The sequence below is a fragment of the Bartonella sp. HY328 genome, from assembly GCF_025449335.1.
Lineage (GTDB): Bacteria > Pseudomonadota > Alphaproteobacteria > Rhizobiales > Rhizobiaceae > HY038.
On record NZ_CP104883.1, the window covers coordinates 2,284,973 to 2,400,315 of the forward strand.

Here is a 115,343-nt window from a genome sequence, read left to right on the forward strand (position 1 = left end):
GCTCGCTAAATATAACCAGCTTATCCGTATTGAAGAAGAACTGGGCAGCCAAGCTCGCTATGCTGGCAAAAGCGCATTTCGCTTCTAATCAATTATTACACCATTAAAGTTTAAAAGCGGGGGAAACCCCGCTTTTTTGTACTAATACCTTAATGCATTATAAACTGCATTTTCGACTAACTTGCTTATATATTAATAATAAACACATTAAATAACAACAAGTTGCCTTAAACCGCTGATGTCCTATCGATTCGCCGGTTAATTATATTAAGAATCTCTAATAAAATAATTACCTAATTATTAAAGCAACCTATGATTTCAAGCGCCAAGGAGCGTAAATTAACTATAAACCTATAGGATTTTATCGCTAAATAGCTATATTTTTGTGTTGTTTGTGCAACAAAGCCATTTTAAGCAACATAGCAGGTAGCGTAACGCACAATTTTGCCTAGTTCCCGCCACAAAAACCAAGCAAGATGAATAAATCGTAAGATATTAGATTATAAATCTTGCGAAAAAAACAAACAAAAATTTATATCTTAGGTAGCAATGAAGTTTGTGTTTTAAAAAATAGTTGAGCATTACTCATAGTTAAAACACAAACTTAAATTATAATAGTTCAAAAGAAGCATAAAACTATTAGAGATGTTGGAAAGCAGTATATGATGGTTTATTTCAAAAAACAGACATTACCGGTTATCGGTATCATCCTAACACTAGGGATGTCGTCTGCTTTTGCACTTGACCCTTCAATTGACACTTCTAACGAAAATCCTTTTGAATCTTTTAAATCCGGCGTTACAGCCTATAAAAGTGGTCATAAGGATGAGGCCATCAAGTCTTTGCGTTATGCCGCAGATATGGGCCATACAGGTGCCAAGTGGAAGCTAGCCCGTATGTATGCTGATGGTGATGGTATCCATGAAAACGATACTGAGGCTTATGATTTATTTACTAAAATTGTAAATGACTCTATTGATCCTGGCTCGCAAAACGAAACCTATGTTTCTGATGCTCTTGTTGCCCTCGCTGACTATAATCGCAAAGGTATTCCTGGCAAATTGCGAGCTGATAAGGCAAAGGCCCGTAGCCTTTATGTGCAAGCAGCCTCCAATTATGGTAACCCTGAAGCACAATATAAGCTTGGCCGTATGCTGATTGATGGTGAAGGCGGTGACAAGAATCCAATGCAAGCAGCGCGCTGGTTCCAGCTTTCTGCTCGTAAAGGCAACCCTGCCGCGCAAGCCATGCTTGGCAATATGTTATTTCAAGCTGGCAAAACGGTACGTGGTTTAGCAATGATGACTGCCGCTTATGACCGTGCATCACCTGAGGATCGCGAGTGGATCCAGAAAATGCAGGAAAGCGCTTTTGCTATTGCAGGTGAGTCAGACCGCCGTACCGCCATTACTCTTGCTAATGACTTAATTAAAAAAGGCCAATAGGCTTTTTAAATTACGCGTTGAACAACATTGCCCGAACCAATTTTCTGGCATTTGGAATACTACGACGGCTTCTTTTTTTGAATTTTCAAAATACATCAATATTGATGAAAATTGCTGCTTGCAACAACGGTTCCCACCTGTGATATCCATCCGCAATTGCGGGGCATTGTTCAATTTAGTCTCACCTTTACAAAGCAATTGGATTAGCAATTTACAAAAGCTTCTTGCTATAAATTGCAATTAAACCGACTCATCAACGCCTTTAAACTCAGTTCACATTTTATTGAGCCACGCTTATGAAGCATCATCCAGCAAATGAGCGCCCTGCTCTACAATAGCTATATTGCGAATGGTTTTGCGCTAAGCATTTTTTTAGGCCGCTTTAACTGGTTGATTTATAGCTATTTTATAAACTCATATTCAAACTGTGATGCGGCTTACTAGCCATTTCAAACTGCATCAATATGCACCTTAAAGATGAGACTTGCATAAATGCTGAAAATTTTCTACATATTGTAAATGCAAATCATTAGCAATAAGGACTCATTTGATGAAAAAACTACTTCTTATGTTGGCGGCCGCTTCAAGCCTTGTGCTTATTAATGGCGCAGCTTTTGCTGAAAAATTTAAAGCCGTAACCACCTTTACAGTTATTGCCGACATGGCACGCAATGTTGCCGGCGATGCGGCGGATGTTGAATCCATTACGAGACCCGGTGTTGAAATTCACGAATATGAGCCAACCCCTGGCGATTTGCGCCGCGCCCAAGGTGCGGATCTTGTTTTATGGAATGGCCTTAACCTTGAATTATGGTTTGAAAAATTCTTTGAAAATGTCAAGGATAAGCCAAGCGTTGTAGTAACTAATGGCGTTGTACCCATGAGCATTAGCGAAGGTCCTTATGATGGCAAGCCAAATCCTCATGCTTGGATGTCGCCTACCAATGCGCTTATCTATGTTGATAATATTCGTGATGCTTTTGTAAAATACGATCCTGATAATGCTGAAATCTATAAGGCCAATGCTGAAAAATATAAGCAAGAAATTCGCGCTGCAATTGATCCTATACGCGCTGAATTTGATGCATTGCCAGAAAACCGCCGCTTCCTTGTCACCAGTGAAGGCGCATTTAGCTATCTTGCCCGTGATTTTGGTTTGAAAGAATTTTACATTTGGCCAATTAATGCCGATCAACAAGGTACGCCTCAGCAAATCCGCAAGGTTATTGATGAAGTTCGCACCAATAAGATTCCAGCCGTATTTTCAGAAAGCACTATTTCAGACAAGCCAGCCAAACAAATTGCTAAAGAAACAGGTGCGCTTTATGGCGGCGTATTATATGTTGACTCCTTGAGTGAAGCTGATGGTCCTGTGCCAACCTATATTGATCTTTTGAAAGTAACCAGCGCAACCGTTGCTAATGCTCTTAGTGAAAAATCTTCTAAGGAAGGCGAAACAAAGAAATGAATAATACCGGAATCGTTATGAGTGATGTCACCGTCACTTATCGCAATGGTTTTACCGCTCTTAAAAACGCAAGTTTTGATAGCCCAGAAAAAAGTATTACTGCGCTTGTCGGGGTCAATGGTGCCGGTAAATCAACATTGTTTAAAGCGATTATGGGATTTGTACAAGTGAGCCGTGGGACCATATCGGTCCTCGGCCTTCCTGTTAAAACAGCCCTTAAACAAAACATCATTGCTTATGTTCCGCAGAGCGAAGAAGTTGACTGGAGTTTTCCTGTTCTTGTCGAAGATGTCGTTATGATGGGGCGTTACGGCCATATGAATTTTCTGCGCATTCCCCGCGCAATTGACCGCAAGGCAGTTGATGACGCGTTAAAGCGCGTTAACATGCTGGAATATCGCAAAAGGCAAATTGGCGAATTGTCTGGTGGACAAAAAAAACGTGTATTTTTGGCACGCGCCATAGCCCAAGAAGCAAAAGTTATTTTGCTTGATGAGCCCTTTACCGGTGTTGATGTTAAAACCGAAGATCAAATCATCACCCTATTGCGACAAATGCGCGATGAAGGCGCAGTGATGTTGGTTTCAACCCATGATCTTGGCAGTGTCCCAGAATTTTGCGACCGTACAGTATTGGTTAAGAAAACCATTCTTGATTTTGGACCAACAGAAAAAGTTTTTACCCCGCAAAATTTGGAAAAAGCCTTTGGCGGCGCACTACGCGCCCGTGGGCTCGGTAGCATGGGCGAACATAATATCCATATTTTAAGCGATGATGAAAAGCCGCTAATATTTGCATCCAATAAGGTACACGCTAATAAAGACAGCGATAAAAGTGATAAGGAAACAGCAAGATGATTGATCTTTTGCTTGAACCTTTCACTTATGATTTTATGTTTACCACCGTTTACGTTACCTGCCTAATAGGAGCATTATGCGCGTTTTTATCGGCATTCTTGATGCTCAAAGGCTGGTCTTTAATGGGAGATGCGCTATCTCACTCCATTATTCCAGGTGTTGTTGGCGCCTATATGCTTGGTCTACCCTTTTCGCTTGGTGCTTTTTTTTCTGGTGGTCTTGCGGCCGGTGCTATTTTGTTTCTTAATGAGCGAACAAAGCTAAAGGAAGATGCAATTATTGGCCTTATCTTTACCTCGTTTTTTGGTATTGGGCTTTTCATGCAATCAAAAGCATCTATTCCCATTAAACTTGATGCAGTCATCCTTGGTAACCTTGGTAGTATTGCCACAGAAGATATTATTCAATTGGTCATTATCGGCGTTGTTTCCATTGCCATTATGCTGGTCATTTGGAAAGATTTATTAGTCACATTTTTTGATGAAAATCATGCACGCTCCATTGGTATTAACACGAAATTGCTGAAAATTATTTTCTTTACGCTTCTTGCAGCATCAACCGTTGCTGCTATGCAAACCGTTGGTGCATTTCTAGTTATTGCTTTAGTGGTAACCCCCGGCGCAACCGCTTATTTATTGTCAGACCGTTTTTCACGCCTTTTGCTAATTGCTATTGCCATCGGTGTTTTCACTAGTTTTTTTGGCTCCTATATCAGCTATTTTTTAAACGTGCAGCCCGGAGGATTTATCGTTCTTTTACAAACGGCTTTATTTATTATTGCCTTTTTCTTTGCGCCCAAGCACGGCTATATTGCCGCAAGACTAAAAGCCAAACAGGCATTGGAGGATGATCATGCTTGATATCCTATTAGAGCCATTTCAATTCGACTTTATGGTCAAAGGCCTATTGATTACGGTTATCGTTTCCATTCCAATGGCGTTTTTATCATGCTTTTTAGTACTAAAAGGTTGGGCATTGCTTGGTGACGCACTTTCACATGCGGTGTTCCCTGGGGTTGTCATCGCTTATATGGTGGGCTTACCTTTTGCAGTTGGTGCATTTGGCGCTGGTATTTTTACCGCTATGGTAACTGGTTTTTTACAAGCCAATAGCCGCGTTAAACAAGATACTATTCTTGGCATTGTTTTTTCGGGCATGTTTGCCCTTGGGCTGGTTCTCGTTACCACGATAGAAAGTGATGTTCATCTAACCCATATCCTATTTGGCAGCTTACTAGGTGTTAGCTGGAATGATGTCTTATCAACCCTTGGCATTTCTGTTTTCATTACTGTCATTTTAAGCATTAAATGGCGAGATTTCCAACTATTCATCTTTGACCCGATTGAAGCGAAAGCCGTTGGTCTTACTTTATGGATTTTACATTATGGCTTGCTTATCATGATATCGCTTGCAATTGTGGCAGCGTTAAAAAGCGTTGGCATTATTTTATCGATTTCACTCCTTATTGCACCAGGTGCTATTGCCTTTTTATTAACGCGCAAATTATCACACATGGTGCTAATCGCCGTAAGCCTTGGGGTTGTAGTGAGTTTTTTCGGCATTTATGCAAGCTTCTTTTTTGACAGCAGCCCTGCCGCGACAATAGTGGTTTTTGAAACAACTATTTTTATCCTTGTATTTATTTGGCATAGTTTAAAAAATCGCCGCAATACATTAATCGAGGAATAATTTAAAAGGCATTTTTGAAAAAAACACTTGTTGTTTTATAAAATGCCTTTTGAATTTATAAAAAACTAAAATTTCGCTGTTGCTCTTGTTTTCAATCAAAAAACAATTTTTTTAAAGCGCTCATCAATTTGATTTGTAGTTACGAAATATTCTAAACCACTTCACATAAGGAATAATTTACACTACATATAAATTATGAAGAATATAGATAATGCTGACAAGAAAAATTGCTTTTTAGGTGTTGAACGCTCGGTACTGGGTTATCGCTGGGTAGATCGTTTAGACAAAACCAATTTCAACGCTGTTTTAGCAATGACGCAAAAATACGGCATTCCTGACATGCTAGCACGTGTTTTGGTAGGACGCGGTATTGAAGAAGGCGATGTCAATCAATTTCTTGATCCAACCTTGCGCGATTCTATGCCTGATCCATCAAGCTTTGCGGATATGGATAAAGCCGCAACACGCATTGCCGATGCCATTATCAAGCGTGAAAAAGTTGCAATTCTTGGCGACTATGATGTTGACGGCGCTTGCTCATCTACCATATTGGCACGGTTTTTACGCAGCTTTGGTCTTTTGGTTGAAATTCATATTCCTGACCGTATTGTTGAGGGCTATGGACCTAATGATGATGCAATGGCACAACTTGTCCATAATGGTGCAAGCCTCATTGTAACAGTTGATTGCGGTTCTTTAAGTGAAGGGCCTATTGCGGTCGCTGCAAATCTTGGTGCTGATGTGGTGGTGCTTGATCACCACCAAATGGGCGATGTTTTGCCAAGCAAGGCCTTGGCTGTTGTTAATCCCAACCGCCCTGATGATTTTTCTGGCCATGGCTTTTTATGTGCGGCGGGGGTGGTTTTCATCACTCTTGCAGCTATTTCACGAAATTTACGCGCCCGGCAATTTAAAGGGCAAATGCCTGACCTGTTGGCATTACTTGACCTTGTCGCCCTTGCTACCATTTGTGACGTTGTGCCGCTGATCGGGGTTAATCGTGCTTTTGTGGTTAAAGGCTTACAAGTCGCCCGCAGCATGAACAATATTGGTTTTGCCGCCCTAGCAAAAGCCGCGCGTATTGGTGAGCCATTAAACACCTTTCATCTTGGTTTTTTAATTGGTCCACGCATTAATGCTGGCGGACGCATTGGCAATTCGGCCCTTGGTAGTATTTTGCTAGGTACCGATAATGGCGACCAAGCAACAAAAATTGCTCTTGAACTTGAAGGCTTAAATAGCGAAAGACAAGCATTAGAAGCGGTGCAGCTAGAAGAAGCAGAAGCGCAAGTTTTATTTGAATTATCGCAACAAACCACCGAGCCATCGGTGATTGTAGTCGCAAGCCCCGATTGGCACCCCGGTATTGTTGGGCTATTAGCATCACGTTTAAAAGAACGTTATCAAAGACCAGCCATTGCCCTTGCTATTAAGCCAGATGGGTCAGCAACTGGTTCTGCACGTTCTATCACTGGTTTTGATGTAGGCGATCTTATACGCCGCGCAGTTGAAGAGGGTTTAATTGAAAAAGGCGGCGGTCATATTATGGCGGCGGGCCTTACTATTAATGCCAGCAAAATCAATGATTTTAGAATTTGGTGTAATGCAGAAGCTAATAAGCGTGTTTTAACCTTACGCCAATCAGCAACCCTTGCCATTGATGGTGCAATTTCTGCTAGCGGCGCAACCAATGATTTTATTAAATTGCTAGAAAAAGCTGGGCCATTTGGTGCTGGCAATGATCAGCCTATTTTTGCAATCCCATCACATTGTCTTGTTGATGTGCGTGAGGTTGGAAAGGGACATGTTGCGGTAACTCTTGCCAATGCTGAAGGAAGAAAGCTTAAAGGCATTGCGTTTCGCAGCGCCAGTTCTGATCTTGGCACATTTTTATTGGCTAATCGCGGCAATTACATTCATATGGTTGGCAATTTATCGCTTAACTATTGGAATGGCTCCTATTCTCCGCAAATACGCATTATTGATGCCGCCCCTGCCTGATGAGGTCAGTGATAAACACTTTAGCTTTGCAAACAAAGTGCTTGTGATAGCGGTACTTAATCCCCATCTATAATTGGAATAATCATTGCAAAGGGCAGCGATTATTCTTAAAGTTTCATACATATTGCATTTTATCACATAAATTTCTGTTCACCCTATAAGGTTTATCATGGCAAAAATATTTCCAGCTATTGCAGCACCTGAAACGGCAAAAATTGCACAAAAATCTGTGCATCATGGCATTGAAAAAACTGATGAATATGCATGGCTACGCGCAGATAATTGGCAAGAAGTGTTTCAAGATCCATCAAAGCTTGACCCAGCTATTTTAGCGCAATTGCAGCAGGAAAATGCCTATCAGGCCGAAATGATGACCGGCACTGAAGAATTACAAGCCAAGCTTTTTGCTGAAATGAAGGGCCGCATCAAGGAAGATGACTCATCTGTTCCTGAAAAAGACGGCGAATTTGCCTATGGTTCAGCCTTTGCAATTGGCGGCGAGCAACCTTATTTTTTCCGCACGAAACGTGATGGTGGCGAACAATCTATTTATCTTGATGGCCATAAAGAGGGCGTAGATAAAGCTTATTTCCAGCTTGGCGGCGTTAGCTATGCACCAGACCATAAAAAATTCCTTTGGAGCTATGACGATAAGGGATCAGAATTTTACAATATTAAAATTCGTGATTTTGGTCGCGATAGTGACCATGATGAAATTTTGTCGCATACCAGTGGTGATGGAGTTTGGGATGCCAATGCCCAAGGTTTTTTCTATAGCAAATTAGACGAAAACCACCGCGCTAGCGAAATTTTCTATCACCGCCTTGGCACACAGCAAAGCGAAGATAGACTTATTTTCAAAGAAGAAGATAGCCGCTTTTTTGTTCAAGTTTCAGGCTCTGCCTTGGAAGATTATATTTTTATCAATCTGCATGACCATGAAACATCAGAAATATGGTATTTGCCAGCCAATGATCCATCAGCACAGCCAAAATTAATTAAGGCCCGTGAAACCGGTGTTGAATATGAAATTATTCCTGCTGGCGAGCAATTCTATATCTTGACCAATATGGATAAGGCACGTGATTTTAAAGTGATGGTAACGCCATCAGCGCAGCCAGAGCCAGAAAATTGGCAAGACTTCATTCCCCATGAAGAAGGCCGTTTGATTGTAGGCTTTGATGCTTATGAAAATTATCTTTTATGGCTAGAAACCCAAAATTGCTTGCCTGCAATTAAAGTTTGGAACCGTGCAACCAAGGATGTTCACTCCATTGCCTTTGATGAAGAAGCCTATTCCTTAGGGCTGCATGGCGCAGTAGAATATGATAGCGATATTATCCGCTTTTCCTATTCATCACCAACCACACCGCGCCAGCTTTTTGAATATGATTTGAGCTCACGGGAGCGTAACTTGCTTAAAGAGCAAGAAGTTCCATCAGGACATAATGCCAGCGATTATGTTGCCCGCCGTCTAATGGCTAAGGCACATGATGGTGAATTGGTACCATTAACCCTGCTTTACCGCAAAGATATTGCTCTTGATGGCTCCGCGCCATGTCTTCTTTATGGTTATGGTGCCTATGGTATGAGTATGCCAGCAAGTTTTAGCACTACGGTTCTATCGCTGGTTGATCGTGGTTTTATCTATTGTGTGGCGCATATTCGTGGTGGCAAAGAAAAAGGCTATCATTGGTATGAGAATGGTAAGTTAAAGAATAAAACCAATACATTCCATGATTTTATCACTGCCGGCCGCTATTTGGTTGAAAATGGTTTTACCTCGCATGAAAAATTAATGGCTTTTGGTGGTTCTGCAGGTGGTATGCTGATGGGGGCAATTGCTAATATGGCACCCAATGATTATGCTGCCATTGTTGCCGCTGTACCTTTTGTTGATGTTTTGAACACAATGCTTGATGCAAGCCTCCCCCTCACCCCGCCAGAATGGTCGGAATGGGGCAACCCAATCGAATCTAAAGATGATTATGATTTAATTGCCTCTTATTCGCCTTATGACAATGTTAAGCAACAAGCCTATCCGCCAATGTTGGTACTTGCTGGCCTAACGGATCCACGCGTTACCTATTGGGAGCCAGCAAAATGGGTTGCGCGCTTGCGTGAACGTAAAAGTGATTATAATCCTGTTTTATTCCGCATTAATATGGATGCAGGACATGCAGGAGCATCGGGTCGCTTTTCACGACTTGAAGAATGGGCCTATATGTATTCTTTCATGCTAAAAATTGTCAATTATGACATTTTGGCAGAAAAAATCTAAATAAAATAATTGAGCTATATCTCTATTCTGAGAGTAATTTAGCTTAGAAATTAAGGAAGAAAGTGCAATGATAAAAATATTAAAAGCATCTTTGATAAGTATCTTCATTGCACTTATTCCGTTAACGTCTTTTGCAGCAGCGCCGGATAGACAAAATGAATTTTTAGGTAAGCGCTGCAATACACCGCCCAAAGGCAGTGGCATTGTTGCTGGTTTTTTCCGTGGTTGGGAGCAAACACCATTTCAATATTACGGCTCTGGCTATATGCCAGTGGAACGCTATCGCTGTTTTCAAACTATGAATGAGTGTAAAACATGGCTTTTCACTATGAATTATTATTATAATGAAAAAACACCCGATGCATCAATGTGCACGCAGTTTTAAGCGCGTTTTCCGCAAAAAGTAAAACAACTTTTGGGTTAAATTGACACTCAAATATAAAGTTTCAAAAGAAGTCGCCGCTTCTATCCTCTTAAATAATCCAAAGGATGCAGCATGTCTAAAGACTATTATTATGGCCTTGGTGCTGTTTTCTTTGCGGCACTATTATGGGGTACAACAGGAACGGCTGCCGCCATGGCACCACAAGTTGGCCCTATTGCCATTGGCGCGGCTGCCATGGGGCTTGGCGGACTAATCCAAGCTTTTATGGCACGCAAAAAAATATCCACGCAACTATCTGCCCTCAAACGCCATTGGGTTTTATTATTAGCAGGGGGTATTTCGGTTTTGGTTTATCCGCTTGCTTTTTATGCTTCTATGCGGCTTGCCGGCGTCACTATTGGTACTGTTATTTCCATTGGTTCAGCCCCATTATGCTCGGTTATTATCGAGCGTGTTTTTGAAAAGCATCCGATTTCCATGCGCTGGCTCATTGGTATTAGCGTTGGCCTTGTTGGCATTATTTTACTTTGCCTTGCGACCCACCATGGCGCATCTACCCATAAACCCGATGAAAATGCATTGCTTGGTATTTTTTTAGGGCTCGTTGCTGGGCTTACCTATGCTGGCTATTCTTGGACATCCCGTCAGCTTATGCAAAAAGGCATTGCCTCATCGGCAGCTATGGGCGCAACCTTTGGGCTGGGTGGCCTTATGCTTATGCCAATACTTTTGGCAACTGGCGCACCTTTCCTGCTATCATGGCAAAATTTTTCGGTAGGGCTTTATATGGCTCTTATCCCAATGTTTTTAGGATATTTGTGTTTTGGCTATGGTCTTGCACGCATTAAAGCAAGCCTTGCCATTACCATTACGCTGATGGAACCAGTTGTTGCGGCATTTTTAGCAGTGCTTATTCTTGGGGAGCGTTTACCACTTATAGGCTGGCTTGGCGTATTACTGATCCTTGCATCATTGATTTTTGTAACCTTACCCAACAACCTATTTAATAAAAGACAAAAAGCACAATAGCTTAACTGAACATTCTTTGAGAAGTCATAAAAAATAGTTAAATCGCATCCACGCAATTGGTTTACATCCAACATGCTTTTTTAAATATAGGACGCGTAAAAAGGGTCAAGTTTAAACAAGCCGCACCGCAAATTATCAGTCCTTGCTTATTCTTCTTGTTCTTATAAAAATTCTTCATACCGTTTCATACGAATAAGTAAGTTCTGCCTTCAAATTTATCCTTTATTTCACTATTAATAACGGATAACATCTTAATGCCCTATGATAAACAAGTTGGAGACATAATGAGTAAGCAACAAGGTTATAAGATATTACGCCCGTTGTGGGTGCGCGTCCTTATTGTTATATTTTGTTTTGGTTGGGCTTTTTTTGAGTTTCATGGCAATGAAATCACTTGGGCTATTATATTTGTCTTGATGGGTGTTTATGGGTTTTGGTCTCTTATTTTAACTTATGATAGCGGTGCCAATAATGATGAGGGCAAAGGTTAGTTTTATGCAATTAATTAAAATTCTTGCAACTGCCTAATCAGCACAAATATCCTTTTTATTTTTACATTCCCAGTTTAAACAACTATTTTGCGTTGTGATTAGTGCTTTTAGCAAAGGTTATCTTACTCGTTTGTTAGAAGTGAATATGACCTAAGATTGATTTTTTAAATGTATTAATGCCAATCTTTTAAATAACTGCAATTTACAAGAGCCTATAAATAAACTGATTTGTAAATTGCATTTGAAATTTTCATTTATGAATTTGATTTGTAAATTGCATTTGTGAATTGCCGTTGTAAATTGCAGTGAAAACCAATTTTTCCACTGCATTATTATATCAATCCTTAATGCCTTTGCTAAAATGCAATAAAAATTCTATTTTTTAAAATTCATAAAAAATATTCTATATTTCCAATTAATTAACACCATATTCCAATATTTTAAGTGAAATTTATTACGAGATTTTTTGAAAAATCGCCGTTTTCTCACCACTTTCAAACCATAAAATTAAAGTTTATTGCATTTTTTATTTGAAGTGCAATTAAAATTGTAATACTCTCAAGTAAGGAGATTTTAGGGAGGCAAAAATGAAGACAGTCCGTTTGACGATGGCTCAGGCTCTCGTGCGTTATTTATGTAACCAATTTACAGAAGTTGACGGGGAGCGTGTACCACTTTTTCCAGGTGTTTTTGGTATATTTGGCCACGGAAATGTTACTTGTCTTGCAGAAGCCTTAGAGGAAGTACAAGATATTTTACCCACTTGGCGCGGTCAAAATGAACAATCTATGGCTCTTGCCGCCATTGGCTTTGCCAAAGCGAAAAAACGCCGTCAAATTATGGTTGCAACAAGTTCAATCGGCCCGGGCGCGTTAAATATGGTAACTGCTGCCGGTGTTGCCCATACTAATCGCCTGCCTATTTTACTGCTTGCTGGTGATACATTTGCCAATAGGCGTCCAGATCCTGTTATGCAACAAGTTGAGCATTATGGCAATCCAACAACAACGGTCAATGATGCGTTTAAAGCTGTTGTGCGCTATTGGGATCGCATTACCCATCCTGAACAGATTATTTCTTCAATGCAACAAGCTGTTGCCACTATGCTTGACCCAGCTGATTGCGGACCTGCTTTTATTGCCTTACCGCAAGATGTACAAGAATTAGCTTGGGATTACCCAGAAACATTCTTTGAATCCAAAACCCATTTAATTGGACGCGCGCGCGCAGATAGAGTGCAATTAGAACAAGCCATAAGCTTGATAAAATCAGCAAAAAAACCACTTATCATTGCGGGCGGCGGTGTGCGCTATTCTGGCGCTGAGAAAATTCTTGCGCAATTCGCCCTTGATCATAATATCCCATTATGCGAAACAATTGCGGGGAAAAGCTCAGTCATTCATAACCACCCTGCTCATATTGGGCCAATTGGTATTGTAGGCTCAACCTCGGCAAATAAACTTGCGGCTGAAGCTGATCTGATTATTGCCGTTGGTACACGTTTGATGGATTATACCACTGGTTCATGGACTGTATTCAAAGAAGACGCAAAAATCGTTGCAATTAATGCAGCACGGTTTGACGCAAAAAAACACCTTGCTCATGCGGTTATTGGTGATGCATTAGCTATAATGGAAGATCTTACCCCTGCCCTTGCTGATTATAAGGCTGACGCAAGCTGGATGGAGGAAGGGCGTCAACAATTTGCGCAATGGAATGCTGCACTTGATGAATATCAAAAGCCTTCAAATACTACGGCTCCAACTTATGCGCAGGTCATTGGCGTTATTAATGAAAAAGCCGATGAGCGTGATCTTGTTATTACTGCAGCAGGTGGCTTCCCCGGGGAAGCGGTTAAAAACTGGCGGGTAAAATCTGAGCATAGTTTTGATTGCGAATTCGGCTTTTCCTGCATGGGGTACGAAATACCCGCTGGTTGGGGCGCAGCCATGGCAGACCCAAGCCGCACCCCAATTGTAATGATTGGTGATGGCACCTATATGATGATGAATTCGGATATTTATTCCACCATTCTTACGGGTCATAAAATCATTCTTCTTGTGTGCGATAATGGTGGCTACGCGGTCATCAACCGTTTGCAAAACGCCAAAGGCGGCGCCTCATTTAATAATCTTATCAAAGACTGCAATATTGTCGATCAGGTCTATGTTGATTTTGCCCAACACGCGCAATCAATGGGCGCATTAACGCGGCGCGTTGAAAGCTTAACAGATCTTGCTGCTGCAATGGATTGGGCCAAAACAACGGACCGTACCACTGTCATTACAATGACGACCGACGCCTTCACTTGGACACCTGGCGATACTTGGTGGGATGTAGGCGTACCCGAAGTGTCAAACCGCCCTGAGGTGAATGAAGTTTATCAAGAGCAAGTGAAAGTAAGACAGACCAAGCAAAGAGTGGGCGTTTAAGCAATAAGCACGCATAATTGAATTAAACTTTTTATGTAGTTACGAATTATCCAAGCATCTAGAAAACCCCTTCGGCATTTGAGATTTAACTTAGCCACCTTGGGATTTCTTAAACTTATAAATTTGCAACTGGAGTTTTAACCTAAAGCTCTGGCAAGGCTAATTGCAACATTTTTTGGCTGTGTGCTTAATGGTCGAATAAATATTTAACTGGAGGAGTTGTGACAATGTCAGACCTTTTAAATGGATCAACATTACTACGAGGTAAAATAGCTGTAATTACTGGTGGCACACAAGGGCTAGGTGCTGCAACAGCAAAGACCTTTGCTAATCATGGCATAAAAGGCATTATTATTTGCGGACGCAACAGTCAAAAAGGCAATGCACAAGCACAACTCTTAGCCCAACAGAATATTGATGTTGAATTTGTTGAAGCTGATTTGCAACAAGTAGAAGATTGCCGCAAAGTTATTAATGCTGCGGACAAGCGTTTTGGCCGTTTGGATATTTTGGTCAATGCAGCAGGCCTTACCGATCGCGGTACTATTCTTAATACGGAGCCAGAAACCTTTGATGCGCTATTTGCAGTCAATATAAAAGCACCCTTTTACCTTATACAAGAAGCTGCAAAAATCTTTATGCGTGAAAATATCGAAGGTTCAATTATTAATATTTCATCCATGTCCTCAATGGCTGGGCAATCATTTATATCAGCTTATTGTGCATCAAAAGGTGCTCTCGATACCTTGACGCGCAATGTTGCCTTTTCGCTTTTACGCAACAAAATTCGTGTCAATGCCCTCAATATTGGCTGGATGGCAAGCGACGGCGAACATCGTATCCAAACGCAATATCACGGTGCAGCCGAAAACTGGCTTGAGGAGGCAGCAAAAGGTCTTCCTTTTGGAAGATTACTTGCTCCAGAAGAAGTTGCCAATGCCATTTTATTTTTAGCATCTGAACAATCCGGTCTAATGACTGGTGCATGCGTTAATTTTGATCAATCCATTTGGGGGGCTTACGATCAAGCACCTTTTCCTAATGAGCCAGCAAGCCTTTAACGCACTATTTATAAGCTGATAATTAAAAAGGAACCATGATGAAAAAAATACTTCTTACCATTTTGTGCTCAATTGGCTTGAGCTGTTCAGCCCAAGCAGAAACGATTGGTATCAGCATGGCGCGCCTTGATGAAAATTTTCAAGCAATTTTGTTCAAGAAAATGAATGAAGACGTTGCAAAAAAGCCAGAAATCACCCTTCGTAGCGAAGACGCACAAGGCGATATTTCACGCCAGCAAAGCCAAATTGAAAATCTAATTGCATCAGGTGTCGATGGACTTGTTGTCATGCTCATTGATGCAGATTCAGGTGCGGCCATTTCAAAAATGGCTGAAAATTCCAATATACCACTTATCTTCATTAACAATGCCCCCACAAATGTTGACCAATTGCCAAAGGGGCAGGCTTATGTTGGATCCAATGAAGTGGAAGCAGGACTTTTACAAGCTGATTTTCTTTGTAAGACCTTTAAAGGTGAAGGTCGTGCAGTGGTATTACAAGGCTTATTAGGAACAGCTGGACAACGGGGACGTGTAAAAGGCTTTCACGATGGCTTAGCTAAAGAAGGTTGTGATCGCATTAAAATTGTTGAAGAACAAACAGCCAATTGGTCGCGCACAACCGCAATGGATTTAATGAGCAACTGGCTTTCAGCTGGATTTAAATTCAACATTGTCGTTGCGAATAATGACGAAATGGCAATTGGCGCAATACAAGCTATGAAAGCAGCTGGCGCAACACTTGATGATGTTGTTATTCTTGGGGTAGATGGAACAGCCGATGGCTTAAGCTCAATTACCGCAGGCGATTTAACCGCTACTATGTTCCAAAATGCAAAGGCACAAGCAGACCAATCAATAGAAGCCGTACAAAAACTCATCAAAGGGGAAGATGTCGCGCAGAAAATTTATATTCCCTTTGAACTGATCACCAAGGAAAATATTCAATCCTATCTTAATCGCAATTAAAATACTTAGCAAAACACCAAGCGCCACGAATGTCGTGAAAATAGGCAAACCTAAAAAAGGACGTTTCATTTTTCCAACCTTTAGGTCTTAAGGAAGCATTTAAACTGGATGCAAAAAATCAAACCCATAGCAAGAAGGTGAAAATAAATCTTTGGTGGGCAACCTTTAGAAGAAACCTGCTCTAAGGGAAAAATTCGAGCCTAGCAAATTAATACTAAGCTCCAGATTATCTAGTTTTTTACACTTTAGCAATTGGGATGGTTTTTATAAAACCTTTCTTGTGCGCAAGACAAAGCAAATACGTTTTTTAAATAGTTTTATCAGTCATGGGGATGAACTGAGAAACACTTAAGCGGAGGAAACAATGAAAAAATTACTATTTGCATTACTATGCTCAATCGGTATGACAGCTTCAGCGCAAGCAGAAACAATCGGCATCAGCATGTCCTTATTTGACGACAATTTCTTAACAATATTGCGTAAAAAAATGATGTCCCATATAGGAACAAAAGATGGTGTAAAAGCACGTGCTGAGGATGCGCAAGGAGACATTTCCCGCCAACAAAGCCAGATTGAAAATTTCATCGCATCGGGCGTTGATGGTATAATTGTTCAGCTTGTAGATGCAGATTCAGGTGTAGCCATTTCCAAAACTGCCCAACGCGCTGGTGTACCACTTATTTTTGTTAATCAGTTACCTACTGGAATAGAAAACCTTCCAAAAGGTCAAGCTTACGTTGGATCTGATGAGATTCAAGCAGGACTATTGCAAGCTGATTTTATTTGTAAAACCCTTAAGGGCAAAGGTAATGTGGTTGTCATACAAGGAGGGCTCGGCACAAACGGCCAGCGTGGGCGCACAAAAGGCGTCCATGAAGGCTTTACCAAAGAAGGTTGCAAAGGTATTAAAATAATTGAAGAGCAATCCGCCAATTGGTTTCGCATGAATGCGCTTGATTTAATGACCAACTGGCTTTCAGCAGGCTTTAAATTTGATGCAGTTGCTTCCAATAATGATGAAATGGCACTTGGTGCAATTCAGGCAATGAAAGCTGCTAGTATTTTCATGGACAAGGTAATTGTAGCTGGTGTTGACGGCACACCAGACGCTTTAGCTGCTATTAAAGCGGGTGATTTAGATGCAAGCGTTTTTCAAAATGCCGAAGGTCAAGGCATACAAGCAGTTGATGCAATATTAAAGCTCGTTAACGGCGAAAATGTAGATAAAATTATCAATATTCCATTTGAACCGATAACCAAAGAAAACTTCAAAGAATATATCAACAGAAATTAATGTAAAAATGCAAAATCGATAATTATTTACTTGGGAGGGTTAAATGAAGATAGATTTACGAACTTTACTGCTTTCAGCATTATTTCTTTCACTAGCTTTGTGTAATCTAGCCAAAGCACAAGAGAAAACACAAAAAACAACACTGGCAAAACCGCAGACTATTGGCATAAGTGTTTCGGTTTTTGACGATAATTTCGTTACTATTTTGCGTAAAAAAATGGCTGTCCATATCGCAACTTTAAATGACGTCAGCAGCCGATTGGAAGATGCACAAGGTGACATTTTACGCCAACAAAGCCAGATTGAAAATTTAATCGCCTCTGGTGTGGATGGCCTAATAATATTATTGGTTGATGCAGACTCTGGTGTTGCAATTTCAAATATAGTCCAACAATCGGGCATTCCAGCTGTTTATATTAATAATGCTCCGACAAATGTCGAACAATTGCCCAAAGGACAAGCTTTTGTAGGCTTTAAGGAAATTGAAGCTGGGCGATTACAAGCTGACTTTATTTGTAGCACATTAAAAGGCAAAGGCAAAGCCGTCGTACTGCAGGGGCTTCTTGGCTCTAGTGTACAAAGAGAGCGGACAAAAGGAATTCATCAAGGCCTAGCCAAAGACGAGTGTAAAGGCATTGAAATCGTTGAAGAACAAACGGCTAATTGGTTCCGTACCAATGCCTTAGATCTTGTTACCAATTGGTTAACTGCTGGTTTTGAATTTGATGCGGTTTTCGGTGAAAATGATGAAATGGCACTTGGTGCAATTCAAGCGTTGAAATCCGCGGGAATATCTCTTGATAAAATGGTTGTCACTGGCGTTGATGGAACTCCAGATGCTTTGGCCGCTATCAAATCAGGTGATCTTGACATCACTATTTTTCAAAATGCTGAACAGCAAGCAAGCCAAGCAATAGATAATCTTCAGCTATTGATACAAGGCCAAGATATAGATCGTCAAATCTACATCCCTTTTGAAACAATAACCGCCGACAATGTCGATGAATATGCAAATCGCAATTAGTGGAAAGGATGCCGCCCTTATTTTAGGGAACAAAAATGTCAAATTAGCAATGTGATGTAGAAAAACCATTAAAACTGGAGGAGAAAAATATGAAAAGATTATTAGCAGCACTTATTTGTTCCGTTGGCTTTTGTATTTCTGCACAAGCGCAAACAATTGGCATGAGCTTTTCGCTATTTGATGATAATTTCATTACTATTTTACGTAAAAAAATTGAAGCTTATGTTGCCACTAAGGATGGCCTTAAAGCCCGTACAGAAGATGCGCAAGGCGACATTTCACGTCAGCAAAGCCAAATTGAAAATTTCATGGCGTCAAATGTTGACGGTTTGATGGTTTTACTCGTTGATGCAGATTCAGGTATTGCTGTTTCAAGAACCGCCCAAAATGCAGGCGTGCCACTCGTTTTCCTAAATAATGCACCAACCAATGTTGACCAATTACCCAAGGGACAATCCTTTGTTGGCTCTGATGAGGTGGAAGCAGGACTTCTGCAGGCGGAATATGTTTGCAAGGTACTAAATGGCAAAGGGAATGTTGTCATATTACAAGGACTACTTGGCACAACAGGACAACGTGGCCGCACCAAAGGTGTCCATGACGGATTTGCAAAAGAGGGCTGTAAAGATATTAAAATTGTTGAAGAGCAATCAGCCAATTGGTTTAGAACCAACGCAATGGATCTCATGACCAATTGGTTATCAGCCGGTTTTCAGTTTGATGCTGTATTAGCCAATAATGACGAGATGGCGCTTGGTGCCATTCAAGCTATGAAGGCGGCAGGCATGTCGATGGATAAAGTAGTTGTTGTTGGAGTTGACGGCACACCCGACGGCCTAGCAGCAATACGGGCTGGTGACTTGGATGCAACGATTTTTCAAAACACCGAAGCGCAAGGCCATGCTGCTGTTGACGCAATGATTGATCTTGTCAATGGTAAAGAATTGCCTCAAGCAATTTATGTCCCTTTTGAGCCAATTACTAAGGAAAACCTTGAATCCTATGCTAATCGCAATTGAAGCAACGGTACTAGAATTATTTGTATTGCCGCTTCAAAGTTTACCTAGAAAGAAGCCAAGAACACTATCACTTTAGGGAAGATATTTCATTCTCGGTGGGCATTTTCAAAAATAAAACTCACTCAAAATAAAGCGTTTTTTTGTTTTAGCCTTAATAAAAAACGCCTCAAAAATAGATGCTGTGGAATATCGGTTTTATTTTTCAATATTCCACCCGACCAGAAATAAGGGAGGTATGACATGGTTGTAAGTCCAGTTACCATATCTGCATTACGACATGTTGGCATTAAGGCCAATGCTGAATATTTGCTCGTTGCAGAAAATATACGAAAAGAGTTTCCTGGAGTTGTAGCTTTGGACAACGTCCAGTTTAAACTAAAGGCGGGCAGTGTTCATGCGCTTATGGGCGAAAATGGCGCTGGCAAATCCACATTGATGAAAATTTTAGCTGGAATTTATCGCCCAGACCAAGGCACCGTTAAATTCAAAGGCGTTCCTATCCGTCTTGAATCGCCGTTAGATGCCTTGGAAAATGGAATTGCCATGATCCATCAGGAATTGGCACTCATGCCTTATATGACCGTTGCTGAAAATATCTGGATAAGACGTGAGCCTGTCAACATGTTTGGTCTTGTAAACCATCGCCAAATGTATCAGCAAACAGCTGCTTTGTTTGAACAATTGCATATTGATATATCCCCCTCAGTTGAAATACGCCATTTAACTGTCGCTGAAAAGCAAATGGTTGAGATTGCCAAAGCCATTTCCTATAATTCTGACGTTCTTATTATGGATGAGCCAACGTCAGCACTTACCGACCGCGAAGTGGAGCATTTATTCCAGATTATCAACCGCCAGAAAGCAAATGGTGTCGGAATTGTTTATATCACCCATAAGATGGATGAACTTTACCAAATTGCCGATGAATTTTCAATTTTCCGCGACGGTCATTATATTTCAACCCATGCTGCAAAAGATGTTTCGCGTGATGAAATCATTCAAATGATGGTAGGGCGCGAAATAAGCCAAATGTTTCCAAAAGCGGAAGTAGATATTGGTGATGTTATCTTTTCGGTTAAGGATCTTTGTCTTGAGGGTGCATTTTCAAACGTATCTTTTGACGTTCGTGCAGGAGAAATTCTTGGTGTTGCCGGCCTTGTTGGCTCTGGCCGATCAAATGTGGCTGAAACTATATTTGGCGTAACTCCTGCAACATCTGGCGAAATTCTTATTAAAAATGAAGCCGTCACGATTAAAGATCCCAATGACGCTATTGGTCATCAAATGGCATTCCTGACCGAAGACCGCAAGGAAACGGGCTGTTTTTTATTGCTTGATGTTCTTGAAAACATGCAAATGGCGGTTATCAACCATAAATACGTCAAGCAAGGTTTTGTCCAAGAAGGCACCTTAAGCAAACTATGTGACGAAATGCGGCAAAAACTGCGTATTAAAACCCCTGGTTTGAATGAACGCATTGAAAACCTGTCAGGTGGCAACCAACAAAAAGTCTTGATTGGTCGATGGCTATTGACCAATCCTGACATATTGATCCTCGATGAACCAACCAGAGGTATTGATGTTGGCGCCAAGGCTGAAATTTACAAACTTATTGGCGAACTCGCCCAACGCGGCGTTGCTGTTATCATGATTTCTTCTGAGCTGCCAGAAGTATTGGGTATTAGTGACCGCATCATGGTTATGCATCAGGGCAAAGTCACTGGCTTTTTAGATCGCGCTGAAGCAACACAAGTTGCAGTCATGAATTTGGCAGCTCTTTAGGACATAAGGGGAAAAAAATGAATACAAAACATAATACGGCATCAGCACCCAATCAAACCGCCAAGAAAAAAATACACCTTCCACCGGAAGTTGGCATTTTTTTCGTTTTAATTGGTATTGCGCTTGCCTATGAAGCAATGGGCTGGTTATTGGTCGATCAAAGTTTTTTGTGGAATGCTGCACGCCTCAAGATCATGATCCTACAGGTTTCAGTTATCGGCATTATCTCTATTGGTGTGACACAAGTCATTATAACAGGCGGCATTGACTTATCGTCTGGTTCAGTGGTTGCCATGTCTGCAATGATTGCCGCTTGCTTTGCGCAATCTTCCAGTTGGGCATCTGCGCTTTATCCCCAGTTTACCGATTTGCCAGCCTTTATTCCTATTTTGATAGGGGTTCTAATCGGGCTTATAGCAGGACTAATTAACGGTGCCTTGATTGCCTTTACCAAAATACCACCCTTTATTGCAACTCTTGGTATGATGGTATCCGCACGCGGTGTTGCCAAATGGATTACAAAAGGCCAACCAGTTTCAGGCTTTACCGAGCAATTTAGTTTTATCGGTAGCGGTTGGTGGCCAGTTGTTATTTTTCTCGTGCTTGCTGTCGTTTTTCATATTGTTTTACGTTATACACGCTATGGTAAATATACTTATGCAATCGGTGCTAATGTCCAAGCTGCACGCGTATCAGGTATTAATGTTGATCGTCACTTAATTAAAGTCTATGCAATTGCAGGTGCTCTTGCCGGTCTTGCTGGCGTTATCACGGCATCGCGTGCGCTTACCGCGCAATCTGCTATGGGGTTAAGCTATGAGCTTGATGCGATTGCCGCTGCTGTTATTGGCGGTACATCGCTTTCAGGTGGTGTTGGCCGTATTCCTGGTACGGTCATCGGCACTCTTATTTTAGGTGTGATGCTTTCAGGCTTCACATTTTTGCGCCTTGATGCCTATTATCAGGAAATCGTCAAGGGCGTCATCGTTGTTGTAGCGGTTATCATTGACGTTTATCGTCAAAAGCGCAAAAAAAGAAGTTAATAATCATAAATAAAATTTCCTCCCAAATAAATTAAGCCCTTCTTTGCAAGGGCTTTTTTTTAACCAAAAAAGTAGCAAGCCAATGGACTTTAATATTTAAAGCCCGTACACAATTATTGTGTTATTCAAAGTGCTAATTTATTGTAATATATTTAAATTATTGATATATTTGATGAGATTACAATCATTCTATAGTCGCTATTCGCTTTAAAAAATACGCTTTATTAAAACTCTAAGTGCGTGATACGAATGAATTGACAATCAATTTGTTAATGACGCATAAAACAATTGAAGCAGGTTAAATACTGATATGGCTCGAGTTAAGAAAGATACAGCGCTCCCTCAACATTTATCCACTTATGAAGGCTTTGTTAATAGCGTTACCGATGAATACCCTAAAATGAGCCCACGCTTCCAGCAAGTTGCGCGTTTTTTATTGCAAAATCCTAATATTATTGCGATGCAGTCTATTAACTCCTTAGCTGAGCAATGTGGAACACATCCTTCCATCATTGTACGCTTTGCCCAATCATTTGGCTATAGCGGCTTTAAACAGCTACAAACCATATTTCAAGCTTGGCTTTCTTCCGCTACTCCAGGCTATCATCAACGCATCAATGCATTACAAGACGATTTAAAATCCAATGCTAATGAAGGCAATGTGGGATTTTTAAAGCAGCTGGTTGCACGTGATATTAGCGCATTAGAGACTTTGGTTGATATGGTTAGCGAAGATATGTTGCAACAATCGGCAATGATTTTAAGCAATTGCGATACAATCTATATTGCTGGCCATATGCGATCAGATCCTATTGCAAGATTCTTTCGCTATGTTTTATCTATGCTCAAAAAGAAAGTAACTCTTCTTGATCCAGCCGGTGGTCTTGCCCTAGAAATGGCACGCATTATGGGGCCTAATGATGCCTTTATTGCTATATCTTTCCGTCATTATGCTAAAGAAGTCGTTGCTATTTCTGATATTGCGCACGAAAATAAGACGCCAAGCATTATTATTACCGACAGCCAGTTGTCACCGCTCGCCAAAAATGCAAGCGTATTATATACTATTCCAGAGGATGAATATTCTTTTTCGCGTTCGCTAGCTGCTCCTATGAGCCTTAGCCTATCGATCTGTATCGCGCTAGCCGCGAAACTGCAAGAGGGCGAAATGGAAGATGGCAAGCCGCTTATTCCCATGTCAAAAGTCAACCAGAGCTAAAGCTTATCTATAAAATATGGGTCAATCCATCATAAATGAGCTTAAGTGACACAATAAATAACGCCCATTGTACAATCTGGAAGAATAGTTTTTCAGGCAATAATTTTGCGGCCTTCCACCCCGTATAGATACCTGCAAAAGCTATTGGTAATAAGAAAATTGCATATTTTATATTTTCAAATCCCATTTGCCCCAAGGCAATATAAGGAATAATTTTAGAAAAATTAATCGCTGCAAATACAAAAGTGGTTGTTCCGGCAAAAATTTCCGGTGCCATTTTTTGGGGTAAAGTATAGACTTGATAAGGTGGCGCGCCAGAATGTGAAACAAAGCTGGTTAGGCCTGTCAATATGCCCCAAAATATGCCGCGCGGTATATTGGCAGGTTTTGGCGCAAGATTTTTGGGTTTTAACACCAAATAAATACAAAAGATAAAGCCAATTACACCAATAAATAACTTCATCCAATCTTCTGATAGATAGGATGCTGTCGCCCAGCCAAACATTGCGCCGGCAATGCCTGATGGTATCAAAATTTTGAGATTACGAGCACTAAACACGTGCCGATAAAGATAGAGAGCCATAATATCGCTTAAAACAAAAATAGGAAGTGTGAGGCTTGCGGCCTGCATAGTTGGCATGGCCAAAGCCATAAGCGGAACGGCCAACATACCAAAATTTGCAAATCCCCCTTTAGAAAGGCCGATAAAATAGGCGGCAAGCACTGCACTAATGATTAATAATGTCATAGCTCTACCTCAATCAAGTAAATGGGTTAACATGAGAACCAGCACCCCAATATTCATGTGTATCACGTCGTTACCCGAATATTATTTCGCGTAGCAAAAGAAATGCTTGCTCTTTTAATTAATGATTTTTGCCCCTAAATTACCATATTGACCCAGTTTTTTATTTGGTTGGATCTAACCGCCGTTTCAATAAAAGCCATACCACGCAGACCATCTGATAATTGTGGGCATTGTATCAAATCTTCTGGCAATGGCTTATTATTGCGGCGCGCGTCAATAGCAATGGCAAATTCAGTATAAAGATTAGCCCATGCATCGCTTAATGCTTCAGGATGGCCGCGAGGCATTCTAACCAAGCGTTTTGCTTCTTCTAAAATACCGCCACTATAACCACGACTATAGATTTGCACTGGCTGGTCAACTGGTTTAAAATGCAGATATTCAGGATTTTCTTGTTGCCATTCAAGCCCTGCCTTACTTCCAAAAACACGAATATTCAGGCCACATTGTGCTCCAGCGGCTACTTGCGACACCATTAAGGTTCCGGGAATATTATCTTCAAATTGTAAATGCATAAAAGCTGTATCTTCAACGCGTTTGGGTTGGCCTGTTATATAAAAACAAGCATTTAGCGCATTAAGCTTTTTGCCACTGACAAATTCTGCTAGATGAAATGCATGGGTACCAATATCACCAACGGTAAAAACACCATTCGATGCCTCTGGATCTAAGCGCCACGCCGAAAAATCTGGCACATCAATCGCCCATTCTTGAAAATATTCGACATGAATTTGACGAATTTCGCCTAGCATATTTTGTTTGATCATAGCTTTGGCTTGCCTCACCATAGCATGACCACAATAAGTATAGGTAACCCCAAAAAATACCTTATGCTTTTGTTGCAACTCCATTAAAGCTTGAGCTTCGGCAAGGGTAATAGTTACCGGTTTATCACAAATAACATCAATACCCGCTTCAATAAAAGCTTTTGCCATTGGAAAATGCATGGCATTGGGGGTAACAATAACCACGGCTTCAATACCGTCCTCCCTTCCGGCTTCCTCTAAAGCCATTTGTTGATAATCGCTATAGATGCGATCTGATGCCAAATACCACTCACGCCCAGATTCTTGAGCCTTTTGCGGTTTTGATGACAGTGCACCAGCGACAATATCCCAACGATTTGATAATCTTGCACCATTGGCGTGAACCGCACCAATAAACGCTCCCTGTCCGCCCCCAACAAAGCCGAGCCTTAAACGCCGTTCCATTGGTGCGAAAGGTAATTTTACCAATCTATCCATAATGCCCCCCCTTTATTCTAAAATTATCCACTTCATTTTGTGCTACATAATCATTTTTTGAATATGTATTGGGCTGGTGCTCATTTATTGATAATCAAGAACTAACCAATAACGGATGAAAACTTATTCACCACAAGATTTGGATTTAATTGACCGTCAAAATAATCCAAAATATTCTTTGCTGCCGCCTTTGCCATGCGGCATGCTGTTTCCTCACTAAGGCCAGCATTATGAGGCGTTAATATAACTCGCTTATTGGCAAGAAGTGGATTATCGACATGGGGTGGCTCATCATTCAATACATCAAGTGCTGCAGCGGTTAAATGGCCGCAATTAAGGCTTTTTACCAATGCTTGCTCATCAATAAGACTGCCACGTGCAGTATTTACCAAAATGGCCCCTTTTTTTATGACCGCGAGTTCATTAGCTCCAATAAGCGGTACTTTGCTATTTGAGGGAATATGCAGGGTCACAATATCGGCTTGCCGTAAACCACCATCCAAAGTTGCAACTGGCTCGCATTGATACTGCCTTATATCGGCTTCATCTACAAATGTATCAAAAACCACGACGCGCATTGATAATGCATTGGCAATTTGTGCAACACGTTTACCAATACGTCCAAAACCTATAATCAGCAGGGTTTTTCCATCAACCTCACTGGCATCTAGACTATTGCGATAGTTCCAATCACCATGACGAATTTTATCGTCAAACAAAACAATGCGACGCGCAGCTGCAAGAATGAGCGTAATTGCATGCTCTGCTACAGAGCGTGAATTAACATCGCCAACTATTGTAAGCGGAATGTTTCGCTTATTTAAGGCATCAATATCAACGGCATCGTAACCAACACCATGGCGCGAAACAATTTCAAGATTTTTTGCTTTATCAATATAGCTTGCTGGCAAAGCCTGCGTTCTAATCAGCAAGGCATGCGCATCTTCAATAAACGGCAACATGCTTTGGGTCGAAACTTCCGTAACATATTGAATATTGAGGCCCGTCGCTTCTTGCAACAAAGCTAAACCATCGGGGTGAATACTACCAGCAACAAGAACATTTTTCATATCAATACCCACTCTTACTGCTTGTTGCTTTTTGCTCCGTATTTCCATCAATCAATGAACGAAATTTATGAATAGAGGCCGATGCAGCACCAGCTAGAAGCCGGACATCATTGGATACAGTCACAAGATCAAATCCCCATTCGACAACTTTGGCTGCATAATCTGGCGTACCATTGTGCAAACAAGCACGCTTGCCATATTTATGAGCAATGGTCATAATATGCTTGATGGCATCAACCAATTCTGGCTCTTCACGATCAAAACCAGTGCGATATTTACGCCCGGTTAGACCAAGCGTTAAATCTGCGGGACCAATATAAACACCGTCTACGCCATCAACCGAAACAATTTCTTCAAGATTATCAAAAGCCTCTTGTGTTTCAATCATTGCAAGGCAGACAACCTCGCTATCGGCATATTTGGCATAATCATCACCAAGAGCAAATAAAGCCCGGGTTGGGCCAAAACTCCTTACCCCATGCGGTGGGTAGCGCATGTAAGACACCAATTGCTCTGCTTGCGCACGATTATTAATCATCGGGCAGATAATGCCATAGGCGCCAGCATCTAAAGCCTTCATTATATCGGCTGGATCAAGCCATGGAACACGTATCATCAACGTTGCTTCACTGCCTCGCATCGCTTGCAACATCAATAAAGACTGATCATAACCAATTGCACCATGCTGCATATCAATTGTTAAACTATCATAGCCCTGCCCCGCCATAATTTCAGCGGCAAAGGGTGATGCAATTGAAAGCCAGCCATTTAATACTGGCCTATTATCCTGCCATAGCGCACGTAGTTTATTTTTAATCATTGGCTAAACCTCCCTTGCCGCTTAATCATCTTTCATTTGCTTTATATTCTTGCCAATATTAAACAGTGCAAACAGCTGCTTACCCGTGCAGCTACCCGAAACGGCAAAATGAGAACATAAATTAAAATATCTAAACGCAAATTTGCGCCAATTTAACATTGCAATATTCTAAAATTGCCTCTATTCCACCTTCACGTCCCATACCACTGCTTTTAATGCCTCCAAAAGGTGCTTCTGCTGCGGCAAGTGCAAAGCTATTTACCCCAACCATACCAGCTTCCAAACCAGCTATAAATTTACGCATACGCGCTGCATTATTGGTAAAAACATAGGCAGATAAGCCCATTTGACTAGCATTTGCAGCAGCCAAAACCTCATCCTCATCATCAAATGGCAAAATAGGTGCAATAGGGCCAAAACTTTCCTCTTTAACCGCGATAGCATTAGCACCCATACCAGTTAACACCGTAGGTTCAAAAAAATAGCCCTTATCAAATTGTTCCGGCCGCTTACCACCTGCTTCAATGCTACCACCCTTTGCTATCGCATCTTGCACAATTGCAGCCATCTCCTCTCGGCGCTGGGCATTGATAAGCGGCCCCATGGTGGTTTCACTATCCAAGCCATTGCCAAGTTTGATTTTTTTAACGCGTGCAACAAAACCTTGCACAAAAGCTTTGAAAATGGCACGCTCGACATAAATACGATTAGGCGTAACACATACCTGACCGGCATTTGCAAATTTTGTTGCAACAGCAAGATCTAATGTTTTTTCAATATCACAATCACCAAAGACAATAAGCGGAGCATTGCCACCAAGCTCCATACTGGTGCGCTTTAAGGTTTTAGCACTATCCACAATCATCTGCTGGCCAATGCGTGTTGAACCAGTAAGAGATATCTTCCGCACGCGATAATCATCCATAATTGGCTGATAAGTATTTGGCGTATTGCCTATTACAAGATTAACAACACCTTTTGGTAAGTTCGCCTCTTTTAAACAATCAAAAAGTATCATGGCAACACCCGGCACGCTGTTAGAGGGACGAGCTATTAAACTACAGCCAGCCGCTAAGGCTGGCGCTATTTTGCGAGCCAACAACACAGCAGGAAAATTCCATGCAGTAAAAATACCAACGACACCCACTGGCTCGTGAGATATTTCAAAACGTCCACCATCAACACGGCTTTCAACTAAGCGGCCATAAATGCGACGCGCTTCTTCAGCCGCCCAGCGAAATTGGTCAACTGAAAGTTCCCATTCGCGCTTAGCTTGCGCCAAGGGCTTACCCGATTCAAGCGTCATTTGGTGCGCCGCTTCATCCGTTCGCAATCGCATAATATCAGCTATTTTATGCAAATAATCGGCACGCACCCAAGAAGATAGGTTACTCCAAGCACTAAAAGCATCAACAGCCGCAGTAATCGCCCTTTTAGTATCGGATGCATTTGCCAAAGTTATGTACCCTAAATGCTGTTGATTGGCCGGATTAATCACCTCTAATTGAGCACCGCTGGATGCCATCTGCCATTGTCCATCAATAAAAAGTCCAAAGCGTGCATACATTTCATTTCCTATCAACCGTCATGTTTCCTTTAACCAAAGCTTTTATTTAAAAACTTTGGTTGCAAGAATTTATTGAGGTGGTATTTTAAAACTGTTCTTTTTAAAATTCTTCAATGGTATAGCCAGCCTTTTGAAGCGCTATACTAAGATCATCATAACCAATTTGAGCCATTTTTGCAGGTGGTGCCTTATCTGGATCTTGCTCGGCCTCGACAATAAACCACCCTTCATAGCCAACATCAGCAAGGGTCTGCACAACTTTGATAAAATCAATATTTCCATCACCAGGCACTGTAAAAGCACCCAATAAAACAGCATCAAGAAAAGACTGTTTTGACCAATCAAGGCTGTTAATCACTGGCATGCGCAAATCCTTGGCATGGAAATGAATGATACGCGACCCGTGATTTTTAATTGTGCGATAAATATCGCCACCGGCAAATTGCATATGGCCAGTATCATAAAGCAAGCCAACGGCCTCGCCCGTATGTTTCATAAGAAGATCAAGATCATGCTCGCTTTCAATCGCCGTCCCCATATGATGGTGAAAACCCAATGGAACTCCATGATCGGCACAAAATTCAGCAAATTTGGTTAAACGCCGACCATAGACCTTAATTTCGTCCTCATTTAAAACACGGCGTGTATTGAGCGGCGCATTGCGTTTATTTTGAATGGTGCCAGAGGTTTCACCATAAGCAAGACATGCAGCGCCCAATGTACGAAATAGTTCAAGCTGTTCTATAACTTTGTCTTTTTCAGCAGCAAGGTCATCACTTGCATCAAGCACTGTGCCAGAATACCAACCAGAAGCGAGTGATAAGCCATATTTATCAAGTTCAGGTTTTAATGCAGCTGCCGTTTTAGGAAACTTGCCTCCAGTTTCAACTCCTTTAAAACCCGCTTCAGCACTTTCTTCTAAACATGTATCTAGCGTTGTTTGACCGCCAAGCTCTGGTAAATCATCATTGGACCAAGCGATCGGAGCAATTCCTAAGCGTGCTTTCATTTTAACTTCCTTTGTAGAACAATTGGAACAATCGGCCTCTAATGCCCATGTTTTATCTAGTTGAACGAAACTTCTAAGTTAAAGCTTGCGGATCTCGCCGGTACGTGCGGATTCATAAATGGCTTCGACAGTTTTTTGCACCATATAGCCCTCACGAAAATCAGCATGACCCGTTTTTTCACCAGCAATAGCCAATATTAAATCCCGCGCTTCAATGGTTTTAAGGTCGTTAAATCCAATTTGGTGGCCGCCAGCGATGCAAAATGCACCATAGGGATCATGTTCGGGACCTGCAAAAATTTTCCGATAGCCTTGAAGATTTTTGGCATCCTTATTGCTGAATAAATGCAACTCGTTAAAACGCTCTTGTGTGAATAATAGCCCACCTTTAGAGCCATAAATTTCAAAATCATGTTGCATTTCTCGCCCTGTCGCAATCCAGTTTGCTTCAATGCTTCCCACAGCACCATTAGCAAAAACCAAATTTGCTCGAGAAATATCATCAACCTCAACCGCTTTCATTTGCGATGGGTTTTGAATGTCGGGACGCTGCTTTATTAATGTATGAGTTTCGCCCTTAACGCTTGCAATATCACCTAGCAAATAACGGGCAGTTTCTAAAATATGGGAGCCAATATCAGCTAAAGCGCCACCGCCGCCGCGTGGGTCAAGCCGCCAAGTCCAAGGCGAATTTTCATCATACATATAATCTTCAGCATGCACACCACGAAAAGAGCGCACTTCGCCAATTTCACCACTTGCAATAATGTCACGAGCAAGCTTCATCATCGGATTTTTAATGTAGTTAAATCCAACGCCTGTTTGCACGCCCGCTTTTTCAGCAGCCAATGTCATTTCAAGACAATCACTTGCGGTAGGTGCTAAGGGCTTTTCACAATAGACATGTTTGCCAGCCTTTATCGCCGCTAGTGACATTTCCTTATGAAATGTATTGGGCGATGTCACCGAAATAAGATTGATCGTTTTGTCGCTAATAAGATCCTGCCAATTTGCAGTAGCACTTGCAAAACCAAATTGCTTGGCTGCCTTTGTTGCCAAATCCAAATTGACATCGGCAAGGCATTGTAGCGTTACATTCATCGGTAGTTGAAAAACGCGCGGTGCGCTGTTAAATGCAAAAGCATGGGCTCGTCCCATAAAACCTGAGCCTATAAGGCCAACAGAAATATCCATTTTTCCCTCAAATCCTTATATTATGTAAATTTGCCATAAGTATGGTTTTAGCCATAAACAGCTTTTAATAAGCCACTTTTACAATGCGCTGCTCTTGTACTGATTTTACCGCCGCTTCAGCCAAGGCAAGTGCCTTTTCACCATCGGTAAAAGTTACTTCTGGTGGCGTTTTATCAATTGCATGTTGGACAAAAGAATTAAGCCCACCAGGATAGGCTTCATGATAGCGATCAATAAAAAAATCGAGAAATGGTGAAGCGGCCTCTGTTTCAAGCTTGTTATAACGGCGAACATGATTTTTCGGCACATTTTCGCAAATTAACATGCCGCTACTGCCCTGCAACTCTACTCGCTGGTCATAGCCATAAGCCGCCGCACGCGAATTATTAATATGACATTGCTTGCCACTTGCAGTGCGTAAAATGACCATGACATTATCAAAATCATGACATTCTTCACCAATAGCTTTATCAATAAGCACGCTGCCAAGCGCAAAAACTTCCACCGGATCCTCTTGTAAAAAATAGCGCGCTAAATCGAAATCATGAATTGTCATATCACGAAAAATGCCGCCGGAACTTTTAATATAATCATAAGGCGGCGGCGCAAAAGCGTCACGTGTCGTGATAATCACCTGCTGCACTTCGCCAACTTCACCATTGAGCATTGCTCTATGAGCGCCTTGAATGGTTGGATCAAAGCGACGTTGAAAACCAATATGAATAAAATCCGCCTTATCACCAATACGCGCACGGGTTTGTTTTACACGCTCAAGGGAAAGATCAATCGGCTTTTCACAAAATATCGCTTTGCCAGCCTTTACCGCAAGTTCAATAAAATCGGCATGGGTCGGCGTAGATGTTGCAATGAGAACACCATCCGCCGCCGCGATCGCTTCCTCAACACTGGTGGCACAAAGGCAATTATATTTTTTAGCCAAAGCTTCAGCTGCTGGCTTATAATTATCAAAAACTGCCGCTAGCTCACATTTATCAGAACGATGAATGGTGTCAGCATGCATTTTGCCAATACGACCACATCCCAATAGGGCCATTGTAAACATTTCTTCCTCCAAGATGATGCAACAATTTACGAGTTACGCGTATTTCTTATGAGAACTTCCATTTGCTTTTGTAAGTGGTGGATAATTGCCACCACTTCGATAAAATTAGCCATTGTAATAGCCGCGCCGGTTTTGGCACTCATATTACTTTTATAATAGCTGCTGTGATAAGCTAAAAAACGCTTAGTAATTTACACTGACAAAACGCTTTTCTTTTAACGAGATGATTGCTGCTTCAGCTAAAGCAAGTGCCTTTTGACCATCAATAAAATTGACTTCCGGCGCAGTTTTATCGATCGCTGATTGAATAAAAGATTTTAGACTTGCAGCATAAGCCTGATGATACCGCTCGATGTAAAAATCAAGCAAGGGCGGTGCAGCTTGCGTTTCTGTTTTATTAAAACGGCGCAAATTATTCGGTGTTAAATTATCGGAAATAACCATGCCTTTGGTGCCAAAAAGCTCGACACGCTGATCATAACCATAACTTGCAGCACGGCAATTATTAATGTGGCATTGTTTGCCGCTAGCGGTACGCATAATAATCATGATTGTATCTTGATCTTGACAATCACCAATTGCCTTATCAACCAGCACACTGCCGGTCGCAAAAACTTCTACGGGATCTTCACCCAACATATAACGAGCAAGATCAAAATCATGGATGGTCATGTCGCGGAAAATACCGCCTGAAATCTTTACATAATCAATCGGTGGAGGACCAGGATCACGCGATGAAATAATAACTTGCTGCAGTTCACCTATATCGCCATTTTGCAACGCAATACGAGCAGCACGATGTCCCGGGTCAAACCGACGATTAAAGCCAATTTGCACCATTTCAGCTCTATCGCCGATGGCGGCCTGTGCGCTCCTAACGCGCTCAATCGATAAATCAATTGGCTTTTCACAAAATACCGCTTTACCTGCCTTTACAGCCAATTCGATCAAATCGGCATGGGTAGGCGTTGATGTTGCAATCAAAACGCCATCCGCGGCAGCAATGGCTTCCTCCACCGTTGGCGCACAAAGGCAGCCATATTTATCGGCTAATTCTTGTGCAGCCGGTTGATAAACATCATAGACGGCTGCAAGCGTGCCAACACCAGAACTATTAATAATATTGGCATGCATTTTGCCAATACGGCCGCAGCCAAGTAATGCCATTTTAAACATGAGTTCCTCCCAGAATTTTCCCCAATTCCGATAAAATGCAATATTTATTGCAATATTTATAAAAATGCAAAAAAAGATGAAAGTCAAGTACTGTGACGCAGAAATTGAAAATATTCTTGAAACTGCGCCTAGACAAAATCGCATTAAAATTTTAGAAAAATACCATGAACAATGACAGGTTGAAAACCTTTAAACTTCATATTAAATGATCAGTAAAGCGACTTATGAGTTTTTATTTTCTTGCATTATCTATACCCTTATAGACCTACAAAAGCATAAAATAATCACAACTGATGCTGCCGAATCAATTGGCTTTTTTCCCAAGCATAAAATGTTCATACGTTCAAAAACCAAGAACAGAACAATTTCTAATATTACAGAAAATGCACTTTTTTACACTAATCTTGAATCGTTGATTGGTGAAAAATGTCTATTAGAAAACCTCAATAAAGATCAAAAAAAACTACAAAAACTATTAAAATCTCTTATTGAAGAAGACCAAAAATATGCACACATCCATCATAAAAGCCTTATCGAATTTAGAGATGCAATAAAATAGGCTTTAGCAATGGTATTATAGGTATCATGACAAGTTAAAAAAGATTAGTATTTTCCATTGGAAGAGCACATCAAAGAGCTTGATACCTTTATTAAAGCTATGAAGCTTGAATAACCGTTTCTAATTAACGACAAGGATTTGTTTGATTGCTACAGCATTAATTTTGACTATCGCTGTGGCACGATCACCTATTGCGATTGGCATAGCCTAATGCATAGCTTTTCAAGCGATGATACAGTGGAGTTAATTAACCAACATGTGCATTTGATAAAAGAACATAAAAGTGGTTGATTATGATTGCCGATCACGCAATGTACCAACAGCAACAGCTAAGGTCAGCAATAAGGCCATCGTAGCTGAAAGGCTTCTAAAGGCACCAAAATCAATCTCGGTGACAGGTAAAACAACCGCATTTTTATGGGCTTTGTGCTGCAAAGGAGCATCAGTGATGATAACCAGCTGCGCGCCTTTTTCCACCGCTCTTTTTTCCATTGCTAATGTCACCTCGCTAAAGGGTGAAAATGTAATAACCACAACGACATCATCTTTGGTAATGGTTGCAAAATTATCAAGTTCACCCGTCAAATGATGCATGATAGAACCAACACCAATCATATCCAGCGCATAAGCCAAATAGGCTGCCGCCGCATAAGAGCGTTTTAGGCCAATAATATGAACAATCCGCGCATTAGCTATGTGCTGTGTTGCCACTTCAAGCATATTTGCATCAATCGAATAGGTAAGGTTTTCAAGCGAGCGGCGTGAAGCCTCACTAAATTCTGCCAATAATCTTTGCGGTGTTTCAATATCCCTTTGCCGCAAATCTTCAAGACGTGTTTTATAGTCTGGCCAATTAGGAGTAAAATGACTTCGATAAAGCTTTTGTAAGTCTGAAAAGCCCTTAAAGCCAAAATATTGACAAAAGCGCATAACTGCTGATGGTTGCACATTCGCAGCCTTTGCAATGTCAGCAATAGTTGCAACCGCAATCCGATCAAGATGCGCGGCAAAAAACTCGGCACATTGTTGCAAACGCTTTGGCATTGCATGGGATTGCGACACCAATCTTTCCTCAAATTCTTGCGTTGTTAGCGGCGGCAAAACATGATTATCCATCTAGTAAGCTTTATAAAATATCAATATTAAAAACATCATAATGTGATTGCCTTATAGCGCAAGCGAAAACAAGCTCTATAAGGCAAATTTACCTATTTTGTTAGCAGCCACTCGTGTTCCTTAGCATTATGGAATTTCCAAGTCCGGCGTGGGCCTGCCATAACATTAAGATAATATAAATCATAGCCATAGCAGGTGGCGCATGGATGATAGCCTTTTGGCACAAGGCTAACATCGCCATCTTCTAAAACCATGACTTCATCAAGCGAACGATCATCGGTATAAACGCGTTGAAACGCAAAGCCTTGCGGTGGATTTATGCGATGGTAATAGGTTTCTTCCAAAGCACTTTCATGGGGTAAATTATCTTGGTCATGTTTATGGGGGGGATAGGATGAGGTATTGCCACCAGGCGTAATGACCTCTACCACCAACAAAGACTCCGCTGGTTCATTTTCTGGCAAGATGTTGGTGACATGACGCACATTGGCACCTTTACCACGTATTTCTTGCGATAACTGCCCCTCATTGATGATATGCGGTACATAAAGCCCACCTTTTGCTGGTGCACTGCAAACAGCAAGCTCCATTTCACTCAACGCTTCAACGCGATAAGTTGAGCCACAAGGCACGTAAAAAGCAGCAGGCAACCCTTCAAATACATTCATTCGCTTGCCCAGCTGACCATAATCTTTACCATCACAAAACACCCGTCCTATGCCCGTAATGAAGACAAGGCAAATTTCTCGTCCATCGGCCTTTTCTTCAACATCCTTACCGATTTTCAACCGGTGAAGATCAAAGCCAACATATGTCCAACCAGCGCTTTTTGGCGTTACATGCGTGATACGTCCATAGTCACCTTTTGGCTTTATCAATAATTTTGACATCGTAACCTCCCCTATAAAATGCTTACTTGAATAAATCTTACTGTTTATAAAGAGCTTTAATGACTGGTAATATTGCGGCTTTTTAGCCATGCAGATGTTAAACGTTCAAAACTATCGGCCATCAGTGAAATTGCCTTTTCATCATCAATTTTACCACCAAGCCATGCTCTAGCTGGCTCACTAAATATAGTGCGGCCTACTGCAAAGCCCTTGACCAAAGGGGCAGCTTTTGACGCATTAAAGGCTTGCTCCAAAACCTCATGCGGCGCTTCAAGGCCAAGCAAAACAATACCGCGACATAGGGCATCATTACCAGCTATAACGTCATTAATATTTTGCCAAGCCTTGGCTGAGGATTGCGGCTCTAGCTTCCACCAATCAGGTTTAATATCAAGGGCGTATAGCTCTGCTATCGCGCGCGATATGGTTGTGTCATCCATGTCGCCATTTTTGCTTGCAATAATTTCCAATAAAAACTCACGGCCAATTTTACGCGCTGCATCAAACAGACACCGAATCTTTTCCTGTTGCTCAGTTTTTAATGCTACATCATCATCTGGATGATAGAAGCATAGGCATTTAATGCAATGATCCTTAGGCCACTCAACCAATTGCGAGCCTATATCTTGCGAAAACTCAAAACGCAACGGCTTGGAACCGGGTAACTCTACCGGCCGACCGAGCCAGCTAAACCCTTGACTACTTGCGTCAAAAAATGCTTTTTTACCAAAGCGTTCATCAAGCAACATACCATAGCCTTGCCGCCCATTGGCAACGCGCCCAGCTGCTTTTACCGCCAAACGCTTAAAATCAGATATTTTATCATAACCAATATTTAATTCATCCGCCACATCTACTAATTGGCTGCGATGGTCTATTGCCAAAGCCATGAGCAAAGGAATATCGTTATGGCGTGTTGTTGCCCAATGAATATGATTAAGCATTTCATCCTTGCGCAAAGCCTTATGCTTAGAGCCGTGCTCAAGAAAATACTGCAATTCATAAAAGGTAGGAATTTCAGGCGAGCATAAAAGACGTGATACGGCAAAGGCACCGCAAGCATTGGCATAGGTGGCACATATATCCAATGACTCATCGCGCAACCAACCCGCTAAAAAGCCCGACATAAAACTATCGCCAGCGCCGAGCACGTTAAAAACCTCAATGGGAAAACCTTGACCTATAATGCCATTTTCAAGCTCATCTCCAATGGCGCCATCATAAACAATGCAGCCCATCGGCCCACGCTTTAAAACAATAATGGCTTTGGATAAGGAGCGAATTGTCTTTAAGGCAGCCAATAAGTCACTTTCACCAGAAGCAATCAAAACCTCCTCCTCGGTGCCAATAATAAGATCACAGCTAGCCAGAACCACCTTTAGCTTCTGCGATACAAAGTCTGAAGCAATATAACGCTCTTCGCCAGCAGCAAGGCTCGCCAGTCCCCAAAGATTAGGACGATAATCAATATCAAAAATAACCTTGATGCCATGGTCTTTAGCTATTGTAATTGCCTTTTTTTGTGCGGCTTCAACATTAGGTTTTGAAAAATGCGTACCGCTAACCAATACCGAACGGCTCGTTTTTATAAAGTCTTCACAAATATCATTTTCATCAAGCGCCATATCGGCGCAATTATCGCGATAAAATAATAATGGAAAATCATGGTCATTTTTTATACCTAAAATAGCAAGGGCGGTAAGACGATTATCATCAATGACGATGCCTTTTGTCTCAACACCCTCGCGGCGCAGCTGCTCGCCAATAAAATTGCCCATCTGGTCATTACCAACACGACTAATTAATGCCGATTTCAACCCAAGCCGCGCCGTTCCAATAGCAATATTCGCAGGGCACCCACCTACCGATTTGGCAAAAGACGTTACATCTTCCAACCTTGTGCCAATTTGTTGGCCGTAAAGATCAACCGATGAGCGGCCAATTGTAATCACATCAAGTCTTTTTTGATCATTATTGGTTTGGCTTGCCATGTCTCCACCCTTTAATTTTTTAGCTATTTTGCGATAAAACCTAAGGCCAATAACAATAATTATTGGCGCTAACCCAAAAGGCAATAAAAAAATCCCTTATGATGCAACGGCTATCTTCCCTAGGCCGCCATCCTATTAGACTATATATATCAAAAATTTCAAAAATAGAATAAAAATTTCAATTTTTCGCAAAATAAAATATTTATGCCCACCATTTAGCTTTTAAAATGGTGGGCATGAAGATTTACGATATAAAGAGGTTTAAATTATAATCAATTTTGTCGATTATTCTAAATCAGCCTTTATATTAAATAAGCGCATTATTCAGGATAAGCACTTCATATTATTATGCCGCTTATTCAGGATAAGCACATCATATTATTGTACCGCTTATTCAGGATAAGCGCCGGCAACATTCTGGTCATAATCAATAAGAGCGCCTGTCATAACCCCTGCCGAGGTGCTCAAAACATAGCTGGCAAGATTTGCCAATTGATCTGGCTTACAAAGCTGCCCCATTGGCTGTGCAGCTTCAGCCTTTTCAAGCCAGTCATCGCCTGCATTGTGAAATTTACGCTGGGTTGCGTCTTCGCCCGGTGTATCCATCCAACCAGGCAAAATTGCATTACAGCGAATCTTGTTAAAGCGATAAGCATTAGCAACGTTTTTTGTAAGTGTTGCCAAGGCTCCCTTTGATGCCGAATAAGGTGCAAGATAGGATTGCCCACAATAGGCACACTGCGACAAAATATTAATGATTGAGCCACCGCCACCCTGGCTCAAACGATGTTTAACAAAGCCTTGCATCATAAAAAATGGGGCGCGGGCATTGGTGTTAAACATTTCATCCCATAATTCTTCGCCCGTATCAATCAACGTACCACGCGCACCAAGGGCTGCCGCATTAACCAAAACATTAACCGTACCAAATTTTGCAACAGCCTCATCAATTACATTAAGGCAAGCGTTGACATCTTGCAGATCAACAGCAACAAAGCCTGCATCAACACCTTGACTTTGCAAGATTTCTACCGCTTTTTTTCCCTTTTGTGCATCACGCCCTGCAAGCAATACCTTTCGGCACCCTTCATTTACCAATTGTTGCGCTATAGCAAAACCAACACCTTGCGCACCGCCTGTAATAACTGCACTTGTATCCTTATGACGATTATTAAGATCACCCATATTAAAATTCCTCCCCTAAATTTTTAAGATTAATTGTTTTGCCTTGTTTTAAGGATGCATCCGCAGCCTCCGCGAGATATGCCGCCATAATGCCGTCAATTGCATTGATCGGCATATCAAGCCCTTGTTTCGCACAATTGATAAATTCTCCAATTTCAGCCGTATAAGATGGGCCATAACGCTCCATAAAAAATTCAAGTATCGGCGCCCTAACGCCAACGGCATTGGCTGCAAAAGTAACAAAGCCCGATTGGCGTGGATTATCGGAAACAACCATACCATTTGCACCAAACGCTTCAATGCGCTGATCAAACCCAAAAGCACAACGACGAGAGTTTAAAACCGTAATAATGGTTCCATCATCTGCAAGCATCGTAACGCTTGCCGTATCAATATCGCTAAGTTCGCCAATTCTTGGATCAATTATCGATGAGCCATGGGCTGTCACTGAAACAATGCGACTATTCACAATTGCCCGTGTCATATCAAAATCATGGATCATCATATCACGAAAAAGGCCACCGGAGCGCGGCACATAATCAAGCGGCGGCGGCAAAGGATCGCGGCTGGTGATAATAAGCTGTTCAAGTCGCCCTATTTTTCCATCATGAACGGCATGCCTTACACTGGCATGACCACGGTCAAAACGGCGATTAAAACCAACAAAAATTTTACGAGCCGCCGCTTCGCCAATATCATTGATAAAATCAAGACCTTGTTTAAAATTAGCTGCCAACGGCTTTTCGCAAAGCACTGGTTTTTGCGTTTTAACCGCTTCTTTTAATAAATCAATATGGGTATCTGATGATGTGGCAATCATGATTGCATCACACTTATCATTATTCATTGCAGCAATAGAAGTTGGCGTAACCTTGCCACCCCATTCTGCGCTAAGGGCCTCAGCTGCCCCTTGTACAGGATCATAAATAGCGCCTATTTTTGCACCAGCTGCTAAGATTGAAGCCGCATGCACTTTTGCCATGCGCCCTGCTCCCATTAATGCAATGGTTGTCATTTTAATCCTCCCTAAATGTGCTTAAACTTATTTCACTATTACGCTTTTAAACTCACGCGCTGGCCACTTAATGCCGATTGTTCCATTGCACTAATCACCCGTTGATTTTCATAGCCAAAGCGAAAATCTGGGAAGCAGCCGCTTTGTCCCATAATGCCGCAAATTAGATCATGAACTTCAATCACCTTGACATCAAAATATCCAAGACCACCGCCGGCAAAATCAAAACCAAAAAAACCACTAAATTGCTCGACCTGACTGCCAGCAAGTAACGTCTTAAAACCGCGATCAGCTTTTGGATCGCCATAACGAGCAATTTTTAATTCGTTAAAGCGTTCACCATCCATAATGATTGTGCCTTGTGTTCCAGAAACCTCCCAATAAACACCAAAGACCTTACCTGCAGCAATGCGCGAACTTTCAATCGTACCGCCTGCACCATTTTCAAAGGTAATGAGAGATTGGAACTGATCTTCATTTTCTACCGGCAAACGCTTGCCACTTTGGTCAACACCTGCCCCATAGCCAGAGCCACCCGAAGCAGCTGGCCGTGTTTTGAAGAAAGTTTGTTCTTGTCCGCAAACACTTGAGAAGTCGCCCATTAGAAATTGTGCCACACTAATCACATGGGAACCAAGATCGCCGAGCGACCCAGAGCCAGCCTCGTCGCGAGAACAACGCCAACTCCAAGGCATATCGGGATCATTGAAAAAGCCTTGGTCAAACCAACCGCGAAAGCGGGTAAGTTCACCAATATCGCCGCGATCAATTAATTGCTTGGCTAATAGTGCGGCGGGCGTTTTAATATTATTAAAAGCAATCATGGTTTTAACACCATGTTTTTGCACAAGCTCTACCAAATTTTTGGCGTCTTCCAACTTAACTGTTAAAGGCTTTTCGCAATAGACATGTTTACCCGCCTTAATCGCTGCCGTTGCCATTTCAACATGCATAGCATTTGGTGTTGTAATATCGACAATATCAATTTCAGGATCATTAACCATGGCGCGCCAATCAGCAGTATGATTTTTAAAGCCAAATCGTTGCGCCGCAGATTGTGCAAGCTCCGGTGTCGCATCAGCAAGGCAATGCAACAACGGCAAGGCTGGCAAATTGCGATAGAGCAAGGCGGCACGATGATAGGCATCGGCATGAGCCTGCCCCATAAAGCCCGAGCCAATGAGACCTATATTTAATGTTTTACGTGTCATAATGAACCTCTTTAATATTCTGAAACAACCCACATTGCATTGGAGAACGCTTTATTAAACGGCAATTAAACGCCAAAAAATATGGGACTAAAGATATGAGAAATAACAATTAACTTGTTAGGCATTTAAAGATTAGGGTTTATAAATATGGGTCGTAATAAAACGATAAGCCCGCTTAACCGCATCAAAAGGCGGAGCTTTCTGAGGGTCTTGCTCGGCTTCTACAACCAGCCAACCGCTATAGCGTCCTTGCTTTAAAAATTCTGCCAATGCACTGTAATCAACTGAGCCATCACCGGGAACGGTAAACATGCCGTTTCTAACACCATCATTAAAGGAAAGATCCTTGTCACGCACTTGTTTCAACACGTCACCGCGAACATCTTTTAGATGAATATGATTGATACGTGGACCAAATTCAGTAATAAGGGTTGCATAATCAAAACCGCCAGCAAAGGCATGGCCAGTGTCAAGCAATAGACCAACCGAAGGACCGGTTGCTGCCATGACTGCACGTACTTCATCAAGGGTCTCAGCAACCATCATAAGATGATGATGATAAGCTAAATCAAGATCAAACTGCTCTTTTAAAATATCAGCAAAGCGTGTCAAGCGCTCACCATAGGCGGCATATTCTTCGCTTTTCAAAGTCCAGCGTTGCGACATGCCAATATCAAGGGCATTTTCTGGCATATGCGCGCACTCACCATAAACCATCACCTTGACACCGCAGGCTTTTAAGAGGCTCGCATGTTCGCGGACATTTTCAACCTCTTCTTCAACACTGTTATCTGCTAAAAATCCACTATGCCAACCAGATACCAATGATAAATTATATCTAGCTAAAAGAGATGTAAGAACCGACGCATTTTTCGGAAAAATTTTGCTTAATTCCACCCCTTGATAACCTGCATCCTCAGCCTCGCTCAAGCATTGGTCTGCGGTGGTATCAGCACCAAATTCGGGCAATACTTCATTCACCCACGATAAAGGACTAACGCCAATTTTAATTTTATCTGTTTGAAACACTCTTTATCCTCCGCTTTAAATAGGGCCGATAATCCAACCAAAAACAACGGCGCACCAAAAACCTCCCCCCTTAAGCTAAAGCATTAGCTTAATGGTCGTTTCTGCTAAATTTGGTAATTTTTTTAGATTAGATTAAAGACGTTCATTCGATCTTATGCCCTAACCTTAAGCTAAAAATATAATGATACCAGCGCTGTTTTGCTGGAAAACCATCAAACTAAAGATGGAAAACCATCAATTTGCCATTTATTGTCACCATAGTTGAACAATAGAAGGAGGGGGCAGATGACTAAAAAAACTACACTACAAGATATTGCCGAAGCTGCGAATTTAAGCATTGCAACAGTAGATCGCGTGGTCAACCGCCGTGGCGGCGTATCGCCAGCAGCCGAAGCGTTAGTATTGGAATGGGCAAGTAGGCTTGATCTTGATCGGCGGATTTTTCGCAAGCATTTGCGCAATTTACGCATCGCTGTCATGTTGCAATCTCCGCATAACCCATTTTACCGCGAATTGCGCGATGCTTTTTCCGAGCTTAACAGTGCCTTGACCGATATGAAAATTGCAAGTTTTCTACATTATATTGATATAACTGATCTTAAGGGTATAAGATCTAAAATAGATGAAATTGCCGGATCCTATGATGGTTTAATCATTATTGCCCCTAATGAAGCAGGACTTTGTGATGCTTTACGCAATTTGGCGAATAAACTACCCATCGTCACTTTGGCGACCGATATTCCAAATAGCGGCCGTGTTGCCTATATTGGCCCAGACAATCGCCAAATGGGTCGTGTTGCGGGTGAATTAATGGGTAGGTTTTTAAGTGACGGTGGCGGCGATTTGCTAATTGTCGTTGGCCTTAGCAATATTGCTGGCCATGAAGAACGCGAAATGGGTTTTAGAACCGTTTTGCGCGAGCGTTTTCCTGCCTGTAATATTATCGGCGTTGTGGAAAGTGAGGAAGACCCAATTAAAGCAGGTGATCTTGTTGGTGCAGAACTTAAAAAAAATCCTACCATTCGTGGCATTTATAATATTTCTGCCGGTAACACGGCTATCGTAAAAAGCATTGAAGCTTTAGGGAAAACCGGTACGGTTAAAATCATAACCCATGAACTCACTGAATCTCGCCGAAAATTGCTGCGTGATGGTCTTATAGATGTTGTTATCGATCAAAACCCTAAAATTGAAGTGCAGCAGGCATTAGAGGTTTTTGAGTGGTATTATCAGCGCCGAGAAATGTTGCCGCCCATGAGCAATCCAACGCCTTTTATTATCTATATTCGTGAAAATTGCCCGATGGATGTTTTTTAAAAAATAGAAATTGTTAGACGTTTACACCACCCACTCGTTATTTTTTCAATTATTGAAGCACTAAATTATCAAGATTTTTTGCTTTAATAATTTAAAAACTTTACTTTTTTTCAATATTGTGTGAAATTCTAACCTAGGAACTCCCAATCCTCTGCTCTTTTAATCATATATACAAGCCATCTACTTAACATAATGGCTTATTTTTGCTGCGTATTTTATTTGGTATAACTAAAATTAAAAAAGCGTCTTTTTTGCAAAAAAATTATAATTATGCATTTTTTGCAAGATTATCCAACATGAAGACTATTGTACGTGCTTGATGTATTTATTGACAATGGTGTTTAATTTTAACTGTCCACCACCTCTATTAGAATTTGATATTTTTCAATCGCTTTTAGCCACACCTTATATGTAGGATTCTATTATGGCAGAAATTACACAAGAATTACATTGGGGCATTATTGGTGCAGCACGTATTGCAGAAAATGCAATTTTACCAGCATTGATAAAGTCACCTTACGCAAAACCTCACGCTATTGCATCACGAAACACAGCGCGGGCAAAAGAATTAGCTTCTAAATTTCACATCGCAAAAATCTACGACTCCTACGACGCTTTGCTTGAAGATGATGATATTGATGTGGTGTATATTGCACTTCCTAATAATCTCCATGTTGAATGGATGGAAAAAGCGATCAAAGCCAACAAACATATTTTGTGCGAAAAGCCAGCGGCAATGAATTACCGATCATTAGAAGCCTTAAAAAACGACAAAATTCATCTAAAAATATCAGAGGCTTTTATGGTGCGCCAGCAACCACGCTGGATAAGATTACAAGAAATATTGGCAAGTAAAATATATGGCGAAGTTAAAACATTTTCTTCCCTTTTATCCTTTATGATGAGCGATGATCCGGACTTTAGACAAGACCCCAAGATGGGTGGTGGCGCCTATTTCGATCTAGGCTGTTATACCGCTATGGCTGCACGTTTCGTTTTTCAAAAAGAGCCTTTACGCGTTATGGCTTTAATGGAAAAAAATGCTGCCGGCATTGATCTTTTCAGTACCGTTATTTTGGATTTTGGTGATGGCTGCCACGCGAGTTTCTTGGTATCACTCGCCAGCGCTTCATCACAATCCATTCAAATTGTTTGTGAAAAAGCTTTTATAAATTTGCCGCAGGCTTATGTTCCATCCCGCCAATTGCCCAATCTTATTCAAATTGATACATCAACCGATCACGCAAACTCAAAACTTGAAATAATTGAATTTCCTGCCCTCGATCAATATGAAGCTGAAGTCACCGCATTCTCTCAGGCTGTTTTAGGACATGATGTACCATTTTATGGCCTAGATGATGCTTTAGCCAATGCGCGCATTGGCGATGCCATTTTTAAATCTGCCAATAGCGGCCAATGGGTAAACTGCAATAGTTTCAACGATAAATTATGAATTATAGCAAGAAAAAACGGCCTAAGCCGTTTTGCTGGAAATAATGTTTTTTGTGCGCATTGTCACAACGCAAAACAGCCTAAGCCGTTTTGCTGGAAATGCTTGTCACATTCGTCTTAATCAAACCAGCAAGACTATCTGGATCTTCAGCCTTCGCGATAAATTCAAGAATGGGTGATTTATCACCTTCCTCAACCGCTACATTTGCCACCAACATTGCAGCCATAATTTTAATTTGCCCACGCAAGACATCAACGGCCTGTTGATGCGCTGCCTGCAAGTGTAAATTATTGTCATAAAGACGAGATATTTCATTTTCCGACTCGTTATCGGCTTCATGCCGATCTCCACCATCACGCAGATTTAGGTCTAAAACATCTGTTTCATTATTAGCCAGTAAATTGCCGCGCAAGTCTTTAATCAATGCCAAAGCTTGTTGATATTTTTCTTCAACCTCAGCAAGCTTGTTTTCTATTTGATTTTTTTGACGCTGTATGGATTTCGCGGCATTCAATTCTTGCTTCAAAGTAATTATTTCACTGCCAATTTGTTTATTTGACGACGATAGTTCTTTTGTGGTTTGCTCAAAGGGCAAAAGGTAATAATTACGTTCACGCACTTTACTAATATCCAGTAGAGCTTTGGCATAACGATCATCAGCCATTTTAAGCAGCTCTTCCAAACGTGCAACTTCTGTTGCGTGTTCTGCGCGCAAAAAATCACGTTCCACTTCAACTTCATTTAAGGAAATAGGAACTTCCATCCGTACAGCTTTATTCGCAAGAAAAAGTGCTCGCCGCCAAATTAGCGGAAAAACAAGCATCACCAAAAAGCCGGTGACAGCACTACCCAAGATGAAAAACAGAATGGATTGAACCCAAATCATAAAAAACTACTCATTCATTTAAAACCAAAACTTAGCTTCGTTAATATTACTAGTCTGCTTTAAAATGGATTCCAAGTTGGCTTTGGAGTTAATTTTAGATAGCCAATATTAATGCCAAGCCGTGCGCCAAGGCCTGTATGAATTGGCACCAAAAGCACTTGCTTACGCTTTAAAACATTAAAACCAACGCCAGCAACTAAATAGGCTGAACCAGAAACCCCGCCATAGCGCCCCCAAATATTTCTCACATTATCAAGATTATAAACCAGCATCATAACACGTGAACCTTGGCCGCCATAATCAAGCCCAATAGATGGGCCTTGCCAAAACATGCGATAATCACCAGCATTTTTTGTATAAAGTGCGCCCTCGCCATAGGTTAAGCCGCCAATAAACGCCCCTGAGCCTTCTTCACCTTGAATATAACCATTGGGCAAACCATAGCGTGAAAAAATATTTTGAACTGCGGTAGCAAGTCCACCCGATGTATCACCAAAAAAACGATGGCCTGAATCAATAATTTCCTGCGCGGTATAATGCTCACTGCTATTATTGCGATTTTGCGCCATTGTTGGTGTTGCAATACCGACAAATGAAAAAAATACAAGTATTGCGGCAATAGGATTTAAAATCTGCAAGTGCAAAAAGTCCTTTTGTCTAGAAAAAAAGGATAAAATGGCATGGAACATCGAAACTTTCCTTTGCTGTCATTCACCTTGTATCAAGATGTATATGATTAATATTTTGCCGATATTAACGCTGAAAAATATTTAAATCCTTAAGAATTTAATTTTTATTCAACTGGATATAAATTAAAAAATTAAATTTTCTATCCAAAACACCTGTTGGCAAAAAACCACAATGCACTTTTCTTGTAGGAAAGTGCCAATGAAAATCAATCTGGCAAAAACTTATTAACTTTCGCCCATTACAGTGCATCTGTGATGATTGTTGGCAATCAACCAAAATCGATGAGTTTATTAGGCCTGACGATTCTGGCTGAAACATGGTGTATTTGAGTGTTATGCGTAATATAAAATCTTTTACTTTTGATAGTTACAAACAAACAATTAAGACAGATCCGGCTAAAAAGCCGGATGGAAATCCTATTTCAAAACCACTCTTGCTAGAATCACTGGCAGACTATCCGCCCATATGGCGGCAAGCCTTTGCTTTAACTGAAAATGTGCGCTTTACACGCACGCCTGATATTGAAATTATTCGCAAAAAGGCTGAAAGCGACCCAGCCTATGCTGAGCAATTGCAGGCTATTTATGAACGCCAGCAAAAAAAGCCGACTATAATTGGCAGCGATGGAATGATTGTAAGTGAACAGCCAATTGATGCTCCATCTGCTACTGGCGACATTACCGATATTAGCCCAATTTTAGAGACTGCAAAGGACATAATAACCTTTGAAGCAACACCACAAGTTGAAGCCACATCACCACTTGTTAATCAATCAATGCAAATCGAACGGCCGGAAAGTGATACCATGCTTGCAAATAAATTAACTACCATTGAAACACCGGCAGAACTTGAAACCACAACACCAGTTACCTCTGATATTCAAGTGGAAAAGGCATTAACTGAAGCAGTAAAGCCTGCACCAATCGCTATTTCTGATTTTGCGTTTTTTGAATTTGGCCCATTTGACATTACACCGAGCAATAAACAAAATGATACAGCTACTGAGATGGAGATTGAGCTTGAAAGCGAGCCGCAAGCGCCACAACCATCCATTACCGAGCTTTTCCGTGTACTTGAATGTAAATTTTCAAAATCTGGCCGAATGGAAGCTGTTGAGCAGACGAACGAAGACGCCATTCATGTATCTGGCAATCAAGAAGCCGCTGTCGCAAATATTGAAGCTGAATCTCAACTCGCAATTGCAGCAGACGAATTTAACGAAGATGTAGTTGACGACACAAAAGTTGAAAGCGAAACTGTAAATGAAGATGCAGCTATTATTGATGTGCCAGCATCTGACATTTTAGAAGTTGCATCATCCGAAGCTGCAGCTCTTCAGTCTTCTCATGCATTTGATAGTGCCAATGATAATAATATGGATTTCGATGCAATGGATTGCATCGAAAAGGCTGAGGGCATCGAGAAACACGAAAAGGTAACAGATCATATTGTTGTTGAAAATCCCCTTTCTGACGCAGCCTTTGCTGAACAGGCTTTAACCGCAGATGACGACATTATCGACATGGAAGCGCAAAGCAATGAAAATGGGAATATTGAAAACGCAACCAATATGGTTGAAGTTGAAACCATCGAAGATGATGTAAAGGCCGATGAGCCAGACCACATTCCAACTAAGAGTGTGGCGATTACACCGCGACACGTTACCGACCTACAATCGGGCTTGCGGATAACGAAGCAGGCAACCGGTCATGATTACACATTCCCATCCGTTGATTTGTTGCAGCCACCTGTTTACAAAGATGGTGCAGTTATCTCACAAGAAACTTTAGAGCGTAGCGCTGGACTTTTAGAAAGCGTTTTGGAAGATTTCGGCATTAAGGGTGAAATTATTCATGTCCGCCCAGGCCCTGTCGTCACACTTTATGAATTTGAACCAGCCCCTGGCGTCAAATCCTCACGCGTTATTGGTCTTGCTGATGATATTGCTCGTTCAATGTCAGCTGTATCTGCTCGTGTTGCTGTTATACCAGGCCGCAATGTCATTGGTATTGAATTGCCAAATACTGTGCGCGAAACGGTATTCTTACGCGAAATCGTGCAGTCAAAAGCTTTTGAAACATCAGAGTTTAAACTTGCTTTAGCGCTGGGTAAAAATATTGGTGGTGAACCGGTCATTGCAGAACTTGCAAAAATGCCGCATCTTTTGGTTGCCGGCACCACTGGTTCGGGTAAATCTGTTGCCATTAACACGATGATCCTATCGCTTTTATATCATCTAACCCCAGATCAATGCCGTTTGATCATGGTTGATCCTAAAATGCTTGAACTTTCCATTTATGATGGTATTCCGCATTTGCTTACCCCTGTTGTAACAGACCCCAAAAAAGCTGTTACCGCACTTAAATGGGCCGTACGTGAAATGGAAGATCGTTATCGCAAGATGGCAAAATTAGGCGTTCGTAACATAGATGGTTTTAATGAGCGTGTGACTGAAGCCCTTAAAAATGGTGAAACCATTATGTGCACAGTACAAGCAGGCTTTGATAAAGAAACTGGCGAGCTACTCTACAATGAAGAAGCTATGGATCTTAATCCATTGCCTTACATCGTCATTATTGTTGACGAAATGGCCGACTTGATGATGGTTGCTGGCAAAGAAATTGAAGGGGCTATCCAACGTCTTGCCCAAATGGCACGCGCCGCTGGTATCCACTTGATTATGGCAACACAGCGTCCATCTGTTGATGTTATTACTGGTACAATCAAGGCAAATTTCCCAACCCGTATTTCGTTCCAAGTGACATCAAAAATCGATAGCCGCACTATTTTGGGCGAGCAAGGCGCAGAAACGCTTCTTGGCCAAGGTGATATGCTACATATGGCTGGCGGTGGCCGCATCGTGCGTGTTCATGGCGCATTTGTTTCAGATAGCGAAGTTGAACATATTGTATCGCATCTTAAAACCCAAGGTACGCCGGACTATCTTGCAACGGTTACCGACAGTGAAGAAGATGAACCAGAAGATGATAGCGACAATATCGCAGAACTCGTTGCTAATGCTGGTGATGATGCGGAAGAACTATACGTCCAAGGTGTAAAAGTGGTGATGCGTGACAAAAAATGCTCCACCTCTTATATTCAACGCCGTCTTGGCATTGGTTATAATAAGGCAGCTAGCCTTGTTGAGCGCATGGAAAAAGAAGGCCTTGTTGGCGCGGCAAACCATGTTGGCAAGCGTGAAATTTTAATCAATAATCATTAAGATTAAAATGATTTTTAATTAAAAAAGGCGGGGTTCATACCCCGCCTTTTATTTTATATAGCTATTTAATTAAACTGTAATTTCGTTGGTAAAGTACCAAATGCGCAAGTCATAGGCCATTGCATAAAATCTAAAGATGGACGCGACATTAAAAATAACCACAAATTGAAATATCACGCTATCGACATGCCACATTTTATGCAGCTAAGTTTTGCATAAACAAAGGGACCGTACTAGATTAACCAATCATCGCCTGTCCCAATATATTTTCAAACTCACATTTTCTGCTCGTCAGTACGGCGTGTTTCGCGCTGAGTAATAAGGCGGGCAGAACGGCGGCCAGAAATAGAAAGCCACAACCAATTTAATGCAACGGCAAGCCGACTTTGCGCACCAATCAAAAAATAAATATGTGCAACTCCCCAAATCCACCATGCAAGAAAACCGGTAAGGCGAATTTTACCAAAATCAATCACCGCAGAATTGCGGCCAATAGTTGCAAGGTTGCCAAGGTGGCGATAGTTAAAAGCGGGCGGCGGCGCCAAATTTTTACGGCGATGATTAATAACCTTTGCAACATATTCGCCCTGTTGCTTGGCGGCTGGCGCAATACCGGGTACTGGATTACCATTTGTTTGCTTAACCGAAGCGGTATCGCCAATGATGAATATTTCTGGATGGTTTTCCACGGAAAGATCATCGTTAACAAAAGCGCGACCCGCCCGATCCTTTGACGTATTAATCCAATCGGCAGCATCTGATGCTTTAACCCCTGCCGCCCAAATGATCGTGCGTGCAGGAATAGCTTCCTCACCAATCGCGACACCATTTTCATGACACTCAGTGACTGGCTTGCCTGTGCGCACATCGACGCCCATTTTTTCCAAGGTTTTCTTGGCATATTCAGATAATTCTTCAGGAAAGACTGGTAAAACCCGACTTCCTGCTTCAACGAGCAGCACTTTTGCCTTAGTTGTGTCAATATTGCGAAATTCTTTTGGCAAAGTTTTATGAGCAAGTTCAGCAATGATACCCGCAAGCTCGACACCTGTTGCACCGCCGCCAATAATAATAAATGTAAGCAGCGCTTCACGCACTTTAGGATCTTTTTCCATTTCTGCTTTTTCAAAAGCTACCAACATGCGCCGTCTTATAGTTGTTGCGTCTTCAAGATCCTTAAGACCGGGTGCAATATCTTCCCATTGATCTTTGCCAAAATAGGCATGCCGCGCCCCAGTTGCTAAAATAAGTGTATCATAAGGTAATTGCTGACCATCAGATAGGCTAACTTGCCGAGTCTCCTTATCAATTGCCGTTACCTTACCAAGATAAGTGGTAATATCTTTACGCTTGCGTAATAAATGGCGAATAGGCCACGCAATTTCCGACGTTGCAAGAATGGTAGTAGCCACCTGATAGAGCAGCGGTTGAAAAAGATGGTGGTTACGTTGGTCAATCATGGTAATCACAGTATTTGGGCTTTTTATTGCCTTGGCAGCAGAAAGACCTGCAAAACCACCACCAACAATAACCACACGATGATCGCTCATTTCTCACTCCTTGAAAAAGGCCATTACAAAATCGCTATTATAAAAATTATTAGCTATCTTGTATCTTTAAATTTAATTGAGATATATTAGCAAACAATGGAAAATTAAAATCATTATTTTTTGATTTCAATCAAATCATATTGAAAAATAAATGGTTTTCAATCAAAATTTGCGTTTGTTTTGAAGCACTATAAATAGTCTTATATTTAGCATGGGATTCAAGCTTATAAAATCTGGCTTAGTTCTGCATAGGAATTTTAATAAAGGGTGATTCACTTTTTTAAAAATGCTCCAGCTTAAAATCTTGACAGCTTTCTTTCATCATTTCTGACCAGTCTCGCAAGAGTTTATTGCGGCTTTGAGGATAATTTTCTTGCAAGGGATTACAACTTAAAATTCGATCTGTTCTAAAATGGCGAAAATCATCACGCTCTTCGCAATGGGCTAAGATAATACGGCTTTGGGCAAAAAAGGCTAATCCAAAAGCCCAAATAACCCGTTTGCTAAATTTACCCTGAGCATCGCAATAAGTAATCGCTAGTTTTTTCCGTTCACGAATAGTTTTACGCAATAATGTAACGATTTGCGTTGTTTCAGCCTGGCCGATAAAACGCGTATCAGGTGGCACATGCAACGCGACCGCTTGCATTGAATCTGCTAAAGCTTTAGGCAAACAAGCTGCAATTTTTGCCATAGCAGAGCGCGCATCTTGCGATAATGCCCCCTCCCCCAAACTTGCAACCAAGCGTGATCCTAGCACCAGCGCTTCCAATTCATCATGGCTAAACATTAATGGTGGCACATGAAAACCAGGACGCAAAACAAAACCCAGCCCAGCCTCACCCTCAATTGTTGCACCTTGCGCTTGTAAACTTGCAATATCGCGGTAGAGCGTGCGCAAACTTACCTTTAATTCCTTGGCAAGAACCGCACCAGTCACTGGGTAGCGATAACTACGCAAGAGGTCCAATAAGGCAAGTAGTCGTTCTGATTTAGTCATATTAACACAATAATAAGCAAACTTTGTACACTATAGCTAGAAAAACATATATTTTTATGGCTTGGCCAATTAACTTAGCTTAAAACTCTCAAAGGCAAAAATATATACTGAAATATCAATTATGGTTCATAATTAATAGATTTCTTTTGATGCATTGTTGCAGCCCAAATGTCTATTCGATATCTTGGCAATTCTAAGATTAATACAAAAAGGATCACTTGGTGAACGAAAAAAGCAAAAAAACGCCATTTATATCTAGGCAGCCAACTGCCAATGATGTTGCGCGCCTTGCAAATGTTTCCCAATCCGCAGTATCAAGGTGTTATACGAAAGGCGCTAGTATTTCGCCTCAAACGCGTGAAAGAGTTATGGATGCCGCAAGGCAGCTTGGATATAGGCCAAATCTTGTCGCCCGCTCCCTCATTACGCGCCAATCCAAGGTTATTGGAGTTATTATTCCTAGCCTTGAAAATCCATTTTATACAACAATTTTAGAGACGCTATCCGATAATTTAGCTGAAAAAGGTTATCGCATATTGCTTTTTCCTTTTCGCCAAGGTGCATCGTCAGATCCTCTTATTGATGAGGTGTTAAATCATCGGGTTGATGCCATTATTCTCGTTTCCTCTAACCTTTCTTCCACTTTTGCCGATGAATGTAGCAGCATCGGCTTACCTGTTGTTCAGTTAAACCGGCGTTCAGAACGTAGCCATGTTTCTAGCGTAACAGGGGATAACGAAACCGGAGCTCGTTTAATTGCTGAATTTTTAATTGCTGGCGACCATAAAAAAATTGCCTATATGGCAGGCCTTGAAACCGCATCAACCAATAAGCAACGAGAAACAGCTTTTACAGAACGTTTAAAGCAAAGTGGCATCAAACTACATGCGCGAATTGCTGCAAATTATAATTTTGAAGAGGCAAAACATGCTGCACGGCGTTTTTTTTCCATGCAGGATAGGCCGGACGCAATTTTTTGTGCCAATGATCATATGGCTATTGCAACTTTAAGCGTTGCAAAATACGAATTTTCTCTTATCCCTGGAAGCGATGTTTCTATCATAGGCTTTGATGATATGCGAATAGCCGATTGGCCGCAATATCGCCTTACAACCTATCAGCAACCAGCGATGAGCATGGCGAAACGCGCAATAGATATTATTCTAGATCAGTTAAATAATAATATGACTGAAACTATCAATGATATCATTGGTGGGGAATTAATAATTCGCAATTCAGCACGCATACCAAAGCCCTGATGAGCTAAAAAAATAAATGGCCAAAAGGTAGAGAGCGCGCCTAGTCAGACTTCAGTCACTGGCACGCCCTAACTTTACGCCTATTTTATACAAGGCCAGTTGAATAATAAACACCAATGATGAAGAAGGATGCAACAACCTTAATAACCGTCATGACAAAAATATTCTTATAGGCCTCTCTATGGGTTAACCCAGTAACTGCTAGAAGCGTGATAACAGCACCATTATGAGGGAGTGTATCCATACCACCTGCGGCCATTGATGCAACACGGTGAAGAACTTCAAGAGGAATATGAGCGGCATTAGCTGCATTGATAAATTGTTCCGACATTGCGGCTAAGGCAATGCTCATACCGCCAGAAGAAGACCCCGTAATACCAGCTAAAAGATTGATCGTTACGGCCTGATTGATAAGCGGATTGGGGATAGATTTTAGCCCTTCTGCAATCATAACAAAACCAGGAAGAGCGGCAATAATCGCACCAAATCCATATTCCGATGCGGTATTCATTGTGGCAAGCATTGAGCCTGAAACAGCATTACGGCTGCCTTCGGCTAACTTGTGACGAACAGTATTGAAGCTAGCAATAAGAATAAATACAATACCACTCATCAAGGCACCCAAAACGGCCCAAATAGCAACCAATTTTTTTGTTTCCACCGATATAGCTTGATCCATGCCCGGCATTTCCAACTGATAAATTGCAGCATACCAATCGGGTATAAAACGTGTAAGCAAAAGATTTACAACGCCAACAATAACAAGGGGCGCCAAAGCAAGTAGTGGATGGGGAAGCTTTAAGTCTTGTGGCGTTTCAGGCTCATTACGTAAATTTGTACCATAGCCTTCACCGTTACGCTGAGCCTTTTTTCTTGCCATCTCCAAATAAAGCATAGCAAAACCAAAAATAAACAACGAACCGATAATACCCAATATTGGCGCGGCCCAAGATGTAGTGTTGAAAAATGTTGTTGGTATAATATTTTGGATTTGCGGCGTGCCGGGCATTGCATCCATGGTAAAGGTAAAAGAACCTAATGCAATAGTCGCTGGCATAAGACGTTTTGGAATATTGCCCTGTCTAAACATTTCTGCAGCAAACGGATAAACTGCAAATACGACCACAAAAAGCGAAACGCCACCATAGGTCAATAGGGCACAGACAACAACAATTACAAGAATTGCCCGCTCCTGACCGATTATTTTTATAACCGCCTCGACAATTGCGCGTGAAAAACCCGATAGTTCGACAAGCTTACCAAAAATAGCGCCCAGCATAAATACGGCAAAATAATTTTTAATAAAGCCAACCATTTTATCCATAAAAAGGCCGGAAAATGCAGGTGCAACAGCGCTAGGATCGGTTAGCAAAACGGCACCAAGAGCGGCCAATGGTGCAAAAATAATAACGCTGTAACCTCTATAAGCGGCAAACATTAGCAAAGCTAATGCCGCTATAGCTATTAAAATACTCATTTAAACTCCTCCACACGAAACTTATAATTCTACCCACTTCATCCAATCTAGATCTTCACGATCCTATCGGTGTCCTCAAAATGGTAAAATCACAATTTGTACTTATCGATTATTTATCACAAAGTCGTTTTTTACTTAATCACATTTGTGGTATAATACAAAAAAAGCACAATCAATATAGCATTTACATTTCAACAATTATGGCTTTAGCTTTGGTGTCGTAAAACTACCTATTGTAAAAAAGCAGGATAAATAGATATTTACCCTGCTTTTGCAGCCTATTCAGCAATACCGGCATAAGGAATGTTCTTTTTGCCGTAGCGGCGCACCCTTACATTGGCCTGCTCACCATGGCCAGCAAAATGTTCAAGCGCACATAACCGCGAACAATATTCACCAAGCAAGGCCGACGCTTCATCAGTTAAGACTTTTTGATAGGTACAAGTTTTAAGAAATTTGCCAACCCATAGCCCCCCTGTGTAACGGGCAGCCTTTTTGGTTGGCAATGTGTGATTGGTGCCAATAACCTTATCGCCATAAGCAACATTTGTTCTAGCACCAAGAAATAAAGCGCCATAATTACGCATGTGGTTTAAAAAATAATCAGGATCACGGGTCATAACCTGCACATGCTCTGAAGCAATCTCATCGGCAATTTTGACCATTTCCTCATCAGAATCTGCAAGGATAACTTGACCAAAGGTTGCCCAAGACCGTCTAGCAATATCGCGCGTCGGTAAAATCTCAAGAAGACGCTCAATTTCTTGCATCGTATCACGAGCAAGCTTCTCTGATGTTGTTAACAAAATTGCTGGCGAGTCTGGCCCATGCTCTGCCTGACCAAGCAAATCAGTTGCACATAATTCTCCATCAACAGTATCATCAGCAATAACCAGCGTTTCCGTTGGCCCTGCAAATAGGTCGATACCGACACGACCGAATAGTTGTCGTTTTGCTTCGGCCACAAAAGCATTACCCGGGCCGATAAGCATGTCAACAGGTGCAATTGATGCTGTACCAAGTGCCATTGCACCAACCGCTTGGATACCACCAAGACAATAGATTTCATCGGCGCCGCCCATATGTTGAGCAGCAACAATTGCGGGTGCTGGCTTGCCTTCAAATGGTGGCGCACAAGTGATGACACGTTCGACACCTGCGACTTTTGCGGTTATAACCGACATATGGGCAGATGCCAAAAGCGGATATTTACCACCTGGTACATAACACCCAGCTGCTGATACAGGAATATTTTTGTGGCCAAGCACAACGCCTGGCAGTGTTTCAACTTCAAGATCGGTTATGGTTTCTCTTTGTTTTTTAGCAAAATTACGTACCTGTGTTTGGGCAAACGCAATATCTTGTAAGTCTCTATCACTTAATTGATCCATACAATCTTGTATTTCACGACTGCTAAGGCGAAAATCATCGCGCTGCAATTTATCAAATTTAAACGACAAATCCCGAATTGCATCATCACCGCGCTTTTCAATATCGCCTAAAATCTCCTCAACCGTATCGCGCACCTGTCTATCGTTAACGCGAATTGCATCTGCATCAGCACCTTGTTTTAACCACTCAGCCATTTGTTTCTCCTCACTTTTATCTCAGTACTAACCATTAAAGCTGGTTAGTGACAAAATCATAAATATGCTGGCTTTAAGACTTAAGCAAAACTTCCCCATACTCCCATAATGCAATCATTATCTCTTTATGATGAATGAATAAGTAAGTAATAAATGCGTCTTAACCCATTTTGCATACGCATGCAAACCATAATACAATTTTTTAAATTGGCAATATGCTATTTAACAAAACAAATTTTTTTGTAATTTTAACATTGGGACAACGAAACGATCCTTGCAATGCGACATCGAAAAATTGGCAACGCCAACAAAAAAAGCATTGTGTAATAAACACAATGCTTTCTTTAAAAGAATAAAATGATAGAAAAATTGATCCCAATATGAAATCGCTACATTTACAAACTACCACCAACGCCTTTAAATTTATCAACAAAAGCCGAGATTTTTTGAAATAAGCCTTGCTTTTTTTCCATATAGTTTGGGTTAAGTGGGCTCATTTTTTGCATCATATCATTAAGTTCGGTGCCTTCGTCACTGGCATAATTGCGTTTTAAGGATGTGGAAATATAGTTTTTGGCTTCTACTTCTTTAATATTTTCTTGCAAAATCAAAGCTTCAACCTCGCGCTTTTGCTCGGCGCGCGCAAAATCATAAAATGCTTCAATCATGCTGTCTTTATCGCCAACTTTGTCTAAATCAACTTGATTGATAAACTCCACCACCAAATCTTCCTTGGCGCGGTTATCAAAGCTGGCGCGGAGCATGCGGCGCACTTCTTCCACCAAGGCAGCCTTATCCTTTACCTGCTTGTTATGATCGAAAATAATTTTCAAAATATAATCAAGGTTGATTTCTTGGCTTTTAAGCAAATCCACTTCAAAAACTACATCACCCCAATCAAGGCTGGATTCGTCTTTTTCTTTACCTGCCTGCTCTTTCCTTATCCAATCGCGAATATCATTATAGGTTGAGCGATAATCCTGCGCCTTTTTAACTGGCACCACAGGAATGGTTTGCAACTTTGACACATCATCATCGCTGACATGATATTTTTGCATAAATTCTTCTAACGCCGCGGCATCATCTTTATCGATATTTTGCAAGGCTTGCACGGCGGCAAACTCGTCATAATTTTGCAAAATATTTTCAATACGCAAATATTCGCCAAATAATTTGGCAAAATCGCGCTTGTCTTTTTCAGTTTCAATCGCTTGTGGGTTAGCAAAACGCTGCTGCAACTCGTTGACAATTTCAATATAACCGCGCTGTACCCTGCCCGTCACCTCATCGGTAAAGCCATTTAAATAAGCCTCGAAGCTTTTTTCTAACACAACATCGCGCGTTTTTTTATTGCCAAACAAGGTAATTGCATCAATCGTATTTTGTTCTAAATCGCGAAAGGTAACAATATTGCCAAAGGTTTTGGTGGCATCTAAAATGCGGTTGGTGCGTGAAAAAGCTTGAATCAAACCATGAAAACGCAAATTTTTATCAACAAATAAAGTGTTAAGACTTGGCGCATCAAAACCAGTTAAAAACATACCAACAACAATGACTAAATCTATGTCTTGGTTTTTAACCCTTTTGGCTAAATCGCGATAGTAATTTTGAAATTCCTTACTATCCAACCCAAATTTAGAGTTAAACATCGCATTATAATCTTTGACTGCACTTGCCAAAAATTCCTTAGCGCTTAAATCCATTGCCGTTGGCTCAAAATTTTCGTCTATAATATCGCCAATGGCATTTTGCTCCTCATTGGCAGCAAAGGAAAAAATAGTGGCAATTTTTAATGGCTTAGCACTGTCTTTTTGCAAATTTTGCAAACATTCATAATAGGCTTTTGCCGCATCAACACTGCTTACCGCAAACATGGCATTAAAGCCCTTGCCAGTTGGATTTAAGCGGTGGGTCTTTTGCTTGAAATGATCAAGCACATATTGGCTAATTTCGGCAATACGCGCAGGGTGCAGCAAGGCTTGCTTATTTTCAGCGGCAGATAGTTTTTGCTCGTCGGTTTCTTTTTCAAGGCTCGCAAATTGTGGGCGCACATCATTATAATCAACCTTGAATTTTAAAACCTTTTCATCACGGATTGCATCAGTAATGACATAGGCATGTAATTCCTTACCAAAAACGCTTGCGGTGGTTTCTGCCCCTAAGGAATTTTCTGGAAAAATCGGCGTGCCGGTAAAGCCAAATTGATAATATTTTTTAAATTTTTTCTTTAAGTTTTTTTGCGCCTCACCAAATTGCGAACGGTGCGCCTCGTCAAAAATAAACACCACTTGGCTGTCATAAATGGCAAGATCGTCCTCACTTTTCATCAAATTATTAAGCTTTTGAATGGTGGTGACGATAATTTTATTGTCACTGCTTAAAATATTACGCTTTAACCCTGCCGTACTATCTGAACCATTAACACTATCGGGCGAAAATTTTTGATATTCCTTCATGGTTTGATAGTCGAGATCTTTGCGATCTACAACAAAAAACACCTTATCAATAAAGGGAAGCTCGGTGGCAAGGCGTGCAGCTTTAAAACTGGTGAGGGTTTTGCCAGATCCCGTGGTGTGCCAAATAAAGCCACCTGCTTCAAGATTGCTCCAGTTTTTTGCATGATAGGCGCTTTCAATCTTCCATAAAATACGCTCCGTCGCAGCAATTTGATAGGGGCGCATAACCAGCAAATTATTGCTTATATCCAAAACAGAGTAATGCAGCAAAACATTAAGCAAGGTATTTTTTTGAAAAAATGTATTGGTAAAATCTTTTAAATCTTTAATCAGCTCATTATTAGCTTGCGCCCAATTCATCGTAAATTCAAAACTATTTTTATTGCGATCAAGGCTATTGGCAAAAAAACGCGTATCGGTGCCATTGGAAATGACAAAAAGCTGGATATATTTAAACAAAGAGCCATCGCTATTTAAACTTTCCTTACTATAGCGGTGAATTTGGTTAAAGGCTTCACGAATGGCAACGCCGCGCCGTTTAAGCTCAACATGGACAAGCGGCAAACCATTGACGAGAATGGTGACATCATAGATATTTTTATAACTGCCATGCTGCTCAAACTGGCGCATAACTTGTAAATGATTATTGCTAATTGTCTTTTTATCCAGCAGATGGATATTTTGCAGCCGCCCATCATCAAAAGTAAAATCATGCACGGGGCTATCATGAATTTTACGCGCTTTATCAACCATATTTTCAGACGGCTTATCCAAAAATTCTAGCAAAAAGCGCTGCCACTCAACATCCAAAAAACGCACGGCATTTAGCCGCTCAATCTGCACGCGCAAATTGGCATAAAGGCTCTGACTAGTCTGTTTTGGCAACACCTCAAACCCCAACTTCGCTAAATCTGCCAGCAACTCATTTTCTAAATCATATTCGCTTTGGTAAGAAGAATTTGCTTCTTCCAGCGGCTCATATTTATCCAAAACAATAAAACGATTGGTTTCAGCAATGGGCGTTGTTTGCGTGGTCATAATTCCCCCTAGAAATTTTAAGCACTGGTTTAGAGCGTTTTTCCAAAAAGTGTGAAGCGGTTTTTAAACAAAAACGCTATTTAAACAATGGATTAGAGTGCCGACCTGATCCAATCAGATCGAAATGCGTTTATCAAGCAGCATCAGGTTTTGGAAAGTTTAACAATAAATCGCGGTAATATTCATATTGCTTTTGCCGCAAGGCAATTTCGCGCGGCAAACCATCACTGATGGATGTGGTCAAAGCATCAAATTTATCTAAAATCGCAACAATCCGCTCTTGTTCAGCAAGCGGCGGAATGGGGACTGTTAATTTTTCTAGACTATCTCGTGAAACACGACGTACTTTAGTACCCGTAATATACTTACGCTTTTCTTGTTGAAAGATTTCCGTTTGAAAACAATAAGCTAAATATTTAACATTTTGTTTATGCCTAAAAAATAGCATATCACCTGAAATTGCAGTTTTTTCTCCTAGCCAACCAACGCACTTTAAAACATCTTCATCATTTTCAGATGTCGTTGCTATTAGAAGATCATTATTATCCGCAATTCGCAACTTTTGCGCTAGTTTATCAGTTACAAACGAAAAAGTTTTATCCGCAAACAAACCATACTTAGTATATATTTGACCATAATGAATAGCTGGAAATCCATTTTCAACAAAGTCTTTTTTACTTAATCCGTTACCACGGATAAATTCACCAATCTCCCCCAAGGTTTTCCATTCGACGTCACCTTGTTGAAAACTCAATAAATTATCGCGATAATAGTTGTATTGTTTTTTGCGGGCGGTAAGCTCTTGGGTAAGCTCTTGGGTAAGCTCTTGGGTAAGCGCGGTAAAAGCATCTAAAATCCGCACAATTTCTTTTTGTATTTCAAGTGGCGGAATAGGAATTGGAATATTACTAATCATGGGTTTAGTTAATTGCGGGATCCCACTTTTTGGTACTTTATAATCATTTTCAATTAATTTCATATAATAATATGCATATTTCAAATTAATAAAATTTTTAGGTGTTAAAACGAGCAACCTTACAATAGGAAAAAATGGGGTAGTTTGATAGCTGGTCCAACCAATCGTTCCTCGCGCTGATATGGTCAAGCTGGGTTCGTTTACTTTAGGTTTATTCGTCCAACCATATAAAGATCTACCTCCAATCCCATTTGATAATATTGGCACATTAAATTCTTGCGTCTTCACATCTGAAAAAGCATCTTTAGGTACATCACCACCCGCAAAAACCTCGAACACCTCCCCCAACGGCTTCCATTCAACCTTTACATCTTTTAGCAATTGCTTGATCATGCTTCAATCTCCGCAATGATGCTATCAATATCATGGCGCAGGCTATTGATTTTTTGCACGATTTCAGCAATTTCTGCGTTAAGCGTTGTTATGTCGACCTTCTCGCTTAAATCTTCCGCTTCTACATAGGAACTTACAGCAAGATTATAGTTGTTTTTAACAATGTCGGCATAGCGGATATTTTTGCTAAAATGGGCAATGTCTTGTTTGCTGGCAAAAACCTCGATTATCTTAGCAATGTCTTCTTTGCGCAAAATATTATTATTGGTTTGTTTTTGAAAACATTTGCTGGCATCAATAAATTGCGTGTCATTATTAAATTTATGTTTAGATAGCACCAAAATATTAACGGCTATAGTTGTGCCAAAAAACAAATTGGGCGCAAGGCTAATAACCGTTTCAACATAATTATTGTCAATGAGATATTGGCGAATTTTCTGCTCTGCCCCGCCGCGATAAAAAATACCGGGAAAGCAAACAATTGCCGCCCGCCCAATGCCCGACAAATAATTAAGCGCGTGCAGCACAAAGGCAAAATCTGCCTTGGATTTTGGCGGCAAAACACCAGCAGGGGCAAAGCGGTCATCATTAATTAAAGTTGGGTCATCGCTACCAATCCATTTAACCGAATAGGGTGGATTAGAAACAATGGCATCAAAGGGGCGATCTGTTTTAAAATGCGGCTCTAGCAATGTGTTGCCCAAAGCCATTTGAAATTTATTATAATTAATATTATGCAAAAACATATTCATGCGGGCAAGATTATAAGTGGTGTGGTTAATTTCCTGCCCAAAAAAACCCTCTTCAATAATATGCTCATCAAATTGTTTTTTGGCTTGCAACAAAAGCGAGCCTGAACCTGCCGCAGGGTCATAAATTTTATTGACTTTGTCCATGCCATGCAATGCCAATTGTGCAATTAACTTTGACACATGTTGGGGGGTGAAAAACTCACCACCCGATTTACCAGCATTAGCAGCATAGTTGGAAATTAAAAACTCATAGGCATCGCCAAAAAGGTCAATGTGGTTATCGTTAAATTCACCAAAGTTTAAATCGGCAACGCCTTTTAAAACCGCGCAAAGACGGAAGTTTTTATCCTTAACTGTATTGCCAAGGCGATTGCTGGTGGTGTCGAAATCGGCAAATAGCCCTTTAATATCGCTTTCAGATGCATAGCCAATGGCGCTTGCTTCAATAGCGTTAAAAATGTTTTTCAAATCTGTATTGAGATTTTCATTTTGGCTTGCATTTGCAACAACATTTTTAAATAATTGGCTTGGATAAATACAATAGCCTTTTGCCTTAACCGCATCATCTTTAATCGCATCTGTTATCACGCTATCGGGCAAGGCAGCATAATCAACGCTTTCATCACCTGCTTCAATATATTGGCTAAAATTTTCACTAATAAAGCGATAAAACAGCGCACCAAGCACATATTGCTTAAAGTCCCAACCATCAACCGAGCCGCGCACATCATTGGCAATTTGCCAAATTCTTTTATGTAATTCTGCCCGCTGTTGAATGCTGGATGTCATTTTAAGCCCCGTTTTAATAATTAACCATATTTGAGATATCGTAAATAAAAGGGGGAGTAAAGCACTAAAAGCGGTAAACTTAATGGCGCACCCGACAGAATTCGAATCTGTGACCTTTGCCTTCGGAGGGCAACGCTCTATCCAGCTGAGCTACGGGTGCGTAATTGATTCCTAAAAAATCAATTTTTGCTTTCTAACCTATCAAAGCCTAGGCTTCAACCAGCAATTTTATATAAAGCCAATTTTATTAATAAATGTAGCGATTACTATGATAAATAAAAAGCAGAAAGCCTAATTAAAAATGGCTTTCTGCTTATTAATTTATTAAATAAAATAAGCAAGGTGCTTATTTAGGGTGGATCATGTCCTCTGGACGAACCAAACGATTATAATCTTCCTCGGTTACAAGGCCGCTTTTTAGTGCTTCATCACGCAAGGTAGTGCCGTTTTTATGAGCAGTTTTTGCAATTTTTGCAGCCGCATCATAGCCGATAGCCGGTGCTAATGCGGTTACCAACATTAAGGATTGCTCCATCAAGTCTTGGATACGCGCGCGATTAGCAACGATACCATCAACGCAATGATCGGCAAAGGAGCGCATACAATCTGATAGCAAGCGAATAGATTGCAAAACATTATAAGCAATAACTGGCTTATAAACATTAAGCTCAAAATGCCCTTGTGATGACGCAACCGTAACAGTTGTATGATTGCCAAAGACTTGGCATGCAACCATTGTTAGCGCTTCGCATTGGGTTGGATTGACTTTACCCGGCATAATGGATGAACCAGGCTCATTTTCAGGCAAGCTCAATTCACCAAGGCCAGAACGAGGGCCAGAACCTAGAAAACGAATATCATTGGCAATTTTAAACAAATCAGTTGCCAAAGCATTCAAACTACCATGGAAATAAGTAATTGCACCATGACTTGCTAAGGCTTCAAACTTATTGCTTGCAGCTTTAAACGGAATACCGGTGATGGTTGTCATTTGCGCGGCAAACTCTTTATCAAAACCAATCGGCGCATTTAGCCCTGTACCAACGGCAGTGCCGCCTTGAGCAAGATAAAGCACGCTTTTTAGTGCTTCTTCAATGCGCAATTTGCCATGTTCAAGGCTGGCGCGATAACCTGAAAACTCTTGCCCCAAAGTGACTGGTGTTGCATCTTGTGTATGGGTACGACCAATTTTGATAATGTCGTTAAACTCATCCTCTTTAGCTTTTAGTGCCAAGATAAGATGATCAAGCGCTGGATAAAGACGCGTTACTGTTTCAATCGCAGTTGCAACATGAATTGCGGTTGGGAATGAGTCATTTGAAGATTGACTCATATTGACATGATCATTTGGATGAACAGGCTTTTTGGTACCCATTTCGCCGCCAAGCATTTCAATAGCGCGATTTGAAATAACCTCATTGGCATTCATATTGCTTTGTGTGCCTGAGCCTGTCTGCCAGACAACCAATGGGAAATTATCATCAAACTTGCCATCAACCACTTCTTCGGCAGCAGCGATGATAGCGCGGCCAATTTCAGGTGATAATTTGCCAGCAACCATATTAGCTTCGGCAGCAGCCTGTTTAACAAGCCCCAAGGCATGGACAAGCGGCAAAGGTTGCTGCTCGATACCAATTTCAAAATTATGGATTGAACGCTCAGTCTGCGCGCCCCAATAACGGTCGCCGGGAACTTCAATCGGTCCGAAGGTATCAGTTTCTGTACGGGTTTTGCTCATTCTTGCAATCCTTCTGATTTTACACGGCCGGGAAACCGGTGTGAGTGCTTATGACGCACTGCTTAAAACAGGCGCGATATTTTTCTTGTACTTGCTACACGCTATCATTGGCAAGACATTGCACAATTTTTTGAAGGTTTATATGGATTTTAATCGATTTAATCATTTTTATGGTTAAAATGACAATGAATATAAGTAAGCAACATATCCAACACCGTGTAAGTTTTAGCGTAAGCTGGTCAAAATTATGCCTATTGCTTTACGTCACACCCAATAGCTTAATTGTATTTTTAAAAAGAATAAAGCTGTAGGAAATTGCTAGCATTGATAAATGCAAAAATTCATTTAGCTTTGCGGTGAGCCCCATTACTTTCACAATAATGAGCATGCGCCAATTGCAAATTATGTTATAATCTGCAGATATTATTGTCCTCCGTTTTTGTTTGGGCCTTTTAAAACACGCCTACAACGCCGCTGCAACATAAGCTGGAATATCCTACGATATATAATTGTTTTACCATTTACTCACATGGAAGCAATCCAATAAATAGTCAGTGATAATGCGTGTTTTAGAAATAACTTTTAAGACAAGTAAATGGAATAAAATGCAAAAAGCGGAGGGATTTTACGCCACTCCGCTTTTGAAATTTGCAAATTATAAGGCTAATCAGTTGGGCTTACCGGTTGATGTCACCTTTAAATCAAATTTATTCAAAATTGCGGATGTATCTGTTTGCGGAATTAAAAATTCAGATAGGCTTAATCCGCCCGGTGCTTTAGCTACCATTTGAATATTAATAGTGCCTGGATTATCAACAAAATTGCCAAAGGTATTTGAAATAGCTGTTGCATCTTCATGATTTTTCAAAAGCAGCGGCGGACTTTCAACCGCAATTATTTTTATGCTGTTGCGCAAATCAGATGGAGTAGTACCAGCCTTAGGGGCTTCCCATTGAATAATTTTATCAAATAGCCCATAATCACTAACCGCTAAATTTAAACTTTGAAGAGAAATTTCCTCTGCTACATTCGCCATTTGATCAAAATTGCCCGCAAAGAATGCCGGACCAATATTTTTCAATTTCCCCGACAGCTGCATCTGCCCCATATCTTTGCCAGTAAAGCCTAATTCAGCAATATTAAGCGAATTATCATCACTATTCCAGTTAAGGTTCATGATAAAGGATAGATCCAATTGGTTATAGCCCATCTCCTTCAAGACCTCGATTTTTTCATTTGGCACATCGGCAAGATCAAATAAAACATTGTCGGCCTTGATCAAAAGCTGCTCTGGAATAATATTATTCCAGTTGCTTGGGGTTATTTCAAACGATCCTACAGTTAATTTGCCATCGGCAGTATCAACAACCAGATTTTCTAAAGAGCCGTTAACTTTAGCAATGGTTGCAAGCAACTGTATGAGAGTTTTGGTGGCATCGTTGCGCTCCTCTTTGCTGGCATTTGCATTTTTTAAAACAGCAATTGCGGCCTTTGCTTGTGCGATTGGATTTTGTCCTAAATTGCGCAACGAAAATCCTTCTGATTTAAGCGCGCCTAAACTGACATGTAACTGCTTGCCATCGCTTAAACCAGCGTCAATCTTTACATCTGAAAGATTAACTGGGCCAAATAAATCAACAATAGATTGATTTTGCGAAAGAATATTTTCCATAAAACCATAGGCTGAGGCTACATCGATATTTTTTGCACTTGCCGCGCCGCTTTGCAGTTGCAAGCCAGATAAATTACCTTGTTTAAAATCAGATGCAGTTTGCATTGAATCAAACCCGATAAAAGCAATTTTACCCTTATCAAGATTATCAAGGGTAAAACCTTTTATAGTTGCCGTTTCTTGCGCACCATTTAGGTTTGATACAAGTTCAATATTACTCGCACGAATACTCGACAAACCAATTTGCATGAGCAATCGTAGATTTTTAGACTTAATAGTCTCATCCTTGTCATTTAAAACAATGCCATCTACGTGAAGTTGCGGAATTTGCATGCTGATACCGCCGTGTTCAACCTTCACGTCATAAAGATCGGCAACGCCTTTAAAGCTGCTAACAGGAGGACGCACTGATATTTCTCGCACGGTGATAATAGTGCCATTTGTCATTGGTAAGCGGACTTTATGAAGATTTGCTTTACCCGTTAAACCAATGCTCCAACTTTCGAGCTCAATGCCATATTTATTAATTTCTTTATTCACAAAATCATTAATTTGCGGCCTTGCAACAACAAAAGCAACCCCACCAATAACAACCAAGACGATGATTATCCCAAAAAGGTAGATGAAACTACGTATTATAAATCTCTTTAGCCAATTGCCAACGGATGCCATGCTGTTCTCTCATTTTTTTAATAATGAATATGCGAAAATACCAGATAACCGCTTTTACCTTGAAGCGTCATATTTTTAATTTTTGCATTTCCATATAAAATATGGTTTTACTATGATAATAAAAGGCTTTTAAAACAATTTTATACCTATTTTCAAGCTGTAACCACCTTTTAAACAAAGATTATGGCATTAATAACCGGCGTAGCAAATGAACTTAGCTAAAAAGCTGAAATTTACACTATCGAGAGACCAATAGCAGCATAATTGCGGCTTAAGGAATTGATGCTAGATCAATATCCATAAGCGACCATAATAGCGTTTTATTTTCCATAAAAGCTGGGATTAAAACTGCAATAATTACGCTATTGGGCGTTTTTTCCTCTAACGTAAGCACTAATCCACTACCATTTTGTATATAGGCATCATAAGCGCGTACGAAACTTTCGACTTTGCTGTCTTCAAGTTGCAGTCCATTGAGCCTTTGCTCAAAGATCTCAACAATCTTGGTTTTCAACTCATCCAATGAGCTAAAGCTCAACCCTGCGATGAATGAAAAATTCTGATCTTTCAAGCCGCGATCTTCATATTGCAAAACTAATTTATTAACCATAACATTAATTAAGTTGCCAAGCATATCGCCTTGCTGGCCCGAAAATATTGGCTCTTGAACATTCGAAAATTCCGCTCCAATTGCTAAACGTCCCAATTGTTTGCTTTCGATGAAACTATTGTCAATTTTTAAGCTATTTGAATTGCTATTCCAAGCCGCCTGAAAGTTCAAATTGACATTTAACGATGAGCTTTTAAATCGCGGCATATTCATTTGAGCGATTATCTTTTTAGGAAGTACAAAATCATCAATCACAAATGCAATTTTGGTCGGAATAGGTCCAGGGGTCTCATATTCATTTCTCAAAGATAATTCATTAAGCTTAAAAACCTGCTCGAGCGCGGCATTTGAATTATTCGAATGTTTTGACGGTGCGTATAAATTTAGGTTATGAACCGAAAGACTATCGATTTGCGGAAAATTCGGCCAAATTTTTTGCATAAGTACTTTTGAATAATCAAAATTAGCATTCTTCTTCAAACCATCCTTATCCAACAATCTCGAAAATTCGCCATCAATAAAATTATAGAAATTAGCCAAATCTATATTTTTAGCCTGAACTTCATCCACTTTCCATTCAAGAGGTAGGTTAAAAAGCCTTATTGAGCTTGGATTTTCTAATTCTCTTGACACATCATCAAGTTGATTGAATTGGAATGTTAACTTATTATTTTGATAGGAAATAGTGCCAGTTTTAATTAAAAACTGATATTCCATCGCACCATCTTCATACTCTTTTGCATAGTCTTCAAAATCCAAATCAACAGTTTGAACCATATCCAAAAGATAAAAATAGCTACGCAATAATTTAATGTCTTTATAATCAGCTAAAGGGTCTTCAACTAATGGTTGGCCATCTTTGCCACGTTCGACATCACTCATCGCTAAAACAGAAATTTGATTATTGAACAAATCAGCAAAGGTTTCACGATTTTGACGCAGCAATAAACCAGACAGATTTACTTCTTCAAAATCAATAGTCTGGCTATTATCATAATAATTTATGTGACGAATATTCACACTTTTGGCAATGGATTTAGCTACATTCACTTGATAATTACGTGGCGCAAAAATTAGATCAAATACTTGCCAACAATTCAAATCACGAAAATTAATATGATCGATTGACAAATTAATTGACTGATTATCGCCTCCAACTGATTTTTTGCCAACTTCGATCGCAGATCCCCAAAAATATTGCGATTGAACGATACCTTGCGACACACTCTCAAATGCACCAGCATCAATAGTAAATTTGAGTAAATATGATGTATTACCAATAGATGATCTTAACGACATTTTACTAAAATCAATTTGGTTGATATCCATATTAAGCAGCGAATTTAAAAAAGATGGAAGATAGAAACGCTTATTTGACAGAGTGGGTTTATGTTCAAATTTTAGATCTGAAATACTTAAACTATCAAGATTAAATTCAAAACCATCCTTATAATTTATATTGCTAATTTCAAAATCAAAACGCCCATTTTCTTTAGGTTTAATCAGTAATGTTTCGATGTTAACTTTTGTATTATGACCAAGTGGAAGATACGCATTTTTAATGGCTATCACGCCTTCTTCATGCTCCTCTACATTCTCAAAATGTAAGCCATTTTGCTTTAAAAAAGTAAGTACTGGTTGCGTTACCTGTGTAGCAGCAGGGGAAGATTGAGAACAAGAAACGAAAATTAGAAAAAAAGCTACAAATGATAAGCCTATCTGTTTGAAAAAAAACAAGAAACCTTGGCAACAATCGTTTAAATGATACTGCAATCTTAGCATTTTCTTCCCCTTCATTTCACCACGCAAAACAATAACGTTAAAAGCATAAAAAAACCATTGGTATGTTGAGTTTTAACAACACACCAATGGTTTATTCAACGTCTTTAAAAACCTATTATTTTACGGAGACTGCAATATCAAACAGTGACCATAATGGATCAAGGCTATCGCTTAAATTTATCAGAGCGAAACTGGGCAATCCAACACCAAAACTGGTTTTGGATTTTGCACCAAAGGCTATAACGCCGCCGTTTTTCATAAACTTTGCAACAGGAACGATGACGCCTGCACGAATGTCATCATCATCGATATAGTCTTGCGTGATAGGGACCATTCTCGAAATCAAACCATAGTTAACTTCTTCAACCGATATATTTTTTTCTTTTGCTATGGCTTCTTTAAAGGCGCTAAGTCTTCCCTTATCATCAAGGCTAATTTCGAAATCTTTTACTGTTAAGCCCGATGCGGCAGCTGCCATTTCTATCGTATTACCTGAAAAAAGATATGGCTGCACTTGACCGATGGTTGCACTAGCATCTACACGACCAAAAACATTGGTTTCTAAGAAACTATCATGAAGTAAAATTTGTTTCTTTTCTTCATTCCAGTCAGCTTTAATACGTGCAGATAGCTTTAGCATTCCATCGCTAAGGCCAACACTCTGAGGAAAATAAGTAAAGTCTTCGACGAATTGCTGATAATTGACAACATTTAAATCAATAGATGTTGGGATTGGACCAGATACAGCATATTTATGGTTAAGCGAAATTTCATCGAATTTAACATTACCCTTAGACATAGGTAAATTCATATCGACATTTTTAACTTCTATTCCGTCAATCTTAGGATATAGCTTGCCAACATTTGCCATTAAGCCGACAACATATGTTCTGTCATTTGGTATTGTGTCAAGTTTCGATAATTTATCTAATTCTGAAACAGCAAATTGATATAGGGACGAAAAGTCTACTCTTTTAATGCCAACAATACCGATTTTTCCAACTGCAACAGCTTGATCATCCAATAGCGGGCTAGCGGCATTAATATCCAAGCCCTTATATTCTATACTCGTCTTTAAGGGTTCATATCCAATTGTAAGACCCTCGATATTAACGGTTATATTGACTTCAGAATCGTTTTGGATTGAAGTTGCGTTTTTTGCCTCTTGTTGAAATGGACCTACCATATCAATCATATAAAGAGCATCACGAATAAGACCAAATAGTTTTGGATAGTCTAACTCCGCTTGTTCGCCTTTTTCCTCAGCCTCACGTGCGGATATAGGAGCAGATTTGGCAAATGCCAAGAGGTTGTTTATGGTATCAACTGGTGCTTTTTTTCCGTAACGCATAGAGATGCCATCGGTTGTAATTTCTTCAATCGACATCTGTTCTTCATGTTTTAAGGGTGATTTTGTATCAATTTTATAATTTTTGATAACAGTTGCACCGCTCACTTTTTCAAATGGCTGATCTGGCTTATCGTCTGCGATATAAGCCATTAGCACTTGCAATCTCACATTATTATCTTGAACAGTAATTTGCTCAATTGAGGCGATTTGGAGAGTGGGTGGCAATAATATGCTATTAGTGCTTATATTGGTAACAACACTATATTTATCAATTACTTGCTGTGCAACGATACCATTATTATAATCATGAAGCTCATACTTACCTATGGCTATTGATGCTGAAATTTTAAGTTCACTCAGGTTAAAAGAAAGTTTAACCAAGGAATTATCAAACGCCATTAATTTAAAATCATTACTTAGCAAATGCAAAGCAAAAGGCGCCATTTTGTCCTTAAGACGAGGGTCAAAAATATCTTTATTCAGCTTATAACCTGTTATGGCAATAGCAGGCAAAGCAACTTCTATCACCCCGTTTTTATAGCTGACATTTTTAAGATTAATATCTAGCAAGCTGTCATTTTTGATCGCAACATTAATACTTTCAACATTGAGCTGCACATTGTCTGCAACTTGTAATTTTGGCTCAACAAGAGAATACGTCTTATCGGAATTTTCTTTCCACTCCTTAAATACGACCCCTTGCTCTTTCAATTGTTCGAAAACAGCATTTATTTTTTTTTGCTGCAAGCCAAGATAATAATAGATGCCGCCGCCTATTAGTAAAACAAGAATAATAAGGATCGCAATAAGTTTGCCCTTATTTCCCTTACTCTTAATGTCTGTGATACCCTCTTTGGACATATTTCCAACCCTATTTAATTGTCACAAATTGCTAAATTATTTTTGCAAGATAATTTAATTGCAAGTAATTTTATTGCCTTTACGAAATTATCGTTAAGCTCGCTTGACATAGTGCATTTATTTTTAAAAATAGAAACAAACAAAGGGCGTTATACACATGAAATTAAGTATTTTTTAACTTTTAATTTTTGTATTAAACTTTAAATCCATTCATTTATGCTTCTGCGCTTTTGGTTGTTTCAACTGCGGACGCAACATCACTATAAAACTCCACTAAGGGTGGGCGAATATTATGAGCAAGCATTTCTTTGCGCAGAGCAATGGAAGCACCGCAGATTATCATTCTCATTTGGCGTTTTTTTGCGGTTTGTCCTAAGTTTTCAATTATATGCGCACCAGTTGCATCAAGCAATGGCACTGCGGAAAAGTCAAGTATCATTACCTTATAACTATCGGCAATTTTATCAAGAACTGAACCAATATTAGCAGCAGCACCAAAGAAAAAAATGCCTGAAATATGGTAGATGACAACTTCATTATTTAAACGGCTATCATCAAAAGCAGGAGGCGCGCTATTAGCACCATCTATTCTATCTTCCCCCACAAAGGGTATATCCATTTCGACCTTGCTTAAACTTGACATGCGTTGAATAAACAATAAGGCGCCAAGCGCAAAGCCAATAATGATGGCTTCAGCCAATCCCCAAAATACAGTTAGTAAAAAAGTGACCGTCAAAATAACAGCTTCACCCTTTGATGCGATAAATAAAGTTTTTATCGCGCCGCGCTCGATCATATTCCACGACACAATAGCAAGTACGCCAGCAAGCGCCGCTAGGGGAATATAGCTAATAAGCGGGGCAGCAAACAGGATAAACATCAAGATAAAAATTGCGTGCATCATGCCCGCCATTGGACCATAAGCCCCAGCGCGAATATTGGTAGCGGTGCGTGCAATGGTACCGGTGACACAAATACCTTGAAAAAACGCCGTGATAATATTGGCAAAGCCCTGCCCTACTAATTCACAATTAGAGCGATGGTGATGCCCACTCATGCCATCAGCCACCACTGCCGACAGTAGCGATTCAATCGCCCCAAGCAAGGCAAAAGTTATTGCTGCTGGCATTACCTCTACTAATTTATCAATCGAAAAAACTGGCATCACTGGCATTGGTAATTGCGATGGCATAGCACCAAAGCGGCTACCAACGGTTGCAACATCAAGCACTCCCAAAAAAGCCGCAAAACTTGCCAATGCAATTGCAATGAGCATTCCTGGCCAATGAGGGCGCCATTTTTTCAAAGCAAAAATAATAATGATTGTGAGCGCGCAAAGGGCAAAGCTTTGACCATTAAAAGTTGTTATTGCGTCATATATTGCCGCCATTTTTGCAATAATGGGGCCTGGTTCTCCCCCCTGCAACTCTAATCCCAATATATTAATCAATTGGCTACAAAAAATTATTACCCCAATGCCAGCAGTAAAGCCGATTGTTACAGGATAGGGAATAAATTTAATATAGGTGCCAAGACGCGCATAGCCCATAATGGCTAAGAATACTCCAGACATCAACATCGCTAGCAATAGCCCGTCCATGCCATGCTCGCTGATGGTGGTTGCGACTACAACAATAAAAGCACCAGCAGGCCCACCAATTTGAAAGCGACTGCCGCCAAGCAGCGAGACAAAAAAGCCACCGATAATAGATGTATAGAGCCCCTGAATAGGCGAAGCACCAGACGCAATGGCAATGGCAATAGAAAGCGGCAAAGCAACAATAGCAACGGTTAAGCCTGCTAACGCATCGGCTTTGAAGTTGCTTAAGCTATAGCCCTCACGTAAAACTGTGATAAATTTTGGCGTGAACATTTGCCAGAAAATAGAACTTTGTTTTAAACGATTATCATCAGATTTATGATTACCAAACCCCTGCCCCGACATTAGCTTACCCCTCAAGCTATAAAATTGTCGACAAACTTTCTAATAATACTATAGCATTTTTGAAAAACTGTGAAGCGATCTTACCAAATAGACAAAATTCATAGATTTTAAATGACGACATGTGAGCAACCACGCCAAATAATAAACAAAATTTTGATAAAAATAGAAATCCCTAAATACACTTATTGAATACGTAACCTATTCATTGATCATTCTAAAAAGTATATGATGAGTCAGCAAATTTTATTTTCAACTGAGAATGCAAATTTAAAATGGCAAAATTCATGCTATAATTGGCACATAATCCACTTTTTCCATCCCAATATTCCAATAAACTAATTAGTATTGAGATTAATAGGAATAGATGGGTATTACTATGGATAGAAGAAGATTCAACCAGCTTTTGGCTTTATCGTTAGGGGCAGGTATTTCAAGTACGATAAACAGCAATGCTAAGGTTCCGGTGAGTGAAAATAATTTATTACCAAATGCTTCACGCCCAATAATGAAGCTCAAAGCGGGCGAAAAGAAGTTACACATAACATATCTCATATTTGACGGCGTAACATCTCTAGATTTTATAGGCCCATCGACTGCACTTTCGAAAAGTCTTTTTAATATCGATTTTGTCGCTAAGGATAAAAACCCAATTTTTGACGATAATGGCTTAGGGCTAATTCCAACGGCGACTTTTTCTGATATGAAACAAACCGATATTCTTTGTGTGCCTGGTACAGCTAATCCTTACATTCAAATAGTAAAAAAAGACATGATTGATTGGGTAGCCCAAATCGGACAAAAAGCATCTTGGGTAACAAGCGTCTGCACAGGATCATTTATTTTAGGAGCGGCAGGTTTGCTAAAAGGCTACAAAGCAACTGCTCATTGGACAATGATTAATGACCTAGCGTATTTTGGCGCAATTCCGACCCATGAACGTATAGTCAAAGACCGTAACCGCTTAACTGGAGGGGGAATTACATCAGGTATCGACTTTGGTTTAACACTATTAGCTACACTTAAAGGAATTGATATTGCCCAAGCAATTGAACTTTCTATGGAATACGATCCCAATCCGCCATTTAAAACAGGCTCGCCACGTTTAGCGCCAGCTAAAATTGTCGAAAAAGAACAAAAAAAATTCAACCAATGGCTAGAAATGGTAACCCCTAACAAGGAAAAAATTTTGGTGGAAGCCGCAAAGCAGCTAGGTGTTACGCTAGACTAAGGTAATGATCTTGGATCACGATATGATTTTACCAATGGATAATCACACACTTCGTGAGAGATATTTATATGATTATTTTAAATATCTCTTATAAAATATATGACGTAAAACCTTCATAAAACTTAAGACTACGATTAAACGTACATGGCCAATTCAAAAGAAAACAACACATTGAGAGAATCTTCAAAACACAAAATTGCAATTTTAGTTTTAGATAATTTTGTGCCTTTTGATGTTTCAATTCCATATGATGTCTTCTCCCTAGTTAAACATCAAAATGGCGTTAATGCTTACGATGTTACTATTTGTGGTGGCGATGATGTTTGTACCAGTCATGAATGGCAAATTACTTGTAAATCAAAATTAGATGATTTAATTTTGGCCGATACAATTATTATTCCCGGTCTTCGTAATCCAGTTGGTTTTTGGGATCCCATCATTTTTGAAGTCTTACAAAATGCTATTACAAAAGGAACACGTATTGCATCGATTTGCTCAGGCGCATTTGTTTTAGCAGCTTCAGGCGTTTTAAATGGGTTAACTGCAACAACCCATTGGGATTTGATTGAAACCCTAGCTCAAGAATACCCGCAAGTAAGAGTCAAACCAAATGTTCTTTTTACTGATAATGGACAAATATTAACTTCTGCTGGCCTTGCATCAGGTATTGACCTTTGCTTACATATGATCCGAAATGATTTTGGTTCGGTTATAGCTCAAACCATTTCCCAATTTTTTATCATGCCAATGGAACGTGAAGGCAATTACAAACAACTAACTTCACCACAGCACTTACAAAAAGAAGAACCGCTCGCACCGCTTTTAACATGGTTGACGGATACCATAAGCTTAAATCATTCACTTCAATCAATTTCTAAACACACTCATATGAGCACTAGAACTTTAAATCGAAAATTCAAAGCAAACCTAGGGGTGACTCCTATGGCATGGTTGGCTAATATTCGTATAAAGAAAGCTCAAATATGGTTAGAAACTACATCATCATCAATTGAACAAATAGCAACAGCAACAGGCTTTAATTCAGCAACTTCATTTAGAGATACTTTTAAAGCATCGGTCGGCATTACACCGACAAATTGGCGAAAAATTTACAAATCAAGCAATGGATAAAATAGCAATATTGATATCTTAATTGACAAAAAATTAAAAACCAATCGAATATGCTATTTTATCTTCACATAATTAACCTTCAAATGCTATAAGTCGTGCACGATTTCAAAACTTAATTCAAAACGCGCGAGATATTTGCGTAAGCGGTCGGCATCATTGCCTGTTTTTTTCTGCGTTCTTGAAACTGCAAAAAGTGCCCTACCCGCTTCACTAATGCTTTTATAACGCTGACATTCACGCACGACAAAATCAAGCTGGGGAATATCAAATGGATCAATCATCGCCAATTTATCTTCACCTAAAACAGTTGCAAGCAATTTTTTATCTTTACCCAAATTATCCCGGCTCCAACTATATTTTAAACGCTTAATCTCGTCCAACACTGTTTCCTCGTTAATGCGCGATTGCGGCGCAAGGGTTGACATGCGCAAGACTGCCGCTGATAAGTCACGGAAACTGCCGCGCCACTCGGCAGTGCCAGACATAGCAAAATCTAAAAACAAATTGCGTGCTTCTTTATTAAAAGTAACTTTTCGCCCTTCATCTCGTTGATAATTATCAAGCTCATAATCAAGATTAGGCTCAATGTCTTCACGGCGATTTTTTAATGCGGGCAATTCAAAAGTCCAAAGATTGAGTCTTGCATATAGATCTTCTCTAAAACGACCTTTTGTTACTTCTTCGCGTAAATCCCGATTAGTACCGGCAATGAGTTGAAAATCCGATTGGGTTTCAACATCTGCACCCACCGCAAAAAAGCGTTTTTCTTCAATAGCACGCAAACACATAGCTTGCTCGTCAAGACCAAGTTCGCCGATTTCGTCCAAAAACAACAGTCCTTGATCGGCAGCTTTCATCAAACCTTGGCGGCTGCTAGCAGCCCCAGTAAATGCGCCTTTTTGGTGACCAAACAAGGTTGACATTGCTTGATCGCCGCGCAAGGTTGCGCAATTCACCTCAATGAGAGAACCTTCAACTTGATGCTGCATTTTCTTTAATTCATAAATGCGTCGCGCAAGACGGGATTTACCCGCGCCCGTTGGCCCAGTTAACAAAATTGGAGCCTTTGAACGAATAGCCACTTTTTCTATTTCGTCTATGATGTGGTTAAACGCATCATTGCGGGTAGCAATGCCAGACTTTAGAAATGATGTCGCCGATTGGCGCTCCTGCGCAAAACGCCGCGCAATTATATCATAGCGCGATAAATCAAGATCAATAATTGAAAAAGAACCAATAGAGCTTCTATTGCCACTTCCATCCCGCAAAGACGGCGAAAGCTGTAACAAACGCCCCGGAATTGTGCGTGTCTCCGTGAGCAAAAACCAGCAAATCTGCGCAACATGGGTGCCGGTAGTGATATTTACATAATAGTCTTCATTTTCAAGATCAAAATCATAATTGGTAACAATGGAGCGCAATTGCTCATAAACCTCAGCAAAATCCCAAGGATTTTTAATGTCGACAAAATTTTGCACGACTTTTGTCTTGGGTGAAATCTCAGCAATATCCTTAATAATAACCTCGGCAAGCTTATTATCATTACTGTGATTGATCATCTCTACCCGATCAACTGGAAAATCTGCCTGCTGACAAAGCGCAACCGTTGGCCGCCATTTTGACCAGCGTTTTGCTTGGGCACCAATATCAAGGGTTGTGCCAAGAACTGAAAAGACAACAGTTTTTTTATCCATAATTATAAATCTTTATAAAAAATTATCACTGATAATATTATGCCCGTTTTAAAACAAAAAGGAAGAAAATATTTTTATAAAATTATTTTAGCAATAAAATCAGTAAGATAAAAAAATATTTTGTAGTTTTCAGTTGTCTTTATCGAAGTTGGCACGCCTTATGCTTAGTCAATAGGTGCAGGCAAGATAATTTAACCAAATACCTTGTCAGAATGTCAATAATAATAAGCATGAAAAAGCCATGCTGGAAATAAAGAGGAAATACAATGGCAAACTTTAAACTTTTTGCTTCCCTACGCGGAAAACTTGTTCCTGCAACCAATAGCCATAACCATCATGGCGCACCAGCCTATGAGCTTTCACCAAATGAAGCCTTAGCACAGCTTGCAGTGACTGGCACCTTTAACAATACATTTTACGCCAATGGCGGCGACCAGTTGGATAAGATTTTAGAACTTAGCGAAAAAGTTGACGCGGAGTTTCTTGCAAAAACTGCCATTTATGCTTTTGAAAAAGGCTTGATGAAAGATATGCCTGCTTTATTGCTCGCAATTCTTTCTAAAAACGAGAGCACTTATTTCAACCAAGTATTTAAAAGGGTTATCCGCAATGGTAAGATGCTGCGTAATTTCGTGCAAATTATGCGCTCTGGCACCATTGGTCGTAAATCACTTGGTACACGCCCTAAACGGCTTGTGCAAGAATGGCTTGAAAATGCCAGTGACATTGAAATTTTGCGCGCCAATATAGGAAATAAACCTTCGCTTGCTGATGTCATCAAAATGGTGCATCCGCGCCCAAAGGATAAATCGCGAGAAGCACTTTATGCCTATATTATGGGAAAACCTCATAATATTGACGAACTTCCAGCTATCGTCCGTGAGTTTGAGGAATTTAAGTTAAACCAAACTGGCAAAGTGCCAGAAGTGCCTTTCCAAATGTTGACTTCGCTTAATCTTACTAAGGAGCATTGGGCAGAAATTGCCTACCATGCTGGATTTCAAATGCTGCGTCAAAACCTTAACACTTTTTTACGTCATGACGTATTTTCAGTACCAGGTTTTACGCACTTCATCGCAGGTCGCCTTTGTGATGAAAATGAAATTCGCAAGGCTCGCGTTTTTCCCTATCAACTCATGACAACCTATCTTATGGCTGATAAGGCACTACCAGGCATGGTAAAAGATGCATTACAAGCAGCTATGGAAATAGCTCTTGATAATGTGCCTAAGCTAAACGGCTATGTCGTACTTTGCCCTGACGTTTCAGGTTCCATGTCATCGCCAGTTACTGGCTATCGCCACGGCGCAACTTCAGTTGTGCGATGCATTGACGTTGCAGCATTAATATCGGCAGCAATTATGCGTAAAAACAAATACGCACGTATAATGCCCTTTGAATTTGATGTTGTTGATATTGAACTCAATGCTCGCGACAGCATTATGACCAATGCCAAAAAACTTAGCAGCATTGGTGGTGGTGGCACAAATTGTTCCGCTCCACTTAAAACATTGAATGTAGAAAATGCAAAGCCCGATGTCGTTATCATGATTTCTGACAATGAATCATGGGTGGATGCCAACAATTTAACCAGATCAGGGCCAACCAAGATGATGGAAGAATGGGCCAAGATTAAAAATCGCAACCCAGATGCAAAGTTAATATGTCTCGACATACAACCTTACATTACAACACCTGCAGCAAATTTTGATGGTGTTTTCAATATTGGTGGATTTTCCGATGCAGTGTTTACACTTATCGGAACTCTGACAAAACAACAGGAAACAGAGCAATGGACAAAAATGATTGATGCAATAGAGCTATAAGCATAAAATCAGCCAAGCATTACAAATGGCCAAAATCATCAAGTTTTAAACAAAGCTGGAAGTGGATTTTTACAACTTCAACACAAGCCTTTGTTTTTATTTATTTTTTTAAAATAATACTTTACAAAACGAAAAATAAATGCTAAAAAAGACTCACCAAATTAAATTCATGGCAAATGCCAGTGGAACTACATTAGGTCGCGGGTTAAAGTCCCACCTTGTTCATATACATGAACATGAGCTCAGAAAGAGAGCGCAGACTACTGTTTCATTACAAACTTGTTGCTATGATTTTTATTTAACTTTTATATATGACAAATGCCGACGAAACTACATTCCAAAATCTAGGTCGCGGGTTCAAATCCTGCCAAGCCCGACACTGTGGGCTTGTAGCTCAGTGTTAGAGCGAGATAGTTTGTTTCGTTACTCCCTTGTTGTCATAGCTATACAAATTTCATTTTTGATATTTGTGGCGAATGCCGAATAAGAATACATTTTTGTTCTATACGTAAATCTCTTATTCACTCCTTGTCGCCACAACTACATTCTACCATAGCAAATGCCGATGGAACTACATTTGGTAAAGCTTTTAGATGTGAAGCTTTGGCTCTCACATTAAAGCGAAGCAGTTCAAATCTGCCCTATTTCAGTGCTAACATACCACTTTTAAAATAGGAATATTTCATCAATCCTTGTTGCTATGGCTTTTAATAATGCTCCATATTGTCTCCAACATATCATTAAAAAAATTAAGCTGATAAACCCAAAGATCAATAAGTTTTAGAGTACTAACTTATTAATAAGCAAAGCAAGAAAAAATAAATCAATAAAAAGGCATTAAAATTAAAGCGATATTTGGCATAATCTTTTGAAAAATAAGGGCGGCTTCAAATATGAAACCGCCCTAAAACTTTAATCATAAATCAGGATTATATATTATTGCTTGTTTTCAACCGAGCCGTCACCAAAATGACGACCTTCCTTTGGTGGGGCTTTGGTTTCAACTGGTGAGCCGTCCTTTTGGCCTTCAACATAGGAATTTTCTTGAGAGCCATCGCCAAAATGACGACCTTCTTTTGGTGGGGCTTTGGTTTCTACTGGAGAACCATCTTTCTGGCCCTCAACATATGTATTTTCTTTAGAGCCACCATTTAAGGTGCGCTCGGCTGCGAAAACATTGCTTGCAGCTAATGACAATATTGCAACTGATACTAATAAAAGCTTTTTCATTATCTTCGTCCTCGTTTTGCCGCTAATATTTTAGCGAAAATTTCAAAATATTATCTAACAATATCTAGAACGGTATCAAGGAAGGTCAAGAACGTCTAATCAAATAATATTGTATTTATATAGGGATAGATAAATTAAATGTTACCATGCGTTATAGGCTACAATATTTCGAGAGCCTTTAAATTCATGTTTACCACTTTTTTCAACTTAATATTTCAATAAACTAAATTTCCATTTAAACAACATTTAAACCATTTTACTTCTAGTTATCGGCCAGTGAGCATTGACTTTTTAACGCAAAATATTGCTATTAAATATGGGGTAAAAACCATAAAGAGTTTAGAAAAACTCAAAAATATGTGTTTTTTGAAAAGATTTTTCATAAAATCTGCGGATTAGTACAGTTTATATTTTCACATTTTATTTAATTCCGTTACATTGTCGCTAATCAATGGAGGTGACAATGATTTTAAAACGCAAATTTGTAACTGTGCTCGCTTCACTTATTGCAGCAACAGCAAGCCTCGCTCCAATACATGCGGCGCAAGCTGCCGACCGCATATTGAATGTATCCTATGATCCAACCCGCGAATTTTATCGCGAATATAACCAAGCCTTTTCCGACTTTTGGAAAAAAGAAAAAGGCACTGATGCAGTAGTTCGCACCACCCATGGTGGTTCTGGCTCACAAGCGCGATCAGTGATTGAAGGCTTAAATGCTGATGTTGTTACTCTTGCACTAGAAGCAGATATTAACGAGATTGCAGAACGCACAGGAAAAATACCTGAAAACTGGCGTGGTACACTTGCCCATAATAATGCCCCTTATACATCAACCATTGTATTTTTAGTGCGCAAAGGCAACCCCCAAAACATTAAAGATTGGGGCGACCTTACCCGCTCGGATGTAAAGGTTATTACCCCTAACCCCAAAACGTCTGGCGGTGCACGGTGGAACTTTTTAGCTGCCCTTGCTTGGGCACGCAAAAACTTCAATGGCGATGAAGAAAAAGCTCGCCAATATGTACGAGACCTTTATCGCAACGTCCCTGTGCTGGATACTGGCGCACGTGGCTCAACCTTAAGTTTCACCCAACGCGGCCTTGGTGATGTGTTGCTTGCTTGGGAAAATGAAGCCATCCGAACATTGGAAGAAAAACGCGGCGAAAATTTTGAAATTGTTGTTCCATCAATCTCTATCCTTGCTGAACCACCTGTTGCCCTTGTTGATGGTAATGTCGATAAAAATGGTACAAGAGAAATAGCCACCGCCTATTTACAGCATCTCTATAGCCAAGAGGGACAGTCTTTGGCTGCAAAATATGGCTACCGCCCATCAAACCCTGAGCTAGTTGATAAAACACTTTTGCAAAAATTCCCACCCTTGACGTTAGTAAAAATTGAAGATTTTGGCGGCTGGAAAAAAGCACAAGCAGAATTTTTCAATGAAGGCAGTTTCTTCGACCAAATTTTTAGTGGCAACCAATAGGAGCCGATAAAATATGGCATCAACAACAGCAAAGCCTAACTCATGGAAGACACCAAGCATTATACCCGGCTTTGGTTTAACCTTTGGGATTTTCATGACCTATATGTGGATTTTAATATTACTGCCAATTGCGGTAATATTTTTCCGCACCTTCTCGCTTAGTTTTAGCGAATATATTGATATAATCAAAACGCCCACCGTTAGCCATGCCATTTGGCTAAGCCTTTGGACATCAATGCTTGCGGCATTAATTAATGTCGTTTTTGGACTGCTGATTGCTTGGGTTTTGGTGCGTTATAATTTCCCCGGTCGCCGCCTTGTTGATGCCTGTATTGATCTACCCTTTGCCTTGCCAACCGCTGTCGCTGGCATTGCTTTTGCAACGCTTTATTCGCCTATTGGTTGGCTTGGATCGCTGCTCAACAAACTTGGCATCAGCATTATCAACACCTCAACCGGTATTGTTATTGCGCTTATTTTCATTGGTATTCCCTTTGTTGTCCGCACCATCCAACCGGCGATTGCCGAGTTTGAAAAAGACGTTGAAGAAGCCGCTGCAAGCCTTGGTGCAAACCGTTTACAAACCTTTATTAAGGTTATTTTACCAGCCCTCTTACCATCAATCATGACTGGTTTTGCCCTTGCCTTTGGTAGAGCAATCGGTGAATATGGCTCGGTCATTTTTATTGCGGGTAATTTACCACGCGAAACGCAAATTGCCCCGTTAATGATTGTTATCCAGTTAGAGGGTAACGCCGCCAATAAATATGCCAATGCCGCAGCTATTGGCGCAACCATGCTTGTTATTGCCTTTATCATTTTATTGGCTATTAATCTATTGCAAGCCTATAATCGCAGGAGATTTGGCAATGGCTAATTATAGCAAACCACAAAATCCACCAAGCGATCCGACAAGCGATAATATCTGGTTTAAATGGATAGCCATAGCAGTTGTATTACTATTCTTGACCATCATGCTATTTTTACCTTTGGCAATTGTCTTTGTTGAAGCTTTAGGTGAAGGTTTTGATGCCTATTGGCAAGCCATCAGTGAAGCAAGCACGTTAAACGCGATTAAACTTACACTTATTGTCGCTTTAATCGCGGTGACGTGTAACAGTTTGATTGGCATTTTAGGTGCATGGGCAATTACCAAATTTCGTTTTCGTGGCAAGGCCTTTGTCATAACTTTAATTGATTTACCTTTTTCCATATCACCTGTCATTGCTGGGCTTGCGCTGATTTTGGTTTTCAGCATGGATAGTGTCTTGCGCCCAGTGCTTGAATATTTCAACATTGAAATTATCTATGCCTTACCCGGCATGATCCTTGCAACCATGTTTGTAACCTTTCCTTTTGTTGCCCGTGAACTTATTCCATTGATGCAAGACCAAGGCACCAGTGACGAAGAAGCCGCGCTTTCGCTTGGCGCAAGTGGGTTTAAAACCTTTTGGCTGGTAACTTTGCCTAATATTAAATGGGCGTTACTTTACGGAATTTTGCTTTGCAATGCGCGTGCAATGGGCGAATTTGGTGCAGTTTATCTTGTTTCCTCACGCATTGAGGGGGAAAGTATGACACTGCCCTTGCAAATTGAGCTTATGTATTATTCCGACATTACTGCTGCCTGCGCGATAGCAACGCTGCTAACCTCGCTTGCATTAGTAACACTTGTCTTAAAAACATTAATTGAAAAAATTTACGCCCGTAAGGGAGCACGCACAGGCCATTAATATGAGCTGATGCAAAATATAGTTTCGAGGATTGACTATGGATGTTCGCCTAAATTCCTTAAATAAAGAATTTGACGGCTTTGCTGCGTTAAACGATATTTCACTTGATATTCGCTCAGGCGAATTATTGGGCCTGCTTGGACCATCAGGTTCAGGCAAAACCACGCTTTTGCGCCTTATAGCTGGACTTGAATTTCCAACATCCGGCACCGTTTATTTTGGCGATAAGGATGCATCCTTACACTCTATACGTGAGCGTAATGTCGGTTTTGTTTTTCAGCATTATGCGCTTTTCAAGCATTTAACCGTTTTTAATAATATTGCTTTTGGTCTCAATGTTCGCCCTTCAAAAACGCGTCCATCAAAATCCTTTATCAAGAATAAAGTGATGGAGCTTTTGGATCTTGTGCAGCTAACAGGACTTGAAAATCGCTATCCTAACCAATTATCGGGCGGGCAACGCCAACGCGTTGCACTTGCCCGCGCCATGGCAATTGAACCGCAAATCCTGCTGCTTGATGAGCCTTTTGGCGCCTTAGACGCGCAAGTTCGCCGCGAATTACGCCATTGGCTGCGTGAAATGCATGATAAAACTGGATTTACCACCATATTTGTGACCCATGACCAAGAAGAGGCACTTGAACTTTCTGATCGCGTTGCCATTATGCATAAGGGCACAATCGAACAATTAGGCTCAGCTGACGATATTTACGACAACCCCAAAACGCCTTTTGTTTATGACTTTATTGGCGAATCCAGTAATATTATTATTGAGATAAAGTCGGGAAAATTTCTATATGACGGCAATGAAATTAACATTAAAAGCAATTTACCTGATGGTAAAGCCAAGTTGTTTTTCCGTCCGCATGAAATTGAACTAACAAATGCTGATCAGCAAAGCCTTAATGGTAAGCTCATTGCTCGCCGCCGTGTCGGATCTGCAAGGCGCGGCGAAGTAAAACTTGATAGCGGTGATATGGTAGAAATTGAGTTGCCGCGCGATTATCAGGGACAAATTGGCGACATTGTTCATTTCATACCGCGCTTTTATAAAATTTTTAACATTTAAAATGTTTTAGCCGAAAAATAAGGCCACCATTTAAATGAAATGGTGGCCTTTTTTAAATTATTGCGCCATTTTTTCCATAATAACATCAACAATTTCAAAGCGGGTTACGTCAACAAGCCCTTTGTCAGAAATACGCAATTGCGGAATAACCACCAATGCCAAAAGCGAATGCTGCATGTTGGCATTATTTAAAGTACAACCACATTCTGCCATGGCATCAACAAGCTTTTGCGCTTTAGCTGCAACAATTTCGGCGCGCTCATCAGACATAAGGCCTGCAATTGGTAATTCTACCATAGCAAGCTCTTTACCTTCAGAAATCATCACCATGCCGCCGCCAACTTCCCCCAGACGATTAGCAGCCATTGCCATATCGTCCTTATTGGTACCAACAACAATCATATGATGGCTATCATGGGCAACGGTCGATGCCAAAGCACAGGGCTTATTATAGCCAAAACCTGACACAAAAGCATTGGTGACATGGCCTGTTGCACGGTGGCGCTCAACCAGTGCAATTTGGCAAACGTCCTTAGCAATATCCATGCTCACAATGTTATCTTCAACGGGCAAGATAGCTTCAAGTGCCTTAGTAGGCGCTTGGTTCTCTACCATGCCAATAACACGCACCCGCACCTTTGCGGCATTATCAGCAACAACATCAAAATCATCACCTTTTAACACTTTGCCAAGATGCACAGTATTTTTTACGTGAGCTGGATATTGTGTCGCTGGAATATTAACAACAAGATTGCCATTTTCAGCCAAAAGTTTACCTTGGCCGATAACCACTTCAATCGGTAATTCTGCTAGATCCGATGTGATAATAATATCAGCTCGGCGACCTGGGGTAATTGAGCCCAAATCACGCTCAAGCCCAAAATGCTGCGCTGTGTTTAAGGTTGCCATTTGAATAGCGGTAATTGGCTTTAAACCCTGCGAAATAGCATGGCGGACAACGCGGTTCATGTGGCCGTCAAATACCAGTGTGCCAGAATGGCTGTCATCGGTGCAAAGCAAGAAATTGCGCGAATCCAAACCATGTTCAGTGATAGCTTTAACCTGTGATGCCACGTCATACCAAGCAGAGCCAAGGCGCAGCATAGAGCGCATGCCTTGGCGAACACGTGCCATTGCATCGTCTAGGGTTGTACCCTCATGGTCATCGGCTGGGCCACCAGCAATATAGGCATGGAAAGCACGGCCGCGCTCTGGTGAAGCATAATGGCCGCCAACGGTAAGACCAGCTTTTTGAGTAGCTGCAATTTCAGCAACCATTTTCGCATCATTATTAGCAACACCTGGGAAATTCATCATTTCGCCAAGACCAATAATATTAGGCCAAGACAAGATTTCGCTGATATCATTCGCACTAAGCTCGGCGCCAGCTTCTTCAAGACCGGGTGCGCTTGGTACGCAGCTTGGTGCCTGCACAAAAATATTAATTGGCATTTGTTGCGCTTCATCATTCATTAAGCGCACGCCTTCAACCCCAAGCACATTAGCGATTTCATGGGGATCAATAAACATGGTTGTTGTACCATGACCAATAACCGCACGGGCAAATTCTGTTACATTGACCATGCCACTTTCAACATGCATATGCGCGTCACATAGCCCTGGCACCAAATAGCGACCATTAGCTTCAATCACCTGCGTTTCAGTGCCGATTGTGTAGGTCGCATTTTCACCAACATAAGCAATGCGCCCTGCACTCACGGCAACATCAATATTGGCAATAATTTCACCAGAATGGACATTAACCCATTTACCGTTTTTAACAACTAAATCAGCCGCTTTGCGTCCCATGGCGACATCAACCAATTGCGGCGCAACTTCATGCCATTGTTTCATTGTTCATTTCCTTAAATTATTTTAATCATTCTTTAAAATGCGGATTTGGCGTTATAAGCCAAACCAAAATTACAATACTAAACCATTATTAAAGCTGTTTTTTCATTAACATGCTCTAAAGGCGTCATTTAGGTACACTGTCCAAGCGTAAGAAAAAATTCAACTTTTGCTGGAAATACTTTACGTCAATTGGTGCGCATTGTTGTGGTGTTTCTTCGGCTACAGATTTATAGGCTTGAATTTGTGCAACGAGCATAACAGCAATTAATGCTACAAACCACATCACAAGCCGAATTTCGCGGATTTTTCCTGTAACAATTTTCATCAACACATAGGTAATAACCGCCAACGATAAACCAAGGGTAATCGAAAAAGTAAGAGGAATAAGCAAAACAGCCAAAAATGCTGGCAAAGATTCCTCAAAATTCTTCCAATCAATCCGCCCTAAAGGTTCTGCCATGAAAAGTCCGGTTAAAATCAATACCGGCGCCGTTGCGATGGTTGGCACCAGCGATAATAATGGCGACAAGAATAAAAATGGTAAAAACAGCAAACCTGCAACAACCGCGACAAGACCCGTGCGCCCACCTTGTGAAATGCCAGCGCCCGATTCAAGATAAACAGTGGCTGGACTTGTGCCAAGCGGCGCGGAGATTAATGCTGCGACCGCGTCAACATGCATAGATTCACGAATATTATGCGGCATATCATTTTCATCCTTTAGGCCAGAGGCTTCTGCAAGCCCCATAAAGGTAGAAAGCGCCTCCACAAAATTGGTGAAAAGAAAGACAAAAATAAATGGAATATATAGGATTTGCAACGAGCCAATAAGATCAATTGTACCAATAAAACTAAAATCGGGCGCAGCAAAAACACCACTCCAATTGACAATAGTTTCAAGACCGCTACCATAGGTATAGGCACTACCATCGCCCCAAATACGGCCAATAGGAATAGCAAGCAACGTCGTAATAATCATGCCAAGCATTAGCGAGCCTTTAACGCCGCGACTAACCAAACCAACAGTGATAATGAAGCCAGCAATAAAAGTAAGAGTAACGGGGGTAATCGGTGTTAAAGCAACGATCGTATCAGGATCTGCAATAATAAATTTTGAGCCTTCCAAGCCGATTAACGCAATGAAAAGCCCAATGCCGCAAGCAATACCATAACGAAGATTAACTGGAATGGCTTCAATCACCACGCTGCGCAAATTAAAAAAAGCAAGAAGGGTAAATAAAACACCGGCCCAAAGCACACAGCCAAGCGCAATAGGTAATGGTACATTTGCGCCACTTACCAAAGTATAAGCAAAAAGCGTATTGATACCCATACCTGGTGCAACAAGAATAGGGCTTTTTGCATAAAGCCCCATGGCACAGCTACACAAAAAACTTACCAAAACCGTCGCTGTTAACCCAGCAGAAAAAGGAATGCCTGCTTTGGTCAAAATATCGGGATTAACCACAATAACGTAAGAAGCGGCCAAAAATGTCGTGAGCCCAGCTAATAACTCAATGCGTATTGACGACCCAGCCTTGCGGATACCAAAATAGCGATCTAAAAATGCAGCAAAGCCTTTATTTTGATGTTTTGTAGATTGTTGATTATTGTGCTGTACGCTGCCTTGTTGCTCAACGGCCATTTGGCACCCTTTCATCTTTTACACTTGCAGCATGTTTCAAGCTGCAGTTTAAACCAGCGCCCTCAATGAGATTGAAAGCCACATTGTTGGTTTTTTAATTTAAAATAAAATGAAAAGCATATTTTATCTTAGCATTTGCTATGACAAAATATGCTGGTGTTGTTCTTAGAGCGTTTTCCGAAAAGTGTGAAGCGGTTTTCGGACAAAAAACGCGGTGTAAACAATGGATTAGAGCGCCGATCTGATCCAATCAGATCGAAATGCGCTCGAATATTGATTTGAAACGAAAAAAGGCATTTACGAATAAATGCCTTTTAAAAACTTAAACATTATGGGTGGTTTGCACTGGGTCACCATAAGGGGTGATAACTTGCAAATTGACACAATCCACAATACCAAGATCAGTCATAGCATAATCTGGAATTGCGGTAATCTGCAACACAAACATATACATAAATGGCCAAGGCAGCTGACAACCAAGGCTGCGTGCGGCATCATCAAGGCGCGTTTCAAAGCCCATCATTTCTTCAGGCTCAATATCTGAAACAATACCACCAATTGGCAAATGCAAGAATTCAATCACCTTGCCATCTTTAACAACAACCTGTCCACCTTGCTTTTCAATCAAGGTATTAATCGCAAGTTCCATGTCTTTTTCATTGGCACCAACGCAGATAATATTATTATCATCAGGCGCAGTGGATGATGCAATGGCCCCAGACGTTAAGCCAAAGCCAGAAATAAAACCAACAGGGCGATTACGGGTTTTGCCGTAACGCTCAACAACAGTTAAATACTGAACATCTTGAGCAGGATCAGCTTTTACAAAACCATTTTCAACGGGCAAGGTCACCATGCGCTTAGTACGCACAAAGATTTTCTCAGGTGTAACATTAATTGCCATAAGCTCGGTTTTGTCACTATTTCCTTTCGCTTCAACACGAATTTCGCTTGCTACAACGGGCTCGGCTTTAACGCTTTGCATAAGCGAAGGACTACGTGTTGGCGCAACAAGCTTAACGCTCATCTTGCCGCCCTTTGCAACAAGGCTACCATTGGCGATAACACCATCAATGCGGAAATTGCGCAAATCATCAACAAGAAGAATATCAGCAATGCGTCCTGGTGAGATAGAACCTACCTTATGGTCAATACGTAAAGCATCGGCACCATTAATGGTTGCCATTTGAATTGCTGCCATTGGTGAAATGCCCATAGCAATTGCCATACGCACCATATTATCAAGATGGCCGCGAGTAAGAATATCACTTGCAACCACATCATCAGTACAAAAACTAATGCGGCGTAGGGCTTTAACGCCCATTTCAGTGACAATGCGTAAATTATCAGTCAAGAAATGCGAAATCGACGATTCACGAATAACCACATGCATGCCATTGCGTAATTTTTCTAGCATTTCTTCAGGGCTATAGCTTTCATGATCCGAACGCACGCCTGCTGCTAAATATTGATTTAATTTAGAGCCGCGCGTCATTGGGCAGCAACCTAAAGCAGGTAAGCGATTGGCAGCACCAATAGCCAATGCTTCTAAAACATCGCTATCTTCTTCCTGAATAAATTCACGAACTGTTTCCCATATGCCAACGCATTCTGGCCAATGATGGGTATTGCGGTGATCTTCAGGGCTAAAATAATGGCCAACGGTTGAACGCGGCATTGTGTAAGGGGTTTTACAAGGCGCGCCCCAAAAGACTTTTAATGGCGTATTTTTTGCTTCATCTAAAAATTCACGAGCAGCATCGGGGCCACCAACAACGATAATCTGATCAAGACCGGTAACAATTGAGGTTGTGCCAAGTGGTACAACCGCTTTTGCAAAACTAGTTAAGGACAATTTAGAGCATTCAACATGAAGATGGCCATCAATCATGCCTGGGCAAAGATAGCGGCCTTTTGCATCGATTATCTCAGTGTTAGGACCAACATAATCTTCAATATCACCAACTGCGATAATCTTGTCTTTATAAATGGCAATATCTGCATCATAAATTTCTTCTGATACAACATTGACGAGTTTGCCACCCTTAACCGCAAGAGTTGCCTTCATTTCAAGGCCGGCAGCCGCCCGAATAAATTCACGAATATCGCTCACATCAATTCTCCAAAAGCAATTCATCACTAAAGCAAAGGACTGCTGGTGATATAAATGCTAAAAATAATAAGTTGGACATTTATAAACTGGCATCAAACCAGAAAAATCCCTATTGGGGCGGTCTATAAAGTGGACGAATGCCAATTACAAGGAATTGATGGTAAATATCTAATATTTACAATAGTAAGATCCTTGATATTCTCCATGAGACGTAAAGCCCAACCGACAATAGAACAGGCAAACCAATAAAAAATATGAAATATTATCAATGATTTAGAGCAACTCAATAACTTTGTTTTTCAGAAAGTTAATTAATAAAATCCTTATAAATCCAAATTTTTTAAGGACGAAAATCCACAAGAAAATGATGAATTAGCCAAAATAAATGGAATCAGTTTAAAACCAAATATGTCTTTTGAAAAAACATAAATCTAAGCGGAGCGTCATAGCTACCAACTAGCGTCAATGATTTTATCACGTTTATAATAACACAATGAAATTTATAAACTATGCCGGCAATTTTGAAAAAAATTTCATAGTTTCAGCCTAATAAAAAGCAAATTGCTTTATTATACAAAAAGCAGCTCAATATTTAAGCTGCCCAAAAATTGTATAGTTTTTGCTTGGTTTCACGGCTAATTTAAAAAGCGCGCTTAGGGCTTATAATATAAAGCCCGTGTAAGTTTTTTGAGTGCTGCGCCCGTTCTTGGACCAAAGCCAACACCAATCATATAGGGATCATCTATAATTATAACAGCTTTATTGATTGCGGCTGGCGTCCCATCTAAAGCATCATTAGATAAAACATCATCAATGGCTGGCCCGCCTTTACCATTAGAGATGGCCAAAATGACATCAGGTGCAGCTAATAAAAGCGCCTCACGTGTAACTGGTTTGTATCCATTATAGGTATTAAAGGGATTAATAGCTCCAGCATATTCAATAAAAGCATCCGCATTGGTGTTCTTACCGGCTGCATTTAACTGCCCTGCCCCATGAAAAAAAACAACTTTTTTGCGCTCATTAAGTGGTACTTTATTTGCATAAGCCACAGCATCGTCAAAATCTGCCAAAACCTCGTTTTTTAAGTTTTCCCCTTGATCTACCAATTCAAGTTTTTTCGCAATTGTGGTGATTTTCTCGATAATGCCGTTACGCGTGTTCTCTGCAGTAACAAATAAAATATTGGCTCCCGATTCTTTTAACATATCAACGGTTTCAGGTGGCCCCATAGAATTACTGGCAATGATTAGATCAAAATCTAACGAGAGAATGCCTTCGGTTGATAAACGCCGCGCATAGCCAACATTGACTTTGTCATGTGCATTTAAAAGAAAATGACTTGACCTATCCAATGCAATAACACGATCTTCAGCCCCTAATTTATAAACAATATCACTTAAATCGGGCCCTAAAACGATAATTTTTTGTGCGTGATTGCTATCTTGGCTCAAAGATGGGCTAATCGTCTTTACCAAAATAAATATAGCTAACATAATGATATAATGGATATTTTTCATATTAACCTTAAATAAATTTTAAAAGTTGACTAAATAAATCATGTATTGTAGACGCTTATAGCATTCCTAAATTATGAGTCAATGATAAGATTAAAAACAATGGTGGTGTACTGATGAAGCGCTTTAAATCCTCCCCCCTAAACTTACTAAAACTCACCCTTAGATATAATATTTTGGGCGCTTTTTGTTTAGTTTCTGGCTCATTAGCGCATGCACAGCAACACCAAAATACACAAGATCAAACATCATCACAAAATGAAGTAGAGAGCGAAAGGCGGAATAATCCAGCAAATGTTCTTGACACTGTTACCATATCGCCGACTTTAAACGACCAGCCTGTTATTAACTCGCTATCGGCAACAAGTATCATAACACAAGAACAAATTGATCAAATACAGCCAAGTAGTGCAGCCGATCTTTTCCGTTCAACTCCAGGTGTGCATGCCACCATGAATGGTGATGATGCTGCTACATCAATTGGTATACGCGGAATGCAACAATTCGGTCGTGTTGCGATTACACTTGATGGTGCAAGGCAAGAATTTTGGCGTGTTGGCCACGGCACTGGTACATTTTATGTTGACCCCGAATTATTAAAACAGGTTACAGTTATTCGTGGCCCTGTTTCAAATGCTTATGGATCTGGCGCTATTGGTGGATTAGTTGCATTTGAAACCAAAGATGCAGCTGACTTTCTTCTTGACAATGAACGCTGGGCGTTAAGCAACAAGCTACGCTATGAAAGCAATGGTAAAGGTTGGTTAACAAGTACCATTGGTGCCTATAAATTTAATGAAGACTTTGATGTTATTGGTAATTTTGTTTATCGTGACAGCGATGAATATAAAGATGGTAATGGCAAAAATGTTCGTTGGACCGGCGAAAATGTTGTGACAGGCATGGGTAAGGTGACCTTCCGCCCAAGTGATGGCCACGAATTTAAATTGAGTTATTCACGCCAAAAATATGATGATACAATAACAACATTAAGCGGTTTTTCATCACCTGTTGCACCAAGATATGATGCTAAAATTTATGTTGATAATTATAATGGCATTTACACATACAATCCAGTTGATAATGATCTATGGGATTTAAAGGTTAATGCTTATTATAGTAAAACTGAAAATGACCAATATCAAGTTTGGCCACGCCCTCTAATTGGTTCCACACGATATTATGATGTTTCCACAAGTGGTGTTCGTGCCTATAATAGTTCACGTTTCACTACTGGGAATCTTAAACAAACCCTCACTTATGGGTTTGACTATTATAAAGTCATTAGTGACTCTGATACCAATAATTTTGGTAGTGGTAATCAACAAGTTTATGGTGGATTAGTCCAATGGCTTGGTGAATATAATGAATGGTTAGAAATTACCACGGCTCTTCGCTATGATGGCTATAAAATGGATGGGCGTACGGTTGCCATGCCCAACAAGCCCGCACGTGACATTAGTTCTGATGGAAATAAATTATCACCAAGGATTAACATCGGGGTAACACCTATAGACGGCATTCAGTTTTACGTCTCTTACTCCGAAGGCTATCGTGTTCCACATATGCAAAATATGTTTCCAAGCGGTTTGAGCCGAGGTAATGAATTTGTGCCAAATCTTGATTTACGGCCTGAGGAAGCTGGGTCTTATGAAGCAGGTTTAAATATTCAGCATGATGGCTTGTTATCGGGCAGCGATCAATTACGCAGCAAAATTAATATTTATACCACCAAAGTTGATAATTATATTAATGCGGTTACTAAAAACCGTGTTGTAACGGCGGAAAATATTGGCAGTGCTAAATTGCAAGGTATAGAATATGAAGGTACCTATGATGATTGGTGGGGATATATCAATATTGCCGCGTCCTATAATAAATCAGTCATGAGAGACGGTATTTGGGAAGGGCGCAATATTAGCGACACACCGCGCAATAGCTTTAGCGCAACTCTTGGGCTACGTGCTTTTGAAGATAAGCTTGTTTATGGTGCTTCATACCAAAGCAATGGAAAAGTAACCCGCTTATTTGATGCATCGGCGGCAAAAGTCTATCCTCGAGTAAATTTAACCAATCTATTTTTAAATTATAAAATCAATGATTATGCACGGTTAGATTTTGCAGTAGATAATGTATTTAACAAAACATACACTGATCCACTAAGTGGTTGGGCAGGAATATCTGATATAGATCAAGGAAAAGGTAGAACCTTTAAAATAGCAATAACCGGTCGCATTGGCGGGAAGTAAACCCTTTCTGCTAATTTAGGGATTTTATTGTAAATACTGTTTTTATAGTTGCCTTGAGGTACATTATGTCATTCCAAATCTCAACAACAGTTCAGGTTAATAATTTTGCCGCTATTATAGCTGAGCTGATTGACCACATGGGTGCTTTGCAGGCCAAATATCACGTTGAAGGTAATCAACATCATTTTGATATTGGTTTTGGAAAAATCTGTTTTCAGGTTGAAAGTCAAAAATGCTCTATTTTTTTATCCGCCGAAGATGAAATTTGTCTTGCTCGCATTAAAGATCTGACAGTCACATCATTTGCGTATTTTACCAAGCAAGAAGCACAGGAATTTATCTGGGCCGGAGACCAATTGGATGAAACGAGTTTAGAGCAATTTCGTGTTCTAGAAGTTGAAAATATTTTTCACCTTAGCCCTCATATGCTGCGTGTTCGCCTAACGGGTGAAAATTTAAAACGCTTTTCATTATTTGGGTCTATGCATGCAAAATTGTTATTCCCTGCCCATGAAGGGTTTGATCCTGTTTGGCCAATTAGAGGAAAAAATGGTTTACCTCACTGGTTAGATGACAAAAACAAACCTATTTCGCGTAGCTATACTATTCGCAATCTAAACATTGAAGCTGGATGGTTAGAAATTGATTTTTATATACACGAAACAGACGGTATTTCCTGTCGATGGGCACAAAATGCTCAGATAGGCGATAAGATTGGTATTTTGGGTCCAGTTGGGCGACCAATACCAAATGTTGGCCATTATATTTTAGGTGCAGATCCAACCGGCTTACCTGCTTTGGGAAGGATATTAGAGAACTTACCAGATACAGCAACCGGTCATGCAATTATTACAATTGATGAATTAGCTGATAAACAAGACATAAAACATCCAAAAGGCATTAATATTGAATGGATCATCAGCCAAGATCAAATAGCAGCAGCAAAAACTTTAACACAAAAATTACAAAATTTTACCTGGCCAGAACATGATGATGTTTATGCTTGGTTTGCAGGAGAGGCAAGCCAAGCTAAAATACTGCGTGAATATTGGCGTGATACTTTGAAAAAAGGTCGTGATAAAGTGCTCGCAAGTGCTTATTGGACGCTTAACGAAAAATAGTTTTCTTCAATTTTTGCTATGTGTCAATTTATGCAGTTAAAGATTGATGCATAGCTCATCTTTTTATCCATTTTTGCAGGTATTAAAATGTGCAGTGCCACAACACAAATGGCGGGCGACCGCAGTTATAAAGGACGGTTAGCATTAGTTTTTCTATCTGCATTACTCTTATTGGTGATTATATTTAGCTTAGCTTATGGAGAGTCTAAATCCGCATTTTTAACCACTATTCGATATTATTTAGGACTACAAGAATTTGACAACCAAGCAGATCGTGCCATACGAATTTTACTAAAAGTTCGCATGCCGCGTGTTGTTTTAGGGGTTATGGTTGGGGCTGCGCTAGCTGTTTCTGGTACCATATTACAAGGTTTATTCAAAAACCCTCTTGCAGATCCAGGACTAATTGGCGTTTCGTCTGGTGCTGGCCTTGGTGCAGTTGTTACCATTGTTCTTGGAGGAAGTAGCCTTATCGGGTTGCAAATGTTTTTTGGTGACACATTGCTACCATTAGCTGCTTTTTGCGGTGGATTAATAACAACGATGATTATTTATCGTTTAGCAACCCAAAATGGGCGAACTTCAATTGCTGTCATGCTACTTGCAGGCATTGCTTTAGCTGCAATTACAAGTGCGGTAACAGGTCTCATTACCTATCAAGCTAATGATCAGCAACTGCGGGATATAGTATTTTGGACATTAGGCTCTCTTAATAAAGCAAATTGGAGTAAAACCATTATTGCAAGTGTCATTATCGCAATTACTTTAATTATTGTACCATTTTTATCAAGGGGACTTAATGCTTTAGCTTTAGGAGAGCCGATAGCTTATCATTTAGGTATCCCAGTGCAACGGATAAAAAACATTTCCATCATATGTGTCTCCGCCGCAGTTGGAGCAAGCGTTGCTGTTTGTGGCGGTATAGGATTTGTCGGTATTATTGTTCCACATCTCTTGCGCTTAATAATTGGTCCTAATCATAAATATTTACTACCATGTTCAGCTTTACTTGGAGCAATTGTGCTACTCATCGCAGATACAATATCGCGTACGATCTTACCACAATCGGAAGTGCCGATCGGTATTATAACGGCACTTATCGGTGGCCCATTCTTTATTTGGATTTTAATGAACCAACGTCGTTGGCTCAATTTTTAACGCTATTGCCTAAAATTGTTCGATTTGTGTAAACGCTTTAAACAAGACTGATTATCAGTCCTGTTAATACTTTAGCCCATAAGCAGGCAAAGGCATTTTATCCAATGACGCCCGCAGCAAAAAACCACGAAAACGTCATATTATAAATAGTACAACAGTGATATTCAGCTGGTCATTAACCTTGAAATCGCTATCACTAAGATAAATCTTAAAATGAGTTGAACTTCGCCTAAGCTCATTTAAGTTGGCTTACGAGCATGGAATAAAATGCCCAATAGCAACAATGCAAATTTTATTGTTCACCCTATTAGCTATCTTTATTCATGAGCAAAATTCATAATAGTATTGAGTATTAATACAATTATCACACCTATCTAGCTGTGCCATAATCTCCCCAGAATTTGAAATTGAAGTTGAATTTATATTTAAACTTAAGGAGAAAGGACCATGCGAACACTGATTGTGTTGCTAACACTAATTTTCAGTGCGTTCCAGGTTATGGCACAAGATATGTCAAATGGCGCCAATAATTTTTATAAAAGTAATGAAGTAACACTTCAAAAAGTCCATTTTAAAAATCTATATAATATGGATGTGGTTGGTAATCTCTTTATCCCGAACAATCTTGATCGCAGCAAAAAGAATGCTGCGATTATTGTTGGCCACCCAATGGGCGCGGTTAAAGAGCAAGCATCCAATCTTTATGCGCAAAAACTTGCTGAGCAAGGCTTTGTAACCCTTGCAATTGATCTATCCTATTGGGGCGAAAGCGCGGGTGAGCCACGCAATCTCGTGTCGCCTGAAATTTATGCCGATGATTTTAGTGCGGCAGTCGATTACCTTGGCACGCAAGACTATATTGACAAAAACCGTATCGGCGTTCTTGGCATTTGCGGCAGTGGTAGTTTTGCAATTAGTGCAGCAAAAATTGATCCAAGATTGCGGGCCATTGCAACAGTTAGCATGTATGATATGGGCGCAGCCAACCGTAACGGCATCAATCATGGCGTAACACTTGATCAGCGTAAAGCCATTATTCAAGCAGCCATTGAACAACGCCAAAAAGAGTTTGAAGGCGCAAAAACCGAATATACCAGTGGCACAGTTGATGCTTTAACCGAAAATTCTAATCCCATTGAGCGCGAATTTTACGATTTTTATCGCACACAGCGCGGTGAGTTTACCCCAAAAGGTCAATCACCTCAACTTACCACCCATCCAACATTAACCAGCAATGTCAAATTCATGAATTTTTACCCCTTTAATGACATTGAAACCATTTCACCAAGGCCAATGCTATTCATTACTGGCGATCAAGCTCACTCTAAGGAATTTAGCGAAGATGCTTACCAACGCGCTGGTGAACCAAAAGAACTATTTTACGTAAAAAATGCTGGCCATGTCGATCTTTATGACCGTGTTGATATCATTCCTTTTGGTAAATTAACCAGCTTTTTTCAAAGCAATTTGCAGTAAATAGCCACGGTTTTTGCAAAAGACTATTAAAAGAAAGTCAAATTGCCAAGGTGAACGCCTTGGCAATCATCACATTAGATCAGTGACATATTTTACCTATTTTGAAATTTATAAAGAGATGTGATCCACCATGGTACCCAACCAAAATGAAATGGCAATTATAACACCACAATGGTCGGCAGTTTTTTCGCTTTTCCTTGGCGTTACAGGTCTTATCACAGGTGAATTTTTATCAATTAGTTTGTTAACACCTATTGCCCAAGACTTATCAATCAGTGAAGGCTTAGCTGGACAAGCTGTAACTGTTGTCGGGCTTTTTGCCGTGACCACGAGTATTCTGCTTAGTCCGCTTACCAAAACTATCGATAGACGGCTCATTTTGCTTAGCCTATCGGCTTTGTTGATTGTTTCCAATGCGCTGGTTGCCATTGCACCCAATTACATTGTTTTGCTTATTGCCCGTGCTTTGCTTGGCATGTCTGTTGGCGGCTTCTGGTCAATGTCATCGGCGGTTGCCTTGCGGCTTGTGCCAGCAAAAGATGTACCACGCGCATTAAGTATTATTTATGCAGGTGTTGCCGTTGCTACCATTATTTCTATTCCAGTCGCAAGTTATATTGGACAATTTATCGGCTGGCGCAATGTGTTTTGGCTCGCTACACTGCTTGGCACAATTGGCTTTATCTGGCAATTTTTATCTTTGCCATCCATGCCAGTTAAAACTGTAAGTCGCTTTCGCGATATGGGGCAACTTTTAAAAACCACTTGGGTGATTGCTGGCCTTGGCGGTATGATTTTCAGCTTTGGCGGTTACCATGTGTTTTTTACCTATTTGCGCCCTTATATTGAACAAGATTTGTTTTTGCATGACAGCAAGTTATCGCTAATCTTGCTTGGCTTTGGCATTGCTAATTGTTTGGGTACATTTTTTGCCGGAAAATTATTGGGTCAAGGTTTCCGCATTACTATTATTGCTATCCATGCCATATTAGCATTTATCGCCATTAATTTCTATTTTAGCAATGGAAATCTTATTGAAAATATAGTGCTGATTATGATGTGGGGCTTCATGTTTGGTATTATTCCAGTTGCTTGGTCAACATGGATTGTTCACACTCTTGCCGATCGCGCTGAAATTGCTGGTGGGCTTATGGTTGCAGCTATCCAGCTTTCCATATCTATTGGCGCAGCAACTGGCGGCGCTGTTTTTGATAGCGGTGGCGCTAACAGCATATTTGCCATTGCAACACTTTTTCTTGCCTGTGCCATCACTCTTATTTTGATCAGTTTCCAATTATTTTATAAAAGGACAGGCAAGCATGCTTAAACTCTTTAGACCAGTATCAATCCTTGTCCTTGTTTCAATTCTTTATCTTAGTGTTGCTCATGCCAACCAGAAAGGAAATGATATGACCATTACCTTAACCATTGATGATGAAATTTTAACGGCTGAAATTGAAGATAGTCCCGTTGGTCACGATTTTTTATCACTATTACCAATTACTTTGACACTTAATGATTACGCATCAACGGAAAAAGTAGCCAATTTACCTAAGCGGCTGAATATAGAACAAGCAGATGATGGTTTTACCCCCGTTATTGGCGATATTGCTTATTATGCGCCTTGGGGTAATCTTGCAATTTTTTATCAAGACTTTTCCTATTCTAAAGGTCTTGTGAAGATTGGAAAACTACGAGGCTCTATTGATAAATTGCTAAAAGAAGATCCCTTTGAAGTCCAAATAGATAAAGCTGGTCCATAATTTTTATCAAGGATTTTAAAAACAACCAAACCATGCCGTATTTTGGTCAAGCAATGCTTGCAATGTGTTTATACCTATTGTTATCTATTTGCCGTTATATAATATTATCAAGTGCCCGATAGGGGTGATGATAGTAGAATTAAAAGACATTTTAAGGAATCGGTATGACCAGACTGCGCCGCCTTTTACCTCTTGCTGTAGCTTGTACCCTGCCGCTTTCTAGTGGCGCTTTTCCAACAGGCGCATGGGCACAAAATACATCAGCAATTGCGCCGCGTGATATGACAAATGCCCCCCAATCGGTGTCAAATCTTGCCTCCGGCCTGCTTGATGCGGTGGTTAATATCGCAACTTCACAAAATGTCAAAGGAACTGAAAGCGGTGATAACCCACCCGTTGTCGACATCCCCAAAGGCTCACCTTTTGAAGATTATTTTCAAGATTTCTTCACCGATAAAGACGGCAAGGCTCCCCAGCAATCTCGTAAGGTTGAGTCGCTTGGTTCAGGATTTGTTATTGATGCCAAGGAAGGTTTGATCGTGACTAATAATCACGTCATTGCCGATGCTGATGATATTGAAGTTAATTTTACCGATGGTTCAAAACTAAAAGCCGAACTGCTTGGTACTGATCCTAAAACTGACATTGCTTTGCTGAAAGTTAATCCAAACAAAAAAAAGCTTACTGCTGTTAGTTTTGGTGATTCCGAAAATGCCCGTATCGGTGATTGGGTAATGGCAATTGGTAATCCATTTGGTCTTGGTGGGACTGTAACCCTTGGTATTATATCGGCGCGCAATCGTGATATTAGCGCTGGCCCCTATGATGATTTCATTCAAACCGATGCCGCAATTAATCGTGGTAATTCTGGTGGGCCACTTTTTGATATGAATGGCAAAGTCATTGGTATTAATACGGCCATCATTTCGCCAACGGGGGGGTCTATCGGCATTGGTTTTGCTATTCCTGCCGACATGGCAACTGGTGTTATTGCTCAATTAAAAGAATTTGGTGAAATTCATCGTGGCTGGCTAGCCATTCGCATCCAACCAATTAATGAGCAAATTGCTGAAACTCTTGGCCTGCCTAATACTGATGGCGCAATGGTTGCCAGCAAAATGGAAGCTGAAGATGTGGATAATAAAGCCCTTAAAGATGGTGACGTTATTTTAAAATTTGGCGATAAGCCGATTAAAAATGCCAAGGACTTACCGCGAATTGTTGCGGAGTGTCCCGTTGGCCGCGACGTGAAAGTAACTATTTTGCGCGATGGTAAACAGCAAGTGGTTAGCGTTAAGCTTGGGCAGCTCAAAGAAGAAGAAAATGAGCCAGCAATCTATGATACCAGCGATGGTACTGAAGATTCGACAAGTGCTGAAAGTGCGTCAAAGCCGCTGCTTGGCATGCAGATTTCAGAACTTAATGAAGATTTACGCAAAAAATTTGGCATTGCAGACACAATCAAAGGCGTAATCATCACCGATATTGAAACCAATTCAATTGCATCGGATAAGCGGATCCATATTGGCGAAGTGATTATCAGCATTAATCAAGAAATTGTCGCCACGCGCGAAGATGTGGTTAAGCGTATTAAAACCTTGCGTGATACAGGCCGTCAAAATGCCCTTATCATGGTTGCAAAACCCAATGGCGATTTACGAATGGTAACACTGCCATTAAATTAGGCAAAAAATAAAGGAGAGCAGATTTTAAACTGCTCCCCTTTATAGAATTAATGAGGTTTAAGCTTATTTATTTTCTTGTTGACCAAACAGGATTTTTTGCGCCTCTTGATCATGGGATAGATCATTTTTCATTTCACGACCAAGTTCAAGTCCGCGTTGTACAGCGGGACGCTCACGCATGGTGCGCAACCAGCGTTTAAGGTTTGGATATTCTAGTAAGTCAATTCCGTAGGCATCATATTTTGATACCCAACCAATTGATGCAATATCAGCAATAGAATAATTATCGGCCAAATATTCCTGCCCTTCAAGGCGCTTATTCATCACACCATATAAGCGGCGCACTTCCTTGGTATAGCGCTCAATAGCGTAAGGGATTTTTTCATTGGCATAAACTGCAAAGTAACCGGCTTGTCCTGACATTGGCCCAAGACCAGATATTTGCCACATCAACCATTCATCAACCGCAACCCGCTTTCTTTCGTCGGTTGGATAAAAGCGCTGAAATTTACGGCCAAGATACATTAAAATAGCACCAGATTCGAAAACCGAGATGGGCTCGCCATCTGGCCCTTCTGGATCAATAATCGCAGGCATGCGGTTATTTGGTGAGATAGCTAAAAAATCTGGCTCAAACTGTTCGCCCTTACCAATATTCAAATAGTTAACATTATAAGGTACACCGAGCTCTTCAAGCATGATGCTAATTTTCCACCCATTTGGGGTTGGCCAGTAAAAAAACTGTATTGGTTTATTCTGGCTAGGCATCGTCTATAACTCCGTAAAATAAGTTGCAAATTGGGCGTTTTAATCTATCCAATTTGTTTCCACATAGGCACGCATAAAGGCTTCATGAACTAAAAACCATTATTGCGAATTTTTAAAACTGCCTTTTTAATACCACACTTTATAAACAAATGTAAATTATCGTGTTTCATGGTTAAATTCCAGTCGATTTTTTAAACCTTAATTAACCATAAATTTTAATACCTTTTTAAGATCAATAAATAAACTATGAACAGCTCACTCAGCCTTTATTCAAAGAACATCATTTAGATTATAGTTATTAGAGCGTTTTCCGAAAAGTGTGAAGCGTTTTTCGGACAAAAAACGCGGTGTAAACAAAGGATTAGAGCGCCGATCTGATCCAATCAGATCGAAATGCGCTCTAATCTCATATGGAACAAAACAATGAATAATAGTTATGTAAAACGCATGTCGATCTTAAGCCTTAGTATTTTTGCAACGGCACTAACTTTGGGCTTTGCCATTCATTATGCTAAAATGCCAGCCTATGCCGCACCTCTTTATCAAAACAGTCAAAGTATGAATGGTAATAATAGTTAAACTTTATTGTTAGCATTTAAACTGCGCTGGAAATTTTGCCGTAATTACTCGCTTTAAATGTTGTGACAAAACATTTGGAGACAATATGCAAAATAATAATAAACCAGGCGTTTTCAGCTTTATATGGCTTCTATTACTCATTGCAGCAACAGTGCCATTATTAATCAGCTATTTAGGCGCGTTGCATCCAATGCTGGATTCCGTTGCTCATTTTAGGCGCCATATGGCATTTGTCCTTATTGTAGCAACTATTCCACTTTTTTTCACAAGCTTTAAGCGTTTTGGATTAGCGATTATTGCGTTTAGCTTATTTTGTGTTTTATCCACCTATCAAACGCAAGGTTTGAAACCAACAAGCATTAGCGGCACGCGGCATTTTAAGCTCATACAAACCAATTTACGCTATGATAATCCCCATTCTCAAAAACTGATTGATTTGTTGAATTCAGAAAAACCCGATTTTGTCACCTATCAAGAAGCATCAGGCCACTGGCAAAAAGCTTTAAGCGAGTTTGCACAAACCAATAATTATTATACTTTTAAATGTGAACGCGCCCAAAGATCAACAATTGGCGCAACAGGGTTTTTATCAATTTATCCATTTGTAAACACCATGCCAGAAGCGGCCTGCCCAAATGATGCGGGTATTGCGACTGCGATGGTTGATATTGGTGCAAAAACGCCGCTAAAACTATCATCTTTGCATTTATTTTGGCCTTGGCCTCATCAGCAAAAAAGCCAAATAATTGCGCTACCTTTAACAAAGGAACCATTACAACTTATTGGCGGCGATTTTAACGCAACCAGTTGGAGCTACGCAGTAAAATTTATTGAAGACAATACGGCAACGCGCCATGTTAATGGTATTGCTTCAAGCTGGTTAAGCTACAGTTTACCTGACAGCATAAGACCAATTTTAGGATTGCCAATCGACCAAATATTGCTCAGCGATGAATTTAAACTTAACAAGGTAGAACAACTGCCCTCAATCGGCTCTGACCATCTACCTATGAAAGTAGAGTTCTCACTCTAGAGTCAGACCCTAGTCAACATCAATGCTATAAAGTGCAAGGATGAAATTTCATAGGGCAGCCCTAATACCGATTACAGAATTTCTAAATCATGGGGCTGCTACATCAATGCGCAATACAAGCTAAGATCATTACTCAGCAATGATCTTAACACGGTCACCAGCAGATACCACCGATGTCGGTGACAATGCATTTAATATGCGAAACAATGCAACCTTTTTATCGGTTCCTTGCATTTGATTGGCAAGTGAGGCCACTGTTTCACCCGGTTTTACCGTTACAACATGAATACGTAGCGGTTTTAATGCCGAAATTTGTTGCCGACTTAATATTTTAAACGAATTAATCGTGCTACTGGTAACGCCTTGTAAAGAAGTATTGTTTTTAGGCGCAGCAATTAAAAATCGGAAGATTTTATTTTTAACGATGATGACAACAACATCAAATTGCCATTTAGGGCTTTGCGCAGTAGCTGTGGCAGCAGGATAGCCCTCAATATTAACTGTGCGCACGCTATCCACATCAAGACCTGACACCCAACCGCTTTGAATATAGTCCTTGGCATCAGTGATGTCAGCTGGTTTATTAATGGCATCAAAACGAATAGCCATATCATCGGCACCGCTTGCAACCACTGCAGCGCTTGAATTATCGATAGTAAAACCATTTGGAACGCTAAAGGCTATCCCAAGTTCAGGATGGATAAAATTTTGGCCACGAATATAACCTTCCTTGGCAGTATCACCAAAGATCATACCATCAACCCCATTGAGGAAGGAGTCACGATCGGTTGAGCCAACCCCCGGTGCGCCAACAAGACGTGCTTGGGCAAGTGCTAACTGAACGCGCTGTGGCGTTGCAGGATGCGTTGCCAAAAAGTCAAGTTTTGCATCAGTTGCACCAGATACGCTTCTAAACTGGGTATAGCCTTCCATGGTTTGTAAAAACCGTGCTGAGGCAAAAGGATCATATCCCGCTTCTGCAACCGTCTTAATACCAATTTTATCGGCTTCCAATTCTTGATTTCGCGAAAACTGCGCTAAAGACATTTTGCCGCGAATTTCAGTTTCACGTTCGCGGTTTCTATCGGACAAAACCTCAGAAACCACCTTATTGCTTAACTCGACCTCAGCCTCTTTGCGCAAGCGTTGTACACCGTGATTGGCAGTAACATGGGCCATTTCATGGGCAATCACTGCCGCAACTTCTGATGAATCATTGGCCAAAGCCAAAAGCCCACGAGTTACGTAAACATAGCCACCTGGCAATGCAAAAGCATTAATATTAGGAGAATTTAAAATAGTAATACGATAGGTCTGCTCTGGATTACCAGCAGCAACGGTTAATTTACCAACAATTTTGGCAACCATACGCTCCAATTGCGGATTATTATATTCGCCGCCATAAGTGGCAAGAATACGCGGATGCTGGGCAGCACCAAGCTGCGACATTTGATTGTTTTTATCAACAGTATCAACGATATAAGGATTAATAGATGGCTTTAAGCCACCATCAGGCTTACTATAATCAATAACAGTACAGCTGCTTAAAAGCGGCAACATAAACGAAGCTAAATAAACGGAAAAGCGCTTTAAAGAGCGTTGTTTGCTTTTTTTTATTATAGTTTGACTATAAGCCATTGCCATTTTGCTTTTCTCACTGCACATATTTAATATAAATATATTTCTATACTTCTTTTGCTTAAATTGGAAAAATAAGCTTTAATTTAAAACCATACTTGATTACGCCAAACCGTCACACTTTTCCAGCTACAAATCACGATTTTTAATTGTTATAGCCATTTTATACTCACCAAAAGACCTTGTCACAATAACGGCGCTAATAAGATCCTGACCTAGACCACGAATATACCAAATAAATTGACCCATAGCATATGTTAGCTTTAAAAAGCAATTTTATTGCGATAAATTATTGAATAATATACGCAATATTATACAAGCGATAAACCTATTTTTTTAAATTAAAGCATGTATATTTCGTTTTTTGATGTCTGTGACCCAAGAGGCACGGTTTTTAGGTTCGTTCCAAACCAGAAAACCGAGTAAGAAACGAGATCATCCTGCAAAACCACCACTATCAAGAAATTTTTGTTCCTCGGTGGTCGTTTTACGATGCAATACCCCATTTCGGTGAGGGAAACGCCCAAAACGCTTAATAATATCCTGATGGATAAGAGCATATTGATAAAAGCTATCTTCACCCAATTTTTTGAATAATTTAATACTTTCTTCTTGGTCGTCAATATCTTCGGAATGCTCATATGGCAAATAAAAAAACGCCCGCAAAGCTTTTTCTATTTTTTGATCAAAGCCTAATTTTACAGCGTTTTTGGCAATTTTTAAGGCCTTGGAATCACAAGAAAAAGCCTTTGCATCGTTGCGAAACATATTGCGTGAGAACTGGTCAAGCAGCAGCAATAGGGCAAGCGAACCCTCAGCTGTTTTTTGCCAATCATCTAAATCACCATTGGCGGCTTTTTGCCAAAGGCCATAAAATTTTTGGCGGATTTCCTCATCAAAAGTATCGCTCTTTTTAAACCATTTTTCATGCCCAGCGTTTTTCCAAAACTCGATTACTGCATGCTCATTATCAATCATAGCAATCCTCCCTATAAGTAGCCACGGATATTTAACCAAAGTGCCAACTAATCCAATCTTACGACTCTTATAATATGTAAGCAATCTTTACCAAATCAACAAGCTTAACAAGTTTAAAATTTAGCTTATTTGCTGCATTTAAAAAATGAAAGGGATAAAGCACAATCATAACGAGGTTATTTTTTACAAGCACGTAAATTCCTATTGATTAAGTAAAGATTCCACTTGCTAAAGCAAAAATTTTTGTGCATGGTACCGAACGGTACGGTACGTTGACACTTATCGAATAAAACAAATTTAAAATTTTTATTTATTGAGTAAGGCATTCATGCAAACGGTAGAAGCAAAAGTAGAAACGTTGACAGCACGTCAAAAAGACGTGCTTGATGCGGCTTTGCATTTACTCGTTTCCGGAGAAAAAAACCTTACAATGGGGCAAATAGCCAAAGAGGCGAGCTGCTCTAAGGAAACGCTTTATAAATGGTTTGGCGACCGTGATCATTTTCTTGAAGCCATGGTGCAATGGCAAGCTGCTAAAGTTCGGATTATGCCGGTTAAAAAAGAAGCGCTTGATTTAGGCTCGCTTTTTTCCAGCCTTGAGCATTTTGCGCGTGACTGGCTGATGGTTTTATCATCACCAACATCCATTGCTTTAAATCGCTTAGCAGTAGGCTCAGCTTCTCCTGATAACGCCCGCCTTGGTCAAATTGTGCTTTCTAATGGGCCTTTTGCAATGGCAAAGCGAGTTAAGCCCCTTTTAGAGCTTGGCCGTGACGCTGGCTTACTCGATATTGAAACCATTGATCAAGCTTTTAGAACGTTTTTTGGTCTTGTTGTGCGGGATATGCAGATAAGGCTATTATTAGGTGATGAGATTGAAATGAATGATGACATCATTATTAAGGAGGCGCGCAATGCGACCCGTCATTTCTTCCATTTATATGTAGCTGAGGAGTTTAAAACTCTTTTGTAATGAAGTTTCACAATTATTCGCCAATTCCTGATATTTGGCGAATGGTTGAAATAAATTTGAATGGGTGAAGTATTGCCCAGTCAAAACCAAAACAAGCATTTTGTTTAAATGCTTGCAATAAACACCAAACAGACCGCAAGAGGAGAGTTCCATGCGCGTATATTATGATCGTGATGCAGACGTTAATTTAATCAAGTCAAAAAAAGTTGCCATGGTTGGTTATGGTAGCCAAGGCCGTGCCCATGCCCTTAATCTTAAGGATTCAGGCGCTAGCGAAATTCGCGTGGCTCTTCGTGAAGGTTCACCAACAGCTAAAAAAGCTGAAGCAGATGGTTTTCAGGTGATGAGCGTTGCCGATGCTGCAAAGTGGGCTGACCTTATGATGATGGCAACTCCTGATGAATTGCAAGCTGAAATCTATAAAGATCATATCCATGACAACTTACGCGACGGTGCAGCAATTGCTTTTGCCCATGGTCTTAACGTTCATTTTGGCCTTATTGAAGCCAAGAAAACCGTTGATGTTGTGATGATCGCCCCTAAGGGTCCTGGCCATACAGTGCGCGGCGAATATCAAAAAGGCGGCGGCGTTCCTTGCCTTATCGCAGTACATCAAGATGCATCTGGCAATGCCCATGACCTAGCCCTTTCTTATGCTTGTGGCGTTGGCGGCGGCCGTTCAGGCGTTATTGAAACCACATTCCGCGAAGAATGTGAAACTGATTTGTTTGGTGAACAAGCCGTTCTTTGTGGTGGTTTGGTTGAACTTATCCGCGCAGGTTTTGAAACCTTGACTGAAGCCGGCTATGCACCTGAAATGGCTTATTTTGAGTGTTTGCATGAAGTAAAGCTCATTGTTGACCTTATCTATGAAGGCGGCATTGCCAACATGAATTACTCCATCTCGAACACTGCCGAGTGGGGCGAATATATGTCAGGACCACGCGTTATCACTGCTGATAGCAAAAAGGCAATGAAAGACATCTTGACCGAGATCCAAAACGGCAAATTCACCTCTGATTGGATGCAAGAATATAAAGCCGGTGCTGCACGCTTTAAAGCAACACGTCGTCTTAATGACGAGCACCCAATTGAGCAAGTTGGTGAAAAGCTACGCAATATGATGCCTTGGATTAAATCAAACGCATTGGTTGACAAAGACCGTAACTAATTTGCGTTTATAGCATCGAAAAAAAGGTCGCCTTAAAAATTGAGGCGGCCTTTTTATAATAACAACTCAAAAATGCTCATGCTCGAACTAAAGTTTAAAACACAAATAAATATTAGCATCTTTAATTAAATTGGTTAAACTATCGATTTAACTACCTAAGCATCTGATTTTTTATGAATATAATAAAGATAAATTGCTGAGGAATGATTTATAATAGGCAGATAACGCAAAATATTAAGAAAGCCGAGACGTTGTGGATATAGGTCAAAATAGAATTTCTCGCTCGCTTGTTTTAAAAAAGGGTGCCATTGCTCAATGCTATTATCGTAATTATAGACCCACTGAAAACCAGCTCCCATTTTTCCAACGATGCTTTTATTGATAACTTTTTTTGAAGCAAAACTAGCCGTATCAAAAGCAATATAACTGTCAGTAAAATTTTCTGCTAAGGACTTAAATAAGGTTTCAACATCATCAGCTGGAAGATACATTAACAAACCTTCCGCTATAAACATGATATCAAAATCACGAAACTCTCTTTTAAATCGCTCAATCCATGCAAAGTCATTAATATTATAAGCCCAATTATATTCCCTATCATTTTTTGCGGGAAGAAAATCTTGGCGTGATTGCATTACTTCTGGAAGATCAATATTAATTTGAATGGATTGACCATTATCGGTGCGAGTAAATCGTGTATCAAAACCGCACCCCAACTGAACAATTATAGGATTGGCGTGATCTGCCATAAATTCCCTAGCTAAATCATCCAAGTAACGAACGCGAATGGCAGTTGCGGTACGCATAATCGGGTTGAGTTTAAAATTAATCGCATCTTTAGGTAATTTTTTAAATAGTTCTTCTGCCTGTCGGTCAATAAAAAGAGCCTTTTTTGATAGACTTTCCTGCGCCCGTACCGCCAGAGGAATAAGAAGTGTTCGACTTACTGGATTTTTAAAAAAATTATCAGCAATCATTATAAACCACCTTATAAAAGACCGTTAATATATGATAGATTTAGTATAGTTTTTCAAGTTATATTCTTTTCCTTACGTGTTGAATACCTCTTTAAATAAATGATTGTTATTTACTGTTAAGCGATAACAAATTAAAAGAAACTGATCGAAGATTATGACCTATAAAATTTTTTAAATTCTTATTTTTGTCCATTTATTTTTGATTGCAGTTACAAAATTTAACCAATAAATAATTAGTTTTATTATGTGAAATCAAATGAGCTATTATAGTTCTTTTTTTAATTGCTCATGAGATAACTCATATAAGTGACGGGTGCGCGATGGGAACAATTGCGCATAGCAGCGAGCATAGCTTACAATAAAAATAAGCCTTTTAATTACGCGGAAGATAAAGAATTTTATAATTACTTCATTTACTGAACCAAAGTCTCGTATTTTACCCTATCTTTGCCACACTCGCAGGTAAGTTTTAACGCCTCGATGCAACGTGACTAATGTCTACATATTAAGGTATACCGCTTAACAGCCAGTATTCACATACCGTAGATTGCGCGATGCACTTTAGCTTGACATTAAGAATAATGGGCGAGTTTACTCGAAAGTTACATAGCGGTCTTTCAATAAAAACTCTTTTTTTATATCTTCAATGATCAAATCACGCTCTTCAGCGGTCATATCTTGGTTAGCGTGCGGTGGCTGCCATTTTATTATTGAAGATAATTGAACAGCAAAAGCCATTTTTGTTTCTTCTGAAAAATAAAGTTCGCCAGCGATCTTCGCAGTTTTATTGTCAATTTTCACCCAAAGATAGCCAGTATTATATTTTATAATCATCCCCTATCCTCTGTAGCTTATCATTTTTATATTAGAGTTGTTTTCTAAAATCGTGTTATCAATCACATAACTCTCATATGGGGCTTCATCAGGACAATCGATTAAAAAACTCATAATATCAATACATAAACCTTGTTCAATGGATTTACCATCAAACAAAGTACATGGATGATTGTCGTTTAAAACCAGCTTCTTAATTTTATATCTACTGTGATTTTGATGTTTATTTTCACGAAGAAAGCTAAGGCTGATAAAAAGGAGACGAGCATGAACGCCTTTGGCCGCCGCCTAAGGGTATATAAGTATTATCCGTGCGTTTGTAGCTTTGATATTGATTATTACACCATTCAATATGCTTTATATCTAGCTGCCCATTAGACCTTTGTTGGCGTGAGGGTACTTCAATCGGGCTGGGATTATAAGGTTGACGCGGCTGTCCTGTCCGATATTGCGGACTTGGCACCACCATACGTGGCGGTAGCGGTTTTACATAAGGATTATTAATATCAACCGCCCAACCATTGCCGGTGCTAATCGCCAATATCACTGCAAGAGAAGATATTAAAAAACAAAACTTGGTCATCATGGCCTCCTCTCTTCAATATAGTGTTGTTTAGCAAGCAATACGAGAATTTTAAAGAAAATTTCAATAATCCAAAATTTCTTTATACATAACCATTGTCATTAACGTATTTCTTTTATATCAACAGTTTGTAAATATTGTGCAAAATTAAGTGGTGCAATCAAAATGCAATAAGGGTAAAAGACCCTATGCAGGAAAACGATTACACAAATTTTATAAAAATGTTATTTAATAAAATTTCATTTTATTTGGGTTTGACTAGAAAATGTAGTGGGGTAAAAATATGAAAAACACTCATCGTTACGAAATATTTGATGTTTTTACCAATGCCGCTTTTACAGGCAACCCATTAGCTATTGTTTATGATGCACAAGACTTAAATGATGAGCAAATGCTAAAAATTACTCAAGAATTTAATCTTGCTGAAACTGTTTTTGTACTACCGGCTGAAAACCCTATTCACCGAGCAAAAATTCGAATTTTTAAACCAAGCGGGGAGATGCCATTTGCAGGTCACCCCACCATAGGAGCTGCAAGCGCATTAGCCAATCTAACAACATCACAACAAACTGAAACCCTGCTGATATTGGAAGAAAAAATTGGCATTGTGCGTTGCGCTGTAAAGCTTTGCGGTGACACATCTTTTGTTGAGTTTGACCTACCTAAATTGCCACAGTCCCTCCCCTTGACCTTTAAGAGTGAAGTTTTTGCCGTAGCCTTTGGTATAGAAAATCGCGAAATTGGATTTGAAAATCATCGCCCAAGCCTGTGGTCTGCAGGGGTGCCTTTTTATTTTGTACCAATTGATCATTTATCAACAATTGCTGGGATTTCTGCTGACCCTTTGTTTATTGCCCAAAATTTTGCTGATGAAGAAGGCAACATACCGTCATTTTACCTTTATTGCCGCGAAACACAACGTCTTGATACAGCTTTTCATGCGCGCATGTTGCGTGCTGACGGCTCAGAAGATTCAGCAACTGGCTCGGCGGCATCAGCCTTTATTGGGCTTGCCCATCATTTTGACCAATATCAAAATGGTGACCATGAATTATGGTTAGAGCAAGGGCTTGAAATGGGGCGGCCATCACGTATCAAACTTGGCTTTCACATCCATGATGATAAAATCGCTAATGCCCGTATCGGCGGGAAATCAGTAAAAATTGCACAAGGCGAAATCTTTTTCTAAGCGCTTTGAACACATATAGCCTAAATTGCCCAATTCATATTAGTGCGTAATGTGAGTGCGAAATTTCTGCCAATAAGCGTTTAATTGTTGCGCTGTTAAAATAGCAACCGCTTTGCTAATATGTTTGAAAAATTGTCCCGCTTTCAATGCTTAATTTCCATTCAAAATAAAATTTTTAATTTAAAAACAGCTACTTGCAAGTTATTTATTTCTCCACCTCAATTTACACCGTAACAGAATTTTCTTAATTTTTGAAAATTAAAACCTTTCTTACTCTCGCTTTAATTCTTTGCACCTTGTTGAAACTTCGTAAATATAGTATAGGGGGGTATATTATTTTTAACGGAAAGGTTATTATGGCCCATACAATTAAGCAAAAAGACCGACTCATTGCCCGCGTCAGGCGGATAAAGGGTCAATTAGAAGCGATAGAGCGAGCTTTGGAAAATGAAGCACCTTGCGCTGATATTTTGCGGCAAACAGCATCGGTACGCGGTGCTGTTGGTGGATTAACCGCACAATTATTAGAAGAGCATCTTATTGCCCATGTGCTTGAAGCCGACAGTGAACATGAGCGCAAACAAGGTGGCGATGAAATGCTAGAAGTTATACGCACCTATATGAAATAATATTATCTTCAATAGGTTAGATAAAAAATACACTAAAAATACTTAGATAGAACTGTACATTCATTACAAATTGTTGATTATCATCTATTGGAGCTTAAGATGACTATACAACCAATTACTGCCAATCATGACCATATTTTTTTAGGACGTGATCATAATCGCAACGAAACCAAAGTATGGCTGGTTATTGCGCTTACTGCTTCGATGATGGTTGTTGAAATCATTGCTGGCACGATATTTGGCTCAATGGCGCTTGTTGCCGATGGTTGGCATATGTCCACCCATGCTGGCGCTATGTTGGTTACCGCGCTTTCCTATTATTATGCACGCCGTTTTGTAAAAGATCGCCGTTTTACTTTTGGCACTGGAAAATTTGGCGATTTAGCTGGTTTTGCGAGCGCGATCATTCTGGCGCTTGTTGCAGTGATCATTTGCTTTGAAAGCCTTTTACGCCTGTTTAATCCTGTAGACATCAGCTTTGGCCAAGCGATTTTAGTAGCAGTTGTAGGATTAATTGTTAATCTCGTTTCTGCCTATTTATTAAAAGATGATCACCATCATCACCTTGGACATAGCCATCAACACAGCCATGCTCATGAACATGATCACGGGCATAGCCATGATCATTCTCATCATGATGAAGATCATCAAAGCAAAAAAGCACAGGATAATAATTTACGCGCTGCATATTTACATGTTTTGGCTGATGCCTTGACTTCCGTCCTTGCAATTATTGCTCTTATTTTTGGTTGGATTTATGGTTGGTTATGGGCTGATCCCTTAATGGGCGTTGTCGGTGCACTTGTGATTGGCCGGTGGTCTTGGGGGCTTATACGCGATACTGGCGGCGTGCTTGTTGATGCAGATCCAGAAAATAGCCAACTGACAACAGAAATAACCACTGCATTAAAAAATGAAAATGCAACAATCACCGATTTGCATATTTGGCAATTAGGACCCGGTCACCATGGAGCAATTATCGCTTTAAATAGTGAAGTTCCGCAAACGCCCGATTATTATAAAGGGCGACTACATGGAATTCATGAATTGTCGCATATTACCATTGAAGTCAACAACCATAGTGAAAATCTATTATTGGCGAAATATGTAACAAAAATGCAATAAAATAGTCACGCGGCTGAAACCTCTACTTTTTAAAGAATGCACATTAAAAATGTGCATTTAAGAGGGAATATAAGATGATTAATCGGCGTAATCTTTTACAAACTATTTCAGCTGCGGCGGTTCTCGCCCCTTTTACCAGTATCAAGCCAATAATTGCAGCAAACAAACAAGGTTCCTTTTCTTTTGGCGTATTAACCGATCCTCAATATGCGGCAATTGCTTCTAATGGCCAAACGCGTTTTTATGCCAACAGCCTCTGGAAATTGGAAGAATGCATCAATCATTACAATAAGGAAGAGTTGGAATTTGTTATCACCCTTGGTGATATTATTGACCGCCATTATACCAGTTTTAACGATATTTTACCAATTTATGACCGCTTAAAACATCCAAACTTCTTTGTTTTAGGCAACCATGATTATGATGTTGCAGGCGATTATATCAGGTCTATCTCCCGCACCCTTGGACTTACCAAAAACTATTATGATTTTAGTGGTGGTGGTTACCGCTTTATTGTCATTGATGGCAATGAAATAAGCCTATTTGCTCCACCTAAAGGTAATAAATACCTCAACATACCTGATGATCCGCGGTTGGAAATTGCTCAAAAACGTTTAGACGCATTAAAAGCCAAAGGCGCTGATAATGCACAGATCTGGAATGGCTCTTTGTCTGACGAGCAGTTCCAATGGTTGGAAAATACGATACAAGCCGCAGAAAAAGCCAATGAACGCGTTGTCGTCTTTGGACATTATCCGATTTTTCCAGCCAATATGCACAATATGTGGGATAGCGAACGGCTGCTTGATCTTTTAACCGCCCATAAAAATGTTATCGGCTATTTTTGTGGCCATAATCATCAAGGCAATTATGGCGAAAAAGGCGGCAAATATTTTGTTAATTTAAAAGGCATGGTGGAAACGCCTGATACGACTGCTTATTCGATATTCACCGTTCATGATGACCGCTTGGAAATTAAAGGTTTTGGCCGTGAAGAAAGCCGCACTTTAAAATATTAATGATAACTGCCAAGC

89 protein-coding genes and 1 tRNA gene (1 of these 90 cut by a window edge) are annotated in these 115,343 nt (G+C 40.3%); 47 read left to right on the forward strand and 43 right to left on the reverse strand.

The features are described from left to right. The 20 genes from eno to N5852_RS09905 all read left to right on the forward strand — a co-directional run. Positions 1 to 88, forward strand: partial view of a phosphopyruvate hydratase gene (gene eno, locus N5852_RS09810; protein WP_262097619.1) — the 3' end only. The gene continues 1,187 nt to the left of window position 1, outside the view; the window shows 88 of its 1,275 coding nt (coding positions 1,188–1,275); its start codon lies beyond the left edge, outside the window; it ends in the stop codon at positions 86 to 88. Between the two features lie 577 nt (positions 89 to 665). After that, positions 666 to 1,445 carry a tetratricopeptide repeat protein gene (locus N5852_RS09815; protein WP_262099739.1) on the forward strand — a complete coding sequence of 260 codons (780 nt, stop codon included), beginning with the start codon at positions 666 to 668 and terminating at the stop codon, positions 1,443 to 1,445. Between the two features lie 550 nt (positions 1,446 to 1,995). Continuing rightward, positions 1,996 to 2,913: a metal ABC transporter substrate-binding protein gene (locus N5852_RS09820; protein WP_410004210.1), complete on the forward strand. Its 918-nt coding sequence runs from the start codon at positions 1,996 to 1,998 to the stop codon at positions 2,911 to 2,913. Next, on the forward strand, positions 2,910 to 3,770 hold the full coding sequence (locus tag N5852_RS09825) for a manganese/iron ABC transporter ATP-binding protein (RefSeq protein WP_262097620.1): 861 nt from the start codon (positions 2,910 to 2,912) through the stop codon (positions 3,768 to 3,770). Before N5852_RS09820 ends, N5852_RS09825 begins: the two co-directional genes overlap by 4 nt. Continuing rightward, positions 3,767 to 4,630, forward strand: a complete 864-nt coding sequence (locus tag N5852_RS09830) for a metal ABC transporter permease (protein WP_262097621.1) — start codon at positions 3,767 to 3,769, stop codon at positions 4,628 to 4,630. Before N5852_RS09825 ends, N5852_RS09830 begins: the two co-directional genes overlap by 4 nt. Beyond that, positions 4,617 to 5,459: a metal ABC transporter permease gene (locus N5852_RS09835; RefSeq protein WP_315973217.1), complete on the forward strand. Its 843-nt coding sequence runs from the start codon at positions 4,617 to 4,619 to the stop codon at positions 5,457 to 5,459. Before N5852_RS09830 ends, N5852_RS09835 begins: the two co-directional genes overlap by 14 nt. A gap of 195 nt (positions 5,460 to 5,654) precedes the next feature. Next, a complete protein-coding gene (gene recJ / locus N5852_RS09840; RefSeq protein WP_262097622.1) occupies positions 5,655 to 7,460 on the forward strand; it encodes a single-stranded-DNA-specific exonuclease RecJ in 1,806 nt (601 codons plus the stop codon). Positions 7,461 to 7,629: 169 nt separating this feature from the next. Then, a complete protein-coding gene (locus N5852_RS09845; RefSeq protein ID WP_262097623.1) occupies positions 7,630 to 9,741 on the forward strand; it encodes a S9 family peptidase in 2,112 nt (703 codons plus the stop codon). A 67-nt stretch (positions 9,742 to 9,808) separates the two neighbouring features. Then, a complete protein-coding gene (locus N5852_RS09850) occupies positions 9,809 to 10,126 on the forward strand; it encodes a hypothetical protein (protein WP_262097624.1) in 318 nt (105 codons plus the stop codon). A gap of 111 nt (positions 10,127 to 10,237) precedes the next feature. Continuing rightward, positions 10,238 to 11,155: a DMT family transporter gene (locus tag N5852_RS09855; RefSeq protein WP_262097625.1), complete on the forward strand. Its 918-nt coding sequence runs from the start codon at positions 10,238 to 10,240 to the stop codon at positions 11,153 to 11,155. A 284-nt stretch (positions 11,156 to 11,439) separates the two neighbouring features. Beyond that, positions 11,440 to 11,646 (forward strand): DUF3329 domain-containing protein, encoded by a 207-nt coding sequence (locus N5852_RS09860; RefSeq protein WP_262097626.1) that lies wholly within the window; start codon positions 11,440 to 11,442, stop codon positions 11,644 to 11,646. A gap of 587 nt (positions 11,647 to 12,233) precedes the next feature. Beyond that, entirely contained in the window at positions 12,234 to 14,078 is a 1,845-nt protein-coding gene (gene iolD, locus N5852_RS09865; protein ID WP_262097627.1) for a 3D-(3,5/4)-trihydroxycyclohexane-1,2-dione acylhydrolase (decyclizing), read from the forward strand. Positions 14,079 to 14,305: 227 nt separating this feature from the next. Next, the gene (locus N5852_RS09870; protein WP_262097628.1) at positions 14,306 to 15,139 is read left to right on the forward strand and encodes an SDR family oxidoreductase; all 834 of its coding nucleotides are present in this window, start codon (positions 14,306 to 14,308) and stop codon (positions 15,137 to 15,139) included. A 38-nt stretch (positions 15,140 to 15,177) separates the two neighbouring features. Next, complete coding sequence (locus tag N5852_RS09875; protein WP_262097629.1) at positions 15,178 to 16,107, forward strand: substrate-binding domain-containing protein; 930 nt, start codon at positions 15,178 to 15,180, stop codon at positions 16,105 to 16,107. Between the two features lie 364 nt (positions 16,108 to 16,471). Beyond that, positions 16,472 to 17,401 (forward strand): sugar ABC transporter substrate-binding protein, encoded by a 930-nt coding sequence (locus N5852_RS09880; RefSeq protein WP_262097630.1) that lies wholly within the window; start codon positions 16,472 to 16,474, stop codon positions 17,399 to 17,401. 43 nt (positions 17,402 to 17,444) lie between these two features. Further along, positions 17,445 to 18,425: a substrate-binding domain-containing protein gene (locus N5852_RS09885; protein WP_262097631.1), complete on the forward strand. Its 981-nt coding sequence runs from the start codon at positions 17,445 to 17,447 to the stop codon at positions 18,423 to 18,425. Positions 18,426 to 18,514: 89 nt separating this feature from the next. Beyond that, the gene (locus tag N5852_RS09890; protein WP_262097632.1) at positions 18,515 to 19,444 is read left to right on the forward strand and encodes a substrate-binding domain-containing protein; all 930 of its coding nucleotides are present in this window, start codon (positions 18,515 to 18,517) and stop codon (positions 19,442 to 19,444) included. 240 nt (positions 19,445 to 19,684) lie between these two features. Continuing rightward, the gene (locus N5852_RS09895; protein WP_262097633.1) at positions 19,685 to 21,226 is read left to right on the forward strand and encodes a sugar ABC transporter ATP-binding protein; all 1,542 of its coding nucleotides are present in this window, start codon (positions 19,685 to 19,687) and stop codon (positions 21,224 to 21,226) included. Positions 21,227 to 21,243: 17 nt separating this feature from the next. After that, positions 21,244 to 22,269, forward strand: coding sequence for an ABC transporter permease (locus tag N5852_RS09900; protein ID WP_262097634.1), 1,026 nt, complete (start codon positions 21,244 to 21,246; stop codon positions 22,267 to 22,269). Between the two features lie 310 nt (positions 22,270 to 22,579). Further along, entirely contained in the window at positions 22,580 to 23,488 is a 909-nt protein-coding gene (locus tag N5852_RS09905; protein ID WP_262097635.1) for a MurR/RpiR family transcriptional regulator, read from the forward strand. Between the two features lie 7 nt (positions 23,489 to 23,495). Here N5852_RS09905 and N5852_RS09910 read toward each other — a convergent pair whose 3' ends face one another. The 9 genes from N5852_RS09910 to iolG (N5852_RS09950) all read right to left on the reverse strand — a co-directional run bounded on the left by N5852_RS09910 (position 23,496) and on the right by iolG (N5852_RS09950) (position 33,439). Next, positions 23,496 to 24,236, reverse strand: a complete 741-nt coding sequence (locus N5852_RS09910; protein ID WP_262097636.1) for a sulfite exporter TauE/SafE family protein — start codon at positions 24,234 to 24,236, stop codon at positions 23,496 to 23,498. A gap of 134 nt (positions 24,237 to 24,370) precedes the next feature. Continuing rightward, positions 24,371 to 25,540 carry a Gfo/Idh/MocA family protein gene (locus N5852_RS09915; RefSeq protein WP_262097637.1) on the reverse strand — a complete coding sequence of 390 codons (1,170 nt, stop codon included), beginning with the start codon at positions 25,538 to 25,540 and terminating at the stop codon, positions 24,371 to 24,373. 101 nt (positions 25,541 to 25,641) lie between these two features. Continuing rightward, on the reverse strand, positions 25,642 to 26,610 hold the full coding sequence (locus tag N5852_RS09920) for a hydroxyacid dehydrogenase (protein WP_262097638.1): 969 nt from the start codon (positions 26,608 to 26,610) through the stop codon (positions 25,642 to 25,644). Between the two features lies 1 nt (position 26,611). Next, positions 26,612 to 27,430: an HpcH/HpaI aldolase family protein gene (locus N5852_RS09925; protein WP_262097639.1), complete on the reverse strand. Its 819-nt coding sequence runs from the start codon at positions 27,428 to 27,430 to the stop codon at positions 26,612 to 26,614. A 130-nt stretch (positions 27,431 to 27,560) separates the two neighbouring features. Continuing rightward, positions 27,561 to 28,997, reverse strand: a complete 1,437-nt coding sequence (locus N5852_RS09930) for an NAD-dependent succinate-semialdehyde dehydrogenase (RefSeq protein ID WP_262097640.1) — start codon at positions 28,995 to 28,997, stop codon at positions 27,561 to 27,563. A gap of 100 nt (positions 28,998 to 29,097) precedes the next feature. Beyond that, the gene (iolE, locus tag N5852_RS09935; RefSeq protein WP_262097641.1) at positions 29,098 to 30,006 is read right to left on the reverse strand and encodes a myo-inosose-2 dehydratase; all 909 of its coding nucleotides are present in this window, start codon (positions 30,004 to 30,006) and stop codon (positions 29,098 to 29,100) included. A gap of 78 nt (positions 30,007 to 30,084) precedes the next feature. Beyond that, a complete protein-coding gene (locus N5852_RS09940; protein ID WP_262097642.1) occupies positions 30,085 to 31,200 on the reverse strand; it encodes a Gfo/Idh/MocA family protein in 1,116 nt (371 codons plus the stop codon). A 64-nt stretch (positions 31,201 to 31,264) separates the two neighbouring features. Further along, on the reverse strand, positions 31,265 to 32,263 hold the full coding sequence (iolG, locus tag N5852_RS09945; protein ID WP_262097643.1) for an inositol 2-dehydrogenase: 999 nt from the start codon (positions 32,261 to 32,263) through the stop codon (positions 31,265 to 31,267). A 183-nt stretch (positions 32,264 to 32,446) separates the two neighbouring features. After that, positions 32,447 to 33,439 (reverse strand): inositol 2-dehydrogenase, encoded by a 993-nt coding sequence (iolG, locus tag N5852_RS09950; RefSeq protein ID WP_262097644.1) that lies wholly within the window; start codon positions 33,437 to 33,439, stop codon positions 32,447 to 32,449. Positions 33,440 to 33,644: 205 nt separating this feature from the next. Between iolG (N5852_RS09950) and N5852_RS09955 the strand changes: the two genes are divergently transcribed. Further along, positions 33,645 to 33,998 (forward strand): hypothetical protein, encoded by a 354-nt coding sequence (locus N5852_RS09955; protein WP_262097645.1) that lies wholly within the window; start codon positions 33,645 to 33,647, stop codon positions 33,996 to 33,998. 291 nt (positions 33,999 to 34,289) lie between these two features. On the opposite strand, the gene N5852_RS09960 is transcribed toward N5852_RS09955, so the two are convergent. From N5852_RS09960 to iolE (N5852_RS09990), 7 genes are all read right to left on the reverse strand, one after another. Then, on the reverse strand, positions 34,290 to 35,114 hold the full coding sequence (locus N5852_RS09960; RefSeq protein ID WP_262097646.1) for a MurR/RpiR family transcriptional regulator: 825 nt from the start codon (positions 35,112 to 35,114) through the stop codon (positions 34,290 to 34,292). A gap of 92 nt (positions 35,115 to 35,206) precedes the next feature. Continuing rightward, positions 35,207 to 36,004: a 5-deoxy-glucuronate isomerase gene (iolB, locus tag N5852_RS09965; RefSeq protein ID WP_262097647.1), complete on the reverse strand. Its 798-nt coding sequence runs from the start codon at positions 36,002 to 36,004 to the stop codon at positions 35,207 to 35,209. Between the two features lie 56 nt (positions 36,005 to 36,060). Continuing rightward, positions 36,061 to 37,995: a bifunctional 5-dehydro-2-deoxygluconokinase/5-dehydro-2-deoxyphosphogluconate aldolase gene (gene iolC, locus N5852_RS09970; protein WP_262097648.1), complete on the reverse strand. Its 1,935-nt coding sequence runs from the start codon at positions 37,993 to 37,995 to the stop codon at positions 36,061 to 36,063. Between the two features lie 390 nt (positions 37,996 to 38,385). Beyond that, a complete protein-coding gene (locus N5852_RS09975) occupies positions 38,386 to 39,180 on the reverse strand; it encodes an SDR family oxidoreductase (RefSeq protein ID WP_262097649.1) in 795 nt (264 codons plus the stop codon). Position 39,181: 1 nt separating this feature from the next. Then, entirely contained in the window at positions 39,182 to 40,195 is a 1,014-nt protein-coding gene (locus N5852_RS09980) for a Gfo/Idh/MocA family protein (RefSeq protein ID WP_262097650.1), read from the reverse strand. Positions 40,196 to 40,233: 38 nt separating this feature from the next. Then, positions 40,234 to 41,406 carry a Gfo/Idh/MocA family protein gene (locus N5852_RS09985; RefSeq protein ID WP_262097651.1) on the reverse strand — a complete coding sequence of 391 codons (1,173 nt, stop codon included), beginning with the start codon at positions 41,404 to 41,406 and terminating at the stop codon, positions 40,234 to 40,236. 132 nt (positions 41,407 to 41,538) lie between these two features. Beyond that, positions 41,539 to 42,435 carry a myo-inosose-2 dehydratase gene (gene iolE / locus N5852_RS09990; RefSeq protein WP_262097652.1) on the reverse strand — a complete coding sequence of 299 codons (897 nt, stop codon included), beginning with the start codon at positions 42,433 to 42,435 and terminating at the stop codon, positions 41,539 to 41,541. A 285-nt stretch (positions 42,436 to 42,720) separates the two neighbouring features. On the opposite strand from iolE (N5852_RS09990), the gene N5852_RS09995 reads away from it, so the two are divergent. Both N5852_RS09995 and N5852_RS10000 read left to right on the forward strand, forming a co-directional pair. Beyond that, a complete protein-coding gene (locus tag N5852_RS09995) occupies positions 42,721 to 43,752 on the forward strand; it encodes a LacI family DNA-binding transcriptional regulator (RefSeq protein WP_262097653.1) in 1,032 nt (343 codons plus the stop codon). Between the two features lie 424 nt (positions 43,753 to 44,176). Next, on the forward strand, positions 44,177 to 45,205 hold the full coding sequence (locus N5852_RS10000) for a Gfo/Idh/MocA family protein (RefSeq protein WP_262097654.1): 1,029 nt from the start codon (positions 44,177 to 44,179) through the stop codon (positions 45,203 to 45,205). Between the two features lie 79 nt (positions 45,206 to 45,284). On the opposite strand, the gene N5852_RS10005 is transcribed toward N5852_RS10000, so the two are convergent. Next, positions 45,285 to 46,091 carry a hypothetical protein gene (locus N5852_RS10005; protein ID WP_262097655.1) on the reverse strand — a complete coding sequence of 269 codons (807 nt, stop codon included), beginning with the start codon at positions 46,089 to 46,091 and terminating at the stop codon, positions 45,285 to 45,287. A 59-nt stretch (positions 46,092 to 46,150) separates the two neighbouring features. Beyond that, positions 46,151 to 46,660, reverse strand: coding sequence for a DUF1134 domain-containing protein (locus N5852_RS10010; RefSeq protein ID WP_262099742.1), 510 nt, complete (start codon positions 46,658 to 46,660; stop codon positions 46,151 to 46,153). 455 nt (positions 46,661 to 47,115) lie between these two features. On the opposite strand from N5852_RS10010, the gene N5852_RS10015 reads away from it, so the two are divergent. After that, positions 47,116 to 50,004: a DNA translocase FtsK gene (locus N5852_RS10015; protein ID WP_262097656.1), complete on the forward strand. Its 2,889-nt coding sequence runs from the start codon at positions 47,116 to 47,118 to the stop codon at positions 50,002 to 50,004. 275 nt (positions 50,005 to 50,279) lie between these two features. Here the strand turns inward: N5852_RS10015 and N5852_RS10020 are convergent, their stop codons facing one another. Together N5852_RS10020 and N5852_RS10025 are read right to left on the reverse strand one after the other, a co-directional pair. Continuing rightward, entirely contained in the window at positions 50,280 to 51,554 is a 1,275-nt protein-coding gene (locus tag N5852_RS10020; RefSeq protein WP_262097657.1) for an NAD(P)/FAD-dependent oxidoreductase, read from the reverse strand. Between the two features lie 280 nt (positions 51,555 to 51,834). Then, positions 51,835 to 52,554: a helix-turn-helix transcriptional regulator gene (locus N5852_RS10025; protein WP_262097658.1), complete on the reverse strand. Its 720-nt coding sequence runs from the start codon at positions 52,552 to 52,554 to the stop codon at positions 51,835 to 51,837. Between the two features lie 221 nt (positions 52,555 to 52,775). On the opposite strand from N5852_RS10025, the gene N5852_RS10030 reads away from it, so the two are divergent. Continuing rightward, positions 52,776 to 53,813, forward strand: a complete 1,038-nt coding sequence (locus N5852_RS10030) for a LacI family DNA-binding transcriptional regulator (RefSeq protein ID WP_262097659.1) — start codon at positions 52,776 to 52,778, stop codon at positions 53,811 to 53,813. A gap of 85 nt (positions 53,814 to 53,898) precedes the next feature. Here N5852_RS10030 and N5852_RS10035 read toward each other — a convergent pair whose 3' ends face one another. The 11 genes from N5852_RS10035 to N5852_RS10085 all read right to left on the reverse strand — a co-directional run bounded on the left by N5852_RS10035 (position 53,899) and on the right by N5852_RS10085 (position 73,851). Further along, the gene (locus tag N5852_RS10035; RefSeq protein ID WP_262097660.1) at positions 53,899 to 55,290 is read right to left on the reverse strand and encodes a GntP family permease; all 1,392 of its coding nucleotides are present in this window, start codon (positions 55,288 to 55,290) and stop codon (positions 53,899 to 53,901) included. 278 nt (positions 55,291 to 55,568) lie between these two features. After that, a complete protein-coding gene (gene hisD, locus N5852_RS10040; protein WP_262097661.1) occupies positions 55,569 to 56,876 on the reverse strand; it encodes a histidinol dehydrogenase in 1,308 nt (435 codons plus the stop codon). A gap of 395 nt (positions 56,877 to 57,271) precedes the next feature. Further along, on the reverse strand, positions 57,272 to 60,370 hold the full coding sequence (locus N5852_RS10045) for a type I restriction endonuclease subunit R (protein WP_262097662.1): 3,099 nt from the start codon (positions 60,368 to 60,370) through the stop codon (positions 57,272 to 57,274). 133 nt (positions 60,371 to 60,503) lie between these two features. After that, on the reverse strand, positions 60,504 to 61,679 hold the full coding sequence (locus tag N5852_RS10050; RefSeq protein ID WP_262097663.1) for a restriction endonuclease subunit S: 1,176 nt from the start codon (positions 61,677 to 61,679) through the stop codon (positions 60,504 to 60,506). Further along, entirely contained in the window at positions 61,676 to 63,220 is a 1,545-nt protein-coding gene (locus N5852_RS10055; protein ID WP_262097664.1) for a type I restriction-modification system subunit M, read from the reverse strand. Before N5852_RS10055 ends, N5852_RS10050 begins: the two co-directional genes overlap by 4 nt. Before the next feature lie 83 nt (positions 63,221 to 63,303). Next, positions 63,304 to 63,380: transfer RNA gene (locus tag N5852_RS10060), tRNA-Arg, on the reverse strand. 186 nt (positions 63,381 to 63,566) lie between these two features. Continuing rightward, positions 63,567 to 64,958: a class II fumarate hydratase gene (fumC, locus tag N5852_RS10065; protein WP_262097665.1), complete on the reverse strand. Its 1,392-nt coding sequence runs from the start codon at positions 64,956 to 64,958 to the stop codon at positions 63,567 to 63,569. Positions 64,959 to 65,625: 667 nt separating this feature from the next. Beyond that, positions 65,626 to 67,227 carry an aq_1923 C-terminal domain gene (locus N5852_RS10070; protein ID WP_262097666.1) on the reverse strand — a complete coding sequence of 534 codons (1,602 nt, stop codon included), beginning with the start codon at positions 67,225 to 67,227 and terminating at the stop codon, positions 65,626 to 65,628. A gap of 346 nt (positions 67,228 to 67,573) precedes the next feature. After that, the gene (locus N5852_RS10075) at positions 67,574 to 69,694 is read right to left on the reverse strand and encodes an aq_1923 C-terminal domain (protein WP_262097667.1); all 2,121 of its coding nucleotides are present in this window, start codon (positions 69,692 to 69,694) and stop codon (positions 67,574 to 67,576) included. A 115-nt stretch (positions 69,695 to 69,809) separates the two neighbouring features. After that, positions 69,810 to 71,792, reverse strand: coding sequence for an aq_1923 C-terminal domain (locus N5852_RS10080; RefSeq protein ID WP_262097668.1), 1,983 nt, complete (start codon positions 71,790 to 71,792; stop codon positions 69,810 to 69,812). A 328-nt stretch (positions 71,793 to 72,120) separates the two neighbouring features. Next, positions 72,121 to 73,851: a SulP family inorganic anion transporter gene (locus tag N5852_RS10085; RefSeq protein ID WP_262097669.1), complete on the reverse strand. Its 1,731-nt coding sequence runs from the start codon at positions 73,849 to 73,851 to the stop codon at positions 72,121 to 72,123. A 364-nt stretch (positions 73,852 to 74,215) separates the two neighbouring features. Between N5852_RS10085 and N5852_RS10090 the strand changes: the two genes are divergently transcribed. Next, a complete protein-coding gene (locus tag N5852_RS10090) occupies positions 74,216 to 75,079 on the forward strand; it encodes a DJ-1/PfpI family protein (RefSeq protein ID WP_262097670.1) in 864 nt (287 codons plus the stop codon). Between the two features lie 144 nt (positions 75,080 to 75,223). After that, complete coding sequence (locus N5852_RS10095) at positions 75,224 to 76,210, forward strand: GlxA family transcriptional regulator (RefSeq protein ID WP_262097671.1); 987 nt, start codon at positions 75,224 to 75,226, stop codon at positions 76,208 to 76,210. 86 nt (positions 76,211 to 76,296) lie between these two features. Here the strand turns inward: N5852_RS10095 and rtcR are convergent, their stop codons facing one another. Beyond that, the gene (rtcR, locus tag N5852_RS10100; protein ID WP_262097672.1) at positions 76,297 to 77,904 is read right to left on the reverse strand and encodes an RNA repair transcriptional activator RtcR; all 1,608 of its coding nucleotides are present in this window, start codon (positions 77,902 to 77,904) and stop codon (positions 76,297 to 76,299) included. 266 nt (positions 77,905 to 78,170) lie between these two features. Between rtcR and N5852_RS10105 the strand changes: the two genes are divergently transcribed. Further along, positions 78,171 to 79,730 (forward strand): vWA domain-containing protein, encoded by a 1,560-nt coding sequence (locus N5852_RS10105; RefSeq protein WP_262097673.1) that lies wholly within the window; start codon positions 78,171 to 78,173, stop codon positions 79,728 to 79,730. A gap of 936 nt (positions 79,731 to 80,666) precedes the next feature. Here the strand turns inward: N5852_RS10105 and N5852_RS10110 are convergent. Further along, complete coding sequence (locus N5852_RS10110; protein ID WP_262097674.1) at positions 80,667 to 80,960, reverse strand: mucin-associated surface protein; 294 nt, start codon at positions 80,958 to 80,960, stop codon at positions 80,667 to 80,669. A gap of 466 nt (positions 80,961 to 81,426) precedes the next feature. Here N5852_RS10110 and N5852_RS10115 point away from each other — a divergent pair, with 466 nt between their 5' ends. From N5852_RS10115 to N5852_RS10130, 4 genes are read left to right on the forward strand one after another with little or no spacing between them, the layout of a single operon-like run. Further along, complete coding sequence (locus tag N5852_RS10115; protein WP_410004261.1) at positions 81,427 to 82,449, forward strand: sulfate ABC transporter substrate-binding protein; 1,023 nt, start codon at positions 81,427 to 81,429, stop codon at positions 82,447 to 82,449. A gap of 13 nt (positions 82,450 to 82,462) precedes the next feature. Further along, on the forward strand, positions 82,463 to 83,326 hold the full coding sequence (gene cysT / locus N5852_RS10120; RefSeq protein ID WP_262097676.1) for a sulfate ABC transporter permease subunit CysT: 864 nt from the start codon (positions 82,463 to 82,465) through the stop codon (positions 83,324 to 83,326). Further along, positions 83,319 to 84,182, forward strand: coding sequence for a sulfate ABC transporter permease subunit CysW (gene cysW / locus N5852_RS10125; protein WP_262097677.1), 864 nt, complete (start codon positions 83,319 to 83,321; stop codon positions 84,180 to 84,182). The genes cysT and cysW overlap by 8 nt, the downstream gene beginning before the upstream one ends. A gap of 37 nt (positions 84,183 to 84,219) precedes the next feature. Beyond that, positions 84,220 to 85,251, forward strand: a complete 1,032-nt coding sequence (locus tag N5852_RS10130) for a sulfate/molybdate ABC transporter ATP-binding protein (RefSeq protein ID WP_262097678.1) — start codon at positions 84,220 to 84,222, stop codon at positions 85,249 to 85,251. 57 nt (positions 85,252 to 85,308) lie between these two features. On the opposite strand, the gene ade is transcribed toward N5852_RS10130, so the two are convergent. The 4 genes from ade to N5852_RS10150 all read right to left on the reverse strand — a co-directional run bounded on the left by ade (position 85,309) and on the right by N5852_RS10150 (position 92,383). Then, the gene (gene ade / locus N5852_RS10135) at positions 85,309 to 87,105 is read right to left on the reverse strand and encodes an adenine deaminase (RefSeq protein WP_262097679.1); all 1,797 of its coding nucleotides are present in this window, start codon (positions 87,103 to 87,105) and stop codon (positions 85,309 to 85,311) included. Between the two features lie 124 nt (positions 87,106 to 87,229). After that, complete coding sequence (locus N5852_RS10140) at positions 87,230 to 88,750, reverse strand: NCS2 family permease (protein ID WP_262097680.1); 1,521 nt, start codon at positions 88,748 to 88,750, stop codon at positions 87,230 to 87,232. Between the two features lie 322 nt (positions 88,751 to 89,072). After that, positions 89,073 to 90,863, reverse strand: coding sequence for an adenine deaminase (locus tag N5852_RS10145; protein WP_262097681.1), 1,791 nt, complete (start codon positions 90,861 to 90,863; stop codon positions 89,073 to 89,075). 653 nt (positions 90,864 to 91,516) lie between these two features. Then, on the reverse strand, positions 91,517 to 92,383 hold the full coding sequence (locus N5852_RS10150; protein WP_262097682.1) for a heme/hemin ABC transporter substrate-binding protein: 867 nt from the start codon (positions 92,381 to 92,383) through the stop codon (positions 91,517 to 91,519). A gap of 113 nt (positions 92,384 to 92,496) precedes the next feature. On the opposite strand from N5852_RS10150, the gene N5852_RS10155 reads away from it, so the two are divergent. The 7 genes from N5852_RS10155 to N5852_RS10185 all read left to right on the forward strand — a co-directional run bounded on the left by N5852_RS10155 (position 92,497) and on the right by N5852_RS10185 (position 101,832). Beyond that, entirely contained in the window at positions 92,497 to 94,629 is a 2,133-nt protein-coding gene (locus N5852_RS10155; protein ID WP_262097683.1) for a TonB-dependent receptor, heme/hemoglobin family, read from the forward strand. A 65-nt stretch (positions 94,630 to 94,694) separates the two neighbouring features. Then, the gene (locus tag N5852_RS10160; protein WP_262097684.1) at positions 94,695 to 95,750 is read left to right on the forward strand and encodes a siderophore-interacting protein; all 1,056 of its coding nucleotides are present in this window, start codon (positions 94,695 to 94,697) and stop codon (positions 95,748 to 95,750) included. Positions 95,751 to 95,837: 87 nt separating this feature from the next. After that, positions 95,838 to 96,908: a FecCD family ABC transporter permease gene (locus tag N5852_RS10165; protein ID WP_262097685.1), complete on the forward strand. Its 1,071-nt coding sequence runs from the start codon at positions 95,838 to 95,840 to the stop codon at positions 96,906 to 96,908. A gap of 447 nt (positions 96,909 to 97,355) precedes the next feature. Beyond that, positions 97,356 to 98,384: an alpha/beta hydrolase gene (locus tag N5852_RS10170; protein ID WP_262097686.1), complete on the forward strand. Its 1,029-nt coding sequence runs from the start codon at positions 97,356 to 97,358 to the stop codon at positions 98,382 to 98,384. A gap of 130 nt (positions 98,385 to 98,514) precedes the next feature. After that, entirely contained in the window at positions 98,515 to 99,711 is a 1,197-nt protein-coding gene (locus N5852_RS10175; RefSeq protein ID WP_262097687.1) for an MFS transporter, read from the forward strand. Then, complete coding sequence (locus tag N5852_RS10180) at positions 99,704 to 100,147, forward strand: cyclophilin-like fold protein (protein ID WP_262097688.1); 444 nt, start codon at positions 99,704 to 99,706, stop codon at positions 100,145 to 100,147. The genes N5852_RS10175 and N5852_RS10180 overlap by 8 nt, the downstream gene beginning before the upstream one ends. 281 nt (positions 100,148 to 100,428) lie before the next feature. After that, positions 100,429 to 101,832 (forward strand): Do family serine endopeptidase, encoded by a 1,404-nt coding sequence (locus N5852_RS10185; RefSeq protein ID WP_262099743.1) that lies wholly within the window; start codon positions 100,429 to 100,431, stop codon positions 101,830 to 101,832. A gap of 63 nt (positions 101,833 to 101,895) precedes the next feature. Here N5852_RS10185 and N5852_RS10190 read toward each other — a convergent pair whose 3' ends face one another. Next, a complete protein-coding gene (locus N5852_RS10190) occupies positions 101,896 to 102,600 on the reverse strand; it encodes a glutathione S-transferase family protein (protein ID WP_182417309.1) in 705 nt (234 codons plus the stop codon). A gap of 423 nt (positions 102,601 to 103,023) precedes the next feature. Between N5852_RS10190 and N5852_RS10195 the strand changes: the two genes are divergently transcribed. Further along, a complete protein-coding gene (locus N5852_RS10195; protein ID WP_262097689.1) occupies positions 103,024 to 103,179 on the forward strand; it encodes a hypothetical protein in 156 nt (51 codons plus the stop codon). Positions 103,180 to 103,264: 85 nt separating this feature from the next. Then, positions 103,265 to 104,212 carry an endonuclease/exonuclease/phosphatase family protein gene (locus tag N5852_RS10200; RefSeq protein WP_262097690.1) on the forward strand — a complete coding sequence of 316 codons (948 nt, stop codon included), beginning with the start codon at positions 103,265 to 103,267 and terminating at the stop codon, positions 104,210 to 104,212. Between the two features lie 129 nt (positions 104,213 to 104,341). Here N5852_RS10200 and N5852_RS10205 read toward each other — a convergent pair whose 3' ends face one another. Both N5852_RS10205 and N5852_RS10210 read right to left on the reverse strand, forming a co-directional pair. After that, positions 104,342 to 105,772: a M48 family metalloprotease gene (locus N5852_RS10205; RefSeq protein WP_262099744.1), complete on the reverse strand. Its 1,431-nt coding sequence runs from the start codon at positions 105,770 to 105,772 to the stop codon at positions 104,342 to 104,344. Between the two features lie 513 nt (positions 105,773 to 106,285). After that, positions 106,286 to 106,828 carry a DUF924 family protein gene (locus N5852_RS10210; protein WP_262097691.1) on the reverse strand — a complete coding sequence of 181 codons (543 nt, stop codon included), beginning with the start codon at positions 106,826 to 106,828 and terminating at the stop codon, positions 106,286 to 106,288. Positions 106,829 to 107,156: 328 nt separating this feature from the next. Here N5852_RS10210 and N5852_RS10215 point away from each other — a divergent pair, with 328 nt between their 5' ends. Then, positions 107,157 to 107,801 (forward strand): TetR/AcrR family transcriptional regulator, encoded by a 645-nt coding sequence (locus N5852_RS10215; protein ID WP_262097692.1) that lies wholly within the window; start codon positions 107,157 to 107,159, stop codon positions 107,799 to 107,801. A gap of 151 nt (positions 107,802 to 107,952) precedes the next feature. Then, complete coding sequence (gene ilvC / locus N5852_RS10220; RefSeq protein WP_262097693.1) at positions 107,953 to 108,972, forward strand: ketol-acid reductoisomerase; 1,020 nt, start codon at positions 107,953 to 107,955, stop codon at positions 108,970 to 108,972. 155 nt (positions 108,973 to 109,127) lie between these two features. Here the strand turns inward: ilvC and N5852_RS10225 are convergent, their stop codons facing one another. The 3 genes from N5852_RS10225 to N5852_RS10235 all read right to left on the reverse strand — a co-directional run bounded on the left by N5852_RS10225 (position 109,128) and on the right by N5852_RS10235 (position 111,366). Beyond that, positions 109,128 to 109,949 carry a class I SAM-dependent methyltransferase gene (locus N5852_RS10225; RefSeq protein ID WP_262097694.1) on the reverse strand — a complete coding sequence of 274 codons (822 nt, stop codon included), beginning with the start codon at positions 109,947 to 109,949 and terminating at the stop codon, positions 109,128 to 109,130. Between the two features lie 591 nt (positions 109,950 to 110,540). Next, positions 110,541 to 110,783 carry an Imm74 family immunity protein gene (locus N5852_RS10230; RefSeq protein WP_262097695.1) on the reverse strand — a complete coding sequence of 81 codons (243 nt, stop codon included), beginning with the start codon at positions 110,781 to 110,783 and terminating at the stop codon, positions 110,541 to 110,543. A gap of 241 nt (positions 110,784 to 111,024) precedes the next feature. Beyond that, on the reverse strand, positions 111,025 to 111,366 hold the full coding sequence (locus N5852_RS10235; protein ID WP_262097696.1) for a BA14K family protein: 342 nt from the start codon (positions 111,364 to 111,366) through the stop codon (positions 111,025 to 111,027). Between the two features lie 283 nt (positions 111,367 to 111,649). Between N5852_RS10235 and N5852_RS10240 the strand changes: the two genes are divergently transcribed. From N5852_RS10240 to N5852_RS10255, 4 genes are all read left to right on the forward strand, one after another. Beyond that, positions 111,650 to 112,555, forward strand: a complete 906-nt coding sequence (locus N5852_RS10240) for a PhzF family protein (protein WP_262097697.1) — start codon at positions 111,650 to 111,652, stop codon at positions 112,553 to 112,555. 356 nt (positions 112,556 to 112,911) lie between these two features. Beyond that, complete coding sequence (locus N5852_RS10245) at positions 112,912 to 113,184, forward strand: metal/formaldehyde-sensitive transcriptional repressor (RefSeq protein WP_262097698.1); 273 nt, start codon at positions 112,912 to 112,914, stop codon at positions 113,182 to 113,184. Between the two features lie 99 nt (positions 113,185 to 113,283). After that, positions 113,284 to 114,309, forward strand: a complete 1,026-nt coding sequence (dmeF, locus tag N5852_RS10250; RefSeq protein ID WP_262097699.1) for a CDF family Co(II)/Ni(II) efflux transporter DmeF — start codon at positions 113,284 to 113,286, stop codon at positions 114,307 to 114,309. A 74-nt stretch (positions 114,310 to 114,383) separates the two neighbouring features. Beyond that, on the forward strand, positions 114,384 to 115,328 hold the full coding sequence (locus N5852_RS10255; protein WP_262097700.1) for a metallophosphoesterase: 945 nt from the start codon (positions 114,384 to 114,386) through the stop codon (positions 115,326 to 115,328). Positions 115,329 to 115,343: the final 15 nt, after the last annotated feature.

Bases quoted from the DNA above. Each gene is read 5' to 3' on its own strand.
- N5852_RS09815 (WP_262099739.1), top strand. From the start codon at position 666: ATGGTTTATTTCAAAAAACAGACATTACCGGTTATCGGTATCATCCTA.
- N5852_RS09820 (WP_410004210.1), top strand. From the start codon at position 1,996: ATGAAAAAACTACTTCTTATGTTGGCGGCCGCTTCAAGCCTTGTGCTT.
- N5852_RS09825 (WP_262097620.1), top strand. From the start codon at position 2,910: ATGAATAATACCGGAATCGTTATGAGTGATGTCACCGTCACTTATCGC.
- N5852_RS09830 (WP_262097621.1), top strand. From the start codon at position 3,767: ATGATTGATCTTTTGCTTGAACCTTTCACTTATGATTTTATGTTTACC.
- N5852_RS09835 (WP_315973217.1), top strand. From the start codon at position 4,617: ATGATCATGCTTGATATCCTATTAGAGCCATTTCAATTCGACTTTATG.
- recJ (WP_262097622.1), top strand. From the start codon at position 5,655: ATGAAGAATATAGATAATGCTGACAAGAAAAATTGCTTTTTAGGTGTT.
- N5852_RS09845 (WP_262097623.1), top strand. From the start codon at position 7,630: ATGGCAAAAATATTTCCAGCTATTGCAGCACCTGAAACGGCAAAAATT.
- N5852_RS09850 (WP_262097624.1), top strand. From the start codon at position 9,809: ATGATAAAAATATTAAAAGCATCTTTGATAAGTATCTTCATTGCACTT.
- N5852_RS09855 (WP_262097625.1), top strand. From the start codon at position 10,238: ATGTCTAAAGACTATTATTATGGCCTTGGTGCTGTTTTCTTTGCGGCA.
- N5852_RS09860 (WP_262097626.1), top strand. From the start codon at position 11,440: ATGAGTAAGCAACAAGGTTATAAGATATTACGCCCGTTGTGGGTGCGC.
- iolD (WP_262097627.1), top strand. From the start codon at position 12,234: ATGAAGACAGTCCGTTTGACGATGGCTCAGGCTCTCGTGCGTTATTTA.
- N5852_RS09870 (WP_262097628.1), top strand. From the start codon at position 14,306: ATGTCAGACCTTTTAAATGGATCAACATTACTACGAGGTAAAATAGCT.
- N5852_RS09875 (WP_262097629.1), top strand. From the start codon at position 15,178: ATGAAAAAAATACTTCTTACCATTTTGTGCTCAATTGGCTTGAGCTGT.
- N5852_RS09880 (WP_262097630.1), top strand. From the start codon at position 16,472: ATGAAAAAATTACTATTTGCATTACTATGCTCAATCGGTATGACAGCT.
- N5852_RS09885 (WP_262097631.1), top strand. From the start codon at position 17,445: ATGAAGATAGATTTACGAACTTTACTGCTTTCAGCATTATTTCTTTCA.
- N5852_RS09890 (WP_262097632.1), top strand. From the start codon at position 18,515: ATGAAAAGATTATTAGCAGCACTTATTTGTTCCGTTGGCTTTTGTATT.
- N5852_RS09895 (WP_262097633.1), top strand. From the start codon at position 19,685: ATGGTTGTAAGTCCAGTTACCATATCTGCATTACGACATGTTGGCATT.
- N5852_RS09900 (WP_262097634.1), top strand. From the start codon at position 21,244: ATGAATACAAAACATAATACGGCATCAGCACCCAATCAAACCGCCAAG.
- N5852_RS09905 (WP_262097635.1), top strand. From the start codon at position 22,580: ATGGCTCGAGTTAAGAAAGATACAGCGCTCCCTCAACATTTATCCACT.
- N5852_RS09910 (WP_262097636.1), bottom strand. From the start codon at position 24,236: ATGACATTATTAATCATTAGTGCAGTGCTTGCCGCCTATTTTATCGGC.
- N5852_RS09915 (WP_262097637.1), bottom strand. From the start codon at position 25,540: ATGGATAGATTGGTAAAATTACCTTTCGCACCAATGGAACGGCGTTTA.
- N5852_RS09920 (WP_262097638.1), bottom strand. From the start codon at position 26,610: ATGAAAAATGTTCTTGTTGCTGGTAGTATTCACCCCGATGGTTTAGCT.
- N5852_RS09925 (WP_262097639.1), bottom strand. From the start codon at position 27,430: ATGATTAAAAATAAACTACGTGCGCTATGGCAGGATAATAGGCCAGTA.
- N5852_RS09930 (WP_262097640.1), bottom strand. From the start codon at position 28,997: ATGTATGCACGCTTTGGACTTTTTATTGATGGACAATGGCAGATGGCA.
- iolE (WP_262097641.1), bottom strand. From the start codon at position 30,006: ATGAAAGCACGCTTAGGAATTGCTCCGATCGCTTGGTCCAATGATGAT.
- N5852_RS09940 (WP_262097642.1), bottom strand. From the start codon at position 31,200: ATGGATATTTCTGTTGGCCTTATAGGCTCAGGTTTTATGGGACGAGCC.
- iolG (WP_262097643.1), bottom strand. From the start codon at position 32,263: ATGTTTACAATGGCCCTATTGGGATGTGGTCGTATTGGCAAAATGCAT.
- iolG (WP_262097644.1), bottom strand. From the start codon at position 33,439: ATGTTTAAAATGGCATTACTTGGCTGCGGCCGTATTGGCAAAATGCAT.
- N5852_RS09955 (WP_262097645.1), top strand. From the start codon at position 33,645: ATGATCAGTAAAGCGACTTATGAGTTTTTATTTTCTTGCATTATCTAT.
- N5852_RS09960 (WP_262097646.1), bottom strand. From the start codon at position 35,114: ATGGATAATCATGTTTTGCCGCCGCTAACAACGCAAGAATTTGAGGAA.
- iolB (WP_262097647.1), bottom strand. From the start codon at position 36,004: ATGTCAAAATTATTGATAAAGCCAAAAGGTGACTATGGACGTATCACG.
- iolC (WP_262097648.1), bottom strand. From the start codon at position 37,995: ATGGCAAGCCAAACCAATAATGATCAAAAAAGACTTGATGTGATTACA.
- N5852_RS09975 (WP_262097649.1), bottom strand. From the start codon at position 39,180: ATGGGTGATCTTAATAATCGTCATAAGGATACAAGTGCAGTTATTACA.
- N5852_RS09980 (WP_262097650.1), bottom strand. From the start codon at position 40,195: ATGACAACCATTGCATTAATGGGAGCAGGGCGCATGGCAAAAGTGCAT.
- N5852_RS09985 (WP_262097651.1), bottom strand. From the start codon at position 41,406: ATGACACGTAAAACATTAAATATAGGTCTCATTGGCTCGGGCTTTATG.
- N5852_RS09995 (WP_262097653.1), top strand. From the start codon at position 42,721: ATGACTAAAAAAACTACACTACAAGATATTGCCGAAGCTGCGAATTTA.
- N5852_RS10000 (WP_262097654.1), top strand. From the start codon at position 44,177: ATGGCAGAAATTACACAAGAATTACATTGGGGCATTATTGGTGCAGCA.
- N5852_RS10005 (WP_262097655.1), bottom strand. From the start codon at position 46,091: ATGATTTGGGTTCAATCCATTCTGTTTTTCATCTTGGGTAGTGCTGTC.
- N5852_RS10010 (WP_262099742.1), bottom strand. From the start codon at position 46,660: ATGGCGCAAAATCGCAATAATAGCAGTGAGCATTATACCGCGCAGGAA.
- N5852_RS10015 (WP_262097656.1), top strand. From the start codon at position 47,116: ATGCGTAATATAAAATCTTTTACTTTTGATAGTTACAAACAAACAATT.
- N5852_RS10020 (WP_262097657.1), bottom strand. From the start codon at position 51,554: ATGAGCGATCATCGTGTGGTTATTGTTGGTGGTGGTTTTGCAGGTCTT.
- N5852_RS10025 (WP_262097658.1), bottom strand. From the start codon at position 52,554: ATGACTAAATCAGAACGACTACTTGCCTTATTGGACCTCTTGCGTAGT.
- N5852_RS10035 (WP_262097660.1), bottom strand. From the start codon at position 55,290: ATGAGTATTTTAATAGCTATAGCGGCATTAGCTTTGCTAATGTTTGCC.
- hisD (WP_262097661.1), bottom strand. From the start codon at position 56,876: ATGGCTGAGTGGTTAAAACAAGGTGCTGATGCAGATGCAATTCGCGTT.
- N5852_RS10045 (WP_262097662.1), bottom strand. From the start codon at position 60,370: ATGACCACGCAAACAACGCCCATTGCTGAAACCAATCGTTTTATTGTT.
- N5852_RS10050 (WP_262097663.1), bottom strand. From the start codon at position 61,679: ATGATCAAGCAATTGCTAAAAGATGTAAAGGTTGAATGGAAGCCGTTG.
- N5852_RS10055 (WP_262097664.1), bottom strand. From the start codon at position 63,220: ATGACATCCAGCATTCAACAGCGGGCAGAATTACATAAAAGAATTTGG.
- fumC (WP_262097665.1), bottom strand. From the start codon at position 64,958: ATGAGCAAAACCCGTACAGAAACTGATACCTTCGGACCGATTGAAGTT.
- N5852_RS10075 (WP_262097667.1), bottom strand. From the start codon at position 69,694: ATGCTAAGATTGCAGTATCATTTAAACGATTGTTGCCAAGGTTTCTTG.
- N5852_RS10085 (WP_262097669.1), bottom strand. From the start codon at position 73,851: ATGTCGGGGCAGGGGTTTGGTAATCATAAATCTGATGATAATCGTTTA.
- N5852_RS10090 (WP_262097670.1), top strand. From the start codon at position 74,216: ATGGGTATTACTATGGATAGAAGAAGATTCAACCAGCTTTTGGCTTTA.
- N5852_RS10095 (WP_262097671.1), top strand. From the start codon at position 75,224: ATGGCCAATTCAAAAGAAAACAACACATTGAGAGAATCTTCAAAACAC.
- rtcR (WP_262097672.1), bottom strand. From the start codon at position 77,904: ATGGATAAAAAAACTGTTGTCTTTTCAGTTCTTGGCACAACCCTTGAT.
- N5852_RS10105 (WP_262097673.1), top strand. From the start codon at position 78,171: ATGGCAAACTTTAAACTTTTTGCTTCCCTACGCGGAAAACTTGTTCCT.
- N5852_RS10110 (WP_262097674.1), bottom strand. From the start codon at position 80,960: ATGAAAAAGCTTTTATTAGTATCAGTTGCAATATTGTCATTAGCTGCA.
- cysT (WP_262097676.1), top strand. From the start codon at position 82,463: ATGGCATCAACAACAGCAAAGCCTAACTCATGGAAGACACCAAGCATT.
- cysW (WP_262097677.1), top strand. From the start codon at position 83,319: ATGGCTAATTATAGCAAACCACAAAATCCACCAAGCGATCCGACAAGC.
- N5852_RS10130 (WP_262097678.1), top strand. From the start codon at position 84,220: ATGGATGTTCGCCTAAATTCCTTAAATAAAGAATTTGACGGCTTTGCT.
- ade (WP_262097679.1), bottom strand. From the start codon at position 87,105: ATGAAACAATGGCATGAAGTTGCGCCGCAATTGGTTGATGTCGCCATG.
- N5852_RS10140 (WP_262097680.1), bottom strand. From the start codon at position 88,750: ATGGCCGTTGAGCAACAAGGCAGCGTACAGCACAATAATCAACAATCT.
- N5852_RS10150 (WP_262097682.1), bottom strand. From the start codon at position 92,383: ATGAAAAATATCCATTATATCATTATGTTAGCTATATTTATTTTGGTA.
- N5852_RS10155 (WP_262097683.1), top strand. From the start codon at position 92,497: ATGAAGCGCTTTAAATCCTCCCCCCTAAACTTACTAAAACTCACCCTT.
- N5852_RS10160 (WP_262097684.1), top strand. From the start codon at position 94,695: ATGTCATTCCAAATCTCAACAACAGTTCAGGTTAATAATTTTGCCGCT.
- N5852_RS10165 (WP_262097685.1), top strand. From the start codon at position 95,838: ATGTGCAGTGCCACAACACAAATGGCGGGCGACCGCAGTTATAAAGGA.
- N5852_RS10170 (WP_262097686.1), top strand. From the start codon at position 97,356: ATGCGAACACTGATTGTGTTGCTAACACTAATTTTCAGTGCGTTCCAG.
- N5852_RS10175 (WP_262097687.1), top strand. From the start codon at position 98,515: ATGGTACCCAACCAAAATGAAATGGCAATTATAACACCACAATGGTCG.
- N5852_RS10180 (WP_262097688.1), top strand. From the start codon at position 99,704: ATGCTTAAACTCTTTAGACCAGTATCAATCCTTGTCCTTGTTTCAATT.
- N5852_RS10185 (WP_262099743.1), top strand. From the start codon at position 100,429: ATGACAAATGCCCCCCAATCGGTGTCAAATCTTGCCTCCGGCCTGCTT.
- N5852_RS10190 (WP_182417309.1), bottom strand. From the start codon at position 102,600: ATGCCTAGCCAGAATAAACCAATACAGTTTTTTTACTGGCCAACCCCA.
- N5852_RS10195 (WP_262097689.1), top strand. From the start codon at position 103,024: ATGAATAATAGTTATGTAAAACGCATGTCGATCTTAAGCCTTAGTATT.
- N5852_RS10200 (WP_262097690.1), top strand. From the start codon at position 103,265: ATGCAAAATAATAATAAACCAGGCGTTTTCAGCTTTATATGGCTTCTA.
- N5852_RS10205 (WP_262099744.1), bottom strand. From the start codon at position 105,772: ATGTTGCCGCTTTTAAGCAGCTGTACTGTTATTGATTATAGTAAGCCT.
- N5852_RS10210 (WP_262097691.1), bottom strand. From the start codon at position 106,828: ATGATTGATAATGAGCATGCAGTAATCGAGTTTTGGAAAAACGCTGGG.
- N5852_RS10215 (WP_262097692.1), top strand. From the start codon at position 107,157: ATGCAAACGGTAGAAGCAAAAGTAGAAACGTTGACAGCACGTCAAAAA.
- ilvC (WP_262097693.1), top strand. From the start codon at position 107,953: ATGCGCGTATATTATGATCGTGATGCAGACGTTAATTTAATCAAGTCA.
- N5852_RS10225 (WP_262097694.1), bottom strand. From the start codon at position 109,949: ATGATTGCTGATAATTTTTTTAAAAATCCAGTAAGTCGAACACTTCTT.
- N5852_RS10230 (WP_262097695.1), bottom strand. From the start codon at position 110,783: ATGATTATAAAATATAATACTGGCTATCTTTGGGTGAAAATTGACAAT.
- N5852_RS10235 (WP_262097696.1), bottom strand. From the start codon at position 111,366: ATGACCAAGTTTTGTTTTTTAATATCTTCTCTTGCAGTGATATTGGCG.
- N5852_RS10240 (WP_262097697.1), top strand. From the start codon at position 111,650: ATGAAAAACACTCATCGTTACGAAATATTTGATGTTTTTACCAATGCC.
- N5852_RS10245 (WP_262097698.1), top strand. From the start codon at position 112,912: ATGGCCCATACAATTAAGCAAAAAGACCGACTCATTGCCCGCGTCAGG.
- dmeF (WP_262097699.1), top strand. From the start codon at position 113,284: ATGACTATACAACCAATTACTGCCAATCATGACCATATTTTTTTAGGA.
- N5852_RS10255 (WP_262097700.1), top strand. From the start codon at position 114,384: ATGATTAATCGGCGTAATCTTTTACAAACTATTTCAGCTGCGGCGGTT.